The organism is Rhizobium sp. 01N447_2, from assembly GCF_056399245.1.
The window spans coordinates 1-101,444 of the sequence record NZ_JBFTQY010000019.1; the positions used below are offsets into that span (position 1 = coordinate 1).

Below are 101,444 nucleotides of genomic sequence, written 5' to 3' on the forward strand. Positions count from 1 at the left end.
AGCGCCTCGCGCACCCGCCAGACCGGCGACTTGCGGATATGGCTGTCGAGATCGGCATCGAGGCTTTCGAGCTCGCGCCGCAAGGCTGTCAGCAGGCGCTTGATGCTTTTCTGCGCCTGCTTTGCCAGCGCCATGCGCAACCGGTTCTCACAGCGCCAGGAGCGGGTAAAGGGAAGTTACAAAGGTGCCGGCAGGGTCGGATGAGGGGGCGGCACGGCACATCCTATATGTTGCCCTTCGCTTACGCTCAGAGCACTCGCGGCTTTGCCGCTCACCCCCTCAACCGCCTGCCGGCACCTTCTCCCCGCTGGGGAGAAGAGACGTGTAGCAGCGCCGAACGCACCATCCGCTGCCCGCGACGAGGTTGACTAGAACGTCACCGTACATTCCGTCATCTCTGGCCTTGAGCCACAACGGAAGTAACACCGCGGCACCCTCCAACGTCCCTCATCCTGAGGCGCGGAAGCCGAAGGCTGAAGCCTCGAAGGACACGCCGCAACGCCACTCCTTGCGTGATATCAGCACACCCGCCTCGTCCTTCGAGGCCCCTGCGGGGCGCCTCAGGATGAGGCTCTCTCAAATGTCGGGCTTCCTCCTCAAACGATCATCAACGCCCGCACGAAGGCCACCGAGGCGAGTAGCGAGGCGATGGTCCGCACATGGTTCCACCACGTCCAGTCCCTGAGATAGGTGGCCCAGAGCAGAACCGCTTCCGGGCCGTTGCCGCCGACCTTTGCCAGCGCATCGTTCATCGGCACGTTGAAGATGATGGTTGAGAGGAAGGAGGCGAAGATGTAGAGGGCTGCACCCGCCAGCATCAGAAAGGATGCCCCACCGCGCCAGTCGATCAAGGCGAGCACGGCGATGACGAGGCAGAGGATCGCCGTCGGCACGAAGAGGCCCATGAAGGGCGAGCGGACGATCGTCACGTTGATCGAGTTCATCGCCGCGATGCCTTGCTCTGCCGGGATGCGCGAGAAGGCGGTCATGATGAAGGTCGAGAAGGCAAAGAAGATGCCGGCGACGAGGCCGCTGCCGATTGCCGCCGCCACGAGGGAGAGGATGAGAAAGATCTGCATGGTCAGGCGCTCCATAGTCCGGTTGCCGCGGTCCGGCGGGCATATTGGTTGAAATCGGTGGCGGGACGGCCGAGAATTTCGGCGACACCGCCCATGGTGCTGGCGTTGCGCCCATCGAGCACCTGTCCGAAAAGCTCCTCCAGAAGATCGATCAGGCCCTGCGGCAGGCCGGCGGCCGCAAGCCCGCCGGTGAAGTCCGCCATCGACACCTGCTCGTATTCGATCGGCCGCCCGGTGGCCTGAGCGATCTCGGCGACCGCCTGGCGGAATGTCAGCGCCCGCGGGCCGGTCAGTTCGTAAGTCTTGTTGCGGTGGCTGGGATGGGTCAAGGCGGCGACGGCGGCATCGGCGATGTCGTCGGCATCGATGAAAGGTTCGCTGACCTCGCCCGCCGGCAATTGCAGGCGGCCAGAGAGGATCTGCTCCAGGAAGGCGCCCTCGCTGAAATTCTGGCAGAACCAGGAGGCGCGGAGGATGGTGGTGTTTATGCCGGACGCTTTCAGCGCCGCTTCGCTTCGCTGCGCGCCCTCTTCGCCGCGGCCGGAAAGCAGCACGATATGCTCAAGGCCACATTCTACCGCGACCTCGGCGAGTGCCCCGATCGCTTCCGCCGCCCAGGCGACAGAAAGATCCGGCTGGAAGGCGACATAGGCGCTCGACGCGCCTTGAAGTGCGCCGCGCCAGGTCGACCTGTCCTCCCAGTCGAACGGCCGTGCGCTGGAGCGCGATGCCGCGCGAACGGTGAGGCCGCGCTCTTCCAGACGTTTGATGATGCGGCCGCCGGTCTTTCCCGATCCACCGACGAGGACGATTTCGGAAGTCTGCATGTCAAAACTCCTCCCAAACGTTAAAAACAAGAGAAACTCTCTCATTTGCAAAATGAGATAATCTCTCTTATTTTGTTTGTCAACGTGGAAAAGGAGAGAGCATGTCGGAACAGCCGGTCGCAGCGCGCAGGCGCCAGCAGGAGTCTACCGGCCAGCTGCGCCGCATCCCCAGCCAACAGCGCGGCCGCGAGCGCTTCGAAAAGATCCTCACCGTCGCCGCCGAGCTGATCGAAAGCCATGGCAGCGACGGCCTGAAGATGAGCGAGATCGTCGAAAAGGCCGGCCTTTCCTTCGGCGCCCTCTACCAATATTTCCCCGACAAGACCTCGATCATCCGGACATTGGCCGAGCGCTTCAACGAACAGGGCAGGCGGTGCGTCGAAGAGGAACTGGCGAAGGTCACCGACGCGGCGGCCCTGCAGGGTGCGCTCGCCAATATCGTCGATGAATATTATGCCTTCTTCCTCAGCGAACCCGTCATGCGCGACATCTGGCATGCGACCCATGCCGACAAGCTGTTGCAGCAGGTCGATGCCGAGGACATGGAATTTCATGCCCAGATGTTTCTCGCCGTGCTCCTCCGCCTGTGGCCGGATCGCGACCGCAAGGAGCTGCTGGCGATCGCGCGGCTGACGATGCAGTTGCTTGCCGCCGCCGTGCGTTATGCCGTTTCGCTGGATGCGGAGGAGGGCGCCCAGGCGATTGCCCTGTTCAAGAAGATGCAGATCGTTGATATCGGCCGCCTGCAGCAGCAATAGCCCGCCTTTCGTCTGGAAACGGCAGGCTCTTGCTGCTATTCCCGCAAGGATCCAAGCCGAAGGAGAGCCGCATGATCCAGACCACATTTCCCGACCGTGCCGTGATGGCCGAATTGCTGGCCAAGATGCTCTGGGAAATCAAGGCGGTGCATTTCAATGCCGCCCAGCCTTACAAACTCGCCTCCGGCATGGCGAGCCCGGTCTATATCGATTGCCGCAAGCTGCTCTCCTTCCCGCGCATCCGCTCGACGGTGATGGATTTCGCCGCCAGCACCCTGCTGCGCGATGCCGGCTTCGAGCAGTTCGATTGCATCGCCGGCGGCGAGACAGCCGGCATCCCCTTCGCCGCCCTGCTGGCCGATCGTCTCGGCCTGCCGATGATCTATGTCCGCAAGCAGCCGAAGGGCCATGGCCGCAACGCCCAGATCGAAGGCAATATGCCGGGAGGGTCGCGCGTGCTCGTCATCGAAGACCTGACGACAGCCGGCGGCAGCATGTTCAAGTTCATCGATGCCGTCCGTGCCGCCGGCGGCATTGTCGATCATGGCATCGCGCTGTTCTTCTACGGCATTTTTGGCGAACAGCGCTTTACCGATGGCAAAGTCAGGCTGCATCACATCGCCACCTGGCGGAATGTTCTGGCCATCGCCAGGGAGCAGAAGCTCTTCGACGACAAGACGCTGTCGGAAGTCGAGGCCTTCCTCGATGCGCCGCTGGCTTGGTCGGGAAAGAATGGTGGCGTAAGTGAGCTTTCGCTCTAGCCAGTTGACAAAAGCTCGCCTAATCGGTTGATGAACGTATAGATGCTGTTGGGAGGAATACGATGATTTTGTGCTGCGGCGAAGCCCTGATCGACATGCTGCCGAGGGACACCACTCTCGGTGAAAAGGGCTTTGCGCCCTATGCCGGCGGCGCGATCTTCAACACCGCGATCGCGCTCGGCCGCCTCGGCATCCCCACCGCCTTCTTCACCGGCATTGCCGATGACATGATGGGCGAAATCCTGCTCGAGACGCTGAAGGCGAGCAATGTCGATTACAGCCCGTGCGCCATTACGCCGCGTCCCTCGACCATCGCCTTCGTCAAGCTGGTGAACGGCCAAGCGACCTATGCCTTCTACGACGAGGGCACGGCCGGCCGGATGATCACCACGGCCGACCTGCCGGATCTCGGCGATGATTGCGAGGCCTTGCATTTCGGCGCGATCAGCCTGATCCCCAGCCCCTGCGGCGAAACCTACGAAKCCCTGCTCGACCGCGAAGCCGCAAGCCGCGTCATCTCGCTCGATCCGAATATCCGTCCCGGTTTCATCAAGGACAAGCCGTCGCATATGGCCCGCATCAAGCGCATGGCCGGCAAATCCGACATCGTCAAGTTCTCCGACGAGGACCTCGATTGGTTCGGCCTGCAGGGCGACCATGATGCGCTCGCCGCCCATTGGCTGAACCACGGCGCCAAGCTCGTCGTCATCACCAAGGGCGCGGAAGGCGCTTCCGGTTATACCAAGGATCGCAAGGTCACGGTGCCGAGTGAACGGGTCACCGTCGTCGACACGGTCGGCGCCGGCGATACCTTCGATGCCGGCATCCTGGCGTCGCTGAAGATGGACAATCTGCTGACCAAGCGCCAAGTCGCCTCGCTGGATGAGCAGGCGCTGCGCAACGCCCTGACCCTCGGCGCCAAAGCCGCCGCCGTCACCGTCTCCCGCGCCGGCGCCAATCCACCCTGGGCGCGCGAGATTGGGCTTTAAGGCTCGAGCAAGCCTCCGCCCCTCATCCGCCTGCCGGCACCTTCTCCCCGTAAACACGGGGCGAAGGGGATGTGCCGCGCCCTCTCCGTTCCCCTTGACGTCCCGTATGGCACGTCCCCTCTCCCCGTTCTTCACGGGGAGAGGGTTAGGGTGAGGGGCAAATCTCGAACGCTTATTTCGCGGGCTTCGCCGGCACCAATCCGCCCCGGGTGCGCGCCTGGCTTTCCTTCTTGATCGGCCGACCGACGGGACAGACCTCTTGCACGAAGCCGTTGAGCGTGTTGACGAGATTGTTCTCGATCAGGGAATAGTGGACGAACTGGCCCTGTTTCTCTCGTCTGATCAGACCCGCAGCTTCGAGGATGGAAAGATGCTGCGAAACGGCGGGCTTGGACATGCTGAAGCGGTCAGCGATCTCGCCAGCGGTCAGACCCGATGCCGAGAGATAGGCGAGGATCTTCCGGCGCGGCGCACTGGAAAGCGCGTGGAATACCCGCTGGGCGGCGCTGACGGAGCTGCTTTCTACAGCGTTATCGAAAGTCTCTTCGTCCAAGTCCGTTCTCCGTGCCTGTGGTATCATCAAAAATTAAGCAATTAATGTATTGCTTAATTGTTTCCGTTCGTGCAAAGTAATTAGATAATTGCTTAAATAATGAATTGCTAGGCGATGTTCAAGTAGAGAATGCGCCCGATGGGGAGGAGTTTGTCATGAGCAGTATTTCCACTGGGCGAATGATCGACAACAGGAGCGATCCGGTGAAGGGCAGAGTGGTCTGGATGCCCGCAAAGTCGATCTGGATCACCGCCATGACCTTGATTGCCATCATTGGTGGCCCACTGACCTTCACCTGGAGCGCCTTTGCCGTCTTTATCCTCTTGACCGCCATCACGATCTGCCTTGGTCATTCGGTCGGCATGCACCGGCTGCTGATCCATCGCTCATTCAGCACTCATATTTGGATCGAGCATTTTCTTGTCTATCTCGGTATGCTGGTCGGCATGGCCGGCCCCTTCGGCATGATCCACGCGCACGACATTCGCGACTGGGCGCAACGGCAGCGAGACTGCCATGACCTCTATGCCCATCGGCGGTCTTTCTTCATCGATGCCTTCTGGCAGATGCATTGCATTGTGGCGCTGGACCATCCGCCGCGTTTCGTCCTCGAGGAGCGCGAGCGGCGCGACCGCTTCTATCGCTTCCTGGAGGCGACATGGATGGCGCAGCAGATTCCCTTGGGACTCGCGCTCTTCACACTCGGCGGACTGCCGTGGGTGGTCTGGGGTATTGCCGTGCGGATATCCGTGTCGCTGACCGGACACTGGCTGGTCGGTCATTTCGCGCATCGAGCCGGCCATCAGGGCTGGAGTGTCGATGATGTCGCGGTGCAGGGCTATAACCTGCCGCGTTTCGGGCTGGTGACCTTCGGCGAGAGCTTCCACGGCAACCATCACGCCTTTCCGGATTCGGCGCGGCTCGGCATCGAGCCGGGGCAGCTGGATCTCGGTTGGTATTTCATCCGGCTGCTGGCAAGGCTCGGCCTGGCTTCGGCGATCAAGCTGCCACACACGATCGTGCCAAGGCGAGGGTTGACGCGCCACTGCGTCTGAAACGGTGGGTGACAGTCATCCGCCACATCACGCAGCAGGTCACGCGGAATCTCGCTCGTGAGTGCCTCCTCCTTGCCGCAACGTCTCGATTCCCTCTTCTTCCCTCGGGTCCGAAGGACGGGTCAATGCCGATCGATCAAGACTATCCCGGATCACGCTCCGGTCGAAGCTCGGGAGCAAGCACCAGATCCCGCAAGAAGTTTTCGCACCAAAGTGAGACGTCGTGAGACAGCAGATGCTCCATCATCATGCTCCAGCGGTCGCGGCGCTCCTCCAGCGACATGGCAAGGCCCTTGGCGATGGCATTGGCAGTGCCTTCGACATCGTAAGGATTGACCAGCAGCGCACCCTTCAACTCGCGAGCCGCCCCGGCGAAGCGCGATAGCACCAATACGCCCGGGCGATCGGGATCCTGGGCAGCGACATATTCCTTGGCGACGAGGTTCATGCCGTCGCGCAACGGCGTGACCAGTCCAATCGTCGCCAGCCGGTAGAGGCCGGCGAGCACGTTGCGACTGATCGATCGGTTGACATAGCGGATCGGCACCCAGTCGACCGTTCCGATGGCGCCGTTCACGCGGCCTGCCTGTTCGGCGACCATGTTCTGCATATGCTCGTATTCGGGAACTTCCGATCGCGACTTCGGCGTGATCTGCAGATAAGTGACCTTGTTCTGGTAGGCCGGATTGTTGGTGATGAAGCGTTCGAACGCTTCCAGCCGCTGAATGATGCCCTTCGAATAATCGAGGCGGTCGACCCCGATGATCATGTCCCGGCCCTCAACGCTGCGCCGGGTTTTCTGTACCATGATATTGTTTGCGGCCCTCTCGGCGAACTCGGCGAAGGCAGCAGTTTCGATCCCGATCGGATAGGCGCCAGCCTTGAATATCCGCCCATGTGAATCGAACAATCCATTTCCGAGGTCGTCGCCAATTCCCTCCCTTCTGAGATACCCGGCAAAGTTCTGGAGGTCGTAGTCGGTCTGGAAGCCGACGAGATCGTAATGCGAGAGCCCGCGCATGATTTCTTCATGGACGGGCATCGTGACGAGAATGTCGGCCGGCGGCCAGGGAATATGCAGGAAGAAGCCGATCCGGTTTTTCAGCCCCATTTGTCGGAGTTCGGCGGCCAGCGGAATGAGGTGGTAATCATGAACCCAGATGATGTCGTCCGGCTCGATCATCGGCGCCAACCTGTGTGCGAAGAAGCGGTTGACGCGGAAATAGCCGGCCATTTCCTTCCGGCCATATTCGGCGAGGTCCAGGCGGTAATGGCAGATGGGCCAGAGAACACGGTTTGCGAAGCCGCGATAATACTCCTCGACGTCTGTGTCGGTGAGATCGGTCAGCGCATAGGTGATGTTGCCCTTCTGCAGTTGCGACAGCGGGCCAGGTTCCCTGTCCCCGCTCGATTCTCCCGACCATCCCATCCAAATGCCGCCACGCTCCTGCAAGGCTGCCTGCAGCGCGACGGCCAGGCCGCCGGCAGCGGCGCTCCCATCTTTGGCGGGCATGGGAACACGATTTGAAACGACGATAAGACGGCTCATGAGCTTCCTTTAATGAAGATGGGACATGAAAACGCTGCGTGACGAGCGTCTTGAGACATCTCCTGAACTTGGCAGGGACCATGCAGTGAAGGCGCCGACATCGACAGAGTCGACCGGGACGCGAGCGGCCCAAGGGAACAACGAACGGAGCATTTTCCGCACAGATTTTGCTTGAATCTAGGGCAATTCCAACGAATTGAAAGAATTCATTCTACAATTTTCCATTAGAAGAACGTTCAATCCGATTTCGCACGACGAAGCCCATCGTGCGGATGCACCGAGCCCGCCGATATCAGTTCATCATTTGCAGCCGCGATGACGATGTTGGCGGCAATCCGCCCCGGCGCGTAGGATCGGCCTTTGAGACGAGAGCCAGCGTCCGCCCCGGCAGCAACTGGGGTCGAACCACGGGTCCCGCCCCGTCCTTCGGGCCCTAATAAAAGGGCGAAGGGACATATATCGCAGCCTCTCGATTCCGTCTTCTCCCCAGCGGGGAGAAGGTGCCCGTAGGGCGGATGAGGGGGCCGGCGAAGCCGGTCTCAAGAAGGCCTCCGGGTTTGGCTGCGCTGGAATCGTCTCGACCGTGGACGGGGCGTTGAGGCACGGCATTGCGGAATAGTTTTTGCTCAAAGGTTGTGCCGTACGGCCCCCTCATCCGCCTGCCGGCACCTTCTCCCCGAGGGGAGAAGGGATTTCGCGGCAACCTTGCCGTTCCCACCGGCCTCTCGCACTCTCAATACTTATTTCGCCAGCTTCGCCAGCGCCGCAACCAGGCCCTGGGTCGAAGAGTCGTGCGATGCCGCACTTTCCCTGCCTTCGACGACCGGCAGCAGGCCCGTCGCCAGTTCCTTGCCGAGCTCGACGCCCCACTGGTCGAAGGAGTTGATGCGGAAGAGCACGCCTTCGACGAAGACGCGGTGTTCGTAAAGCGCGATCAGGCGGCCGAGCGCATAGGGGGTCAGCTTGTCGTAGACGAAGGTGATCGACGGCCGGTTGCCGGTAAAGACGCGGTGCGGCGCGATGAAATCGGCCTTCTTGTCGTCCAAGCCCTTGTCGGTCAGCTGCTTCTTGGCTTCTGCGAAGGTGCGTCCCTTCATCAGCGCTTCCGATTGGGCGAGAACGTTGGAGATCAGCAGCTGGTGCTGGTGGCGCAGCTCGGGCTCGAAGGCGTTGGCGGCGATCATGAATTCGGCCGGGATGATGCTCGTGCCCTGATGGATGAGCTGGTAGAAGGCGTGCTGGCCGTTGGTGCCGGGTTCGCCCCAGACGACAGGGCCGGAATTGCCCTCGACCGGCGTGCCATCGATGGTGACGCCCTTGCCGTTCGATTCCATATCGAGCTGCTGCAGATAGGCCGGGAAGCGCGACAGGCGCTGGTCGTAGGGCAGGATGGCGCGTGTGGGGTAGCCGAGCACGTTGCGGTGATAGAAGCCAATCAGGCCGAGCAGCATCGGCAGGTTTTCGGTAATCGGTGCCTTACGGAAATGATTGTCGACGGCATGGGCGCCGTCGAGGAACTTGCCGAAATTCTCCGGCCCGACGGCGATCATCAGCGGCAGGCCGATCGCCGACCAGATCGAATAGCGGCCGCCGACCCAGTCCCAGAAGCCGAAGACGCGGGCGCTGTCGATGCCGAAGGCGGCAACCTTGTCGAGCGCCGTCGAGACGGCGGCGAAATGGTGCTGCACGGCCGCTTCGCCGAGCGCCTTGGCGATGAAATTGCGCGCCGTCTGCGCATTGGTCATCGTCTCGACGGTGGTGAAGGTCTTCGAGGCGACGATGAACAGCGTCGTTTCCGGCTGCACCAGCTTCAGGATGTCGGCGATATGGGCGCCGTCGATATTGGAAACGAAATGGGCGCGCGGACCGTCATGGAAGGGGGCAAGCGCCAGTGTTGCCATGACCGGGCCGAGATCCGAGCCGCCGATGCCGATATTGATGACATCGGTGATCGCCTTGCCGGTCGCGCCCTTCAGCGTGCCGGAGCGGACGTCGTCGGCAAACTTGCCCATGGCCGCAAGCACGGAATTGACGTCGGGCATGACGTCCTTGCCGTCGACCAGGACCGGCGTGTTGGAGCGGTTGCGCAATGCGGTGTGCAGAACGGCGCGATCCTCGGTGAAGTTGATCGCCTTGCCGGAGAACATTTCCTCGCGCTTATTCTCGACGCCGCCCTCTTCGGCGAGCTTCACCAAGAGCTTGAGGATGTCGTCATTCACCGCCGTCTTGGAAAAATCCATCAGCAGGTCGTCAAGCGCGACGGAAAAGCGCGAAAAGCGCTGCGAATCGGCTGCGAAGGCGGCACGGATATCGGTTGCCTTGGTGGCATCAGCGGTGCTTTTCAGCTGTTCGACGATGGCGTTCATGGGAGGCTCCTTTGGAGGCGGAAAGGTTGCGGAAACTATTCGCTTTATCACCCGCAAATCAAGTTCAGCCATGGCTCGAAATAGAAAAAAGCCACCCGCGGCGAGCGGATGGCTGTCAATTTCATTACAGCGCCGCGCGTCCGAAAGACGTGCAAAGGACGCTGTAACACATTGAATTCGTCAAATTCAGCCGCGCAGGTCCTTGCGCAGGATCTTACCAACAGGCGACTTCGGCAGCTCGGTGCGGAACTCGATGAAGCGCGGGCGTTTGTAGTTGGTGAGGTTGGCGATGCAATGGGCTTTCACCTCGGCTTCCGTCAGGTTCGGATCCTTCCTGACGACGAAGAGTTTTACGGCCTCGCCCGAATGTCCGTCCGGCACGCCGATCGCTGCGGCCTCGAGGATACCGGCATGCATGGCGGCGACTTCCTCGATCTCGTTCGGATAGACGTTGAAGCCCGAGACCAGGATCATGTCCTTCTTGCGGTCGACGATCTTGGTATAGCCGCGCTCGTCCATGAAACCCATGTCGCCCGAGCGGAAGTAGCCGTCATCGGTCATCACCCGCRCCGTCTCTTCCGGCTTCTGCCAGTAGCCCGCCATCACCTGCGGCCCGCGGATGCAGATCTCGCCGACTTGCCCGAGCGGCAGCGAATTGCCTTCCTCGTCACGGATATCGAGTTCGGTGGAGGGCAGCGGCAGGCCGATCGAGCCGGTGAACTCCGCCGAATCGAAGCGGTTGGCGGTGGCAACAGGGGATGTCTCGGAAAGGCCGTAACCTTCCGTCACTGCCGTGCCCGTCATCTTCAACCAGCGTTCGGCGACCGGGCGCTGGACGGCCATGCCGCCGCCGAGCGACATGATCAGCGAGGAAAAATCGAGCTTGGCGAAATCGGCATTGTTCATCAGCGCATTGAACAGCGTGTTGAGTCAAGCTGTTTTCCCGCCCCTGCGCGCAGCACCTGGCCGAAGCTCTTGTGCTGAGGGATCGACCAGGAGGGAACGAGCTTCTTCACCTTGCGTACGACGAAATTGACGATCAGCCCCTTCGGCCCCAGCATTTCTCCGAGCGAGGTGACGACGACATGGCGGAGATCCGTCTTGTTGAGGACCTGCTCGACCGTGCGTGCGAAATTCTCCAGCACGAAGATCGCCTTGGCGCCGGAATCCCGCAACTGGTGTTCGAGTTCGCGCGGCGTGTAGAGCGGGTTGACGTTCACGACGACGAAGCCGGCGCGCAGGATGGCGTAGGTGGCGATCGGGTTCTGCAGCACGTTCGGCATCATCACGGCGACGCGGTCGCCCTTCTGAAGGCCGGTGCTTTGCAGCCAGGCGGCGAGTTTGCGCGTCTGGCTCTCCAGTTCGCGGTAGCTCATCACCTTGCCCATGCTGGAAAACACGGTCCGGTCGGYGTAACGGGCGCAGGATTTTTCCAGCAGTTCCGCAAGCGAGGCATATTCCAGCGGCGGGAGTTCGGCCGGAACGACATCGGGATAGGCGGCAAGCCAGGGCTTATTCGGCTTGGCTCCGTTCGGATGGACGGAAATGCTGTTCATCGTATCCTCTCTCCCTTGCGGCCGCCGCGCCAGCCGAGCCGGTAATCGACTGGCCCGCAATTGACTGGAAGAGTCCTCCATCTTCCAGTCCGGCAGCTTATGCCATTGCCTGAACGGTTCAAGCCGAATGAAGCTATACTAACCTTGACGTAAACGTCAACATTCTGCCAGCACACGATCATGGAGAGGATGGGGAACTTTGAGTCCGCCGTGACGTTGATCTTGCATACTCACCATGAGGAAACACCAAAAGGAGGTGCACAATGTTGAACCAGGATACTGACGCCACCCGCCGTGACCCGAATGTCAAGGTCACGCACTCGCTGATCGCCAGCGACCGCGTCGAGGGCACCCGTGTCTATGGGGCAGATGGCAGGCATATCGGCTCGATCGAACGCCTGATCATCGGAAAGCTCGACGGCCGTGTTGCCTATGCGGTGCTGAGCTTCGGCGGCTTCCTGGGCATCGGTCATGATCACTATCCGCTTCCCTGGGAAAAGCTGAACTACGACACCCAGCTGGATGGCTATCGCATCGACCTGACCAAGGAGCAGATCGAAGGCGCCCCGAGCTATTCGGACGATGACGACACCTGGTACAACGACAATGGCCGCCGGGTCTATGATTACTACGGCGTGCCGCCCTACTGGATGTAACGTCGTCCGATTGGCCGAGCTGGAAGGGCCCCGCGGATGCGGGGCCTTTTTAGTGTTTGGCTCGTGCCGACCGCCGCCCCTCACCCTAACCCTCTCCCCGTAAAAACGGGGAGAGGGGACGTGCCCTGCGAGAGGCTGGCGGGGAACCGAGAGGCCGCGGCATATCCCCTTCGCCCCGCGAGCGGGGAGAAGGTGGCGGCAGCCGGATGAGGGGCTTTCCTAGCGCCCGGCGGTGAGATCGTTGGCCGACCGCAGAACGGTGCCGAAGACAATGCCGTCTGCCCCGATCGCCTTTGTCGTCTTGACCACAAACACATGGCTCTCGCCCGGCAGCAGCGTCACCAGCATCGAATCGACAACGGCATCCGGATCCAGTCGATCGGCCATCAGGCAGAGATCCTTGAGGAAGTTTTGCGCCGTCACCTTGACCTCATACCCGCCGTCGATCCCGACGACATCGACCGTCAGCCGCGGCGCCGGCAAGGCAAGCTCGATATCCTCGACGAAATAGTGGAAGGCCCGTCTGTCCAGCATCTGCACGACGATGAGCTCGTTCTTCGGTAAGTCGGGGGTGACGATCTCCTCGGGCAGCGGAAATTCCTTTGCTTCGAAACGGTCGCAGAGCAAGCGCCAGAATTCGAATTCGGCAAGCACCGTGCCGTCGAGCTTCAGGCGTTTGCCGCTGATCTTCGCCCGCCAGAACAGCGTCCGTTCATTGACGGCCACCGCCGCAAGCCCGCCGCCGCGCGGCTGGATCGTCAGCAGGCGCGGATCATAGGCTGCCTTCAGCGCATACCAGAGGGGTTTGCGGCGCCCGGCGGAATCGAGGGCCGCCCACGAAGTTACCGGCCAGCAATCGTTGAACTGCCAGACCACCGCACCCTTGCAGATATTCCGATGCGAGCGCATGTGCTCGACGCCGAAGCGGATGGCGCGCGCCTGGTTGAGCTGGGTGGCGAAGTGCCAGTCATCCATCGTCCGCGGTTCCGGCAGATGGCCGGACAGGCCGCGGATCAGCTTGTCGTTGCCCTCAGTCGCCTTCTGATGGTGGAAGACGCCGTTCGATTGCGGCGTCAGCGGCGCGTCATGCACACTTTCTTCGATCGTCGCCCAGGCAGCCGGTGCCTGCCAGCCGAATTCGGAGCAGAAGCGCGGGATATAATTGCGGTAGACCTCGTAGCCGACATCGTTCCACACGTCCCAGATATGTTTGCAGCCATGGCCGTCGGCATTGGGTTCGATCTCCATCGAGCCGGAATAGGGGCTGCCGGGATAATAGGGCCGGTCCGGATCGAGTTCGGCGCAGAGTTTCGGCAGCAGGTCGAGATAGTAGCCGAGCCCCCAGCTTTCGCCGGCCTTGATGATCGGCCGCCAGCCCCATTCGTCGAAACCCCAGATGTTCTCGTTGTTGCCGTTCCAGAGGACCAGCGAAGCATGCGGCATCAGCCGCACGACATTGTCGCGCACCTCAGCCTCGACCTCGCTTCTGAGCGGCTCTTCCTCCGGGTAGGCGGCGCAGGCAAAGAGGAAATCCTGCCAGACCAGCATGCCGGCGCGGTCGCAGGCCTCATAGAACTCGTCGGCCTCGAAGATGCCGCCGCCCCAGACGCGCAGCATGTGGATATTGGCTTCCTTTGCTTCCTCGATCCGTGCGGCATAACGCTCAGCGGTCACCCGCGGGGGAAAACAATCGTCCGGAATCCAGTTCGCCCCGCAGATGAAGAGCGGCACGTCGTTGATGACGAAGGTGAAGGCCGAGCCGTGTTCGTCGGCCGAAGTATCGAGCCGCAGCGAGCGGAAACCGAGTTCGCGCTGATAGCTGTCGAGCAGATCGTCGCTGGCCTCGTCGACCAGACTCAGCGTCATCGGATAGAGCGGCTGCGCGCCGAGGTGGTGCGGCCACCAGAGCTGCGGCGAGGGGAGGGCAAGCTCGAAGGAAACTGCGTCTTCGTCAGGCCCAATCGCCACCGTCGTGGTCACGCCGCCGATTTCGGCAACGAGCCTCAACGGCGTCTTGTCGCCCTGCCGAGCCAGCCGGGCATGCACCTTCACCAGGCCGTCGCCGCCGGCAAGTATTGCCGACACCCTGGTTTCGGCAAGCCGCGCCCGGTCCCAGCTTTCCAGCCGGACCGGCTTCCAGAGGCCTGCTGTCACCAGCGTCGGCCCCCAGTCCCAGCCGAAATTGCAGGCCATCTTGCGCATCAGATTGCCCGGACCCGGATAGTTGTTGGGACGGTAGCCGTAATGTTTTTCCATCTCCGCGCCATAGGCGTAGGCGGAGCGAAAGGTGACAGAAAGATCGTTGGCGCTGGCCTTCAGCAGTGCCGAAACATCCAAACGATAGGTGCGGTGCATGTTGAAGGTGCGGCCGATCTCTTCGCCGTTGAGTGATATAACCGCGATCGTATCGAGCCCGTCGAAGACGAGTTCCTGCACCCTGGCATCGTCAGGTATCGCCTCGAAGCTGCAGCGATAGGTCCAGTCGGTCTTGCCGATCCAGTCATTGGTGATTTCGTTGACGTCGATATAGGGATCGGGGATCAGCCGGCCGGCGAGAAGGTCGAGATGCACGCAGCCCGGCACCGTTGCGGGGATTGCAGCCGGCAGGCCGGGCCTGGCTGTATCGTTACAGGAGAGCGTCCAGCCGGAATTGAGCGCAGTCTTTTCGATCATGGCGGGCTCCCGAATGATGCCGTTTGAAGCTGTGGGATTGTCTGTGGTTTGGAACGTATCGGTGGTTCGGCGTCAGGTACCTCAGAGAAACCGGCCGTGGCGCTGCAGCACCTCGATCTTGTAGCCATCCGGATCGCTGATGAAAAAGAACAGGCCGAAGAGCTTACCGTCGCGGTTGAGCTCCACCAGTTCACCGGGCTTCAGCCCGAGCTTTGACAGCCGCTCGCGCTCGACCGCCACCTCTTCGACGGAGACGGCGAGATGGCCATAGGCATTGCCGAGGTTATAGGGCGCGGTCCGGCCCTTGTTGACCGTCAGTTCCAGCTCGAAGCCGGTCTCGGCATTGCTCATATAAATCAGCGTGAAGGTCTCGAAATCGACGCGGTCGGCGACCGAAAGGCCGAAGGCTCTCTCGTAGAATTCGACGGAGCGCGCCTCATCGAGAACGCGGATCATGGAGTGGATCATCTTCGCCAAGTCTGCCTCCCTTTGTCATCCATCACGGCAGTCTTGGTACCCGTCCTCCTACGCCGCGCGCAAGCCGATTCTTCGCGTAATCGCTGCTTCGATCAGACCCATGGCGTCATAGATCAGCACCGCCATCAGGCCGACGATCAGGCCGCCCTGCAGGATGAAGGCGGTGTTGTCGGAAATCAGCCCGGCGATGATGACCTCGCCGAGGCCCTTGGCCGCAACCGCCGAGCCGATCGTCGCCGTGCCGATATTGATCACGGTCGCGACCTTCAGCCCTTCGAGGATCAGCGGCAAGGCAAGCGGCAGCTCGACCCGCAGCAGCCGCTGCGTGCCGTTCATGCCCATGCCGTCCGCGGCATCGAGAACCTGCGGCGAAACCTGCTTCAAGCCGGCAACAGTGTTTTCGAAGATCGGCAGCAGCCCGTAGAGAAAGAGCGCGATCAGCGTCGGCATGGCGCCGAAGCCGGTCGCGGGAACGGCGAGCGCCAGCACGGCGACCGGCGGAAAAGTCTGCCCCGCATTGGCGATTGCGCGCGACAGCGGCAGGAAGTCAGCCCCGCTTTCCCGTGTCACGAAGATACCGCCGATAACGGCAAGCACGGCGCTGCAGACGATCGATCCGATCACCAGCTGCAGATGGCCGGCGGCCAGCGAAGCAAGGCTGTTCTGTGTATAGACGGCAGGCGCATTGTTGCTGGTCAGCGGCGCCAGCATGAAGGAAAGCCACTCCGTCCTGAACAGCAGGATGAGCAGCAAAGCCAGCGCCGCCAGGCGGAAGAGATTGGCGACGAGGAGCTTCATGCCTTGCGGCCCAGTTCGAGCAGCCGCGTCATCGAGATCGATCCCACAGGCGCCTTTTCGCCGTCCTGCACGGCCGCCTCATCGACCCCCTGCCAGATCATCTCGGCCAGCGCATCACGCAGGCTGAGCGACTGCGGCAGGGCATAGGCGAGACCGTTCTTGGCTGGCTCCATGCTTTCCTTCAGCGGCAGCAGCGACATCAGCTTCAGCGCCCGGTCGGAGGTGCCGGTCAATTGCTGCACGAAGGGATCGGCGGGTTGGGTGAGGATCTTTTCCGGCGTCGAGCATTGCAGCAATCTGCCCTCGCTCATCACCGCAATCTGGTTGCCAAGATGGAAGGCCTCATCCATGTCGTGGGTGACGAGAATGACCGTCGTGCCAAACTGCTTCTGGATCGCCAGCAGATCGTCCTGCGCCTTGCCGCGGATGACGGGATCGAGCGCGCCGAACGGCTCGTCCATCAACAGCAGTTCCGGCTCGGCCGCCAGCGCCCGGGCCACACCGACGCGCTGCTGCTGGCCGCCGGAGAGCTGATGCGGATATTTGTCGGCGAAGGTTGCCGGGTCGAGATTGAAAAGCCCAAGCAGTTCCTCGACCCGTTTGGCGATGCGGGCGGAATCCCAATCGAGAAGCTGCGGCACGGTGGCGATATTCTGCGCTACGGTCCGGTGCGGAAACAGGCCGTGTCCCTGGATCGCATAGCCGATCTTGCGGCGAAGCTCGGTCACCGGAACGTCCATCACATTCTGTCCGCCGACGAAGATCTCGCCTTCGGTGATCGGCACCAGCCGGTTGATCATCCGCATCAGCGTCGATTTGCCGGAGCCCGACGTGCCGACGATGACGGTAATCTCGCCCTTCTCGACACTCATCGAGACGTCGTCGACGACGGTGGCCGCGCCATAGCGCTTGGTGACGTTTCTGATCTCGATCATGGTCATGCGGCGGATCCCCGGATGCTTTCGATGACCGCATCGAGGATGACGGCCGATGAGAAGGCGAAGAAGACGGTCGGCACGGCGCCGAGCAGGACGAGATCCATGGCCGTCTGGCCGAGCCCCTGGAAAATGAAGATGCCGAAGCCGCCGCCGCCGATCAGCGCGGCGATCGTCACCATGCCGATCGCCTGCACCAGCACGATGCRGATGCCGGTGAGGATGACGGGGAAGGCGAGCGGCATGTCGATTCCAACAAGGATCTGCAAGCGTGTCAGCCCCATGCCGGCTGCAGCATCGCGCACCGAGGGATCGACGCCCTGAAGACCGACGACGGTATTGGCGACGATCGGCAGCAGCGAATAGAGCACCAGTGCGATCAGCGCCGGCGCCGTGCCGATGCCGCGGATGCCGATCGCGGCGGCGAGCGGCACATGGGTGGCGAGATAGCCGAGCGGCAGCATCAACAGGCCGAAGAGTGCCAGACTCGGGATCGTCTGGATAAGGCTGAGGCCCTGCAGCACGATGGCGCGCAGCTTCGGCACCCAGAAGCAGAGGATGCCGAGCGGCAGGCCGAGAACAATGGCGATGGCAAGTGAGCCGAACGCCAAGAGCAGATGCGAGATCGCCTCCGTCTCGAACTGCGGAGCCCGCGTCGAGAATTCCTTCATGATCGAAAGGCTGTCGAGCAGGCCGGAGGAGAGAGAGATGAAGAGCAGCGCCGTATAGGCTGCAAGGGCTGCGATCCGCATCCAGGGCGCCAGGCGGATCTTCACCAGCGCATCGGATATGACGAGGCCGATCACTGCAAACAGCGCCCAGAAGCCGCCGCCGGGCGTCATGCGCGCCACCGTGCTGCCGGGGGGCGTTGCCGCCGTCGAGACGAAGCCGATCGCGACGATTAGCGCCGCAAGACAGAGTGTCGCGATGACAAGCCGCGCGATCGCATTGGTGAGGAACAGCGTGGCGAAGGCGGTGAGAAGGAGAAGCGCGGTCAGGATGATGACGGAAGGCTGGGGAAGAAGCTGCATCAGCAGCATCGGCTTGCCGGCGGCGATGCGGTTCGCCTTCACGTAGATGAAGGGCATCAGTGCAGTCGCCGCGATGCCGCCGGCCACCAGAACCACGCCGAGCCGGTCCAGCCTGCGGACCGCTAAGGTTTCTGCCATGAATCCCAATCCTGTCTGGCCAACCCTGTCAGGAAAGCCAATCCTGTCAGGAAAGAAAGCTCCGCCCTTAATCGGGCGGAGCGGGCAATGACTACTTCAGGAAGCCTTTTTCCTTGAGATAGGCTTCGGCGACGGACTTTGCCGGCTCGCCGTCGACCTGGATCTTGGCGTTGAGCTTGCGCAATTCGTCGGCAGTCAGGCTCTTGAAGATCGGGGAGAGCACTTCCTCGATCTTCGGATTGGCCTTCAACACCTCTTCGCGGATGATCGGCGTCGGGGCATAGACCTGCTGCACGTTCTTGTCGTCTTCAAGAACGGTGAGTTCGGCCGCTTCGATGGCGCCGTCGGTGCCGTAGACCATGGCGGTGTTGACGCCGTTCGTCTGGTCGGCGGCCGCCTTGATCGTTGCCGCCGTGTCGCCGCCGGAAAGAACGACCATCTGGTCGGGCTTCAACTGGAAGCCGTAGGTCGTCTGGAAGGCAGGAAGCGCGCCGGCCGAATTGACGAATTCGGCGGAGGCGGCAAGTTTGGCGGCACCGCCGCCGGCAACCCATTTGCCGAAGTCGGTGAGGCTCTTCAGCTTGTTCGGGCCGGCGACGTCGCTGCGCACGGCGAGCGCCCAGGTGTTGTTGGCAGGCGACGGCGTCAGCCAGACGATCTTGTTGGCATCGTAATCGAGCTTCTTCGCCAGCTCATATCCCTGGTCGATGTTCTTCCAGGCGGCGTCATCGGCCTTGTTGAAGAAGAAGCCGGCATTGCCGGTATATTCGGGATAGATATCGATTTCGCCTGCGGTGATCGCCTTGCGCACGACGGGTGTCGCGCCAAGCGCGATGCGGTCCTGCGTCTTGATGCCGTTCGCTTCGAGAGCGAGCGCGATGACGTTGCCGAGCAGCGTGCCTTCCGTGTCGATCTTCGACGAGACGACGATGTCGGCGGCATGGGCCGCACCCGCTGCGAAGGCGGAGAGCGAAACGGCAAGTGCGAGTTTCTTCAGCATGGAAAGTCCCCTTTTTCAAAAACCGTTGACCTACAGCGCCGCATGTCTTTCAGACGTGCAAGGACGTTGTAGCACTTTGAATTGCTGCATAATTTTATCTTAAATCGATACCGATTTAAGGAATTATGCAGTGGCCCAAGCCCCGGGCGGGAGGCCTGCGCATAGGAAATCCGCCGGCGAAGGCGGTGAGGCCGCCATCATGCCGGAATTGCGTGCGTGATGGAAATAGCGTGCATGCCCGAAAAATCGATGCAAGCCCCCTCCAGTATTTGCGGTCGCGGCACGATTATGGCGGCGAATGCATCTCCGCGCGCGGAAAGGCATTCCCTTTTCCAAGGCCGTCGCGATTTGTTTTTGTCCCCTTGCGTGTTTCCACGATATTCCCAGGCTCTGTTGCGGATTCCCGCCGCCCGGATTTTTCTATGATCGAACGATAGCCCGGCTCTCCGGAGGCAGGGATATCTTTTTTCATGAACACATCATATCGTCCGGTTTTTCCAGCACTTTCCGGAGGTGGCCGTTTGCATCTTGGTGCCCTGTTCATCGCAAGCCATGTCCTGACCTCCGGTTCGGTCCGCGAGACCGCGCGGCGCTTCCAGCTGTCGCCCTCCACCGTCTCGACGGCCATCCATAATCTTGAGACCGAACTGGCGATGAAGCTGACGGAACGCGCCTCCGGCGAGCTGGCGACGCTGATTGCGAGCGGCAGGGTGCTGGAAGGCCTGGAGCCGATCATGGCTGCGATCGGTGAGCTCGGCCAATGGGCCGGTCACGACGGCGCCGGCGCCGAGATCGACGAGGCCTGGACATCCCGCATTCCCGTCAAGATCGTCACGATGGAGCGTTTTCTCGAAGTTGCCGATCAGGGCAGCATCAACCGGGCCGCCCGCCGTCTTCGCCTCGGTCAGCCGCAGCTTTCGCTTCAGCTTGCCAATCTTGAGAAATTTCTGAGGCACCGCCTGTTCGAGCGGCAGGCGCAGGGATCGGTGCTGACGGAGGAGGGCAGGCGCGCCTACCAGATCTTCATGGCGATCAGCCAGGCGTGGAACGATCTCAAATCGTCGGCCGACGAGCGTTATCGGCGCACCGCCCGGTCGCTGCGCATCGGCTCGATCATTCCGACCGGTTCGGAAAGCTGGGTGGCACGCTGCCTGGGGTCGTTGGTCTCCGAATGGAATGCGCGCCGCAACAACAATGCGATCTCGCTGGTGTCGATGACCGCCGACGATCTGCGCGAGGCGCTGAAGAACGGCCGCATCGATGTCGCAATCCTGGATTCGGTCTTCGGCCTCGAAAGCTTCCGGCATCGCGAATTGCTGCAGACCGATATGGTGGTGATCGCGCCGCCGGATAGTACCGAGACCAGTGTCGCCGATCTCGTCGCCGGCCACGCGATCTGCATGCCGAGCCCGCGCACCGGCCTCGGCCATGCGGCCATGGCCTTCAGCTATGAGCGCGCGCCCAACCGGCGCCGGCGCGGCCAGGATATCACCGCGGCAGATTCGCTGCCCGTCATCGTCGATCTCGTCGCCAATCACGGTTACGTCTCTTTCCTCGGCCGGGTCAGCGCCATGCCGATCGCCGACAAGGTGCGCATCGTCGATCTCGACGAGCATCTGCCGATGTCCTATCACGTCGCCTTCAACCATCGCAAAGCCGCCGCCGATGCCTGCACTGTCATCATCGAGGCGGCGGCGAGAATTACGTCGGAATCCGTCGTACGAACCATCAGGCCGGCGGATGCCGGAGCCAGGGAGACTGTAGCGTGACGATCTTGCTTGAGGTATGCGTGGACAGCGCCGAGGGCCTCGCCGCCGCGATCGAAGGTGGGGCCGGGCGCATCGAGCTCTGCTCGGCGCTGGAACTCGGCGGCCTGACGGCGCTGCCGAGCCTGATGCGGATTGCCGCCCGTGCGCCCATTCCGGTCTATGCGATGATCCGCCCTCACGCCGGGCCCTTCATTTTCGACGGGGCGGATGAGGAGGCGATGATGATCGATATCGATGCCGTGCGCACATCAGGTCTTGCCGGCGTCGTCATCGGCGCCAACCGGCAGGATGGTACGCTCGACATGCCGTTGATCCACCGGTTGAAGGCGCATGCCGCGGGCCTCGGCTCGACGCTGCATCGCGCTTTTGATCTGGTGCCGGATGCCGATCGGGCGCTGGAGCAGGCGGTCGAGCTCGGCTGCGAACGCATCCTGACCTCCGGCTGCGCGCTGAAGGCCACCGAAGGCCTCGACACGCTGAAGCGCATTTCGGCAAAGGCGGCCGGCCGGATCGCGATCATGCCCGGCAGCGGCATCCGCCCGGCCAATGTCGGCGAGATATTGAAGGCGACCGGCTCCCGCGAGGTCCACGGCTCCTGCAGTTCGCCGGTCGAAAGCGCCGATCCGCGCGCGGTCGCCTTCGGCTTCGAGGCGAAAAGCACGAACAAGACGGACGTCGCCGTCGTCCGGCAGATGCGGAGGGCGATTGAGGCGGCCGGTTAGGATTTGTAGCCTGGGTCGAGCCACAGGTCTCGACCCGTCCCTCGCACTCCGCTTGCGTGGCGAAGGGACATGCCGTGACCTCTCGACTCCCTCTTCTCCCCAGCGGGGAGAAGGTGCCCGTAGGGCGGATGAGGGGGCCGGCGAAGCCGGTCTTTCCCAACGCCCATGCGGGTTTCACCGGCTCGCGGTGTCTCAGGGCGTTGCCGTCGGCGTCGCGGGACAGGTTATGAGAGGGGTGTGTGCCGTGTGGCCCCCTCATCCGCCTGCCGGCACCTTCTCCCCGAGGGGAGAAGAGGGCATGCCGCAACGTCTCCGTTCCCACCTCGCTCTTGCAGGACACGTCCCCTCTCCCCGTTTTTACGGGGGTCCGGAGGACGGGGCGAGACGAGTGGCTCGACCCCGGTAAGGTTAGGGTGAGGGGCAGGGGCAGCCATCGGCGCGAACCCGCCAGCCGTGGTCTTGAACAGAGTTCAAGCCCCGCAAGACCGCCCATCACTCGCGATCGTGGACGACGCCCATGATCTCACCCCTGCGCGAGACGCTGACGAGGAGATCGTCCCCGTCTCGCCATGCCCTGATMAGATATCGTTCACCCACGTCCTTCACATCTCTGACGCGATAACCACGCCGCTCGAGGAGGCGAACCGCATCGTCTGGCCCGAAGTTGTCCCGACCCGAGCGCCATCCGCTTCGCTGGTCGTGGTGGCGATTCCATCGCTGCAGAAAATCCATTTCCGTCTGGTTATCGTCAGGATCGGCATAGAACTCCGGTCCCTGACCTTCCTGGATGACCACCTGCGCACGGGCCGGCACGACAAGTGGCATTGTCAGCGCAACTGCCATTGCCAAGGAAGCAATTCGCATTTTCATCGCCCGACCCTTTCCATCACTCGATTGATGAACATCTGCCGAGTGTCCGGCGGCCCCACTTATGGACACTTCCGTTTTCTTCTGTGTGCTTTTTGATTGAGAAATGTTGCGCGAAATCGCGGGCGCCGGTTCGAGTCGGAACCGCGTTGTTGGCGGGCGCCCCCGTCAGAACGTCTCGTGGAAAGACCACAGCGCCGCGCGCCTTTTCAGACGCGCAAAGGACGCTGTAACACTTTGAATTATGCAGTAGGGGCAACGGCTCCCGGCGGGATTTGCCGGAAGCGTTCAAGGCAATCGCGATACGACTTCGTACCTCGGGATTGCCCTAACCACCAATACTGATCACCGCCTTGATCAGCCCATTCTTCTCATGCGCCCAGCGCGCGAGATCGCGCGGCGCATCGGCAAGCGTCGTGCGGTGGGTGATCAGTTTGTCCACCGGCACCAGCCCTTTGGCGATCGAATCTGCGACATGTTCGAAATCGACGCGGGTGGCGTTGCGGCTGCCGATCACCATCATTTCGCGCTTGTGGAATTCGGGGTCGGAGAAGCGGATATCGTCCTTGACGACGCTGACCAGCACCAGCGCGCCGCCATGGGCGACGAAGGAGAAGGCCTTTTCCATCGAAGGGCCGTAACCCGTCGCATCGAAAACCACGTCGAAACCGTCGCCATTGGTCTTTTCCCGGACGGCTTCCGCTGTCGCCTCGTTGGCAACGATGCCGGAGGTAAAGCCGAAGCGCTCCGCCGCCATCTGCAGCCGCTCCGTGCTGGTATCGAGCAGCGTCACCTCATGTCCGGCGATGCGCGAGAAGATCGCTGCCCCGAGCCCGATCGGCCCGGCGCCGATGACGAGCGCCCGTGCTCCCGCACCGGTCATCGAGCGGCGCACCGCATGCGCGCCGATCGCCAGGAACTCGGTCGTCGCCGCCGCTTCGAGGCTTACACCTTTGGCGGCATAGAGGTTCTCGGCCGGAACCGAAATCTCCTCGCAGAAGGCGCCGTCGGTATGGACGCCGAGCACCTTGATATTGGTGCAGCAATTCGGCTTGCCCTGGCGGCAGGCAATACATTGCCCGCAGGAGAGATAGGGATTGACGATAACAGGCGTGCCGACCGCGATAGTCACACCATCGCCGGCTTCCAGCACCGTTGCCGAGATCTCGTGCCCCATCACCCTGGGATATTCGAGGAAGGGATGCTTGCCCTCGAAGATGTGGTAGTCGGTGCCGCAGATGCCCACATGGCTGACGGCAAGCCGCACCCAGCCGGCGGCGGGAGCCGCTGGCGAAGGACGCTCGACGATATCGAGCACGCCGGGCTCCCGGCAAAGAACTGCTTTCATGACGGGTCTCACATTCTTCGAAAGGAGGAAGCCGGTTTGTCTGGCCGGCTCGCGCCGATGTGGCGCCGTATCGAAAACATCTGCCCCTCACCCTAGCCCTCTCCCCGTAAAAAACGGGGAGAGGGGACGTGCCAAAAGGGATGCTGGCGAGGGACGGAGAGGTTTGCGGCATATCCCCTTCTCCCCGTCAAAACGGGGAGAAGGTGGCGGCAGCCGGATGAGGGGGGGCCGGCGGCGATCACTTGCTTGCCTCTCAATTGCTCCGGCGGCGGCGCAGCTGGTCGAAGAACACGATCACGATGATCAGCAGACCGGTAATGATGCGCTGCCAGAAGGAGTTGACGTTCAGAAGGTTCGCGCCGTTGTTGATGGTGGCGAGAATGAAGGCGCCGATCAGCGGGCCATGCACCGAGCCGACCGCGCCGAACAGGCTGGTGCCGCCGATGACCGAGGAGGCAATCGCCTGCAGTTCCCAGCCGTCGGCCTGTGTCGCATTGCCGATGGCGATGCGCGAGGCGAGCAGCACGCCGACGAAGGCGGCGAAGGAGGCCGAGAGGATATAGGCGAGATAGATCATACCCTTGACGTTGACGCCGGAAAGGCGCGCCGCCTCGGCGTTCGAACCGACCGCGAAGAGATAGCGGCCCCAGCGGCTCAGATGCAGGAAGATGAAGGAGGGGACCGCCACCAGGATGACCATCCAGAACAGGCTCGGAATACTGAGCAGATCGGCGCGGGCGAAATTGCTGAAACCCTCATTGGTGATGTTGATCGTCGAACCGTTGGTAATCAGCAGGCCGATGCCGCGCAGCGATGTCAGGGTTGCCAGCGTGATGATGAACGGCGGCAGGCCCATATGGACGATGCCGAAGCCATGGAAGGCGCCGATCGCCACACCCATGAGCAGCGTCAGCGCGATCGCCCCCCAGACCGGCACGCCCGCCTGCAGCAGCCAGGCGATGATCACGGTGCAGAAGCCGACGATGGCGCCGACCGAAAGGTCGATGCCGGCGGTGATGATGACGAAGGTCTGGCCTAGTGCCAGGATCGCCGTCATCGCACCTTGACGCAGCAGGTTGGAGATATTGAGCGGCGTCCAGAAGCTCGGGGTAACGACGCCGAGCACGATCCAGAGGAAGATCAGCAGGCCGATCAGCGTCAGGCCGAACAGGATGTTCATTTTCCGGCGCGGCGGCGGCGCGATTATTTCGGTGGGGGTGGCAGTCATGAATTTTCTCCCTCTTATTCTTTTGGCTCAGACGCCGATCGCTTCGCTGAGCACTTCTTCATGCGTCGCCGCGTGATAATCATGGCTCGCGACGATTTTGCCGGCGCGGAAGACGTGCAGCCGGTCGGCCAGTTCGTAGACCTCGGGCAGATAGGAGGAGATCAGGATGATGCCGGCGCCGTCCTTCAGAAGCTTGGCGAACAGCCGGTAGATTTCCGCCTTGGTGCCGACGTCGACGCCGACTGTCGGCTCGTCGAAGATGAAAAGCCGGGCGCCATGGCTCAGCCACTTGCCGATGACGATCTTCTGCTGGTTGCCGCCCGACATGCTGGAGGCCGGAACGCGCCGGCTCGGCGTCTTGATGCTGAGATTGCGGATCTGCTGGTCGGCATTGGCCGATTCGCGCGTGTGATTGATCACCGGCCCGTGGCTCAGCCGCCCGAACACCGGCAGGTTGATGTTGAGGCCGATCGGCAGGTTGAGGCAAAGCCCCTGGTCGCGCCGGCTTTCCGGCGCCAGCGCAATGCCGAGCTCCATCGCCGTGCGTTCGTTGCGGATGTTGACAGGCTTGCCCATCCATTCGACATCGCCGGATGTCGTCGGCTGGCGGCCGTAGAGCCCGAGCGCGAATTCGCTGCGCCCGGCGCCGATCAGGCCGTAGAGGCCGACGATCTGTCCCGCCTTGACGCTGAGCGACACATCTTCGAAGCCCGGGCCGGAGAGGCCGTTGACCGTGAGGATCGTCTCGCCGATCGCAATCTTTTCCTTGTGGTAGATCTGTTCGATCGAGCGGTTGATCATCAGCGAGATCAGTTCGGCATCGTTGGTCTCGCCGATCAGGCGCGTGCCGACATGCGTGCCGTCGCGCAGCACCGAGACACGGTCGGCAAGCTCGAAGACTTCCTCCATGCGGTGGCTGATATAGACGATGGTGACGCCTTCGCCCTGCAGCCGGCGGATCAGCTTGAAGAGCTGCGCCGATTCCTGGCGGGTGAGATAGGCAGTCGGTTCGTCGAAGATCAGGAATTGCGTGCCGCGCATCGCTGCGCGCGCCGTGGCCACCAGCTGCTGCTGGCCGATGGTCAGCGAGCTCAACAGCGCACCGGCCGGCAGGCCGAAGCCGAGATCGTCGAGCACGGCCTGCGCCATCTTCTCCATCTGCTTCTTGCGCATCAGGCCGAAGCGGTTGACTTCATCGCCGAGGAAGAGATTGGCGGCGACCGTCAGGTGCCGGCAGAGCACGACTTCCTGGTGCACGGCGTTGATGCCGCGGGCGATCGCCTCGTTCGGCGTCGCCAGCCCCACCGGCTGGCCGCACCACAGCACTTCGCCGGCGGTGCGGGTGATGACGCCGGTCAGCAATTTGATGAGGGTGGATTTGCCGGCGCCGTTTTCACCGACGATGGCGTGGATTTCGCCGGCGAGAAAGGTCAGCGTCGCTGGCTTCAGCGCCTGCACATGACCGTAATTCTTCTGCAGGCCCTTGAGTTCGAGGATAGGCGATCCGGCGGGAATTCGATTGGCTTCTTTCAGCGTCGCACTGTCATCATGGCGATGACTGACCTCTTCCAGTCCGATCATGGGACCTCTCCTCCTTGTGTCGCGTCTGCTCTCCATCCCCCGCAAAACATAGCACGGATGGAAAAAGCCGCGCCGGTTTTTGAAGCCGGCGCGGCTTGTCTGTCGTTATTACTTGATCTTCGGGTTCAGCAGCGCGTCGATCTTCGGGTCGGCCATATTAGCCTTGGTGACGAGGTTTGCACCGGTGTCGACATTCTCTTCGACCTTCTCGCCCTTGGAGACGGCAAGCGCGGTCTTCACGCCGTCATAACCCATGCGGTAGGGGTCCTGAACGACGAGGCCGGCAATCGCACCATCCTTGAGGAAGCCGACCGTCTTGTCGTCGCTGTCAAAGCCGATGACCTTGATCTTCTCGCCGAGCTTGTTTTCGGCAATCGCCTGGCCAACGCCCTGCGCCATGATCAGGTTCGAGGCGAAGATGCCGACGAGGTTCGGGTTTGCCGTGATCAGGTCGGTCATCATGTTGAGGCCGGTCGTTGCCTGGCCGTCGCCGTACTTGTCGGCAATGACCTTCAGGCCCGGATACTTGGTCTTCACCTGATCCAGGAAGCCTTCGCGGCGCTGTTCCAGCGAGCCGACGCCCGGAAGGTTGGTGAGGATGACGACTTCGCCCTCTTCCTTGCCGGTGGCGCCCTTGATGGCGGCAGCCAGACCGTCAGCGGCAATGCGGCCGCCCTGAACGTTGTCGGTCGTCAGGAACGACTTGAACGCCTTGGAGTCGGCGCCTGAGTCGATGCCGATGATCGGAACCGACTTGGCCGCTTCATCGATCGGCTTGCCGAGCGCCTTGAATTCGGTCGGCGAAATGACGACGGCGGCCGGCTTGCCGGCAACGGCGTTCTCAAGAATGCTGATCTGGCCGTTGACGTCGGATTCGGCCTGAGCGCCGAGTTCCGGCACATTGACGCCGAGATCCTTGCCGGCCTTGCGGGCGCCGGCCAGAACGATCTGCCAGTAGAAGGACGTCGTGTCCTTGACGATGATCGGGATCGTCACGTCGGCTGCAAACGACGGCGCCGGCATCGCCGTGGCGATGACTGCGGCACCCGCAAGCGCGGTAAAGGCGCGGCGGGACAGAAGGGATTTCACGAAACTCATAAGGGTTCTCCTCTCAGGGTGCGTTCTCCTCCGAATAAATCGACCGCTGAACGCAGGCGGACGATTTTTATCGATAAAAAACATTTGCCAGGTGAAGCTAGCCGAGGCGCAATCAAATTGCAAGAGCGCCAAACAGGCTTTTTTTCTTCGGCAAACTCCCGCCAAGCAACTGATTTCATTCCAATACAACGATACCCTAAAATAGGGATCAGGCCATGTCGATCTCGTGCGGATGGACGACGCCCTTTTTCAAAATCAGGTTGCCGTACAGCCGGAATTCCGTCGTCGCGACGATGTAGGTGGCCTTGCGGGCCATCGCGTAAAACGCAAAACGCTCGACCGGCACGATGCGGAAATCGCCGGCGTGTTTGGAAACGATCTGCTGGAATTCGGTGCAGACCTCCGGCATCGCATCGGGATCGCCGACCACCTCCATCCGCCACGCCGCTTCCGGCACGAAGGTGTCGAGCGGCATGTGGGTCAGGATGGCCGCGGCCATGTCAGTGGCGCTGACGCCGTCGGCGCGAATGACCGGCGGGCCCATCGAGCCCGAGGGAAAATTGGCGTCCGATATGACGATGTCGTCGCCATGTCCCATGGTCTTCAGCGCATGAAGCAGGTCGGGGCCAAGCAGCGGATGAATACCCTTGAGCATAATCTCTCCTCAGACTCGCACAGCTTCGGCGCCGAGCGGCGGCGCGACCAGCGTATAGGGTTCGAATTCGGCATAGATCGCGTCGGCAAGCCGCGGCTCGACGATCTCCATGTTGCGCGTCAGGCTCGACGGCTTGGCCGTGCCGATCAGCACCGATGCGACGATCGGTTCGCGCAGCGGAAACTGCAGGGCGGGCGCTGCCAGCGGCACGCCGTGGCGTTTGGCGATCGCCTCCATCGCGCCGACTTTGGCAAGCACATCGTCATCAGCCGGCATATAGTCGAAATGCGAACCCGGTACCGGGCCGGTGGCGAGGATGCCGGAGTTGAAGACGCCGCCGACGACGAGCGACGTGCTCTTCTGCCGGCAAAGCGGCAGCAGTTCGGCGACGGCCGAGCGGTCGAGCAGCGTGTAGCGGCCGGCCATCAGGATGCAGTCGAGATCGGAATGGCGCATGACGTCGAGGCAGACCGGCACCTCGTTGACGCCGAGGCCGAAGGCGGAGATCGCGCCAGACGACTTCAGTTCCTCCAGCGCCTTCACGCCGGAATCGAGAAACTGCTTCTGGTGGACCGCATTCTTCGCCGCGCCATGCGTGTAGACGCCGAGATCGTGTACATAGAGAATATCGATGCGGTTGAGGCCGAGGCGGGCATAGCTGAACTCGACCGAGCGCATAATGCCGTCATAGGAATAGTCGTAATCGGCATCGAAGGAGAGCGGGTCGACATAGCTGTAATCAGGCACGGTGCCGGTCGGCACCGGCCGAAGCAGCCGGCCGACCTTGGTGGAAAGCACGTAACTGCCATCCGGCTGGTCGCGCAGAAAATCGCCGACCCGCCGTTCGGCAAGGCCGAGCCCATACCAGGGCGCCACGTCGAAATAGCGGATGCCGCTGTCCCAGGCTGCCTGCAGCGTGTCCATCGCCACCTCGCGCGGGCAGGCGCGGTAGAGGCCGCCGAGGGCGGCGGCACCGAAACTGATTTCGGTCACCTCCAGCTTGGTCTTGCCGATCCGTCTCGTCTTCATCACGCCTCCTCGCGAACAACTGCCTATTTAAAGAACTGACTATTTAAAGCGTCGCGCCCAGATGTCAGAGCGTTGCACCGAGATGCCACGGCACGAATTCATTGTCGCCGTAACCGAAGAGCTCGCTCTTGGTCTTCTTGCCCGAGGCCGTATCGACGATGAGATCGAAGATCTCGCGGCCCTTGCCGCTGATCGTGGCATCGCCGGTGGCGATCGTGCCGCAATCGATGTCCATATCCTCTTCCATCGAGGCATAGAGCGCCGAATTGCTGGAAAGCTTCAGCGACGGCGCCGGCCGACAGCCGAAGCAGCTGCCGCGGCCTGTGGTAAAGGCGATCATGTTTGCTCCGCCGGCCACCTGGCCGGTCGCCGAGACCGGATCGTAGCCGGGCGTGTCCATGAAGACGAGGCCGGGGGCCGTGACCCGCTCGGCATAACCATAGACCGCCGTCAGCGGTGAACGACCGCCCTTGGCGACGGCGCCGAGCGACTTTTCAAGGATGGTTGTGAGACCACCGCGTTTGTTGCCCGGTGACGGGTTGTTGTCGAGCGAGGCGCCGTGCAGGGCGACGTAATCTTCCCACCAGGCGATCTTGTCGTCGAGCTTCTTTGCCACCTCGTCGCTGACGGCGCGGCTGCGCAAAAGGTGCTCCGCACCATAGATTTCCGAGGTTTCCGACAGGATCGCCGTGCCGCCGGCCGCCGCCAGCAGATCGGCTGCGACACCCAGCGCCGGATTGGCGGTGATGCCGGAAAAGCCGTCCGAGCCGCCGCATTGTAGGCCGATGATGATCTCGCCGATCGACATCGGCACGCGCTTTTCCTTGCCGACATCGGCGGCGATTTCGCGCAGCATGCCCATGGCGCGCTCGACCGCGCGGCGCGAACCGCCGGCATCCTGAATGTTGAAATGCCGCTTCGAGGCGCCGGCGCCGCTCTGGCCGTAGAGCGTCAGCTGGTTGACCTCGCAGCCGAGGCCGATCATCAGCACACCGCCGAAATTCACGTGTCTGGTGTAGCCGGCCAGTGTCCGGTGCAGCACGTTCATGCCGTCGCCGGTCGAGCTCATGCCACAGCCCTGGTCGTGCACGATCGGCACGAAACCGTCGATGCCCTCGTAATGCGGCAGGATCGTCCGGTTCGCCTCGTCGGCGATCGCCCGGCAGACCGTGGTGGAACAGTTCACGCTGGCGATGATGCCGATATAGTTGCGAGTCGCCGCCCGCCCGTCGGCGCGGCGATAGCCCATGAAGGTACGCGCCTTGTCATCGACTGTGGCCGTTTCCGGCGCCGAATTGGCGGTCGCCGCCAGCCGGTCGTTTTCGAAATGCAGGTTGTGGCTGTGCACATGGTCGCCGGCCTTGACCTCGGCCGTCGTGCGGCCGATCGCCTGTCCGTATTTCACCACGGGTGACCCAAGCGGAATATCCGCAATCGCCACCTTGTGGCCGGGGTCGATCTTCTCACGGGTCTGAATGCCGGCAACCGTCGAACCTGGCGCGATTGCCGCCGTTGCGACCGCGACATTGTCGCCGGCCGAAAGGATGATCCAAGGCAGTTTGTCCAATTTATTCTCCCTGGGAAACGCTCGCTGCATCGGCGAAAGCGCATTGATTTTGTTTTTTATCTACAATAAACATTTTCAAGTCAACGGGAATATTGATCCTGTGGACGAGGGAGGCAATGAGCCGCAGGCGACCGGAATCAAGCTAAAGGTCGTTTGAACAAGCCCCGGTCTGTTCTGCCCTGCTTTGAAGCGGCACGACGGTCACGAGGGCGGAAAGYGGGGTCTGGTGGCAAGGCAGAATACGGTCTTCAAGGAAGCCTACAACAGGTATGCCGTAGCCCTGCGCACGGATACCGCACTGCCGTCGGAGCCGGAGATCGCCGCCCAGCTCGGCGTCAGCCGCTCGACGGCGCGGGCCATCCTGACGCGGCTCAGCGAAGAAGGCATCATCCGCTGGAACAAGCGCCAGAAGATCGTGCTGCGCCAACCCACAGACCATGACCTCTTTCCCTCCGAAGAAACCGACTCCCTGCATGATATCATCGAGCGCAGCTTCATGCAGCGCATCCTTGCCGATGATGCCGCACCCGGCATGCAGATCAACGAGCTGGAGCTTGCCCGCGAGATCGGCACCGGCACCACCAGCGTGCGCGAATTCCTGATCCGCTTCTCCCGTTTCGGCCTCATCGAGAAACGGCCGAACAGCCACTGGACGCTCAAAGGGTTCACCCGCGAATTCGCGCTCGAGCTTGCCGATGTGCGCGAGATGTTCGAGCTGCATTCCGCAGCCGAATTCGGCCGGCTTCCAAGGGATAATCAGAGCTGGGCCGATCTTGCCGCCATCCGCGACGAACATCACGCCATGCTGGCTGACATCAACCAGCGCTTCAAGGATTTCTCCGTCCTCGACGAGCGCTTCCACTTGCTGATCCACCGCGCCTCGAAAAACCGCTTCATCGCCGATTTCTACGATGCGATCGCCATCGTCTTCCACTATCACTACCAGTGGAACAAGACCGCCGCCCGCCAGCGCAACGAGCGCGCCATCCACGAACATCTGGATTATATCGCAGCGCTGGAATCCGGCGACCAGGCCGCGATCGACGCCGCCTGCCGCGCGCATCTGCACTCCGCCCGCCAGACCCTGCTGCAATCCCTGCCGCAGATCGCCACCGAAACCGCCTGATCGGATGAGAGCAGCTCCGGGCACCGCCTCGGTGTGCCCGCCAGCGGCATTTCGGACGAAAGAGGCTATGCCTTGCCCAGATGCTTCGGCCAGAATTCCTGATGGACTGCGGCGGCTTCGTCTTCGAGGTTCGGGTCCGGGCCAACCACAGTGACGATGCGTGCGCCGGTTTGCAACACCGCCCGGCTCGGCACGTTCAACCCGATCCCGGCGATCTCGCCAAGCCGCGTTTCGGAGCACGCAAACACCATACGCCCGATGCCCGACCAGTAAATCGCCCCGGAGCACATCGCGCACGGCTCCGTGCTGGTGTAGAGCGTGCAGTCAGCGAGAAAAGCAGTGTCGTAGTGTTGCGCCRCCAGTTTGACCAGGTTCATCTCGGCGTGGTTCGTCATATCGTGGCCGGTGAAGACGCTGTTTTCGGCGCGCAGGATGACTTCGCCGTCCTTCACCAGCAGCGAGCCAAACGGTTCGTCGCCGTTTTCCACCGCGGATTTCGAGAGCGCAATCGCCTCGCGCAAAAACGGCTCGTGGTTTTCCATCAGGATTCMCCCAGACACTAGAGCGGGATGATCTTGTCTTGAATCGAAGGGATTTCCAAGGGGTGCAAATCAGATTCAAAATGCTGGCTGGGGGAAGGGGGCCGCACCCTCTCCGTTTCCCGCCCACCTCTCGCAGGGCACGTCCCATCTCTCCGTTTTTTTCGGGGGGGGGGGAGGGTTAGAGTGAGGGGCAGATGTTTTCGATAGGACGGGATGGCAGCCCTCATGAAACATTTCGACGTGTAAGCCGTTATCGCGCTTATGGCCGACGCTAAACGCAATCCGACATCGGTCGACGGCACCGACGAACCGCACGGTGCCGACAAGACGCGCCAAGAGAGGGCATCGACTGTTGAGGTCGGGCCGCCGCCCAATATCATTGAACCCGATCCGGAGTTGACGCCTGAGGAGGCCGAGGAGGCGCGCAAGCGGTATCTGCTCAAGCGTTTCTGGATCAGCGCGCGCCGTTACTGGGGCAGCAGTGGCGACAAGTTGGCTTGGCCCTTCTCGATCGGGCTGTTGGCGATGATCTGCATGAATGTCGGCTTCCAGTATGGGATCAATCGCTGGAACCGGGGGATCTTCGACGCCATAGAGCGACACGATGCCGGGACTGTCTTTTACCTCAGCGGCGTGTTCGTGCCGCTCGTGCTCGGAAGCGTCATCCTGGTCACCGCACAAGTCTATGTTCGCATGATGATCCAGCGCCGGTGGCGTTCCTGGCTCGCGACCGCGGTCATCGCGCGCTGGCTTGCAAACGGCCGATATTATCAGTTGAACCTCATCGGCGGCGACCACAAGAACCCCGAGGCGCGCATCTCGGAGGATTTGCGGATTGCTACGGAAGCCCCTGTCGATTTCATCGCTGGTGTCATTTCCGCTTTCCTGTCGGCCTCGACCTTCATCGTGGTGCTGTGGACGATTGGCGGAGCCTTGACCCTGCCGATCGCAGGGTTGACCGTCACCATTCCCGGCTTTCTCGTCGTTACAGCGGTCCTCTATGCGGTGATCACCTCCAGCGTGATCGCGGTGATCGGCCGCCATTTTGTGCAGGTCTCCGAGGTCAAGAACCAGGTAGAGGCCGAATTTCGCTACACGCTGACGCATGTGCGGGAAAACGGCGAGAGCATCGCGCTTCTCGGCGGCGAGGAGGAGGAGCGCAATGACCTCGACAAGACCTTCGGCAATGTGCTGAGGCAATGGGCGCTGCTTGCACGCCAGCACATGCGCACGACGTTTGTGTCGCACGGGTCGATGCTGATTGCGCCTGTCGTGCCACTCCTGCTTTGCGCACCAAAATTTCTCGAAGGCAGCATGTCGCTGGGTGAGGTCATGCAGGCAGCCTCTGCCTTCGCCATCGTCCAGACCGCCTTCGGATGGCTGGTTGATAATTATCCGCGTCTTGCCGACTGGAACGCCTGCGCGCGGCGCGTCGCTTCGCTGATGATGTCGCTCGACGGGCTGGAGCGTGCCGAACAGAGCGACGCGCTCGGACGCATCAAGCATGGTGAAACCGAAGGCGAGGCGATGCTCAGCCTCAACGATCTCGCCGTCTCGCTCGATGACGGAACCGCCGTGGTCACGGAAACCCGAGTGGAGATCGAACCCGGCGAGCGGGTGCTGGTATCAGGCGAATCCGGTTCGGGCAAGAGCACGCTGGTGCGGGCGATCTCAGGGCTTTGGCCGTGGGGTCACGGCAGCGTCGATTTCCACGCCGACAGGCGATTGTTCATGCTGCCGCAGCGGCCCTACATCCCCTCGGGCACGCTTCGCCGCGCCGTCGCCTATCCCAATGCTGCCGATGGCTGGACGCTGGATGAGATCAAGGCGGCGCTCGACAAGGTGGGGCTCGATTATCTCTGCGAGAAGCTCGAGGAAGAGGCGCCGTGGGACCAGACCTTGTCGGGCGGCGAAAAGCAGCGGCTCGCCTTCGCGCGTCTCCTCCTGCACAATCCCGATATCATCGTGCTCGATGAAGCAACGTCGGCTCTCGACGAGAAAAGCCAGGACAGGATGATGGAGATGGTGATCCGGGAATTGCCCAAAGTCACCATCGTCAGTGTCGGGCATCGCGCCGAGCTGGAAGCCTTCCATAGCCGCAAGATCACATTGGAGCGGCGCGAGGGCGGCGCAAAGCTCGTCAGCGATATCGACCTCGTTCCACGCAAGAGAAAACGAACCGTGCTTTCACGCCTTCTGGACCAGCGGCGCTCCCTGCCGAAAGGCGGCGAGAGTTCGAGCAAGGCGGCGCTGCCCGGGAATAAGAATTGAAGTCAGAAGATCGGCAGGCAAGCGGCGTCCGGGTGTGGAGATATCTATCCGGACGTTCGCGTGTTATAATTCCCCCGAACCGGCGTCTTCCGCCGTGGCGCACAGAGACTTGTCGAATGAGCGAAGTGGACGTGCTTTTTGCAGCCCTGCGACAGGCGGCCGACCCGCAGACGGTCGAGTGCATCGAAAATCTGGTCATGCGCGGCTCGGACCGCGATCTCAACCGCATCAATGCGCTCGCCTTTGCCGATGCGCATGGTCTCGATCAAGAGAAAACCATCGCCACGTTTCTGCATGCCGCCCGCATCGGTGTGTTCGAGATGACCTGGAACGTGCTTTGCCCGGGATGCGGCGGCGTCCTCGACACCGGCGCGACGCTCAAAACCGTCGACCGGGACACCTATCATTGCGCGCTCTGCGCGGCCGGATACGAGCCGACCCTCGACGAGATGGTCGAGGTCACGTTCACGGTCAATCCGCGCGTGCGCAGGATTGCTGCCCACGATCCCGATCGGTTGCCGCCGTTCGAGTACTACCGCCAGATCTTCTTCAGCTCCGGGGTAGATCTGCCGGACGATCTCGAAGCGAGGTTTAAACGCATCCAGTTGGAGATGATCGAGCTGGATCCGGGCGAGAAGGCCTTCGTCTCGCTGCAGCTGCCGGCGCAATTCGTCATCATATTCGATCCGGTGACACACTCGGCGCAGTTCATCGATGTGCAGGGTGAGCCCACCGACGAACGTCAGACCCTCTCGATGGTCATCAGTCACGGCCATGCGCTGAACGAAACGGTGATCCTGCGTCCCGGCTTGCTGCGTCTGACGCTGGAGAACCACACCGATCGCAGGGTGGTGCCGAACGTCTGCATCGCAGGAGACGAGCTGCACGACATACTGGGCCGCAGGCGAGCTTTCCTGACAGCCCAGCGTCTGCTGACGAACCAGAGCTTCCGGGACATCTACCGGACCGACACGCTCGACATCGACCAGCGCCTCAAGATCACCAGCCTGACATTCCTCTTCACCGACCTGAGGGGCTCGACCGCGCTTTACGAGCGCGTCGGAGATCTTGCCGCTTTCGATCTGGTGCGGGCTCACTTCAGGATTCTCAACGAGATCGTCGCCACAGAGGCCGGAGCTGTCGTCAAGACCATCGGCGACGCCGTGATGGCGACCTTCCCAAGCCCGGACCGGGCCGTCGCCGCAGCCCTCAGGATGCGGGACGCGATGCTTCGGCTGAATGCCGAACGCGGCAGCGAAGATCTTCTCCTGAAGATCGGCATCCATGAGGGCCCATGCCTCGCCGTCAGCATGAACGACCGGCAGGACTATTTCGGCCAGACCGTCAACATCGCCTCCCGCGTCCAGGGCCTCGCCGAACCCCAGGTGATCCTGACGACGGAAGCGATCGTCGGGAATGCACAGGTTTCGGAGATTCTGCGAGAGAGCGGCATCACATCCGCCTCCCGGATGGCGGAGCTGCAGGGCATCGGGAGGGAAGTGAGGATTTTTGCGTTGTCGTGAGGTTTTGTCCTTGTTGGCCGGGCCTCGAGGGTGCTCAGTCACGGTGCGTGGAGGAAACAACTGAGCGTGGGGTGAATTGCTGGCGGGCAGGGGGCTGGTGACTACGCTCGGCTCGGCGCGGTCATCTAAAAAGTCAGCCGCAGCTAAATTGCAGGCCTAAGCGCGGCTCGATGGAATTTCCCGCTGGAACGAATCTAACCTCGTTGCCGCGTCCTTGCCCGCCTGTCGCGACCAGCCCAAACTTCCCGAGGTATTTCAGGCCGGCATAATATCTTGACGGAGGTGGCGAGCTTGGAATGGCGCCGCTGGGATCATTTGCTCGGATGTATTCGAAAAGGCGGGGCGTTCCAGGATCGATATCCTCGTCAGCGGGATCCGATCCGAAGAACGACAGGCGTTCTGCAAGCGGAGTACGCTTCGGGATATTGCCTTTTTCACACGTGGTCCAATAAGCCCCTTGTTTCGGCTGAAAGAAATGGAGCCCATAGCCCGTTCCGAAATAGTATGTCTGTCCATCATCGCTGGCATAGACAACCATCCCGGAATTGTAGGGCTTTTTCCATATTTCAGTCCATTTGCTTGATGGCGACGACCAAAGTGCCCCGAACTTTCTAATGGTCCACCGCTCTTCCATGCCCCAGCCCCAAGCCATGCTGTAGGTCAATTCGTAGCCTGCAGGCTCAAGCCGAATTGTGGTCGACCGCGTCATTGCGACATGCCAGGCGGCGTAGACGAGGCAAACCATCCCGACAACAACAACGAAAGCGCGGCGCATCATTCTTCCCCAAACGCATGTCATGCGATTGCAATTTTTAGCTGCGATTTCTCGCCTCTGGAACTAATAATTTTCGGATGCCGGGTGGGCTCTATTGGCGCATTCCGGAAGTGAACGGCCTTCCACCTGTTCCCCCTTGCGGGCTGTTGGACCTTCTACCGACCGGAGAGGCAAGATGCCGGGCAGCTTTGCACCGGTCGCAGCGGCGAGCAGTGGGCCTAGCCACTAATTCCGGTAGACTTATATCGGCTAATATTCATGCGTTCAGGCTGGCTCACCTTCGGAGGTAAGGCTCTCGAACCGTGTTGAGTTTTCAGCGGTTTGCCGGTTCCTGTGCTTTGGTCGACAGCTGCCTCAACACATCGACGAAGTCATCGAAGCGCTCTTTTCCAACCTCTTTCGACCATTGCTCATGCAACTGCCGAAGACATGCGAAAATGGCTGCGACGACGTCATGTCCCCGTGGCGTCAGATAGACCAATCGGCGATCGCTGCCGTCGGTCGCGCGCCGCTCGACATAGCCCAGCTCTTCAAGCTGGCTGAGCAGATAGTTCACAGCCTGTCGCGACATCCGCTTCTGGCGCGCGAGCTCGGACGGTCTCATGCCATCCGGCAGCGGAAACGAAAACACGGCAAAATGCGGCTCCTGGAAGTCGGTAAAGCCCGCCTCGTGAATGGCTTGCAGCATGCGGTCGCGCACATGCTGCCAGACAATGCGCAGCAGCGCGCCGAAGAAGGGCGGGCCGGGCAACGCGTCGGGAATTGAATGCGGGGGCAATGGGATTGACATGTATGTAAAGTCACTTTACGTTTTGATGTAAAGTGACTTTACATTGTGGGGACCTGAGATGGAAGTGGTACGAAACGATATTGTGCGAATCGGGCAACTCGAACTGCGTTTTCTCATCAGTGAGGTCGGCGCGACGGTGTTCGAATTTACAGTGCCGTCTCGGGCGCGCGTGCCGGCTCCGCACAGTCATCGGGATGCCGACGAATTCCTCTACGGTCTTGAAGGCGTGCTCACCGTCATCGTCGACGGGCAAACGCGCGAGATTCGCGCCGGCGACGCCATATTCATTCCGCGGGGCGCGGTGCATCATCACGAGAACCTGCATGATGGCACAGCCAAGGTCTTGGCGACCATCACGCCGGGTACGATCGGGCGGCGTTATTTCGAGGAAATTGCCGAGGTGGTGAACGTGCCCGGTAAACCGGACCTCGCCAAGGCCAATGAGATCATGCTCCGCCACGGGCTGGTCCCGGTCTGATTATTTCAGCTGGCGTTGGTAGCGAGCGCTCGACGACTGGCGAGGCAGCTTGGCTCCCTCTTCTCCCTTCGGACCCCCGCGGGGGAGAAGAGATTCGTCGCCGCGCCTTCGTCCCCCTCCCGGACGGCGCCGCGCGCTCAGCCGTCCAGCCAGGCGGCGAGTCCATCAAGCGTCTGCAGCCCGTATTCCACCGCGCCGAAGCCGATGACCACCTGGCGCCGCTTGGCGCTGGGGTGGAGCTGGCGCAAGGTCAGCACCGTCTTGCGGTCAGCCTGCTCATCGAAGGTCACCGTGGCGCGGAAACGGTCGGGATCGTCGGGGTCGGGCGTGCCATAGTCCATCACGATCCGCTCGTTCGGCACGATCTCCAGAAAGCGCATGAGGTTCGGGAAGGGCTGCTGCTTGCCCTCGAACACGCCCACCATGTCGAACCGCCAGACCCCACCCTCGCGGATATCGGCTTCGTGGGTCTCGATGCTGAGGCCGGCCGGCCCGTACCATTCGCCAAGCGCCTTGGGGTCCATCCAGGCGGCAAAGACCTTGTCGCGTGGGTGGTTGAGCAGCTTCACCAGCACGATTTCGCGGTCGAGCGACCATGTCTCAAACAGGTTTGCCATGTCCTTCGTCATCCTCTTCCGTTTTATCCAGGTAGACTTCGAGCCGATCCAACCGCTCAGTCCAGCGCCGGCGCTCCGATACCATCCAGTCCGCCGCCTCTTCGAAACGCGCCTGCACCAGCCGGCACCAGCGGCTGCGCCCGCGCTTCTCGCTGGCGATCAGGCCGCAATCTTCCAGCACCTTGAGATGCTGGGCGAAGGAGGGCAGCGCCATGTCGAAAGGCTCGGCGAGCGCGCTGACCGGCAACTCGCCCTCGACCAGCCGCGACACCACGGCGCGGCGGGTCGGGTCGCTGAGAGCGTGAAAGGCGAGGTCGAGGGGGGTCGAATGGTAAGGCATATCAATCCGTAAATTGGTCAGAGGGGCAGGTCAAGGATAAAAAGGTACTTGCCTTAGTATCCGGCTCCAAATATGAAGGCAGTTGCCTTAGTGTTTGGCCCCGAATGCAGGGGCCGCTGTGGTGCAACACCTTTCAAGGAGGACTCCAATGGTAGTTCGTGTCGATCTCATGATCTCGCTCGATGGTTTCGCGACAACGACGGACCAGACGCCCGAAACCCCGTTCGGCGAGGACTGGCCGCGTCTCGTCGGCGCATATGCGGCAACGCGAACGTTCCGTGAGCGCGTGCTCAAGGATACGACCGGAGCAGGAACCACAGGTCTCGACGACGAATACGCGAAGGAGTATTTCGAGAATGTCGGCGCCGAGATCATGGGCGCCGGCATGTTCGGTCTCCACAACTTTCCCGACGATCCGAACTGGCGCGGCTGGTGGGGCGACGAGCCACCGTTCGGGTGTCCGGTCTTCGTTCTCACCCACAAGCCACGGCCTTCCATCGAGATGGCCGGCGGGACGACTTTCCACTTTCTCAATACCACCCCTGATGATGCGCTCCAGCAGGCTATGAGGGTCGCAAACGGCAACGATGTGAGGGTAGGCGGCGGTCCTACCGTCGTTCGCGACCATCTCAAAGCCGGCCTTGTCGACCGCCTTCATGTTGCCATCACGCCGATTTTGCTCGGGCGCGGCATCCGCCTGTGGGACGACCTGCGCGGCCTGGAAGCCGGCTGCACAGTCAAGGCGGAAACGTCACCGAGCGGCACCGTCCACCTGACTTTCCAACGCTAGCCGCTAGCCTGAGACCGATCTCGGCCTCTTGCATGACGCCGATCTGCGTGCTAGACACTGAACCAGATGGTTCAGTTTTCGACGGCCCGCCTTGATGCCTCCTTCGCCGCGCTCTCGGACGCCACGCGACGTGGCGTTCTGGAGCAGCTCGGACGTGCGGATGCTTCGATCACGGAGCTTGCAGAGACGTTTCACATGACCCTCACGGGCATGAAGAAGCACGTCAGCCTCTTGGAACAGGCGGGGCTGGTGACGACGGAGAAGGTCGGCCGTGTGCGGACCTGCAGGCTCGGCCTGCACGGGTTCGAGGAAGAGGCGGCCTGGATCGAAGCGCGCCGCCAGATCTGGAACGCACGCTTCGACGCGCTGGATGACGTCGTCGAGGCCCTGAAACGGAAGGAGAAAATCGATGGGAGACAGAGCGAGTAACGGCCGCACGGTGGTCGAACGGAGGTCGGAGCGCGAACTCGTGGTGACGCGCACCTTCAACGGCCCGGTTCGCCTCGTATTCGACGCGTGGACCAAGCCCGAATTGTTCAAGCTATGGTGGGCGCCGAAGTCGATGGGCGTGCCCTTACTTTCCTGCGAGATGGATGTTCGCACCGGGGGCAGTTATCGCATCACGTTCGGACACGACGCCTCGGATGCCATGGCCTTCTTCGGCAAATATCTCGACGTGTCGCCGCCTTCGCGCCTCGTCTGGACCAATGACGAAAGCGAGGGCGCCGCCGTCACCACGGTGACCTTCGAGGAAGAGGACGGCAGGACGCTGCTGGTCCTGCAGGAACTCTATCCCTCGAACGAAGCGCTCGACGAGGCTTTCGTCGGCATGGAAGACGCGATGCCCGAGCAGTTCGAGCAGTTGGATGAACTTCTCATCACGCTCAGCGCGAGCGAGTGACAGCTCAACTCAATCGGCCATGCCTCAAACAGAGAAGAAACAGGGAATTGGCGCAGCGTGACTACTTTCCTGAAGTCCGCTACCACACAATGTTCCGCTGGCGATGGCGCAATTCACAGGTGGATGCCGCCCGTCGATCCGCCGGAAAGGCTCTAAACCGCTCGAACTTCGGCAAGCCGCCTGACTGCGTAATCGTCCTGCCAGCAGACGGCGGCTTCCCATGCGGCTGAGGCTTGCGCGGCGATGTCATACGCGCCGTCGTCGAGATCGGCAGCGTTGTCGGGCAGCACCAGGTCAAGGTCGGGGACGTCGACATGTGATTCATCCCAGTCGATCAACGCGACCCGATCTGCAGTCATGCGGACGTTGGCAGGGCTGTTGGGGTTGCCGTGGACAACGCATGTCTGACGCCCGATGAGCCGCGCCCACGCTGCCCGACATCGAATAACGGCCTCAGGCGGCATCGCGGCAAGGTTGATCCTCGTTCCGGTCTCAGTATGCAGGAGGTTGGTCGACGATCGCCAGCCCGGGCGCTGCGGCCAGCCCTGCGTCAGCCGATGCAGCTCGCGCAGCGTGTCGGCGACGCGACGCCAGTCGGCCTCCGTCTCGGGCGGTCCGCCCTCCATGTATTTCATCACCACCAAGCCGTTCACGAACAGCCGGCCGTCAGTCGTCGGGATCGGCACTGGAACGGTCATGCCTTCACGGTCGAGGTATTGGAGCAGCTCGGTTTCCCATTCGAGATCAGCGTCGCTCCTGGTGCCGAGACGAGCGACCACGATCTGCCCGTTTAAGCGAACGCTCCACACGTCGTTGGCAACTCCACCCGTGAGCCGTTCGATGCGAACTGCGTCTTCACCCCATTGCCCGAGTGCTTCCCATCCCATTGGCGATACCCTTGGAGGTCATGATCAAATGACGAAAGAAATAGAGAAAGTTTACGACGCCACAAAGGCCGCTGGCGGCGCGAAGCTGCCGTTGGTAGCAACCCGATCGCCTCATTCATTCCTGCATCCTCCGGCTTTCCCCAACCAGCTCCCATAAATCGACCTTCTCGGCGCGCCCCTTGACCTGCACCAGGCCAAGCGGGCGAAGCTCGAAGCGGTCGGCAACCGCATTGTGGATGGCGGCGCTGACCAGGATCGAGGTGTTGAATTCCTTGTTCAATCCTTCCAGCCGTGAGGCGACATTGATCGTGTCGCCCATGGCCGTGTACTGCTGCCTGGAAATCGCGCCGAAACTGCCGACGACCGCCGGGCCGGTGTGCAATCCAAATCGGGTGATGAGCTCGGGACGGCCATTCTGACGGTTGTCTTCATTCAGGCCGTCGACCGCCGCTTTCATGGCAAGCGCGCAGCGGCAGCCGTTTTCGGCGTGCCTGGCATCCGGAACAGGGGCGTTCCACATGACGAAAATGGAATCGCCGAGATATTGCACGACTGCGCCGCCATTGCGCTCGGCGATGGTGTTCAAGAGTTCGAAATAGGCCGATAGCGTATCGACAACGTCTTCGGGCGAATGCTGCTCGGATATGGTGGTGAAGTCGCGGATGTCGGTGAAGAGCACGGTCACATCCTGCCGCTGCGCCTTGACGACCGCTCGTCCTTCCGGGCTGACGATCCGCCGGACGACTTCACGCGGCACATAGAGGGCAAACTGGCTGATGGCATGACGGCTTGCGGCCAGCGCGCTCGCCAGCGTGTTGATCTCCGATATCCAGGAGTGCGAGACACCTTTCTCGCCGACGTCGAGATCGCCGATCCTGCGTGCCTCGTCCGCCAGCCGATAGAGAGAGCGGCTGACCATGCGCGACAGCAGCACCGATGCCGCGACACCCGCGAGCACGAAGGCGCTGGCAATCAGGAGATTGTGCAGGAGCAGCCGATTGGCCTCAGCCACCAGATCTTCCAGAGGCACGACGATTGCGGCGACGCTTCCCTTGAACAGACCGGACACGCCGACGGGGGCGATCTGCAGGATCTGGCGTTCGCCATCGAGATCGATCCGCGCCACGCCGCCATTGGCAAAGGCGGGATCGCGCCTGAGCCTCGCCACCGTTTCCAGGCTCGTGTCGTAACTGTCTGTCGTCGTATCGACGGCAACGGCGCCATCGGCATTTTTCGACCATATGCCGAGAAGCCTGTTCATGGTTGCCGGGTCGGAGTGGGCGATCAGATCATCGGCATCGTCGATGATGTAGGCGCGCGCCCGCGGCGAAATCTCCTGCGCGTCCAGCAGGCGACTGATGGTCTGCAGGTGAATGTTGATGCCGACGACCACCTGAGCATTGTCCTGCATGGGTGCTGCGATCGTCAGCGTCGGAACCTTGAGCGTTCCGGCGATATAGGGGCCGACAGACACCGGCACACCGTCCTGAACGACGGATTGATACCACGGGCGTTGCCGCGGATCGAAGGATGCATAGTCGAAGTCCCGCTCGCCGATCGGTCTTGCCTGGCTGTCGAGAAACCGCAGCGTCGAGATGACATCAGCACTTTGTCTCCCGGCGATCGTCCTGATCGCGAAAGCCGTACCGTCGGGTGCCGCCAGCGTCTGGCGAACATCCCGCCTTTCGGTGTTGATGACCTGCAGGTACGAACCGTCGGGGTAGCCGGTGTAGATGCTCGTCGCATTGGGGACGTTGCGCAGGATTTCCAGGAAGAATTGCTGCTTTGCCGCGATATCCTGCGGCGGCGGGGAGGCGAGCAGCGGCAGGGTCGATGCCAGTGCCACCGCCTCGGTGCCTCCCTGCAGCGTATTGCGGTATCCCTCGATCAGCCGCAGGCTCATCTCGCGCATCTGCTGCACGCCCGCGCTGACCGCAGCATTGCTTCCCTGTCTGAACGCCAGCCAGATGATCGGCGTCGACGTGCAAAGCAGCGATGCGACGACGAGGACGCCGAGGTGCAGTCTCAGGGGTTTGGACCAGCGCACGAGATATCCCTCGAAATGCGGACACATTTCAGCAGCCGTGCAGGAATGAGCGTCCCCAACGATGGCAGCTAACCGCTTTTTGAGGATTTACACAAGGCAGTCATGGGAGTGCCCCGGCGCTGTTGAGTTCGCTGGCTATGGTTGCTGCAGATGTTTGCTTGTGGCGGATATCGGATTCGCCGAGCCGCTTGCGCACAACGGGGAGATGCGATCCGGCTGATGACTGGCGAGGCGGCTTGGCTCCCTCTTCTCCCCGCTGGGGAGAAGAGGACAGTGGTCGCGCTTTCGCCAAACTTTCTGCCGGGCAGGGGTGGGCGAGATCTGTGGTGAGGCGGATGATGGGCGTGCTGATCTCACAGGCAGCGGGGGCTGGCGCCTCCTCTCGGCCCAAAGCTGCCGCTGGCTTCCGGCAAACGTGTCATTTGCCGCGCATTGGCGCTTATTTCCATTGAATCCCGCCATCAGCGGCCCATAGTGTCGGCATTCCCAGCTTTGCCGGTTGGGCGCATGGGGAGGAGGCGGGKGCATGTCAGCAAATCTCGACGATATCCGTAACCAGCAACGTGAGACCTGGGACAAGTTTTCGGCCGGCTGGAAGAAATGGGACAGCCTGGTTCTCGGTTGGCTCGCGCCGTTTGGCGACGCCATGCTTCGGCGCGCCAATCTCTCCAACGGCTTCAGCGTGCTCGACATAGCCGCCGGCACTGGCGAACCCGGCCTGACGGCGGCCGCGGCAATCCCCGACGGTCAGGTTGTCGTCACCGATCTCTCGGAAAATATGCTGACTGCTGCCGCCGAAAATGCGGCCGGACGTGGCCTCAAGAACTTCAAGACTCAATTATGCGATGCGGGCGCGTTGCCGTTTGCCGATGCCAGTTTCGACGCCGTCCTATGCCGGTTCGGGTTCATGTTCTTCCCGGATATCGCTGCTGCCGCCAGGGAGATGGCGCGCGTGGCAAAGCCCGGTGCGCGCGTCTGCGCCGCAGTCTGGAGCGTGCCTCCCAAAAATCCATGGGCGACCACGGTCATGGGCACGATCGCCCGCCACGTGGACATGCCTCCGCCGCCGCCCGGCTCTCCGGGCCTGTTCCGCTGCRCGGGGGAGGGCATGATCGTCGAGACCTTCAGGGAGGCGGGTCTTCGCGATGTCGCCGAGGACGAGGTGTCGGCGATGATGGTGCACGATGCCCCGGAGCGCTACTGGGACTTCATGACCGAGATCGCTGCGCCTGTGGTCGCCGGACTATCCAGGGCCGACGCAGCAACACGGGAGAAAATCCGCCGCGAGGTCCTGGAGCTGGCGCAACAATCCGTCAGCGACGGCAAGGTTCACCTTCGCTCAACGGCAACTGTGATCACAGGCACGCGATAGGCTGCTGCAGAATTCCTTGAATCAGAATCGTAGCGCCTTGTCGCGCGCCGCCGAGTCTCACGCATGTCGCGCAAAACTGTGCGGCGGTTTTGCGATAACGATATGCCTAAAAACAAAGACCTAAAGCGCAAGGAGCGAATCTGAAAGATTGCGCGAAGGACTGCATCCCTCAGGCGCCGCAAGCCACAACATGATCCCGTATTGCCGCAGCACTTTCCAAAGGCGACCTGAACGTCACATCCAACGTCAGCGCGTGTTGGTGCGGAATATCAAGAACCACGGCCTGTTGGCTTCGGCTCCTCGACGTCTCGACGTCGGTGGTTTTCAAATGGTTGCGCCGTGCGGGGGAGGAAACGCGACGCGCCAGTTCTTCTTCGGCACAAAGCAATCTCACCGGAACGAAGACCGCGGCGCCCTGTGTGGCGGCGTCGACGAACTGTTGGTACGTCCGCGCGCTGCGCACATCGCCTTCGACACCGGCGTGGGTGAAGATGAAATTCGCCGACGGGCTGCTATAGGCGGTGATCGCATCCAGCACGGCCTGCCGGATCCTACCAGTGTACTCCCAGACGCCCTTAGGCAGCGGAGCGGTCTGATCCTCGTCGAGGAGGCGCAAGATCGGGTTGTTGAACCAGTGATTATCAACAATCTTTGCTGATATCAGCGAGCCGAGTTCTCGAGCGATTGTCAGCTTCCCGACGCCCGGAAACCCCAGGAGCAGCACGAAAACACTCATCGTCCGACAACTCTCCCAACACAATCCACCGCTGTGGAAACGCAGCATATCTGCGTTTCCACAAGCCGAACCGCTTAATGCGAAGCCGCCTCGCTTGCGACCGCCGCCCCCTCGCGCTTCTGGCTAGGACCGACCGGGATCAGCCAGGTGGTGAAGAAGGTGAGCACCGCGACGATGACGACGCCCCAGAAGCTCCAGTGCAGAGCCGCATTGAAGACGGCGCGGATCGCCGGATCGGCGGCGAGCGCCGAAAGCCCGGTCGGCTGGTTCAGTGCGTCATGCAGGCCTGCCGCCGCCTCGCCGCTCGCATAGTGGTTGATGCCGGCATTGAGGATGGCGCCGAGCACAGTGGCGCCGAGCGTATTGCCGAGGCTGCGGGAAAAGATGATCGAGGCTGTGGCGCTGCCGCGCATCGACCATTCGACGCTCTCCTGCACCAGCACGATGCTGGTGAGGCTGATGAGACCCATGCCGAAGCCCATGAAGAAGGAGCCGGCGCCGGCAACGACCGGCGAACTGTCAGGTGTCAGGAACAACAGGAAACAGGCACCGAAGGGAAACATCAGGCTGCCGACACGCAAGGTGCGGCGGATGCCGAAGGCCTTGTAGAAGCGGCCGGAGAGGATCACCGCCAGAGGCCAGCCGACGACGAGCATGGTGAGCGTGAAGCCCGCGACAACAGGCGAACGGCCGAGCACGCCCTGCACATAGATCGGCAGGATTGTCGAAAGCCCGATCAGCGCCATGCCGGCAAGCAGCGTCGCCGCATTGCTGGTCGCAATCAGCCTTCGGCTCCAGAGCGGGATCGAAATGATCGGTTCCGGCGCCCGCTTCTCCTGGGCGAGAAAGAAAAGGCCCGCGACCACGAAGACGGCGAAAAGCGAAATCAGGATCCAGGCGCTCGCATCGGTTTCCGTCAGCATGACGAGAAGTGCGACGATCGAGATCGAAAACAGCGCCGCTCCGAGGTAATCAATCTTTGCCTGCTTGTGCGCCACGTCCTCCTTCAGGAAGATCATGAAGGCAATGATCGAAATGATGCCGATCGGCAGGTTGATCCAGAAGATCCAGGCCCAGGAAATGTTGTCGACGATGATGCCGCCGGCCAGCGGCCCGACGACGGCCGATGTCGCCCAGACGGTTGCCATGAAGCCCTGCACGCGGCCGCGTTCCTCGAGCTTGAAGAGATCGCCGATGATCGTCGTCGTGACCGGCTGGATGGCGCCGGCGCCGAGCCCCTGCAGCAGCCGGAACAGCACCAGCGACATCATCGACCAGGCAAGCCCGCAGAGCAAAGAGCCGACCAGGAAGATCAGGATGCCGCCGATCAGCACCGGCTTGCGCCCGAAAATGTCGGAAAGCTTGCCGTAGATGACCGTCGTCGTCGATTGCGCCAAGAGGAAGGCCGAAAACACCCAGCTGTAATAGGAAAACCCGCCGAGCTGCCCGACGATGCGCGGCATCGCGGTCGCCACGATCGTCGCCTCGATCGCCACCATGAAGGTTGCGAGCATGATGGTGGCGACGATAAGCACGCGGTTCGAGCGTTGCGCTGCATTCGACATGACGATCCTCTTCGGGTGCTCCGCAGATGCCGGAAATATCGGCAGGCTGGCGAGATGTGGGGCGATGCGCCGCTTGCGGAGTGATGTGGCTCTTTTACGTCTTCAGGGCCGAACGGTAAAGCAGGCCGCGACCGGTTTCTGACGGCAGCGATCGTTTTCGCGCGATGTCAGGGAAGTTTCGGTCAAAAGCGAAGGCCCGGGCAGAGCGACGCCGGGCCTTCATTCTGTCGGGAGGGAAGGCKAACAATCGCCCTATCCTCATTGCGGGCACGCATCGCCGACGGAGCCGGTATCCGTCCCGGTGCCAGCCGCCCCCGCGCAACCCGGCGTCTGCTGCAGGTTGGGATTGACCCCGCCGGGATTGATCGTGCTGCGGCCGCTGTTGAGATTGACGCCGCCATTGCCTGTCGTGCTGCCGGTGGTGCCGGGATCGGTGCCGACAGACCCCGTGCCAGCTGACCCGGCGCCGGCGGAACCGCCGCCCGAACTCCCCGATCCGCCGATAACAGGCGCCACCGAAAGCCGCCCATTGGCATCCGCACCCCCGGCCGTCTGCGCCAGCGCCGGGCCAGCCAGACCGATCGAAAGCAGTGATATCGCGATGAACTTGCAGGACATGATTTTCTCCATGCTTGTTGTCTCAGGGAGAAAACTTGATCCCCGGGGGCATTGTTCCGGGATGGGTTGGGCTGGTTGGCACTATTGCGCCGGAGGCGGTGACCCCGGCTTAGCCTCTTCAGCCCTGACGATCACTGCGGGCGGGTACCGTTATTCCCCTGGTTACCGCGAAAATCGCTCCAAACATTCCGCCGACGACGATCCCTGCAGAGCCGCCCGCCAACGCCGCAATGAGGCAGTAGGCGATCCAGGAACCAACGCTGGATGCACCAGACAGGAACAAGGTGGAAACGACGCCGATTGCTCCGCCAAGGATGCCCAAGACAATGGCAACCCCCGTCACAGCCTCCGATGGATCAATGGTGCGGATGCGTGGCGCTTGGGCGGTATCATGTTCAACCGGCGGAGAGTGGCGATCCGTGTCTTCCATTCGACCCTCCTTCAAAGCATTTACGATCGATCCTTCAGCCGCCGAGAGGCTTGTCGTCCTTTTCGGACAATATCCTTTCCGCTGCGCCATCCAGATCTTCGTACTGACCGGTGCGCAGGGACCAAAGGAAGGCACCAAGCCCGGCGATGCCCATGAACAGAGCTATGGGTATCAGAAACGACAATGCGCTCATTTATCCCACTCCCGCCAGCTTATTTATCCGCCGCATTTCCCGCTCTGGTGGCGTGCCGTCGATCTCAAGCCTCATCGCATTCGCGACGACCAATATGGACGACGTCGACATCGCTATCGCGGCGATGAGCGGGTTGGCATAGCCCAACAGTGCGAGAGGAATGCTGCACGCATTGTAGACGATAGCCAAAGCGAAATTTTGGCGGATCAGCACGGCCGCACGACCCGCCGTCGTCAGCGCGACCTTCATTCCGTCCATGTCTCCATTGAGCAGGATGAAATCGGCGGCGCTGCGACCGATGTCACTTCCTGATGCCGGAGCCATGGAAACATGCGCGGCCTTCAGCGCGACCGCGTCGTTTATTCCGTCACCAATCATCATCACCTTGCGTCCGAGACTGCGCAACGCATCGATCGCCTCGGCCTTGTCCTTGGGGAGTGCGGCTGCTTTTACCGAGTCGATTCCGACTTCCTGTGCCACTGCAAGAGCCGCTTCGGGGACATCGCCTGTTAGCATTTCGACGGCGATGCCGCGACTCTTCAAGAACTGCACCGCCATCGCCGACCCGGCTCGAACCTTCTCTCCAAAAACGAAAGAGGCAAGGACTTCTCCCTGTCGTGTCAGGACGACAGTAGAAGCGGCGGCAGTCCGGTCATCTGCATCGCCGCTCGCCGCCCATGCCGCTCGCCCAAGTCGATAAACTTCCCCTCGGAAAGACGCCTCGAGACCGTTGCCTGGTATCTCCCTGACGTCTTCGAGCGCGAGGGCCTCCCACTCGCGCCGTGAGGCGTAATCCGCGATCGCTCTCGACATCGGATGGCTCGAAAACCGCGACAGCGACGCAGCCAGTGAAAATTCCAGTGGTCCGGTCCAGTTCCCGGTCAACAGCGTCGGCTCGTACTGCGTCAGCGTACCGGTCTTGTCGAAAACGACGGTGTCGATTTCCGCCAAACGTTCCAATGCCGATCCGTCCCGTGCCACGATGCCCTGGGTGAACAATCTGCGTGCTGCAACGACCTGAACCATCGGGACCGCCAGCCCCAGCGCACAAGGGCAGGCGATGATCAGGACCGAAATCGAAATCGTCAGGGCGAGGTGGATGTCCTGTGTCACCGCAAACCACGAAAGGAATGTCAGCACCGACAGTCCGTGGATAACGGGAGCATAGAGACGCGCGGCCCTGTCTGCGAGTATCCGGTATTGAGACCGGCAGTCCTCGACGGCTTCCAGCATCCTATGCAGCTCGGCGACTGTCGAATCTCCCGGTGCGGCGGTGGCTTCGACAGTCAGGGGATGGCCGACGTTCAAATCTCCCGCGCGAACCTGTCCGCCTGGTCCAACCGTCTCCCAACGGCTCTCTCCCGTCAGCAATGAACGGTCAAGTTCCGACAGGCCGGAGAGAATCGTCCCGTCGGCCGGAATTCTATCGCCGGCTGCAATCAGGGTGCGGGTGCCAGAAACGATGTCGCTCAGTGGAACATATTCGATCCGTCCGTCCGCGCGTATCACATTCGCGCCCTTCGGCATCATGTCGGCCAGAGACGCCGCCGCCGATCGCGCCCGCCGTCGCATCAGATGGTCCAGCGTGCGTCCGACGAGCAAAATGAAGATCAACGAGGTACTGGCCTCGAAGTAGGCTTGCCGTCCTTCGGCGAACGTGTCGTATACGCTGAGACCGAACGAGAGCAAGACGCCGATGCTGACCGGCACATCCATGTTTGCCCGACCGTGCACGAGCGCCCGCCACGCCGACCGGTAGAATGTCGCCCCGGAGTAGATCACGGCCGGTAGTGCGAGCGCGGCCGACATCAGGTGGAGCGTCTGACGTGTTGCCGGGTCCGCACCCGCCCAGACCGATACGGACAGCACCATGATGTTCATTGAGCAAAAGCCGGCGACTGCCAGCGCGCGCAGCAGGCCTGATATCTCACCGTCCGGTTGATCACGGCCTTCCGCCGGCAAGACGGCCGTGTAACCGATCGTTCCGATCAGGGCGGCAAAATCGGGCGGCGAACCATTTTCCGCTTGCCAATGGATGGTTACGCGCTTTGCCGTCAGATTGGCGCGCGCCATGTGAACTTCGGGGTGCTTGCCAAGGGTCGATTCCAGAAGCGCCATGCATGCGCCGCATCGCATGTCCGGGACGGACAAGGTGATCTGCCTGAGACCATTGCCCAAATCCCTGCTTGCCAACGCAACCTCGTCCACGCCCGGCCTTCTTGGTCCGGGCTCGTGGAGCGACGACGCAATTGACGCGCAGCAGGTCATTGTCCGTTCCTCGCTACCTCATTGCCTTGTAGGCATGCCATGTGGCGTGGCCGAGCAAAGGAAAAACGACGATCAGTCCGACAAGTCCTGTCAGCAGGCTGGCGAGGAAGAGGGCGAGCACGATCGCGCCCCAGACCACTGACGGTCCCATGTTGTTCCAGACCATGACAACGCTGACGCCCATCGCTGTGAAGGCGTCGATGCGCTCATCCAGCAGCATCGGGATTGAGAACACCCCGATTGCAAAAGCGAATCCAGCAAACAATGCGCCCACGCACAAGCCGACGATCAGCATGCCCCAGCCCGAGGGGGTGGTGACCAATAGCCTTGCTACGCCATCAAGGCCGGGGAACGGATTAACGCCGAAAAAGAGCGCGTAGATAATGACCGCTGCCCTCATCCAGAGCAGCATCACCATGCACAGCAGCATTCCCGTGAAAAACACCTGCCCTCCAGCTCTMGGCCGGACGAATAACATCTCCCGAAGCGTGATGCGCTCCCCGTTCGCCAAACTCCTGCTCTTGACATAGAGCCCTGCGGCAAAGAGCGGCGCGACGATCAATATGCCCGCCAATGCGGGAAAGAGGAGATAGTCGCGCTCGAGCCGAAACAGCATCACGGTGGCCGCCAACGCCAGTAAGAACACCACGAACCCGTAGGCTAGACTTGGCCAGGGTTGCCGGATCAAGTCCTGCCAGCCTTGGCCAAGCCAACCGAGAGGAGCACCGAGGGGCAGATGCCGCTGCCACTTGGGATCCATCGTCTCCTGTATCCCCGATACCTCGCTCCGATATCGGCCGGAAGTGTCGTCCTGCGGCATCTGATCCTCCTCGTGCGTTCAGCAAGCTGAAGCGGCGGCCCTGAATTGGTTGGGTTGCTGGCCTTTTTCCTTGATATGCTCGATGCAGGCGGGCTGGGTGGCGATCGCCATGTAAACAAAATGGGCGTTAGCGCCGACAAAGATCGCCCCGGTCAGCCCGATCAGCAGCCACTTGAAAGCGCGTGGTAAAGGTCTCTTCGCTTCGGGCATCACTGCTGACCCCCACCCAGCTTGTTCACATAAAGCGCGAGTATCTTTATCTCAGCTGGACTTAGGCGTTCGTCCCAGGTGGGCATATGTCCCTGCCGTCCGCCATGGATCGACTGGACGATTCGTTCGATGCCCCCGCCGTAAATCCAGCGGCCATCGGTCAGGTTCGGCGCACCGACATCCTGTTTGCCTTTGGCATCTTCGCCGTGGCATGCCACGCAGCTAGCCATGAACACCTCGCGGCCAGCAGCTATCTGGCTGGCGTCTGCGGCTTCGGTGGACGTATTGCTCAACGAATAGACATAGGCGGCGACGTCGCTCACCTGTTTTCGGTCGAGCATTTCGTCTGTTCCGAACGCAGGCATCTGCGACACGCGGCTTTGCGAGTGCGTCGTATTCACCCCCACCGTCATGGTCTGGACGATCTTTTCTGGTCCGCCACCCCAAAGCCAGTCGTTATCGGTAAGATCGGGGAAGTCTCGTCCGCCCTTGCCGTCCCTTCCATGACAGGCGGCGCAGTTGTCTCCGAACAACTGGTGGCCGCTGGAGGCCACCTTCTCCATCAGCTTTTCGTCGGCACGGATTTCATCAAAGGAACTGGTCTCGATCTTCTCGATCCAGGGCGCGCGCGAAGCATCGGCTTCTATGATCTTTCGCTCTACCGCCTGCTTTTGACCCGTCCCGATCAGGCCCCTCGTATACGTGCTTCCAAGCGGCCAGGTCGGATACAGTATCCACCAGAGAGCGGCGAACAGGTGCGTGACGATCAGGAAGAGCAGCACTCCGCGCGGCACCGGAGTATCCAGTTCCTTGATGCCGTTCCAGATGTGTCCGGTCGTCTGGCGGCCTGTTACGGGATCGACTTCCTCTATCGCCATGGGGTGTCGTCCTTGTCGAATATCTCCGTTTCCGCCCGGTCGAAACGCGCCCTGTTGGAGGGCCAGAACGTGTAGACGACCACTCCGATCGAAAACAGGATGAGATACAGCAGGCCCCATACCTTGGACAGTTCCAACATGGTCTCGTGAGTAACATCCATTTCAATCCCCTGTGGCCTTAGTTGTTGGGGTTCGGCATCTGCTCCGGTGCCGCGGTGTTTTCATAGGCTGCGTTTGTCAACTCACCCAGGACCTGCAGATACGCGACCATGGCATCCATTTCGGTGACGTTGGTTTTGACACCGTCAAATACCGATAGCTGGGTTTTGTCCCCATAACGTTCCACGACGCCCGAGGATTGCTCGCTGTCAGGATTGGACTGTCCGTAAGCATCTGCGGCCGCGTTGGCGATCATTTCATCCGTGTACGGCACGCCGACGGCCCTCAGCGCGGCGAGATGGCCGCGCAAATCGGCCAGCTTGAGCTGGGTTGTCGCCAGCCACGGGTAAGAAGGCATGTTGGATTCGGGAACGACGTCACGAGGATTGATCAGGTGAGCCACGTGCCAGAGATCGGAATATTTCCCGCCGATGCGCGCCAGATCCGGACCCGTGCGCTTTGATCCCCACAGCATGGGATGGTCGTATTTGGATTCGACCGCAAGAGAATAAGGACCGTACCGCTCGACCTCGTCCCGCAGCGTTCTGATCATCTGGCTGTGGCACGCGTAACAGCCTTCCCGGACATAGATGTCGCGGCCGGCCGCTTCGAGAGGGGTGTAAACTCTCATGTCCGGGGCGTCCTCGACCGTCTCGTGGATCGTGAACAGCGGGGCGATCTCGACAAGCCCGCCGACGCTTCCCGCTACAACGATAGCCAGCATAAACCCGACGGCCGTCCGTTCCAGTCTTCCATGCAGACGTTCGCTCATCTCTCACTCCGCCGGCGCGTTTTCGAGAAGGCCAGAAGTCAGGGGCGCGTCGTGAACTGCTCCCACGGCGGGAGCCGTTCGAACGGTCATCCAGATATTGAAGCTCGCCACGATCGCCCCAAGGAGGAAAAGCAGCCCTCCGAAAGCGCGTGCGATATAGTAGGGATACATCGCCAGCAGACTGTCGACGAATGAATAGACCAGGGTGTTGTCGGCTGAATATGTGCGCCACATCAAGCCCTGGATGATGCCGGAATTCCACATGGCGAAGACGTAGATGAGCGTGCCTGCAAGCGCCAACCAGAAGTGGACTTCGACCAGGGCCGAGGAATACATCCTTTCGCGTTTCCAGATCGATGGAACGAGTGTGTAGAACGCGCCGAACGTTATCATGGCGACCCAGCCCAGCGCACCGGCATGGACATGTCCGACCGTCCAGTCGGTATAATGAGACAGTGAGTTGACGGGTCTGATTGCCATGAAAGACCCCTCGAATGTCGACAGCCCGTAAAAGAACGCCGCCATCATGATGAAGCGAAGAGTGGCGTCGTCACGGACGCGGTGCCAGGCCCCGTTCAATGTCAGCAAGGCGTTTCCGGCCGATGCCCACGACGGAACCAGCAGCATGACCGAAAACGTCATTCCAAGGTTTTGCACCCAGATAGGCAGCGCGGTGTAATGGAGATGGTGGGATCCCGCCCACATGTAGAAGAAGGTAATCCCCCAGAAGCTGAGAATGGACAATCGATAGGAAAAGATCGGTCGCTCAGCGCGGATCGGCAGATAATAGTAGAGCATTCCCAGGAAGCCTGCCGTGAGAAAAAACGCCACGGCATTGTGCCCGTACCACCATTGGACCATAGCATCCTGTACACCGGCCCATACCGTGTAGCTTTTCGCCTGTCCGAACGATACGGGCACTGCCAGGTTGTTGACGATATGGAGGATCGCCACCACGATGATGAAGGCAAGATAGTACCAGTTGGCGACGTAGATGTGAGGTTCCTTGCGCCGTGCCAAGGTGCGTACGAAAAGCGCGAAATACGCGATCCAGACGATCACGAGCCAGATGTCGGCATACCATTCCGCTTCTGCGTATTCCTTGGACTGGGTAACGCCCATGAAATAGCCGCTGACGGCGATCAGACAGAAAAGATTATAGCCGAAGATCACGAACCAGGGGGAGAGTTGGTCGGCCAACCTTGCGCGCGATGTTCGCTGAACGACATGGAATGATGTCGCGATCAACGCATTTCCGCCGAAGCCGAAGATCACTCCGGTCGTGTGGGCCGGTCGTATTCGACCGAAGCTCGACCACGCCGTATCAAAATTCAGGCTCGGCCAGGCAAGCTGGGCGGCCGCCCAGACGCCAAAGAACATGCCAAAGATCGCCCAGGCCAATGTGAGCGCCACGCCCACCTTGATCGGATCGTCATAGTAGCTGGAAAAGCGCGAAGCATCCGGTTCTTCGCCGAAAGCCAAAGTCAGGATGTAGCAGAACAACGCGCCGCAATACACGAAGACGATAACGCCGTGTATGCCGAAGGGATCAAAGCGACCAGCAGCGGCCATCGCGACGCCGACAACCATCAAAGCGATAAGAATAGCTGCCGCAAACCCCCGCTCTGCGCTCGTGAGCTGTCCCATTGTTCCATCCCCCCGGCTGTGCCGATGATGGTGCTCCACAAAGCGTTGAAAGGCAATCAGTTCTGCGAGCGTGCACACGCGAAGATAGACTAGATCGTCCATCACAATCGCTGTTGGCCCGATTTGGCCCTGAAACAGGAGACCGTATTATTCGGCCATGGGAGCGAACGTTCCCGTTGTCATTTGACCCAGATGAGCTTTGCCACTAGCCGAGGCGGCACGCGTCTTTTCAGACGCAAAGACGCTGTAACACTTTGAATAGCTTCATAATTCCTTAAGTCGATTCCRATTTGGGGAATCATGTAATAGGATGAGCGAGAAAATTGAAACCGGCCGGAGCGCTTGAAAAAGCTGGTGCCGCTTGCAGGACTCGAACCTGCGACCCCATCATTACGAATGATGTGCTCTACCACCTGAGCTAAAGCGGCCCCTCGCGGCCGAAGCATGCGGCCTGCGATTTGCATGGCGCTGATACAGCCATTGTTGGAAGATTTCAAGCACCCTGTCATGGCTTTGGCAAAAAAGAGGGAAGGGCGCCTCAGAGCGCCAGCCGGGCGCGCGCCACCCTGTATTCGGCCTCCAGCCGGTCGACGAGATTTGCCACCGGCTCGACGGCCTTGACGGCGCTGATGCCCTGGCCGCTGCCCCAGATGTCCTTCCAGGCCTTGGCGCCGCCGACAGCCTGCTCGAAATCCATCTTCGAGACATCGGCTAAGGGGAGATTATCGGGGTCCATGCCGGCAGCCACGATCGAGGGCTTGAGGTAGTTGCCGTGCACGCCGGTGAAATAGTTGGAGTAGACGATATCGCCAGCGGCGCCTGCGACGATCGCCTGCTTGTAGGCGTCCGCGGCACGCGCCTCTTCAGTGGCGATGAAGGGCGAGCCGATATAGGCCATGTCGGCGCCCATCGCTTCTGCGGCGAGAATGGCGCCGCCGGTGGCGATGGCGCCGGCCAGCAGCAGCGGCCCGTCGAACCATTCGCGGATCTCCTGGACGAGCGCAAAGGGCGACAGCGTGCCGGCATGGCCGCCGGCCCCGGCCGCCACCGCGATCAGCCCGTCGGCACCCTTGCGGATCGCCGAATGGGCGTGGCGGTTGTTGATAATGTCATGCAGCACGATGCCGCCATAGGAATGCACGGCGGCGTTGACCTCGGGCACGGCGCCGAGCGAGGAGATGACGATCGGCACCTTGTATTTGACGCAGAGCGTAAGGTCGTGCTCCAGCCGCTTGTTCGACATATGGACGATCTGGTTGACGGCAAAGGGGGCGGCCGGCCGCTCCGGATGGGCGGCGTCGTGGCGGGCAAGCTCCTCGGTGATCTCGGCCAGCCATTCGTCGAGCTGGCTTTCCGGCCGGGCGTTCAGCGCCGGAAATGCTCCGACGATGCCCGCCTTGCATTGCGCCAGCGTCAGCGCCGGATGCGAGATGATGAACAGCGGCGAGCCGATGACCGGCAGTCTCAATCTGTCCTTGAGGATCGGGGGCAGGGCCATGGTTCATCGCTTCCATTGACGTTTACGAAAACGTCAATCTCATAACAGAGATGAAAAGGCGATAAAAGAGCGGCTGCCATGCCTTCGTCGATTTCAGCCCGAATATATACGTCCGAGAAAGCTAATAGAATAAGGCCCACAAGCGGTGAAACCTGCCGATATCCCTGCCGATCGATGGCGGCCCACCCTCGCAAGGCTTGCGGTTTGCCGCACTTGACGCTACCGAATTTTGATGGAGAACGGCGGGGATTGCAGTCCGATGCCGAATTCAAGGTGAAGGACTGAATGTGAGCGGATTAGAAACGGCCATCAGAACTGCGCTCGAGAATTCCGATCGCGATAATCCGGAGGTTCGAGCGAGGATCTATCAGTCGGCCCGCCAGGCGCTGGAAGCCGGGCTGCGCAAGCAGGATATCACCGACACCGAGGTCGTCGCCCATCACCGCCACCGCCTGGAAAGCACCATCCACGCCATCGAAGGCGAGGAGCGCGACCGCCTTCACCCCCGCCAGAGACCGCCTGAAGTACCCGTGCCGCCGGTGGTGGAAATGCCGGCGCCGCCGGTTCACCAAGCCCAAGTCGACGAGTTCGATGGTCCGATGGTCTCAGGCGAGACCCGCGCGCCCGACGTTGCCCCGAACCGCGGCGACGAGTCCAGTCTTGACGACGTGCATGCCGGCAGTGCCGATCATCTGGCTGCCGCCCCTGTCGGCGAGGAACGCCTCGCCCGCGGTCAGCGCGCCACCAATATGGATTTCCGCCCGGAGCGGGCGGCAGGCCGCCGCAAGCCGCGCAAGTTTTTTTCGAGACTGCTCGTCTGGTGCGTGCTGCTGGCCTTCATCGGCATCGGCGCCTGGTGGGCGCATACATCGGGCCTGCTGATGACGGCGGCCGAACGCGACACCAGCGTCGCCAATCCGCCGGCAAGCACCCAGCCCGAGGATTTTACCGGCAATGACGACAGCGCCGGGAATGCCGCCTCCCACACCGATCAGCCGGTGACCATCGACCCGCAGAACAGTTTCTCGGCCGATTGGATCCCGCTGTTCAAGCCTGAGGACGCCGACAAGATTCAAAGCGGCCCGCGGGCGCGCACCGAAAAAATCGCCGAGAATGACGGCCCGGCCGTACGGCTGATTTCCGAGAGCGGTACTGCCGATGGCAATATCTCGATCAGCGTTCCGCCTTCGGTGCTACAGCAGCTTGCCGGCAAATCCTCGACCATCGCGCTGACGCTGCAGTCCACCACCGACGAGCCGACCCAGATCACCGTCGAGTGCAATTTCCAGACGCTCGGCAATTGTGCTCGCCATCGCTTCAACGTCACCCGCGAGAAGTCGGATGCGCTGCTGCAGGTGAAGTTCGACCGCTCGCTGGCGCCGAATTCGCCGGGCACGCTGACGATCAACAGCGATCTCGACGGCAAGGCGCGCGGCATCAACCTCTTCGCCATCCGCATCCTGCCGGGGCAGTAATCCCAGTCCCGGCAGAGCCGGTGCCCTATTTCAAAAAGCCTTATTTCAGAAACCCAGGCCCCGAACCGATGATCTCGGCGTCGACCGTGCCGAGCGCCTTTTTGTCCTTGCCGTCATAATCCATCTTGTTCAGCATGTGGCGGATGAGCTCGAGCCGCGCCCGCCGCTTGTCATTGGCGCGGATCACCGTCCACGGCGCGAAATCCGTATGGGTTTCCTTGAGCATCCGGTTGCGCTTGTCGCTGTAATCGCCCCATTTCGTCAGCGCCGCGATGTCCATCGACGACAGTTTCCAGACTTTCAGCGGATCGTGCCGGCGGTCGTGGAAACGCTTCAGCTGCATCTCGCGGCCGATATCGAGATAGAATTTAAAGAAGAAGATGCCCTCATGGGCGATGATCTTTTCGAGCTGCGGCGTCTGCTTGAGAAAATCCTCATATTGCTGCGGCGTGCAGAAACCCATGACCGGCTCGACGCCGGCGCGGTTGTACCAGGAGCGGTCGAACAGCACGAATTCGCCAGCCGTCGGAAACTGCGCGACATAACGCTGGAAATACCATTGCCCCTGTTCGCGCTCGGTCGGCTTGGTCAGCGCCACGACGCGCGCAAGGCGTGGGTTCATATGCGCCGAAGAGGCCGAGATCGCGCCACCCTTGCCGGCAGCGTCGCGCCCCTCGAACAGCGCCATCACCCGCTTGCCGGTCGCCTGCAGCCAGAACTGCACCTTGACGAGTTCGATCTGCAGCTTTTCCAGCTCCTCCAGATAGTCCTCCTCCTTGAGCTTCTTCTTGTAGGGGAAGTCGCCGGAGTCCAGCGCATGTTCGTCCACCCAGGCCGGCAGGGTCGGATCGTCGACATCGAAGGTGCGTTTCTTTCCGCGGATCACCAGCTCCACGGCCCTGTTTTCGACGTCCTCGTCCATGTGATCCTCCTCAGCCTGATTGTTCTCTTCCCGCAGGCGAACATAGTTACCGTTGAAAATCAAATCTTTCACGGTCGGCCGGCAATTTTTCGTGGCTTTCGGCTGCGGCCTTTCGCTTCAAAGCGACAGCCCGAAAACTTCTGTCATGAATTGCCGCTATCAGGCAGAGTTCAATATAGAGAAAAACGAATCGACGCCGCGAGGGCACTTGCAAGACGAAACTCCGTGGAGAAAAAGCCTGTTGGCGCGCATAAGGCGCGAACGGCCGGTGCTGCTTGCGGCGATCCTCAGCGCGCTCGCCGCTCTTGCCGCCGGCATGAACAAATGGGTCGTGCTTGGCCTCCTGCTTGTGATGATCCTCACCGCGCTTTTCAATGAGGCCCCCATCATCGCGGCCGAACCGGCCCCGCCGGTGGAGATCGAGCCGGAAGCGCCGCCAAGCCGCCTGCCGGAAGTTTCCGCCACGCTCGCCGGCCTCGACATCCCGGTCATGGTGCTGTCGGACGACGCCTCGGTGCTCTTCCAGAACCGCGCTGCCGAAAAGGCCTTCGGCGAGGTGGCGCTTGGCGCCCATATATCGGCCCGTATGCGCTCGCCCGGCGTGCTCGACATGGTGCGCGAAACCATCGCCACCAACGCGCCGAACCAGATCGAGCATTCCGAGCGGCTGCCCTCCGAACGCGTCTATATCGTCCGCAGCGCACCCATAGAATTCGCGGCCGATGACGGCCCGCGTGAGCGCTATTTCATCCTGTCCTTCCGCGATATATCGGAGGTCCGCCGCATCGACCGCATGCGGTCGGATTTCGTCGCCAATGCCAGCCATGAGCTGCGCACGCCGCTTGCCTCGCTGCGCGGCTTCATCGAGACCATTCAGGGGCCGGCGAAGAACGATCTGAAGGCGCAGGCGCGTTTCCTCAACATCATGCTCGATCAGACGACGCGCATGAGCCGGCTGGTCGACGACCTGCTGTCGCTTTCCCGCCTGGAGCTGAAATCGCACATCGCGCCGGATGAGAAGATCGACCTGGTGCCGCTGCTCGGCCATGTCAGAGATGCGCTGTTGCCGCTGGCAAGGGATGTCGGCGTCGACATCAACCTGCATCTGCCCGACGGCAAGGTCGAAGTGCTCGGAGACCGCGACGAACTTGTCCAGGTCTTCGAGAACCTGATGGAAAATGCCTGCAAATACGGCCAGGAGGGCGAGATCGTCGACGTCTGGCTGAAGAATGGCACCGGCCAGCCGGTCGAAGTCAGCATCGTCGACAAGGGCCCAGGCATTCCGGCCGAGCATGTGCCGCGCCTGACCGAGCGCTTCTATCGCGTCAGCATCGAGGACAGCCGCTCGAAAAAGGGCACCGGCCTCGGCCTTGCCATCGTCAAGCACATCCTCACCCGCCACCGGGCACGGCTGATCGTCAAGTCGGAAGTCGGCAAGGGCACCGATTTTACCGTCCGCTTCTGACAAGCCTGTCCCCTCTCCCCGTTTTTACGGGGAGAGGGGACGTGCCATGCGAGAGCGAGGTGGGAACGGAGACGTTGCGGCATGTCCTTTCGCCCCGCGAGCGGGGGTCCGAAGGACGGGTCGAGACCGATGGCTCGACCCCGGTCGGTGGCGGCAGCCGGATGAGGGGCAAATCACGCGGAACAACGTTAATGAAAGGACGGAAGCGGAAAGCCGCCGCCGCACTGCCCGTCGCCGATATGCTGCCGGTTTTTACAACGCGAGGTGGATTGACCACCGAACTTCGCCGGTCGTCCGACATGATCGATCGGTCTATCTGAAATATAACCTTATAAATCAATATCTTAACCTGTCACAAATGTTTCACGGCTTTGACATAAAAGGACGGTGCTTAAAGCGCTAAGAGAGTCTCGCCGATGAAAAAAGGCAATGCGAGGGCCTCTCTAAGGCCGCACTCACACAAGCCCAAATGCCGGGAGATTTTAAATGAACACCTTCAAGCTCACCGTTGCCGCGCTCGCTGCAACCGCCGCTTTCGCTAGCGCTGCCGTCGCCCGTGACCAGATTCAGGTTGCTGGTTCGTCCACCGTCCTGCCTTACGCAAAGATCGTTGCCGAGTCCTTCGGCGAAACCTTCACCAATTTCAAGACGCCGGTCGTTGAATCCGGCGGCACGGGCGCTGGTCTGAAGGAATTCTGCAAGGGCGTTGGCGAAGACACCATCGACATTGCCAACGCCTCGCGTCCGATCAACAAGAACGAAGCCGAAGCCTGCAAGGCTGCCGGCGTAACCGACATCCAGGAAGTCAAGATCGGCTACGACGGCATCGTCTTCGCAACTGACGCTTCCAACCCTGACGTCGCCTACGTTCCTGCCGACATCTACAAGGCCCTCGCAGCCCAGGTCGTCGTCGACGGCAAGCTCGTCGCCAACCCTTACAAGAAGTGGTCGGAAGTCAACCCGAAGCTTCCGGCTGTTGATATCGCTGCCTACATCCCGGGCGAAAAGCACGGCACCCGCGAAGTCTTCGAACAGAACGTTCTCGCCGCCGGCTGCAAGGCCTCTGGCGCAATCGACGTCATCGCCAAGGAAGTCGCCGACAAGGCTGCCCAGGGCAAGGCCTGCGTCGCAGTTCGCAAGGACGGCGTTGCCGTTGACATCGATGGCGACTATCCGGAAACCCTCGCACGCATCGCCGCCAACAAGACCGGCGTCGGCGTATTCGGCCTTTCCTTCTACGAAAACAACGCCGACAAGCTCAAGGTTGCGAGCATGAGCGGTATCGTTCCGTCCACCGAAACGATCGCTAACGGCACCTACCCGGTTTCCCGCCCGCTGTTCTTCTACGTCAAGAAGGCACATCTCGGCGCCGTTCCGGGCCTGAAGGAATACGTCAACTTCTTCGTATCCGACCAGATGATCGGCCCCGACAGCCCGCTCGTCGAATACGGCCTCGTTGCCGCTCCGGATGCCGAACGTGACGCGATCCGCAAGGACGTCGAAGCCGGCAAGTCCATGTAATTACTTTGCCGGCGCGGTGCCTTTCAGCCCGCGCCGGCATTGCCTTATGTCCCTGCGCGCCGGCGGTTCTGGAGCTGCAGGGTTGAATTCCTTCTCCATGATTGGAAGCTGAAGGCAGGCTGATGAAGCTGCCGGGCTTTTTGGGGGCCATGGGCCTGGGGACGTAACGAATGAGCACATCCATCATACTTTTGTGCCTTGTGGTGATCGGAGCCGCCGCCTATCTGGTCGCGCGCAGCCGCGCCACGGCGCTTGCCGGAGGCCGATCCTCCGCATTGCATTCGCGACCGGCCTATTACGGCGCCTATGCCGCGATCTGGGCGGTTCTTCCCGCCCTCATCGTCCTCTGCCTCTGGCTCTCCATCAGCCCCGGCATCATCCAGTCCTCGGTTCGCGGCACTGTTCCCGACGACGTCAAGGCGCAAGCCTCGGTCGAGCAGGATCTTGGTTATTCGATGGTGGCGACGGTCGCCCGCGGCCTGACGATGCTGACCTCGGATGAAACTGCTGCGGTCGCCAACGATCCGGCTGCCCTGCAGGCCAAGCTCCTCGAAAAGGGTGTGCCGCTTGCCAGCCAGCCGCTGCCCTACATGCTCGACGCCGCCAAAAAGCTCAACGCCATGAGCATGATGAGCCGCATCGCCATGACGGTGATCGTCTTCGCTCTCGCTGTTGCCGGCGCCTTCTATGCGCTGCGTTCCATCGCTCCACGCTTCCGCGCCCGCAACCGGGTCGAGCGCGTCATGCTCTGGGGCCTGCTGCTCGCCTCCTCGATCGCCATTCTGACGACGATCGGCATCGTGTTCTCCATGCTGTCGGAAGCCGCCCGCTTCTTTGCAGCCGTTCCTGCCATGGACTTCTTCTTCGGCACCGTCTGGGATCCGCGCTTTGCCGGCGCCGGCAGCTCGTCCTTCGGCCAGTTCGGCCTGATCCCGCTGCTGCTCGGCACGATCTATATCGGCCTGGTCGCCATGCTGGTCGCCGTGCCGGTCGGCCTTTTCGCCGCCATCTACATGGCCGAATACGCCTCGATGAGGGTGCGCTCGATCGCCAAGCCGCTGCTTGAAGTGCTCGCCGGCATTCCGACGATCGTCTACGGCTTCTTCGCGCTCGTCACCGTCGGTCCGTTCCTGCGCGATTTCTCCGCCCAGATCAGCGGCCTTCTGTCCGGCAATTACAGCAATTTCATCCAGGCGCAGAGCGTTCTGACGGCCGGCATCGTCATGGGCATCATGCTGATCCCCTACGTGTCKTCGCTGTCGGACGACATCATCACCGCCGTGCCGCGKTCRCTGCGTGACGGTTCGCTCGGTCTTGGTGCCACACGTTCTGAAACCATCAAGAAAGTGGTCTTGCCCGCAGCCCTTCCCGGCATCGTCGGCGCATTGCTGATGACGGCCTCGCGCGCCATCGGCGAAACCATGATCGTCGTGCTGGCCGCCGGTGTCGCCGCCCGCATTCAGGTCAATCCCTTCGAGCCGATGACGACGGTGACCGTCAAGATCGTCAACCAGCTGACCGGTGACCTCGAGTTCACCTCGCCGCAGACGCTGGTTGCCTTTGCCCTTGGCATCACGCTGTTTTGCATCACGCTTTGCCTCAATATCTATGCGCTCTACATCGTGCGCAAATACCGGGAGCAGTACGAATGACGGATATTGTTTCTCCCACAGCCGGCGTCACCGTTTCCAAGGCGCCCGTGCGCCGCGATATCGGCATCAAGCGCCGCTATGCCGCCGAGCGCCGGTTCCAGGCCTATGGCATCGCCGCCATCACCTTCGGTCTCGTCTTTCTCTTCATCCTGCTGTGGACGGTGATCGGCAAAGGCTATACCGCCTTCCAGCAGACGGCGGTCACCCTGCCGATCGAATTTTCCGAGAAGACGATCGATCCAAACAATAAGCGTGCGACCGACCCTTCGGTGTTGATCGCCGCCAACTATCCGGTTCTCCTGCGTGACGCGATCGTCAAGCAGCTGAACATCAATGCCTCGAGCCGTCCCGACGTGCGCGATGCATCCGCCATGCTGTCGAAGAGCGCGCCGATCCAGCTGCGCGATATGGTGATCGCCGATCCGTCGCTCATCGGCAAGACGGTCAACGTCACGGTGCTCGCCGACGCCAATGTCGACAGCGCCAGCAAGGGCCAGATTGACCTCTCGGTCGATGAGAAGAACCGCAAGGTCAACGACAAGCAGGTTGCCTGGATGAACGAGCTGAAGGCGAGCGGCGCTCTCCACAAGCAGTTCAACACCGGCCTCTTCGTCAACGGCAATTCCAGCCGTCCGGAGGCCGCAGGCCTGGGCGTCGCCCTGATCGGCTCGCTCTATCTGATGCTGATCGTCCTCGTGCTTGCTCTGCCGATCGGCGTCGCCGCCTCGATCTATCTCGAGGAGTTTGCGCCGAAGAACAAGCTGACGGATCTGATCGAGGTCAACATCAACAACCTCGCCGCGGTTCCTTCCATCGTCTACGGCCTGCTCGGTCTTTCCGTCTTCATCAACTTCATCGGCCTGCCGCGCTCGGCTTCGCTGGTCGGTGGTCTGGTGCTGACGCTGATGACCCTGCCGACGATCATCATCGCCACGCGTGCGGCTCTGCGCGCCGTGCCGCCGTCGATCCGCGCCGCAGCGCTCGGCCTCGGCGCTTCGAAGATGCAGATGGTGTTCCACCATGTTCTGCCGCTTGCCATGCCCGGCATCCTCACCGGCACGATCATCGGGCTGGCGCACGCGCTCGGCGAAACCGCGCCGCTGCTCCTCATCGGCATGGTCGCCTTCGTCGCCAACGCGCCGACGACACCGCTCGATCCCTCGACGGCTCTGCCCGTACAGGTCTATATGTGGGCCAACGAGGCCGAACGTGCCTTCGTTGAGCGTACTTCGGGTGCCATCATCGTCCTGCTCCTGTTCCTGATCGTCATGAACATGGGCGCCATCCTCTTGCGTCGTCGCTTCGAGCGCCGCTGGTAAACGGAGTTAAACATCATGAATATGTTGACGGAAGCTGCAGTTGAAAAGGCGCTGGATCGCAAGATGAGCAACGTCCCTTATAAGATGATCGGAAAGGAAGTCTCGGTTTACTACGGCGAGAAGCGCGCGCTTTTCGATGTGAACCTGAACGTCCGCGAAAACACGGTAACCGCCCTGATCGGCCCGTCCGGCTGCGGGAAGTCGACCTTCCTGCGGTGCCTCAACCGCATGAACGACACGATCGACGGCTGCCGCGTCACCGGCAAGATCACGCTTGATACCGACGATATCTATGATCCCGATATCGACGTCGTCGAGCTTCGCGCCCGGGTCGGCATGGTCTTCCAGAAGCCCAACCCGTTCCCGAAGACGATCTATGAAAACGTCTCCTACGGCCCGCGCATCCATGGCCTTGCCAAGTCGAAGGCCGACCTCGACCAGATCGTCGAGACCAGCCTGCAGCGCGCCGGCCTCTGGAACGAGGTCAAGGACCGCGTGCACGAGTCCGGCACCGGCCTGTCGGGCGGTCAGCAGCAGCGCCTCTGCATTGCGCGTGCCGTCGCCGTCAGCCCTGAAGTGATCCTGATGGACGAGCCCTGCTCGGCGCTCGACCCGATCGCCACCGCCAAGGTCGAGGAGTTGATCCACGAGCTGCGCGAGAACTACACGATCGTCATCGTCACCCACTCCATGCAGCAGGCCGCGCGCGTCTCGCAGCGCACCGCCATGTTCCACCTCGGCAATCTCGTCGAGGAGAACGACACCGACAAGATGTTCACCAATCCCGACGATCCGCGCACCCAGGACTACATCATGGGTCGCTTCGGCTGATTTTGGCGTCACCAAGCCTTTCCGTTATTCGAGGATAAAGCCCCATGGCATCGACACATATTTATTCTGCCTATGATGATGATCTGAAGTTCCTGTCCAGGCGGATTTCCGAAATGGGCGGCCTGGCCGAGCAGATGGTCGCCGAAGCCGTGCGGGCGCTGGTCAACGGCGATACCGCGCTGGCGCAGAAGGTCATCTCCGACGATGTGATCCTCGATCACGCCGAACGCGAAATCGGCGACAAGGCGATCGTCACCATCGCCCGCCGCCAGCCGATGGCCGCGGACCTGCGCGAAATCATGGGTTCGATCCGCATCGCCGCCGATCTCGAACGCGTCGGCGACCTTGGCAAGAACACCGCCAAGCGCGTCATCGCCGTCCAAAGCACCGGCGTTCCCCGCAAGCTCGCCCGCGGCCTCGAGCATCTGTCCGAGCTGGCGCTCGTCCAGCTCAAGGAAGTGCTCGATGTCTACACCAATCGTTCCGCCGACAAGGCGAATGCGATCCGCGAACGCGACAACGAGATCGACGCGATGTACACCTCGCTGTTCCGCGAGCTCCTGACCTACATGATGGAAGATCCGCGCAACATCACCAGCTGCACGCATCTTCTCTTCTGCGCCAAGAACATCGAGCGCATCGGCGACCACGCCACCAACATCGCCGAGACGATCTTTTACATGACGACAGGCGCGCAGCCGGAAGGCGACCGTCCGAAGGACGACAGCGCCAACACCGTCGGCGCGGTCACCGAATAACCGCCCACACCCGCCGCTTGCGTGCGCGCCCATCCGGGCGCGCAAGAGGTCGCAGCCAATTCTGATTTTGCGCAGGATGCATTGCTTAAATCACCCCCGGTTTAAGGATCATGCGCGAGGAGACCGACACGCATGATCCCGAGAGTTGCAGTTGTTGAAGACGAGGAAGCCCTCAGCGTGCTTCTTCGCTACAATCTCGAAGCGGAAGGCTTCGAGGTCGATACCATCCTTCGTGGCGACGAAGCCGAAATGCGACTTCAGGAGCGCACGCCCGATCTTCTCATCCTCGATTGGATGCTGCCTGGCGTCTCCGGCATCGAGCTCTGCCGGCGCCTGCGCATGCGGCCGGAAACCGAGCGCCTGCCGATCATCATGCTGACGGCGCGCGGCGAGGAGAGCGAGCGTGTCCGCGGATTGTCGACGGGCGCCGACGATTATGTCGTCAAGCCCTTCTCGACCCCCGAGCTCGTTGCCCGCGTCAAGGCGATGCTGCGCCGCGCCCGTCCCGAGGTGCTGTCGACGGTGCTGAAATGCGGTGACATCGAGCTCGACCGCGAGACCCATCGCGTCCATCGCAAGACCCGCGAAGTCCGCCTCGGCCCCACCGAATTCCGCCTGCTGGAATTCCTGATGTCGTCGCCAGGCCGGGTCTTCTCCCGCTCACAGCTTCTCGACGGCGTCTGGGGCCACGACATCTATGTCGACGAGCGCACCGTCGACGTCCATGTCGGCCGCCTGCGCAAGGCGCTGAATTTTTCCAACATGCAGGACGTCATCCGCACCGTCCGCGGCGCCGGTTATTCGATGGAAGCCTGAGGGCTTCCGTTCTGGTTGCTGACAAAGTCGCTCGTGCTAACGTCCTAACCTACCGGGGTCGAGCCACTCGTCTCGACCCGTCCTCCGGACCCCGTAGACGGGGCGAGGGGACGTGCTCTGCGAAAGGTTGGTGGGGACAGAGAGGGTTGCGGCACAATCTCTTCTCCCCTCGGGGAGAAGGTGCCGGCAGGCGGATGAGGGGGCCACACGGCACACTCTTTCCGTGATAACCTATCCCACATGCCGAACGGCTGCGCCCTGAACACGATCGAAACGACGCCAACGCGGTCGAAACCCGCATGGTGTTGTAAGAAAGACCGGCTTCCCTGGCCCCCCTCATCCGCCCTACGGGCACCTTCTCCCCGAGGGGAGAAGAGGGAATCGAGATGTTGCGGCATGTCACTTCGCCCCTTGAGAACCGAAGGAAAGGTCGAGACCCATGGCTCGACCCTGGTTGGTGGCGGCAGCCGGATGAGGGCAAGTCGGCGTTCTCAACGAACTGAACACCCAAGCGCTCCCATCCGCGCATAAAAAAACGGGCCACTCGGCCCGTTTTCTGCATTCTAACGATGGTCAGCCCGCTCAGCTGGCCCGCGCTGCCGCCCGGCGGCGTTCGTTCACCGGCTGGTAGGCAAGCTTCTGGTGATAGCTGCAATAGGGCGAATTGTCGGGGGATTCGCAGCCGCAGAAATGGAAGTCGTCCTTCAGCGGATCGCCGACCGGCCACTTGCAGGTGCGTTCGGTCAGTTCCGTCAGGCCGAGGCGGCGGGAAATCGGCACCACCACATTGCCTCTCGGCACGTATTCCATTTCCTCGATCGTTTCGATCTCGATCTCTTCCTTCAGCATCGTCGCGCCCTGCTGGCGGGTGACGGTGCGGGTGGTGATCCGAGAGGCGAAGTTCGGCGCGCGCGGCGCCGATGTATTGCGCTTCGGCGTTCGCGCCGCGGTGTTGGTGCCGCCGGCCTTGGCGCGGCCGGGAAGGCACAGCCGGTGCACTTTACCGATGACCGCGTTTCGGCTGACACCGCCAAGTTGTGCCGCGATCTGGCTCGCGCTCAGTCCTTCGGCCCAARGCTTCTTGAGTTTCTCGACCCGCTCGTCTGTCCAGTTCATGCCCTGTCTCCACCTTTTGCGTTGGTGATGGCAGAATCCCTCACCGTTGTCCCGGGAGCTCCGAAACAAGAAACGCTTGATCAATTTTGGTGACTAGTTCCGCCGCATGCAGTCTAGTAATTGATCTTTAACCTAGTGTGAGCCTGACTCCGTGACAAGAGTCGCATGAATCCGGATGAATCGAATTCGTAGTTTTCCCCAACTTGCTGTCCCTGCGTGGCATTTCTGCAATAATGCCTGTTGAAGACTGAAAATGCCGCTGTACACCTGTGCTGCATACGCTAAGGGCGCCGTTTTGTTGACATTGCAGCGCGAAAAGGAAATAGTGCCACTCGCCGCCGCAAGGCGGCATTTTTGATTTTTCGGGCCTGGTTTCCTTAGCCGGAGTCATTGCCCGGCAACTTTGATGGAGATCGCGCCATGGCTGAAGCCGCGCCGCTTTATGACACCTATTCTCGTGCCCCGCTGCGGTTCGAGCGAGGCGAGGGCGTATGGCTGATCACCGAAACTGGCGAGCGATATCTCGATTTCGGCGCCGGCGTCGCCGTCACGTCCGTCGGCCACAGCAATCCGCATGTGGTCGGCGCACTGAAGGAGCAGGCCGACAAGGTCTGGCACCTGTCGAACATCTACGAGATCCCCGGACAGGAGCGTCTGGCAAAACGCCTGACGGACGCCACCTTCGCCGACAAGGTGTTCTTCACCAACTCAGGCGCCGAGGCGCTCGAATGCGCGATCAAGACGGCGCGCCGCTATCAGTTTTCCAAGGGCCATCCCGAGCGCTTCCATATCATCACCTTCGAAGGCGCCTTCCACGGACGGACGCTGGCAACGATTGCCGCCGGCGGTCAGGAGAAATATCTCGAAGGCTTCGGCCCCAAGGCGCCGGGTTTCGATCAGGTGCCTTTCGGCGATATCGAAGCGGTCCGCGCCGCGATCACCGATGCCACGGCCGGCATCCTCATCGAGCCGGTGCAGGGCGAGGGCGGTGTCCGTCCTGCCACCACCGAATTCATGAAGGCGCTTCGCCAGCTCTGCGACGATAACGACCTGCTGTTGATCCTCGACGAGGTCCAGACGGGCGTCGGCCGCACCGGCAAGCTCTTCGCCCATGAATGGTCGGGCATCACCCCCGATATCATGGCTGTCGCCAAGGGCATCGGCGGCGGGTTCCCGCTCGGCGCCTGCCTTGCCACGTCAGAGGCCGCCTCCGGCATGAAGGCCGGCACGCATGGCTCGACCTATGGCGGCAATCCGCTTGCCATGGCCGTCGGCAGCGCCGTGCTCGACATCATCCTTGCCGATGGCTTCCTCCAGCATGTGCGCGACGTTGCACTGGTCTTCCGCCAGGGCCTCGCCTCGCTGAAGGATCGTTATCCCGATGTGATCGAGGACGTGCGCGGCGAAGGGCTTTTGCTCGGCATCAAGGCTGCCGTTCCCTCAGCCGAACTGCTGCAGGCGATCCGCGCCGCCCATCTGCTCGGCGTGCCTGCCGGCGACAATGTCATCCGCCTTCTTCCGCCGCTCGTGGTCACCGCCGAGGAAGCCCGCGAGGGCCTTGCCCGCGTCGAGCGCGCCGCCGAGAGCATTCGCGCCTCCAAGGTCAAGAAGACGGCTTGAAGAGTTTGCCGCCTTCGGGCGCAGCACAGGTAAGAAGACGATATGACACCTAAACATTTCCTCGATCTCTCGGCGGTCACATCAGCCGATCTCAGAACCATCATGAACGATGCGCTTTCCCGCAAGCAGGCCTTCAAGGCAGGCCAGGGCGACAAGCCGCTCGCCGGCAAGATGCTGGCGATGATCTTCGAGAAGCCCTCGACGCGCACCCGTGTCTCCTTCGACGTCGGCATGCGCCAGCTCGGCGGCGAAACGCTGTTCCTCTCCGGCACCGAGATGCAGCTCGGCCGCGCCGAGACGATCGGCGACACCGCCAAGGTGCTGTCGCGTTATGTCGATGCGATCATGATCCGCACCACCGAGCATTCGCGGCTGGTCGAGCTTGCCGAGCATGCGACCGTGCCTGTCATCAATGCGCTGACGGATGACACCCATCCCTGCCAGATCATGGCCGATATCATGACCTTCGAAGAGCACCGCGGCCCGATCAAGGGCAAGACCATCGCCTGGACCGGCGACGGCAACAATGTGCTGCATTCGCTGGTCGAGGGTGCCGCGCGTTTCGGCTACCGCATGAACATGGCCGTGCCCCTTGGCTCCGAGCCCAAGGATCACTATCTGAACTGGGCCCGCAATGAGGGCGCCGAAATCATGCTCTGCCATGATGCCGACCGTGCGGTCGCCGGCGTCGATTGCGTGGTGACCGATACCTGGGTCTCCATGAATCAGGAACATCGGGCCCGGGGTCACAATGTCTTCCAGCCTTATCAGGTCAACGCGGCCTTGATGGCGAAAGCCGGCAATGATGCATTGTTCATGCATTGCCTGCCCGCCCATCGCGGTGAGGAAGTGACGGACGAAGTGATCGACGGTCCGCAATCCGTGGTCTTCGATGAAGCGGAAAACCGTCTTCATGCGCAGAAGTCGATTCTTGCTTGGTGCCTGGGCGCGATCTGAACCATAATCGGACGTCGCGAGTCACAACTCGCGACCGCGTGAGCGAAGGGAACGCTGGCCCATCGCTCTGAAAACTAGGAGTGAAAAAGCATGGCAGAAGCTGCAGCCGCCCTCGGCCAGTTTGATTTCGCCGGCGATGACCATGTCGTCCCCTTCCAGGTGGAGGGGCTGGATGTGCGTGGCCGCGCCGTCCAGCTCGGCCCGATGCTCGATGCGATCCTCGAGCGCCATCATTATCCCGCGCCCGTTGCCCGGCTGCTTGCCGAAGTCGTCGTGCTGACGGTGCTGCTCGGCACCTCGCTGAAGTTCGACGGCAAGTTCACGGTGCAGACCAAGGGCGATGGCCCGGTCGATCTTCTCGTCGCCGATTTCTCGACGCCGGAAAATGTCCGCGCCTATGCCCGTTTCGATCAGGCGCTGCTCAACAAGGCGATCGAGTCAGGCGAGACCGAGCCGGAGCAACTGCTCGGCAAGGGCGTGCTCGCCTTCACCATCGACCAGGGCAAGTTCAGCCAGCCTTACCAGGGCATCGTTCCGCTCGACGGCACCACGCTGGAAGAAATTGCCGGCGTCTATTTCCGCCAGTCGGAACAGATCCCGACGCGCGTCCGCCTTGCCGCGGCCGAACTCTTCGACCGTGACGATGCGGGCAAGCCACGCCATCGCTGGCGGGCAGGCGGCCTCGTCGCCCAGTTCCTGCCGGAAGCGCCGGAGCGCATGCGCCAGCCGGATCTCCACGGCGGCGACGGCGACACCGGCAGCCGCCCGCATGGCGAGGACGACGCCTGGCTCGAAGCGCGTTCGCTGGTTGAGACCATCGACGCCGATGAACTGACCGATCCGCTGGTCGGCACCGAGCGGCTGCTGTTCCGCCTGTTCCACGAGCGCGGCGTGCGCGTTTACGAACCGCGTGCCGTCTTCGATCGCTGCAGCTGCTCGCGCGACAAGATCAAGGGCGTGCTCAAGGGCTTTTCGGCCGAGGAGATCGAGGCCAGCCAGGAAAACGGCGAAATCGCCGTCACCTGCGAATTCTGCTCGACCACCTACCGCTTCGAGCCGGCCGAGCTTCAGCCGGCTGAATAGTTGACACCACCGCTGTCCGGTTCGCGCCGATGGCTGCCCCTCACCCTAACCTTGCGGGGGTCGAGCCACTGGTCTCGACCCGTCCTGCGGACCCCCGTAAAACGGGGCGAGGGGACGTGCGCTACGAAAGGTTGGTGGGGAACGGAGAGGTCGCGACACGTCCCCTTCGCCCCGCAAAAGCGGGGAGAAGGTGCCGGCAGGCGGATGAGGGGCAGGCCTCGGCAATCCCCCAGGAGCCGGGCGTTGAGGACGTCTCAGGACCGTGGCGCCGACGGAATATGACGTCTCAATTGATGCGCCTCAATTAAGCACGCGCAGCAGCCCAGGCGAATCCAGCGAGAAGGCGGGGATGTCGACATCGAACATCTCGCCTTCGTCCGTTTCCATCTGGTAATGACCGAACATCAGTCCTGAGGGCGTGTCGAGCGGGCAGCCGGAGGAATATTCGTAGGTGTCGCCGGGGCTGAGCCGCGGCTGTTCGCCGACGACGCCGGGACCGGTGACCTCGTCAACCTGGCCGTTCTGGTCGGTGATGTTCCAGTAACGATTGACCAGCCGAACGGCTATGCCGGAATTGTTGCTGATGACAATCCGGTAACCCCAGACATAGCGGTCGTCGTCCGGATCGGATTGCTCCTCCAGATAGAACGGCTCGACGACAACTTCGATCTCTCTTGTGAGGGCGCGATACATGCCTTGCACCTTAGTCAAGATATCTTACCCGTATCTTATAAGAGGCCCTGTCCGTCAAGAAACGGAACAATTATCATCGCTGAAATGTCTATGATCCGAAGGGTTTTCGAACGTTAAGCCTAATTGTCAGTGTTAATTCCGTTTCGGAACGCCGCGGCGGGCAAACTTGTTCCCCCCGGTCTCACCCAGTGAGGTCCGGCACGGTCTCACCTTGGTGAGATCCGGCCTCACCTTGTGAGGTCCGGCACGGCCGAACCCCAAATGAGGTCCGGCCGCCTTTATCCCTAGATCAGGCCGAGACCTTGGCAAGCGCCTTCGCGAAATCCTCGATCAGGTCGTCGGTATCCTCGATGCCGGCCGAAAGGCGGACCGTACCCGGAGAAATGCCGAGTTCGGCGCGCGCCTCGTCCGTCAGGTTCTTGTGCGTGGTCGTCGCCGGATGGGTGATCAGGCTCTTGCTGTCGCCAAGATTGTTGGAGATCTTGACGATATCGAGCGCGTTCTGCAGCGCGAAGGCCGCATCCTTGCCGCCCTTCAGCTCGAACGCGACCAGCGTCGAGCCGCCGGTCATCTGCTTGGCGATGATATCGGCCTGCGGATGGTCCTTGCGGCCGGGATAGATCACCTTGGCGACCTTGCCTTGCTCGGCCAGGAAATCGGCGATCTTTGCCGCATTCTCGGTCTGCTGACGCACGCGCAGCGGCAGCGTCTCGATCCCCTTCAACAGCGTCCAGGCATTGAACGGCGACATCGCCGGGCCGGTATGGCGGAAGTAGTCGTGCAGGTTCTCGTCGATCCATTCCTTGTCGGAAAGCACGACACCGCCGAGGCAGCGGCCCTGTCCGTCAATATGCTTGGTGGCGGAATAAACGACGATATGGGCGCCGAGCTCCAGGGGCTTCTGAAAGAGCGGCGTTGCGAAGACGTTGTCGACGACGACCTTGGCGCCGATCTGGTTGGCGAGCTTGGAAACGCCTGCGATATCGATCACTTCGAGCGTCGGGTTGGTCGGGCTTTCCAGGAAGAACACCTTGGTCTTCGGCGTGATCGCCTTTTCCCAATTCGCCAGATCCCGGCCGTCGATCAGCGTGCAGTCGATGCCGTATTTCGGCGCCAGCGTCTCGACGACCCAGCGGCAGGAGCCGAACAGGGCACGCGCGGCGACGATATGATCGCCTGATTTCAGCTGGCAGAGGATCGCCGCGGTGACGGCGGCCATGCCGGAAGCGGTGGCGCGGGCGTCTTCGGCGCCTTCGAGCATGCACATGCGCTTTTCGAACATGTCGTTGGTCGGGCTGCCGTAGCGGGCATAGATGAAGCCCTCGGTCTCGCCCTTGAAGCGGGCTTCGGCCGCCTCCGACGTCTCATAGACGAACCCTTGCGTGAGATAGATTGCCTCGGACGTCTCGCCATATTGCGAACGCAGCGTGCCACCGTGGACGAGTTGGGTTGCCGGGCGCCAGGTCTTGCTCATGCCATCACCTTCACATAACAAAAAAACCGGTCGCAAAAGCAGACCGGTTTCAACCCGGTCTTTTTAGCCACTTGTTTAACGTGGCTGCAAGCCGACCGGCCAAATCACCACGGGATAATTCTGCAATACTGCTGTTAGCTGCTTGCGTCAATTCCCCGAGTTTGGTTTTGTCGGCGGCAAATGATGGATGAGGCATGATGGCTCGCGAAACGGGAATTCTGGCGGATCGCGCGATCTCCGCGCTGTTCGAAACGGAGCGTCTGATCTCCGAACGGGAGCTGGACCACGACCAGATCCAGCCGGCAAGCCTCGACCTGCGCTTGGGCGGCAAGGCTTTTCGCGTGCGCGCCAGCTTCATGCCCGGCCCCTCGCATCTGGTGTCCGACAAGCTCGACCGGCTGAGCCTGCATGTGATCGACCTGTCCGTAGGCGCGGTGCTCGAGACCGGCTGCGTCTACATCGTGCCGCTGATGGAGAGCTTAGCGCTGCCGGCCGACATGTCGGCCTCGGCCAATCCGAAGAGCTCGACCGGGCGCCTTGATATCTTCACCCGCGTCATCACCGATTACGCCCAGGAATTCGACAAGATCCCGGCAGGCTATTCCGGCCCGCTCTATCTCGAAATCRGCCCGCGCACCTTCCCGATCGTTGTGCGCCGCGGCTCGCGCCTGTCGCAGATCCGTTTCCGCGTCGGCCAGGCCCTGCTCGGCGAGCCGGAACTGTTGAAGCTGCATGAAAGCGAGACGCTGGTCGCCAGCAAGCTGCCGAACGTTTCGGGCGGCGGCATCGCCCTGTCGATCGACCTCGCCGGAGACAAGGACGGTCTGATCGGTTATCGCGGCAAACATCACACTGCCGTCGTCGACGTCGACAAGAAGGCCGAGCACGACCTCTTCGATTTCTGGGAACCGCTCCACAGCCGCGGCCGCAACGAGCTGATCCTCGATCCCGATGAGTTCTATATCCTCGTCTCGCGCGAGGCGGTACACGTGCCGCCGGATTACGCCGCCGAAATGACGCCCTTYGATCCGCTGGTCGGCGAATTCCGCGTCCAYTAYGCCGGCTTCTTCGATCCGGGCTTCGGCCATGCGCCTGCCGGCGGACGCGGCAGCCGCGCCGTGCTCGAAGTGCGCAGCCACGAAGTGCCCTTCATCCTCGAAGACGGCCAGATCGTCGGCCGCCTCGTCTACGAACACATGCAGGAAAAGCCTGCCAGCCTCTACGGCTCCGGCCTCGGCTCCAACTACCAGGCCCAGGGCCTCAAACTCTCGAAGCACTTCCGCATCTGAGGCTTCCCGGCGGCCGCGACTTGACAGCGGCCCCCATCTGTTGGAAATCTCGCTTCATCGCGGGTGTAGCTCAATGGTAGAGCAGCAGCTTCCCAAGCTGAATACGAGGGTTCGATTCCCTTCACCCGCTCCATTCACCCTCAGGCTGTTCGCCGCCTTTTGAAGGCGCTTCGCGATCTTTTATGAAAAGGGTTGCGCGCAGGCATCGGCTCCTACAAGGACACAGATGGCGCCTCGGCCGCGCGCAACCCCTAGCTTCGCCTTTATCTGGTCTTACTGACGCTCGTCTCAATCCTCCCCAATTGAGAACCCACGTAGTCGCCGTGGCGAAGCTTTGCGAATTCGTCGGTGGCTTGTGCCGGTGCGCTCTTGAAAACGTACCATTGACCGTCCGGTTCGCGTTTCTGATAGATCAGGCCGCCCTTCTTGCGGTGGCTGAAGCAGGTGATTGCCGTCGCCGTTCCGGTCTTGGCGTGCCAGTCGGCGTTGAAGCAGAGTTTCCCCGACTCCGTGATGAACCAGCGGCCCATGCCGAAGGACGGCGAGCCATTTTCCCGCGACCAGGCGGTAAAGCGACGCGCCTTTGTGGAGAAGTAGCCGGCGCCGGCTTTCCACATCCAGGAATTCTGGTTGTAGAGCCGATAGATTTCCGCGCTGCTCATCGGCTTTGCGGTCTCGATCCCCGCAGGCTCATTGGTTCCGGAAGCGGACGCGGCCGTGGCGATACCGCTGGTCAGGGCCACGGCCAGGAGCATTTTTTGAAGCATGGACATGTTCAGGTTCCTTGTTGTTCAATTGATGCTTTCGCGGACGACCCGCCAGTCGGGGCGGCCATAGCCGTCCGGCCACGGATAGACTTCACGGTCGTTGAAGTAGACAACGGCGCTCAGGGCCGGGAACTGGGGATAGCGTTTCGTTACGCTCTCAGCCCAGTTTCGCACGAAGGAATCGTCGCCTTCGTAGCCGAGTTCGGCAACCATGATGGGCTTGCCGTAACCAGCGACACGGGCGTATCCGGGCGCAAGGTGCTCGGCAAACGTCTGGTCACGGCCAGTCTTGTCCCTGTCGTATTGCTCCAGGCCAAAGACCGAGAGCCCGATGAGATCGACGACATCGTCGCCGGGATAAAAGGCTTGAAGCCCCTCATTGCCCTTCGGTGACCACATGTATTTGGCCGTCTTCAGGTGGACCTTGCAGACCTCCACCATCCGGCGATAGGCCTTGGCATAATCGGCGCCCTGCCAATGCGACCAGGAGAACTGGCTGTCGGTTTCGTCCATTTCCTGTCCCCAGCGAATGATGACCGGACTTTTCAGCTTGGCAGCGGTCGAGCAGACGGCGGCCATGTTCGCATCGCGCGAACCGTTGAGGATGCTGTGCAGCAGTTCCTGCGAGGTTTGGCGCGAACCGGTCGACCAGGTCCAGGGCTCGACCGAGATCAGCAGGGTGCGGCCACGCGCTTGCGCATAATCGTCGGCGAGGGCGAGCGTGCGCAGATCGACATCTTCCCAGGGCAGGAAGAGGTGTTCGATCTTCGAATCGGGCGAGGCGCCTAAATCTCCGTGCGGATCATAGGCGCCGAACGTGATCGACTCCTTCGTGACGACCGGCATTTTGGTCGGCGGCGCGATGGACGATGTCGTCATTGCAAGCGGCTGCCCTTCGGCAAAGCTGCCCAGAGCGGTCGGCAGGACCGCGACTCCCGACAGCAACAGGCCGGTTAACGACAACAGGGCTATTTTGGATGGGCTATGCATTGTGTATTTCCTCCACGCTCGGCCGCACATCCGGGTGAGCGGCATCCGTTCTCAGTTGGATCTCCTCCGGATCGGAAATCCATCGTGGTTTGAAGAAGATCGTGCGCAGGGCGGTCCCGCCTCGGCCTGCACCGGAGGCGGCGTAGCGCTCTTCGAACAGCTGAAGGCGGCCGCTGCCCCAGGCCAGTGCCTCGGTCGCATCCTTTCCGCGCATGATGGTGGCAAGCCCCGGCAGCGCGACGAGCGCAAGCAGCACGGTCGCCATCGCCGGACGGTAGAAACGCGGGGCCGCCGCAACCGTATTTTCCTTCGAATGACGCCCGACGATGACCAACAGCAGCGCGCAGTAGGTTGCCGCGTTCAGGATGGTAAAGAAGTACCCCCCCTTGGAGGCGCCGGCATCACCGATTGCCAGGGCAGGTAATACCGCCATGAGCGCCAGCAAAGCGTAAGGCGCCAGGACACGCACCGGCAGCAGATCGACTTCGGACCGGCCTTTCGGGGTGACGCGGAAATCGACGAAGGAGCCTGTCACAAAATCGTGCACCGCAGCCAGCGTGCCGGCGAGCGCCCAAGGCCAGCGCGCGAAGAGAAAGAGCATGCATTCCCAGCTCAGGATCTTGGCGTCGTAGGGGCGGAACGAGCTGCTGGCGCGCCAGCGATAAGCCATCACCACGAGAGCGATAGAAAGCGGTGCGAAATGCGCCAGGAAATCGGGATAGGTCACCGTCACGAAATTCTGGCCGCGCACGAGCGCGATGATCGGCAACGCAAACATGAGCAACATAAAGAACGCAAAAAGCGGATACCAGAGTTGCGAAAAGAGGAACTGGAACTTGAGCCGGGGCGGCAGCCGGCCGAGGAGGCTCGGCGAGTACCGCAACAGCACCATGACCAGGCTGCGCGACCACTGGAATTCCTGCGTCACGAGATCGCTGAAGGTTCTGGGGCCGTCACCATGGGCGATGGCATCCAGCGCATGCACACCCCGCCAGCCGCCGGCATTCATCATCAATGTCGTTGAATGGTCTTCAGCCAACTCCGGACCGAGGCCGCCGATCTGTTTGAGGGCGACGGTTCGTACCGCGTAATGCGACCCTATGCACATCGGCGCCAGGCCGCCATTGTAACCGGCTTGGAGCGAGCCATGCATGCTGGCCTCGGCATAGAGCCTTCCACGTGCCGACCAGCTTTCGGAAGCGTTCTTGTCGCAAATGCTGGGGGCCGAGACATAGCCGACCTTTGGATCGGCGAACGGACGCAGCATGTGGAAGAGATAGTCGGGCGCGGGAACATGATCCGCATCGAGTTGCGCCACGAAATCGTAGCGGCTGTAGCCGTAGTGGTCGTAGAAGAAGGCGAGGTTGCCTTCCTTGCACCGCGTGCGTCGGGGCCACGACGTCCGATGATAATCGGATCGCCCCTTGCGGGTCGAGACGAGGACCCCGTGACGGGAGCACCAGTCGAGAGTCTCGGGGGAAGGGTCTTCGTCGGCAAGCCAGGTGTCGTGTTCCACCTCCTGGGCAAGCATTGCCAGCAGGGTTTCACGGACGACCGAGAAGGGTTCGGCCGGCGCCTTGGTCACGACCATGGCCACTCGACTGCCCGCCGGCAGGCGCAAGGGACCGTTCGGTCTTGCCGCCCGATAGAAGACGACGATGAAATAGGCCGGCAGAGCGGTAACCCAGGCAAGAACGAGGCTCACCGTAATCGTGCCGAAAGCATCGACGTGATGGCGCGGCTCCAGCCACCAGATCCAGAAATAGGCGAAGGCGCAGGCCCATACGGCCGCCGAGAACAGATATTCGGCCCGCCGATGTCCGGTCAGAACCGGGACAAGAAGCGGCTCGTGGGAGGGTTCCGGAGCATGCGTCGCTTGGGTAATCGCAAGTTCGGTCACGCGCGCGCCTCCAGTCCGAAGAACGGAGCCGCCGTCCGCACGATGGTTTCGAGGTCGGAATATCGAGGCTGGAAGCAGAGCGTCTCGCGGGCCAGGCTGGCGTCGGCGTAGAGGCTGGCCGGATCGCCCGGCCGGCGTGGATGGATGACGACCGGGACTTCGCATCCGGTCGTTTCCTGGATCACGCGCAGCACTTCCCTGATGGAAAACCCCCGCCCGGTGCCGAGGTTGACAGCGAGGTTTGCTCCGCCTTTGGCGAGATGGGTGAAGGCCTGAACATGGGCGCGCGCGAGATCTGCGACGTGAATATAGTCCCTGATGCAGGTGCCGTCAGGGGTATCGTAATCATCGCCGAATATCTCCAGGTGCGGAATCCGGCCGGCCGCGGCCAGCAGCGCCCGCGGAATGAGATGGGTTTCCGGAACATGCCATTCGCCAAGCTCGCCGTCCGGATCGGCTCCACAGGCATTGAAGTAACGCAGGGCAACATACCGCAGGCCGTAGGCCGCCGCATAATCGGCGAGCATATGCTCGAAGATCAGCTTGGTCTTGCCGTAGGGATTGATCGGAGCCTTCGGCAACGTCTCATCGATCGGCAGCACGGAAGGGACGCCGTAGACGGCACAACTCGATGAGAAGATGACGTTCTGAAGCCCCGTCTGCCGGCAGGCATCGATAAGCGACAATGCACCGCAGACATTGTTGTTGTAATACTTCGCCGGGTTTTGCACGGACTCGCCCACGTAGGCCGAGGCGGCAAAGTGGATGACGGCATCGGGAGCATATTTCTCGATGACCTCGATCAGGCATGACGTGTCGAGGACGTCACCTTCGACGAAAGGGCCCCAGCGCACGGACGAACGGTTGCCGGTCGTGAGATTGTCGTAGACGACAGGCTCAATCCCCTCCGAGCGGAGGAGCTTGGCGGTGTGGCTGCCGATATAGCCGGCACCGCCCGTGACAAGGACCCGGCGCGCATCCATCAGACGGCCTCCAGTTCGCGTGCCGGACGAGCGAGAAGGCCATCGAAATAGTCGATCGTCTGACGCAGGCCGCTCGACAAGTCGATCTTCGGCCGCCAGTCGAGTTCCTGCATGGCAAGCGAAATATCGGGGCGACGCTGACGGGGATCGTCAACCGGCAGAGCGCGATGGATGATTTGCGACCGGGAACCGGTCAATCCGATCACCTGCTCGGCCAGCTCCCGGATCGTGAATTCGCCCGGATTGCCGAGATTGACAGGCCCCGTCAGCGACGACGGTGAGGCCATCATGCGGACCATGCCGCCGATGAGATCATCGACGAAACAGAACGAGCGGGTCTGCGAACCGTCGCCATATATGGTGATGTCTTGCCCCGTCAGGGCCTGAACGATGAAATTCGAGACGACGCGGCCGTCGTCCGGACGCATCCGCGGGCCGTAGGTGTTGAAGATGCGGATGATCTTGATCTCGACGCCGTGCGTCTTGTGGAAGTCGAAGAACAGCGTCTCGGCGCACCGCTTGCCCTCGTCATAGCAGGAGCGTGGCCCGAACGAATTGACGTTGCCCCAGTAGCTTTCGACCTGCGGGTGGACGTTCGGGTCGCCGTAGACTTCGGAGGTGGATGCCTGAAGGATACGTGCGCCGGTGCGCGCGGCCAGCTCCAGAAGGTTGAGGGAGCCCAGCACGCAGGTCTTTGTCGTATGGATCGGATCGGCCTGATAATGCGGGGGCGATGCCGGGCAGGCGAGGTTATAGATCTCGTCGACTTCCAGATCGAGCGGGTGGACGATATCGTGGCCGACGACATTGAAGCGATCGACTCGCTTCAGATGGACGATATTGCGCCGCATGCCGGTGGAAAAGTTGTCGAGGCAGATCACCTGGTGTCCGGCGGCCAAAAGCGTCTCGCACAGATGCGATCCGAGGAAACCTGCACCGCCGGTGACAAGAACTCTCTTGGGAGCGCGATGTATTCCGGATGGATTATTTGCATCAAGAGCCGAAGCTTGTACAGAGCGCGCACGAATCTTACCAAGATAGTTCACGACTACCTCCCGTGTTTTCAGATTTTGCTATGGGATATTCGATATTTACTTCGATATATCGCGAAACCAAGTCGTTCGATCATGCGAATATTTTATTCGTCCGGTTTTTCTTCTGGAAAGAACCGATGTTTATTTAGATACAGCTAAGAAAGGCAATTGTCGTTATCCTCGCGTCCTGGAAATTATCGCTCCGTACATTTCGGAGCGAAAAGGAATATGATAAACAACTCATGGAGGTGACTCTTCGGGCACTTCCGCTTTTTCAGACGGAGCTCTGCGGAGATTTCAGCCGCAAAAACAATTGCTTTTCTCAATTTTCATGGCTCGGGTCGGGTTATGCGCTGGAGGAATTGGATGGCTACAGGGTCTGAATCCGACGATGATCCTGCCGCGGAACAGGAACGGCCGGCGCATATGGAGCGGCGGCGCTGGCCGCGTGAACCGGCCATGCGTCAGGAACGCCCGCCCCATGCCTCCCCTGCACTCGTGCCGCTGCGATTCTCGACGCAGGACCTGCCACCGGCAGAACAATTCCAGGCCTGGCGGGCACATATGGCGCCGCTCGTGGATGTTCATCTGCCGGAGGGAAAATCACCGGAAGACGGGTTCCTCGCGGAGCAGATCGGCTGGCATCTCGGCGATATCCTGATCGTCCAGCACCGCGCGCATGCCCACAGATATGTCCGCGATCAGGCCATGCTTCGATCGAGCCCCATCGACCATTGGAACGTCGCCCTGCAGCGCAGCGGCCAAGCCTGGACTGAGGTCAACCGTCGTGTCACCGAGACCGGTGCCGGCGAGATATTTTTCATGTCTCTCGGCAGCCCCTATCGCGGACGGACGACTGATACCGAAGCTTTGCTGGTGTTCCTGCCGTATGAGCTGCTGGCTCGCGATGCGAGCCTTCTCCAGAGCGCCGGCAACACGGTTCTTTCGGGCAGCCACGCCGAGTTGCTCACGGGCTATCTCACGGGCCTCGAAACGAACCTCGGCAATCTGACGATAGAGGAAGTGCCCCGGATCATCAAAACCATCGGCGATATGGTCGTTGCGGGCGCCGCATCGTCCACAAGAACTGATACCGGTCAAAACCAGACCAACATGGGACTGATGGAGCGGGCGCACCGCTACATTCACGTCAATCTCCATTCGGAAAACTTGACACCGGACATGATGTGCCGCGCGTTGGGGATTTCGCGCACGCGGCTTTACCAACTGTTTGAGGCGAGCGGAGGCGTGCTCAATTATATTCGCAAGCGGCGATTGCTGCAGGCCTATGCGGATCTCAGCAATTCGGCCGACCACAGGCCGATTTCAGAAATCGCAGAAGCCGCCGGTTTCGAGGTCGCCGCCAATTTTACGCGCGCCTTCATCCACGAATTCGGGCTGAGCCCGCGTGAAATCCGAAGGACGGTGGCAACCCAACAGCGGCCGGCTCCGGCCATCAGCTCCACGCGGCGTTACGGAAAAACGATCGGTGATTGGCTGGCCCTGACGGGTTGATCCGGCTCGGGCTGAAATCCGGACTAGAAGTCCGTTAAGCGGCGATCGACGCGCTTGCCGAAGACACCGCGGACTTGATCCAGACCCATGGCCTCTAAACCGCCTGTTGCGGTCTATGATGCCTGCTCCTCTCCTTTTCATCTTCGCACTGTGCAATGATGAATGCAGCTTTATGCTGAACAAACCGGTTCGCGCCAGATGCGATCTCAGGGCCTCCGTTCGCAATTGAGGGTATATTTCCCGTCACCGCTCCATCTCCCGCAAACCACGCCGACCAAGCCTAATCCCCGAAAAAGCGGATCGGCTTGTATCGGCGATGTGCGATCATCAGGCTCCGGTCGGGTTGGATGATGTAGGTTTCTTCCACCTGCTGGCCGTACTGGTCGATGAAATCATGCGGAAAGGCGGAACCAACAGGCGATTTGGTGAGCTTGGTGCGCGGTTGGCCGCTATAGGTGATGCTTCCGGGGATGGGTTCGAGGCCCGGTCCGCTGTAGCTGACGGTGTTGCATCCCGCGACAACGAGCGTGCCGACGAGGCCGATGATTGCAGGTTTCATGTCCATCCCTCCCATTGCGTTGAATAAAATCACTCTACACCTCGTCGGATAGGGCTCACGACACGAATGCTCATGCCGCTCTTCAATCCTTCGGGAAGCGTCGCCGGGGACGTCGTGATCGAGCGGCCGGCGGGACGCCACATCCATCTGTTGATATTAGGGTGAGAATCCCGTTCCTCCAGACGCGCCGACGCATCCATTGCCGAAATCGATGCCTTCTGCTAGATCGGCATCGTCGAAAAAGGCAGGATCGGTTGAGGTAAGCCCGGTCCCTTCCATTGGAGCGTCAAGAGCGCTCTCACGGAAGCTCTGCTCCGTGCCATGGCACGAGAACCCGCGACGTGATCCGCATCAAGATGCGGGATCCCGGCGGCGTGCGGAGACGGCAAAAGGCAGTCCCGGGATTTTTTCGAACGGAGACTGTCATGCGCTTGAACCACCTCGACTTCCACGTACCCGATATCGCTGCCACCGCGGATTTTTTCATCCGCCATTTCGGCCTGAGACTTAAGGATATGCGCGGCCAGAACGGCCTGGCGATCCTCGAAGACGATGCCGGCCTCGAAATCGTCCTCAGCCACGCAATCRCAAAATTCGGCACCGCCGATCAGATGGAGATCGGACGCCAGACCTATCACATCGGCTTCATTCTGCCCGAAAAGGCGGAAGTCGATGCGGCCCATGCCGGGCTTGCTGCTGCCGGTGCTGAGCTGTCCGGTCCGCCGGCCGCCATGCGCGGCGGCTGGCTGTTTTATTGCACGGCGCCTGGAAACATCCTCGTCGAGATCGGCTGGCGGCCGGGCTAGAAGCAATTCCAGCAAAAGTGTGCAGCGGTTTTGCGTCCGGAATTGCGCAAAGAAATCGGCCCTCGCAAATAGAAAGGGCGGCCGCAGCCGCCCTTGCCAATGCCTGTTTTGACCGGCTCAGAATTCCGTCCAGTCGGGATCCTGGCTCGGCGATGTGCTGCTGCCGGCGCCGAAGGCGTTGGCGATTTTCTGACCGAGCGCACGGGCCGGCGAGGCGGCCGGGCGGGCAGCACCTTCGCGGGCGACGCGAATCGGGGCTGCCCTGGCTGCCGGGCGGGCGGCAGCGCGAGGTGCTGCTGTGGCGATTGRCGCACTAGTGGTGAAGCCGCCGGTGCCGGTCAGCCTGAATTGGCCGAGCAGGTTGTTGAGCGCTGCCGCTTCCGTTGCCAGGTTGTGGCTGGCGGCGGTGGATTCCTCGACCATCGCTGCATTCTGCTGCGTGCCCTGGTCCATGGAATTGACGGCGGTGTTGATCTCCTGCAGGCCGATCGACTGTTCGCGGGAGGCTTCGGCGATCGCGTGGACGTGCTGGTTGATCTCCTGCACCTCTTGGACGATCGCGTCGAGCGCCTTGCCGGTTTCGCCGACCAGCGAGACGCCGGTCTGCACATGCGTGCCGGAAGCGCTGATCAGCGCCTTGATCTCCTTGGCGGCCTTGGCCGAGCGCTGGGCGAGCTCGCGCACTTCCTGGGCGACGACCGCAAAACCCTTGCCGGCTTCGCCGGCACGGGCGGCTTCGACGCCCGCGTTCAAGGCCAAAAGATTGGTCTGGAAGGCGATGTCGTCGATGACGCCGATGATGTTGGAGATTTCACCCGAGGACTTCTCGATCTGCTGCATGGCAGAGACCGCCTTGCGGACGATCTCGCCCGATTTCTCGGCGCCGAGGCGGGTGCGGGCGACGAGCTGGCTCGCCTCCTCGGTACGCTTGGCGGCGTCGCGCACGGTCGTTGTGATCTCCTCCAGCGCCGCTGCCGTCTCTTCGACGGAGGCCGATTGCTGTTCCGTCCGCTGGGAAAGCTGGTCTGCGGAAGAGCGGATTTCATTGGCGCCGGCGCCGATCGCCCGGGCATTGGCGCCGACCGTATGCAGGGTTTCGTTGAGCTTCTCGACCGAGTTGTTGAAATCCTCACGCAGCGCATCGAGATGCGCGACGAAGGGCTCGTCGATATGCGAGGCGAGATCGCCGGCGGCAAGGCGGCGCAGGCCGTCGCCGAGCGCGGTGACGGCGCGTTCCAGTTCGGATGCTTCGCGGACCTTCTGCGCCTCGCGTTCGCGGCGCTCGCTGTCGCTGAGATTGCGGTCGGCTTCGGCGCGCGCCTCGATCCGGCCGCGCTCGATCGCATTGTCGCGGAAGACCGAAACGGCCTTTGCCATCTGGCCGACTTCGTCGCCGCGGTCGAGGCCGCTGACATCGCTTGTTGCATCGCCCTCGGCAAGCCGGGTCATGCGCTGGCGCAGCTGCGTCATCGGGCCGGCGATGCCCTTCTGGGCGACGACCACGCTGAAGCCGACGGCGGCGAGAACGGCGATGCCGATCAGCACGAAACAGAAGACGATCCGTTCGTTGACGGAAGCCGAGAGCGCGTCGCCGCCATCGTTGAGCATCGTCATCATCGCATCATTGTTGGCGATCATCTTCGGCGTCAGCGCATTGAGCTTGGCATTGATCAGGGCAACATTCGAAAGCGCACCGGCGCTGTCCTTGGCCTTGCTCTGTTCGACGATCTTGTTCGCCAGGGTTTCGATCTCATCGATTCCGGCCTGGATTTCATCGATCGCCGGCTTGCGGCTGGGCACCAGCGCCAGCGCCTGCTTCATGCGGTCGCGCGCTTGCGGCAACTTGCTCGGTATGGCGAGCGCCGCCTGGAATTCGGGCGTATCGGGCTTCATGTCGGCAAGCAGGGTGACCTGCAGCACCGAGGCCACCGCCGATGCGCTGGCGCGCGCGCTCAGCATCGAGGCCTGCGCCTCATGATCGATGAAGGCGCTATAGGCCGCGTCCGCACGGCGGAACTCGGAAATGACATAGATCAGCCCGGCCATCGTGATCAGCCCCATGAGCGCCACGACCGATATGATTTTTGTGCGGATTTTCAGATGCTTCAGCATGGAAATGTCACCCGATTGACGGGCGTGCTCGCGCGCCCGGTGCTTTTGAAATCAATTGTTGCAGAAAACGCTGCTTCAATATCGCGGTTTAGGGATTACGTTTGGGCTGACGATTGCATCATGCGATCGGCTGGCGGGGTCCGATGTCGTCGCAACAAATAAAGGCGATATTCTTTAATTCCGCGCTAACAGAAGGCGGCGGATGACTGTGATTTTTAGGGGCTGACTTGTCATGGGAATCGAGACGACGCCTCAAATCTCATCCTTGCCCAATCGGGCTTTGCTTTCGCAAGCGGCCCTGGCGACTGTTCGGGTTCAATGGAACGGCGGACGGAGACCCACGCTCTCCCACGGGCTTGGTGTCCCAAAGGTGCCGGCAAGGCGGATGCAAGGAGCGCGCACGGTACGCCGTTCATTGCCTTTCGCTTGCGCTCAGCGCATTCGCGGCTTTGCCGCTCACCCCCTCATCGCCTCGCTATCGCTCCGGCACTTCTCCCCGTTTACGCCGCTGGGGAGAAGAGGTATGTGGCAGCCGCCGTCGTCCCCTGCTCCGCGACCACTGGAATGAACAGAAGAAGTGGGCACCTGACAGTTGGCCTCCAACCCGGGGCGGATGGGTGCGATCCGCCCCCTACCACCCAATCCAACTGGTACAAAATTTCCGAATATGCTAATATTAGAAATGCGATGGCTTCTGGCGTTACCGATGGCTGGACTTGCTATGGCGAGCCCGGCTGCGTCAGCGCAGACGTTGTTCGACGCGGTGGCTTCTGGCGACAGGCATGCTTTGGAGCAGGCGCTGGCCGGCGGCGCCAAGGTTGATGACCGGGCCGCTGATCAGGCAACGCCGCTGATTGCCGCTGCATTGGGCAAGCAAGCCGATATTGTTGAATTGCTGCTGAACAAGGGGGCTGACGTCACTGCGCGCAATTCCGGCGGCTTCACGCCGTTGCATGCGGCGGCCTATGCCGGAAGTGCTGCGATCGCACGGCAACTTCTCGCCAAAGGCGCGTCCCTCGACGATGCAGCCAACAAGGCGGGCGTCACGCCGCTGATGGTGGCGGGCGAGCAAAACCATCTCGATGTCGCCGAGTTGCTGATCGCTGAGGGAGCGGACCCCAGCCACCCCGAAATTCACGGTTACCTGCCGATCACGCGCGCGCTCTGGAAGGGGAACAAGGATATCGTTCACCTCTACAAGCAGCACGGGGTCACCTGCCCGCCGGCAAAAATTCTCGGCAGTGAAGAATGGTATCAAAAGTGTCTGAGCTATTGATGGGAGGACGGATCATGGTCTCACACCGTAAATACGCAAAGCCTGTGCATGTCATCAAGGGAGCAGCCTGTCTCGCTCTCTTGCTCGGTTTTTCCGCGCCCGCGTTTGCCGATGGCCGCGTGAATACCGGCTACTTCGGCGGCGTCGCGATTGGTGGCTACGATACGGTCGCCTATTTCCTGGATAACAAGGCCGTCAAAGGCTCGGAGCAATATTCCTATGAGTGGCTGGGCACGCCCTGGTACTTCGCCAGTGAAGCGCACCGCGAACTCTTCAAGGAAAATCCGGCGAAATATGCCCCGCAATATGGCGGTTATTGCGCAGGAGAGGTCGCCGTTACCGGCTCGGTCACCGTCAACATCGATCCGGAGGCTTTCGCCATCGTCGACGGCAAACTCTATATTACCTATGACAAGGTGCACACACAGGATTTTGCCGCGCATGTTGACGCCGCAGGGCCAAAGGCCGACGCGAACTGGCCTAAAAAGCAGGCTGAGCTGGCACAGAATAACTATCGCTGAGGCATAGTCGCGTCATTCGTCCGCAGTGAAATGAAACACCTTGCCCGAGTTTATATAGGTGTAGGATTTACCGGTCCCGTCGCCCCTGATGTAAACCGGACCACAATCGGGCCGCCCGAACATGTTCTCGCTCTGCTCGCACAAGAAGTCGTGATCGACATGGAGCTTGGCTGTGTACATGCGTGTCATCGAGCGAAATCCCGCGCTGCCATCCTTTGCGATCTGCAGGATAGCAGGTTGACCGCCAGGTTCGAGCTGGCCTTGCCAGGTGTGGCCGAAAACGAGGGAAGCGAGTGCCGCACCCTTCACCCGGTCCTTTTCATCAGCGGTGAACCCGAACGGCCACTCGGGCAAGCCGGCCTGGCTGAGCGCGTCTATGATGAGCGTCAGATCTTCGGGGTTGCGAAAGTGGGCATAGCCGATCCGCCAGGCAGCCAGGGACCGTTCGTTGAAGGTTTCAGATCCTGATAACAGCTGTAAGCCCTCGGCAGCCGCTGCCCGCGCCTCGGCCAAGCGGTTGGCGCGTGCGTAAGCGGCTGCGAGCACGATCCTGAATTCGCTGACTTCAGGAGCGTCGTCGCGAACGCGTTCGAGAGTTTCGACGGCTCTCGCGGTGTCATCTTTCACCAGAAAGACGAGACCGGCGATTTCCCGGTCGATGGCGGAGAGATCGGGGTCGAGCCTCAGCGCGGTTTCCACCGCGACACTTGCCTCGGCGTGGTTGCTGGCAAACAGTTGAACATAGCCGAGCGCGATCTGCGCTGCCGCATCTCCCGGGCCGAGTGCTGTGGCGCGCTCAGCAGACTCAATCGCCTCCTCGTAACGGCGATCGACGACCTGCATGATGCCGAGAATGGCGTAGGGCGACGAGAGATCAGGATCGAGTTTCAAGGCGATGCTTGCCTTCTCGTAAGCCCTCTTCCTCGCAAGCGCGCTCTGCATGATGTCGTTGAAACTGGCGCGCCAGATATTCACGGTGGTGCGCGCGTCGAATGCAAAGGCCTCGGCGAAAGCGGGGTCCAGCGCCTCCGCCTTGTCGTAGAATGCCAGCGCCTGCTGCAGCCCGTCGCGCTTGCCGCTGCGCGCCGCCTGCTCGCCGCGCAGGAAGTTGTCGTATGCCTCGAGATTTTCAGTCGGCACCCTCGACAGCCGCTTGGCTTCGGTGGCTGACGGCTCGATGCCAAGCGCGCTGACCAGCTCTCGCCTGAGATCGTCCTGGATGGCGAAGAGATCCGCAGCACTTCGGTCGAAGCGGTCGGCCCAGACGTTCTTGCCGCTGGCCATGTCGACGAGCTGCACATTGATGCGCAGTTGCTCGCCGACTTGGCGAACGCTGCCTTCGACCAGGTAGCGCACGTTAAGCGCGCGCGCCGCATCCGCAAGCACGACGGGCTTGCCCTTGTAAGCGAAGACAGAATCGCGGGCGATAACATCGACGCCGGAAAGCTTGGCGAGATCGGTGATCAGGTCTTCGGTGATGCCGTCGGAAACATAGTCCTCCTTCGGATCGCCGCTGAGATTGGCAAATGGCAGGATCGCGACCGACGTCCGTTGCGGCGCGGCAAGGTTTCGCCATTCGAACTGCCACGCAAGGGCAGCGAGAACGATCAGCAGCGCCGCAATCCCGATCCCCGACAGGACCATGGTGCGCGCACGCGGCCGACGGAACCTTGCTGCCACCTCCCCCGCCTTGCCGGCATCGAGATGAACGCGGTAGACCCGAACCGGGTCCGGAATATTCTTCAGCCGCTGCTCGCCAAGGTTCGTGAAGCCGACGTCGGCCTTGTGAAAGACGTGATCGAAGGCGGTGCCCGAGATGCAGATGCCGCCGGGCTCGGCCATAGCCTCYAGCCGCGCGGCGACATTGACGCCGTCGCCATAGAGATCGTCGTCCTCGACGATGACGTCGCCGAGGTTCACACCGATGCGGAAACGGATCTTCTGCGCGTCCGGCACATCGGGGTCGTGCCCGGCCATCCGTCGCTGGATCGCCGCCGCGCACTGGACGGCATCGACCACGCTGGCAAACTCCACCAGCGCCCCGTCTCCCATGAGCTTGATGATACGGCCGTGAAACTCCGCAACGGCAGGGTCGAACAGCGCGCTGCGGCAGATCTTCAGCCTTTCCAGCGTGCCGACCTCCTCATTCCCCATGAGGCTGCTGTAACCAACTACATCAGCGGCCAAGATCGCGGTAAGCCGTCGCTCCATATCTGCGCCTTGCGCGATCCACGCTGGCTCAGGCATTTTTTCGGCCAGGTGGCGCCTTGGAACGCTATTCCCGAAAGCTGAGTGTGTCCAGCCGCGGCTTGGCTCCCTCTTCTCCCCAGCAGAGCTATTAGATTCACGCCTGGCGTCGGCGGATCTCGGCCGGAGATGTCGCATGAAGGCCGTCCCTCTGCACGGCGGCGGGGTCCGTCTCACTCCCACACATATTCCCCACCGCGCATGACTCTGCTACATCTCGCCGACGCCGCAATGCTTCGCGCTTAACCCAGAGACCAAGATCAAGATGATGCAATCCAAGCTGGCATCCCTGACTCTGAAGGGTTTTTTCGCGTTCGGCCTGTTTCTGGGGGCGCTTTTTTCGAGTTTTGCCGCATCCRCTCAGCAGGCGTCCCCCTCGCTGCCGCTGCTCTTCGATGCGCGCGAACGTCTTGCGAGGCCCGATCTATCCTCGCTGGTGCGCCTGCGCTTCCTGACGTCGGTCGATTTCCCGCCCTTCAATTTCACCGATCAGAACGGCAAACTCTCCGGCTTCAATGTCGACCTCGCCCGCGAAATCTGCAGCGAACTGGAGATTTCAGACAAGTGCCAGATCCAGGCGATCCCCTTCGCCGACCTCAGGGATGCGCTCGCCGCCTCGCAGGGTGATGCCGTCATCGCCGGTTTTGCCGTGACGCCGGAACTGCGCCGGCAATTCGTCTTCTCCAGACCCTATCTGATGCTGCCGGCGCGCTTCGTGCGCAATCTCGCCGTGCCGCTCGACGGAAAGACGGCTTCCGCCCTTTCCAGCCACCCGGTCGGTGTCGTCAGGGGGACGGTGCACGAGGCGATGCTGGCCGCCTTTTTCCCCACGCTCAAGGCCGAGCCGTTCGACACAAAGGACGCCCTGCTTGCGGCGCTCAGGGACCGCAAGGTCGATGCCGCCTTTGCCGATGCGCTGCAGCTTTCCTTCTGGGTCTCTTCGCCGGCATCAGCCAAATGCTGCGCGCTGTTCGACGGTCCCTATCTTTCCGAGCATTTCCTCGGCGAGGGCATGACGATCATGCTCCGGCAGAAGGACAGCGTGCTGACATCCGCCATCGACCACGCGCTCGCCACGCTGTCGCGCAACGGCCGGCTTCAGGAGATCTATCTGCGCTACTTTCCCTACGGGCTCTATTGAAGCCGCGAAAAGACGCGGGACGCGTTTTGGCCTTTAGCCTTTGCGGAACCGGGCAATCGCACTGCGCTCGATCGCCGCGCAGGTGAGCTTGTCGAGGCCGAGCCGGTCACGCAGCAGGCTGAGCAGCCGCAACTCCTCCGCCTTGACCGAGAGATCGGCGGATGCCACCTCGACGGCCAGCGCATAGGCCGTGTCGTAGAGTTTCGCGGGCAGGGTGTCGCGCACGGTTTCGAGCACGACGTCGAGACCTTCCGGTCCGGCGAGCAGCGAGGCGCAGTCGCGCGCCACCGCAATCAGCTTGTCGTCATCGAAATCCCGGAAAACAGGCAGGAATCCGATCAGTTGGCCGATCCTCTCCAGCTCCCTGTCGTTCATCGTGCTGTCGACGGCGGATGCCATCACCATCACGTAGATCAGCGCGTCATGGGCAGAAAGCGGCTTGTTCATCTCTGATTCCTTTTTCGATCAGCCCAGATTAGGAATTGGTAACAGTCATTACAAGGGATCGGCCCGATCCGGGCTGTCCGATCGCTTGTCATGGCTGCCGGTTTAATTGCGGCGCGGATCGTCGCCGTAGAGGCCTTTTCCCGCCTGCCTGGCCTTTTCGGCGGCAGATGTAAGCGGCGAACCCGCCGCCGGTTCCGCCCAGCCGTTTTCGGCAAGCCATGCGCTGAGATCCTCTGTGCCGAGCCGGCAGGCAGTCGTTACGGTTTCCTTCCACTCCACGGTCTGGAGATCGCAGGTGACGGCGCGGTTGCGCAACAGCAGGCGCAGCGCCGTCTTCGCCATCATGCCGCAGGGCCATTGCCGGCCCGCCGGCCCGCAAATCCTGTCGACCGGCGTCGGCACGATGCCGGCAAGCTGAAGCCGGCGCTCGCCGAAGGACAGAATGCCGGCATTTTCGACCGCCGGCCGCGCCAGCTCCATCGGCTTTTTCGTAGCCGGACTTGCCGCTTGCCCGCCAGCCGTCTCCGCTTGTTGCGGGACATCGGCCGGTTGGGGTGCCACGCCGTCGCCTGGCCCCGGGGCAGGCGGTTCCGCCGGTTCCACTGACCGGGCGATCATTTCGGCACGGTCGTCCGAGATTGTCGCACCTTCGCCGGCCTCGGGGGCAGCACCCGCCGGTGCGGTCGCCGGCTCCTCGGCGGACGCCGTCTCTTCGCCGGCCGTGCCGCCGCCAAGCCTTGCTTCGCCCGCCATCAGCAGGCCAGCCACCACCGCCATCCCCGTGATACCTGTGATGAAGGCGGCAGGGCGCATGGAATATCTTCCTATTGGCTGGCCCAGATGATGCGGGCGATCCAGTCGACGTCGGAAAGCTCGAAGGTGCGGTTGGGATGTTCGGGATTGAGCGACATCAGCTCGATCGACCGCGGGCTCTGGCGCAGCAGCACCTTGGCCATCACCTCGCCCTCGTTTGTGCGCACGACGACGCGGTCGTTGCGGCGCACCTGTGCCCCCGGCTCGACGATCAGCACGTCGCCGTCGCGGTAGAGCGGCAGCATGCTCTCGCCCTGCACCTCCAGCGCATAGACGCCTGATTTCTGTGCCGGGGCTGCCGGAAATTCCACCACGTCCCAGCCCTGGCCGGCCGGAAAGCCGCCATCGTCGAAGAAGCCGCCGGCGCCGGCTTGAGCGAAGCCGAGCAGCGGAATGGAGTTGCCTCGCTGGGGAAATGCGCCTTCCTGCCGTCCGAAAGCACCGTCCGGCCGCATGAAGGCCAGAAACTGCTCCATGCTCGCCCCCGTCGCGTCGAGCACCTTGGCGATCGATTCCGTCGAGGGCCAGCGCAGCCGCCCGTCGGCGGAAAGCCGTTTCGATTTGTTGAAGGAGGTCGGGTCGAGGCCGGCGCGGCGCGCAAGTCCGGATGGCGTCAGCTCGTGCCGTTCGGCAAGCCTGTCGAGCGCTTCCCAGATCTGGTTGTGTGACAGCATGCGCGATTCCGTCGCGGCTCATTCAACGCCGCGCTCCAACCCGGCGGAATATTAACCGACCGCGCCGCCTGAGTAAAGATAGAAGAGGAATAAAATCCTGTTGCCGAAGGGAATGCGTCGCTCAGGCGACCATCGCCATATTGATCTTGCCGAGCTGGATCACCGCCTGCGTCCGGCTGTCGACATCGAGTTTCAACAGGATCGCCGAGACATGCGCCTTGATCGTCGCCTCGGAGACGCCGAGCTCGTAGGCGATCTGTTTGTTCAGCAGCCCTTCGCCGAGCATGGTCAGCACCCGGCTCTGCTGCGGCGTCAGCGTATGCAGGCGGTGGATCAGATCGGCGACATCGGGATCCTGCTCCTGCCCGTCGCGATAGCTTTCCGGCGTGGCAATGTCGCCGGCAAGCACCGTCTGGATGCTGCGGCGAATGTCGTCGATGCCGGAGGATTTCGAAATGAAGCCGGAAGCACCAAGTTCCAGCGCCCGGCGGATCGTCGTCGCGTCGTCGGTTGCCGAGACAATGACGATCGGCAGGCTGGCGAATTCGGAGCGCAGCGCCATCAGGCCGGAAAAGCCACTGACTCCGGGCATGGCGAGATCGAGCAGCATCAGGTCGGCATCCGCATGGGCGCCGGCCGCCCGGCGCGCGGCAGCGAAATCGCCGGCCTCGACGATCGATTGCCGGCCTTCCATGCCGATCACCGCCTGGCGCAGCGCGTCGCGGAAAAGCGGATGATCGTCCGCAATGATGATGGTGTGTTCCTGCATCGAAAACTCCCTCCCAAGAGCCCGATCATGCCGGCATGTGCCTCCGCCCCTCCGCGTTGCACGCCAGCTTGCTCATACCGACTATATCAGATCAGGTCTTCTGCGGAAGGGGATTGGTGTTTTCCTCGGCCTGGAACTCCTTCACCATCCCCATGAAACTCTTCATCATCCGCTCCATGATGCTGATCGAACGGTCGACCTCGGCATCGCTCGGCAACGCGCGCTGGATCACGCCGCCCTGTTCGAGCGCCGTCACCCGCTTTGCCAGCCGGTCGAGTTCGTCCTCATAGGCCGCCCGCTCGTCGGCTGCCATCCGGCAGACGAGGGCGCCGTCCTTGTCCTGGCAGATCGACATTGCCCCGGTCTGCCGGTCGAGCCGGACGAAATGGTCGCCGCTCTTCTCCAGCTGGAAGCGGCTTGCATCGGCTTCGACGGCCGCCGCGGCCAACGGCATCAGAAAAACGCCAAGTGTGATAACGAATGCCTTCATTGTCTCATCCTCCGGATTTTCTGGAGCATGATGCCGAAAAGTGTGCGCGGTTTTCGGATGACATCATGCTCTAATTCTGTTCCAGCTGCCCCCGTTTTTCGCGCCGGGGCGTGGACATCGCCGCCTCTTTCCGGCAAAGCCCTCGTGACCAAGGAACAGCCTATCGTGAGGCCATGATGACCCTGACACCGACCCTTTACAAGATCGTGACGGAAACGCTCTGGCAGCAAGCCAGACAAACCGGCACTTTTCATGGCGCCGGCATCGATCTCAAGGACGGCTTCATCCATTTCTCGACCGCGGACCAGGTGAAGCAGACCGCCGCCCTGCATTTTGCCGGCCAGTCCGGCCTGTTGCTGATTGCCGTCGATGGCCGCGGCCTCGGCGACAAGCTGGTCTTCGAGCCCTCGCGCGGCGGCGATCTCTTCCCGCATCTCTACGCCGATCTGCCGCTGGCCACCGTGCTCTGGGAGGCGCCGCTGCCGCTCGACGAAGCCGGCGCCCATGTCTTTCCGGAGCTGCAGCCATGATCGATCCCTTCAAGCGTCTCGCCCGCAAGGGTCTCTTCCTGTTCGATCCGGAAACGGCGCACGGCATGTCGATCGCCGCCTTGAAATCCGGCCTCGTGCCTGCCTGCCAGCTGACGCCCGATCCGCGCCTGCGCCAGACCGTTGCCGGCCTTACCTTCGAAAATCCGCTCGGCATGGCCGCCGGCTACGACAAGAATGCCGAAGTGCCGGAGGCGCTGTTGAAGCTCGGCTTCGGCTTTACCGAGATCGGCACGGTGACGCCGAAGCCGCAATCCGGAAATCCGCGGCCGCGCATCTTCCGCCTGGTGGAGGACGAAGGCGTCATCAACCGTCTCGGTTTCAACAATGAAGGCCATGATGCCGCCTTCGGGCGCCTCGCCGCGCTAGGGGGCGGTGGCATGATCGGCGTCAATATCGGCGCCAACAAGGACAGCGAGGACCGCATCGCCGACTACGTCGCCGGCATCCGCCGCTTTTATTCCGTCGCGCGCTATTTCACCGCCAACATCTCCTCGCCGAACACCCCCGGCCTGCGCGACCTGCAGGGGCGCGAAAGCCTTGCGGTACTGTTATCAGCCGTGCTTGCGGCGCGCGACGAGATGGCAGCGGCATCCGGCCGGAAGATCCCGGTCTTTCTGAAGATCGCGCCTGATCTGACCGAGGAAGGCATGGACGATATCGCCGCGGAAGTGCTCTCGCATGCGCTGGATGGCCTGATCGTCTCCAACACCACGCTGTCGCGCGATGGCCTTAAGGATCAGCGCCAGGCGAAGGAGGCGGGCGGTCTCTCCGGCGTGCCGCTGTTCGAAAAGTCGACGGCGGTGCTCGCCAGGATGCGCAAGCGCGTCGGCCCTGATCTGCCGATCATCGGCGTCGGCGGCGTGTCCTCGGCCGAAACCACGCTGGAGAAGATCAGGGCGGGCGCCGATCTCGTCCAGCTCTATTCCTGCATGGTCTATGAAGGCCCCGGCCTGGCCGGCGATATCGTCCGCGGCCTGTCGAAACTCCTGGACCGCGAAAAGGCCGTCTCGATTCGCGAGCTGCGTGATGTCAGGCTGGATTATTGGGCGGCGCGGAAGGTCTGATCGGCCCGCGACCGCACCAGCATCGCCAGGAAAAAACCGCGGAAGAGCAGGAAGGCGTTCATCGCCAGCCATAGGCCATGATTGCCGAAGAGCGGCACGAAGACCGCGAGCATCAAGAGATAGCCGGCAAAGGACATCAGCATCCGGTTGCGCATGTCGGCCGACCATGTGGCGCCGATGAACACCCCGTCCATCAGGAAGGCGAGCGCGCCGGTCAGGCCCGTCACCGCCGCCCAGGGCAGATAGGTTTCAGCCGCCTGCTGCACCTCGGGTGAGGTCGTCAGCACCGAGATCAGCCAGGGGCCGGCAAGGAAGAAGAAGGCGGAACTAACAGCGGCCAGCCCAAAGGACCACAAGGTCGTCAGCTTCAGCCCGCGGTCGAAGGCTGGCCGGCAATGCGCGCCGATCGCCCGGCCGATGATCTGTTCGGCGGCATTGGCAAGGCCGTCGAGATAATAGCCGGACAGCAGGAAGAAATTCATCACTACGGCATTGGCGGCAAGCGTCACCGCGCCAAAGCTGGTGCCGATCCGCGTCATGATGGTGAAGGCGCCGATCAGCACGAAGGTGCGGATCAGGATGTCGCGGTTGAGTGCGAACAGCTCAGCCAGCCGGTGCCGGGAAAAGACTTCGGACCATGCCGGCCGGGCTGCCTTGCCGAAGCCGCTGAGCACGATGAAAAGCCCGGCGAGCGCGCCGACGGTTTCGCCGGCCATCGTTCCCCAGGCGACCCCCGCCACGCCCCAGTCGAGCGTCAGGCCGAGATAGATGGAAAGCAGGATGTTGATGCCGTTGATAACAGCCTGCAGCAGCAGCCCGATATTGCCCTGTCCGCGCCCGAGCACGAAGCCGAGGATGGCATAATTCGCCAGCGCTGCCGGTGCTGCCAGCATGCGGATCGAGAAATAGGTGCTGGTCGCCTGCGCGATCGCGCCTTCCGCCCCCATCAGCCTCAACCCCGCCGCCATCAGCAGCGGCGAAAGACAGAGCAGCGCCAGACCACAGCCGAGCGCCGAAATCATCGCCCGGGAAAAGACCGCCTGCTGCTCGTGCTGGTCGCGCCGGCCATAGGCTTGCGCCGTCAGCCCGGTGGTCGAGGCGCGTAGGAAGTTGAAGCTGCCGAGGATCAGATCGAACAGCATCGCGCCGATCGCCAGCCCGGCCAGCGCTTCCGCATTGCCCATACGGCCGACGACGGCGGTGTTCGTCAGCCCGAGCAGCGGCGTCGTCATGAAGCCGAGCGTCATCGGAAGGGCGATCGACAGCACCAGCCGGTGCGTCACGTCGAATGCAAGCGCGTTGTGATTGCTGCGTGTATCCATGCCGGCCTCGTCACGGCAGCGCCACGCGTCGTTTCAGACGCGCAACAGACGCTGCATCACTTGAACTGCTGCAGGCGGAATCACCTCAGCTGGAAAGCACCATGGCCCAATAGGGCAGGTTCCTGGAAGATGTATTATGGGCGACGGCAACGCCAAGGCCGTCATAGCGTCCGAGCATGTTTTCCAGGTGATGCGGCGAGTTGATCCAGGCCGTTACCACGGCATCGACGCTCTGCTGGCCGGCGGCGATATTCTCAGCCGCTGGCAGCCGCACGCCGCTCGCCTTGACCCGCGCGCCGAAGCTGTCGGTCATGCCCATCAGATGCGCCATCTTGCCGGCGCTCGCCATGCGTTTCGCCTGGAACAGGGCGGCGGTGGTCGCCGCCGGATCGACGGCAAGCGCCGGCAGGCCGTGTTTGGCCCTGAGCTGGTTGACGAGCGGCAGCACGCTCGCCGTCTCGTCTTCGCCGTCCGACGGCGTGCCGGCCATCCGCGGGGTCGTGGTGCAGCCGGCGATGCCGGCGGCGAGCGCAAGTCCGGAAAGGCGTAGCAGGCCGCGTCTGGAAAGATCGATGGATGTCATGTTACCGGCGGTAGCTGAAAAGACGAAGGATGACGAAGAGCGGGATGACGATCGTCGCGCCGAGGATGAGATAGTCGCCGACGCGCCCAAGCGCCGAGAAGCCGCGGTACCAGATCTCCAGGATGAAATCACGTATGCCGTAGATGATGCCCCACGGCGTCAGGCCGAAGACGGTCATGACGAAACCGACGATCAGCGACACCACGATAAGCTTTATCAATGTGCGGCCGATTGAATCGCCGAGGAACCTGTTCGCCTGATCGGACATAAGCCATCTCCTGTTTGCCCTTGGAATAAGGTCGCGGCGTGCTGCCCGCAAGCCCTTTCCGGAATTGGCCGCTTCGCCTCTGAAATAGGACTTGAGTTTTTTTGTGGCCGCCGCCAGATGCGGGCCGACGCATGTCGCGCAAAAGTGTGCAGCGGTTTTGCGGCAACGACATGCGTAAAAGAAACAGCTACAGGTCCATTGATGCAGCCCCACCAGCTTTCCTCCGGCGATGTCATTGCCGACCGCCGCGCCGACTATGCCAGGATGCTCGAGGAAGGCGGCGAGCCGGAAGCGGCTGCCGAGCTGATGGAGCAGGCCCTCGAACTCGTGCCCGCCTGGGCAGCCGGCTGGTATCGCCTCGCCACCTATCTGGAAGAGGCGGGCAGGGGTGAAGCCGCGATCGAGGCCTATCGCAAGACGCTTGCCCTCGATCCCGAAGACATTTTCGGCGCTGCCCTCAAACTCGCCCTTCTCGGCGACGCGGCCACGCCTGACCTGCCGCCGAGCCGCTATGTCGAGCGCCTCTTCGACGACTATGCCGATCGGTTCGAATCAGCACTTGTCGATAAGCTCGACTACAATGTCCCGCAGAAGCTCGCAGCGCTCGTCGCCTCCACCGGCAGGTGTTACGAACTGGCCGTCGATCTCGGCTGCGGCACCGGCCTGCTCGGCCCGGAAATCCGTAGCTTTGCCGGCCGCCTCGAAGGCTTCGACCTCTCGCAGAACATGCTGGCGAAGGCTGCCGAGAAACGGGTCTATGACAGTCTCGCCCAGGCCGATCTCTCGCTCGCGCCCGAGCTCTCCGGCCTCTTTGCAGATGCGGCGCGCCGTCGCGCCGACCTGGTGACGGCAGCCGATGTGCTGATGTATCTCGGCAATCTCGAAAGCGTCTTTGCCATCGTTGGAGAGCTCGCTGCACCAGGCGCCGATATCGCCTTTTCCGTCGAGGATGCAGGTGAGGGCGACGGCTTTCACCTCGCTCCGTCGCTGCGCTACGCCCATTCGGAAAGCTATGTCAGGATGCTTCTTGCCCGTCACGGCTTCCAAATCCTCAAGATCGTCAAATCGGTCATTCGCAAAGATGGCGGAAAACCGGTTTCCGGCATTCTGTTCCTTACGCATAAGCCCGTGTGAGCGAACATTTCTTGCGATTTTTTAATAGGTCAGCATTGCTTACCTATTTCGCTTGATCGAAAGGCCGAAAAACCCGATACTGCACCGCATCGGCAGAGAGCTTGGCAATTAACGCCGAGGCGCTCGGGCTCCTTTCATGATCCAAAATTCCGTCGCGCGCAGATCTTCCCAAGCGCGTTCTTGAACTCGTCTGCCGTGGAGACTGGCGACATGACACGGCTCATCAATGCCCTTGGCTTCTGGAATACGACTGCGACGCGCCACACCCCGATCGAAGATGTACAGGGCATATTCTCCGGCAGCTTCGTTGCGGCGCTCGGCCTTTATGTGCTCGCCAGCGCCGGCCTTCTCACCGGCAGCACGGCCGGCGTGGCCTTCCTCCTGCATTATGCCTTCGGCGTCAATTTCGGCCTCGCCTTCTTCCTGCTCAACCTGCCGTTCTTCTATCTCTCGTGGAAGCGCCTCGGCATGGCCTTCACCATCAAGACCTTCATCGCCATCGGCCTGACCTCGGTGCTTGCCGATGTGCAGTCGCGCTTCCTGTCCATTTCGAGCATTCATCCGGCCTGGGCGGCCCTTCTCGGCGGCCTGCTGCTCGGCTTCGGCCTCCTGGCGCTTTATCGCCACCGCGCCAGCCTTGGCGGCGTCGGCATTCTCGGCATCTACCTGCAGGAGCGTTTCGGCATCCGTGCCGGCCTCGTCCAGCTCGCGATCGACATGTGCGTGCTCGCCGCCGCCTTCTTCGTCACCACGCCGCCTGTCGTCTTTTATTCGGTGCTCGGCGCCGTCGTCCTCAACCTCTTCGTCGCCATCAATCATCGCGCCGACCGCTACATCGCGCTTTAGTTTTAAGCATGTCGTTATCGCAAAACCGCCGCACACTTTTGCGCGACATGCTCTAACATTACCAATCGGTAAGCCATTCTAAATAAAACGTAACTTGCCTGTGATCGGTCTCGGCGCCAAACTCTGCTCGCGCCGGATTTGATGAGGTGAACTATGTCAGATTTGGAAAAGCTTGTGAGACGCCGTATGCAGGAAGAACGCGCCAAGGGCGCTTCCGCAGAAGAAATTGCGAAAGTCGTCCGAGACATATTCAACAGCATGGACCTCTCGGGCAATCGGTTTGACGCCGTTGCCGTACGAGCCACCAGRGATCACGAGTGATC

General features: G+C 61.8%; 96 protein-coding genes, 2 tRNA genes, 2 pseudogenes and 1 riboswitch. Of the genes and pseudogenes, 37 read left to right on the forward strand and 63 right to left on the reverse strand.

The features are described 5' to 3' along the window. From AC1ECN_RS15945 to AC1ECN_RS15955, 3 genes and pseudogenes are all read right to left on the reverse strand, one after another. Nucleotides 1-149 (reverse strand): annotated as a pseudogene (locus AC1ECN_RS15945) (IS110 family transposase); the annotation flags it as partial. 447 nt (nt 150-596) lie between these two features. Beyond that, on the reverse strand, nt 597-1,079 hold the full coding sequence (locus AC1ECN_RS15950; protein WP_032989966.1) for an anthrone oxygenase family protein: 483 nt from the start codon (nt 1,077-1,079) through the stop codon (nt 597-599). 2 nt (nt 1,080-1,081) lie between these two features. Further along, on the reverse strand, nt 1,082-1,906 hold the full coding sequence (locus tag AC1ECN_RS15955) for an NmrA family NAD(P)-binding protein (protein WP_018068784.1): 825 nt from the start codon (nt 1,904-1,906) through the stop codon (nt 1,082-1,084). 101 nt (nt 1,907-2,007) lie between these two features. Between AC1ECN_RS15955 and AC1ECN_RS15960 the strand changes: the two genes are divergently transcribed. The 3 genes from AC1ECN_RS15960 (at nt 2,008) to AC1ECN_RS15970 (ending at nt 4,414) form a co-directional block, all read left to right on the forward strand. Beyond that, nucleotides 2,008-2,664: a TetR/AcrR family transcriptional regulator gene (locus tag AC1ECN_RS15960; protein WP_130654468.1), complete on the forward strand. Its 657-nt coding sequence runs from the start codon at nt 2,008-2,010 to the stop codon at nt 2,662-2,664. Nucleotides 2,665-2,735: 71 nt separating this feature from the next. Further along, nucleotides 2,736-3,425, forward strand: a complete 690-nt coding sequence (locus AC1ECN_RS15965) for an orotate phosphoribosyltransferase (protein ID WP_130671859.1) — start codon at nt 2,736-2,738, stop codon at nt 3,423-3,425. A 62-nt stretch (nt 3,426-3,487) separates the two neighbouring features. Next, entirely contained in the window at nt 3,488-4,414 is a 927-nt protein-coding gene (locus AC1ECN_RS15970) for a carbohydrate kinase family protein (protein WP_477953508.1), read from the forward strand. Between the two features lie 172 nt (nt 4,415-4,586). On the opposite strand, the gene AC1ECN_RS15975 is transcribed toward AC1ECN_RS15970, so the two are convergent. Continuing rightward, complete coding sequence (locus tag AC1ECN_RS15975; RefSeq protein WP_130671860.1) at nt 4,587-4,967, reverse strand: metalloregulator ArsR/SmtB family transcription factor; 381 nt, start codon at nt 4,965-4,967, stop codon at nt 4,587-4,589. Between the two features lie 155 nt (nt 4,968-5,122). On the opposite strand from AC1ECN_RS15975, the gene AC1ECN_RS15980 reads away from it, so the two are divergent. Beyond that, on the forward strand, nt 5,123-6,022 hold the full coding sequence (locus AC1ECN_RS15980; RefSeq protein ID WP_477953510.1) for an acyl-CoA desaturase: 900 nt from the start codon (nt 5,123-5,125) through the stop codon (nt 6,020-6,022). Between the two features lie 142 nt (nt 6,023-6,164). Here AC1ECN_RS15980 and otsA read toward each other — a convergent pair whose 3' ends face one another. From otsA to AC1ECN_RS15995, 3 genes and pseudogenes are all read right to left on the reverse strand, one after another. Beyond that, complete coding sequence (gene otsA / locus AC1ECN_RS15985; protein WP_020397279.1) at nt 6,165-7,571, reverse strand: alpha,alpha-trehalose-phosphate synthase (UDP-forming); 1,407 nt, start codon at nt 7,569-7,571, stop codon at nt 6,165-6,167. Nucleotides 7,572-8,311: 740 nt separating this feature from the next. Next, nucleotides 8,312-9,937: a glucose-6-phosphate isomerase gene (gene pgi, locus AC1ECN_RS15990; RefSeq protein ID WP_130671861.1), complete on the reverse strand. Its 1,626-nt coding sequence runs from the start codon at nt 9,935-9,937 to the stop codon at nt 8,312-8,314. Between the two features lie 186 nt (nt 9,938-10,123). Further along, nucleotides 10,124-11,493 (reverse strand): annotated as a pseudogene (locus tag AC1ECN_RS15995) (AMP-binding protein). A gap of 263 nt (nt 11,494-11,756) precedes the next feature. Between AC1ECN_RS15995 and AC1ECN_RS16000 the strand changes: the two are divergent. Then, nucleotides 11,757-12,149 (forward strand): PRC-barrel domain-containing protein, encoded by a 393-nt coding sequence (locus AC1ECN_RS16000; protein ID WP_130671863.1) that lies wholly within the window; start codon nt 11,757-11,759, stop codon nt 12,147-12,149. A 219-nt stretch (nt 12,150-12,368) separates the two neighbouring features. Here the strand turns inward: AC1ECN_RS16000 and AC1ECN_RS16005 are convergent, their stop codons facing one another. The 7 genes from AC1ECN_RS16005 to AC1ECN_RS16035 form a co-directional block, all read right to left on the reverse strand. After that, nucleotides 12,369-14,822, reverse strand: coding sequence for a glycoside hydrolase family 2 protein (locus AC1ECN_RS16005; protein ID WP_130671864.1), 2,454 nt, complete (start codon nt 14,820-14,822; stop codon nt 12,369-12,371). An 81-nt stretch (nt 14,823-14,903) separates the two neighbouring features. Next, a complete protein-coding gene (locus tag AC1ECN_RS16010; protein WP_130671865.1) occupies nt 14,904-15,299 on the reverse strand; it encodes a VOC family protein in 396 nt (131 codons plus the stop codon). Between the two features lie 48 nt (nt 15,300-15,347). Beyond that, entirely contained in the window at nt 15,348-16,097 is a 750-nt protein-coding gene (locus AC1ECN_RS16015; protein WP_130671866.1) for an ABC transporter permease, read from the reverse strand. After that, nucleotides 16,094-17,038 carry an ABC transporter ATP-binding protein gene (locus AC1ECN_RS16020; protein ID WP_130671867.1) on the reverse strand — a complete coding sequence of 315 codons (945 nt, stop codon included), beginning with the start codon at nt 17,036-17,038 and terminating at the stop codon, nt 16,094-16,096. The genes AC1ECN_RS16015 and AC1ECN_RS16020 overlap by 4 nt, the downstream gene beginning before the upstream one ends. After that, nucleotides 17,035-18,201 (reverse strand): ABC transporter permease, encoded by a 1,167-nt coding sequence (locus tag AC1ECN_RS16025; RefSeq protein WP_477953514.1) that lies wholly within the window; start codon nt 18,199-18,201, stop codon nt 17,035-17,037. Before AC1ECN_RS16025 ends, AC1ECN_RS16020 begins: the two co-directional genes overlap by 4 nt. Nucleotides 18,202-18,292: 91 nt before the next feature. Then, nucleotides 18,293-19,201 (reverse strand): glycine betaine ABC transporter substrate-binding protein OsmF, encoded by a 909-nt coding sequence (osmF, locus tag AC1ECN_RS16030; protein ID WP_018072367.1) that lies wholly within the window; start codon nt 19,199-19,201, stop codon nt 18,293-18,295. Nucleotides 19,202-19,487: 286 nt separating this feature from the next. Next, complete coding sequence (locus AC1ECN_RS16035) at nt 19,488-19,673, reverse strand: acetyltransferase (RefSeq protein WP_174827182.1); 186 nt, start codon at nt 19,671-19,673, stop codon at nt 19,488-19,490. Between the two features lie 49 nt (nt 19,674-19,722). Here AC1ECN_RS16035 and AC1ECN_RS16040 point away from each other — a divergent pair, with 49 nt between their 5' ends. Together AC1ECN_RS16040 and AC1ECN_RS16045 are read left to right on the forward strand one after the other, a co-directional pair. After that, the gene (locus tag AC1ECN_RS16040; RefSeq protein WP_130673475.1) at nt 19,723-20,970 is read left to right on the forward strand and encodes a LysR family transcriptional regulator; all 1,248 of its coding nucleotides are present in this window, start codon (nt 19,723-19,725) and stop codon (nt 20,968-20,970) included. After that, nucleotides 20,967-21,692 carry a copper homeostasis protein CutC gene (locus tag AC1ECN_RS16045; protein WP_130671869.1) on the forward strand — a complete coding sequence of 242 codons (726 nt, stop codon included), beginning with the start codon at nt 20,967-20,969 and terminating at the stop codon, nt 21,690-21,692. The genes AC1ECN_RS16040 and AC1ECN_RS16045 overlap by 4 nt, the downstream gene beginning before the upstream one ends. Nucleotides 21,693-22,184: 492 nt before the next feature. Here AC1ECN_RS16045 and AC1ECN_RS16050 read toward each other — a convergent pair whose 3' ends face one another. The 8 genes from AC1ECN_RS16050 to AC1ECN_RS16085 form a co-directional block, all read right to left on the reverse strand. Then, complete coding sequence (locus AC1ECN_RS16050) at nt 22,185-22,562, reverse strand: hypothetical protein (RefSeq protein ID WP_130671871.1); 378 nt, start codon at nt 22,560-22,562, stop codon at nt 22,185-22,187. A gap of 325 nt (nt 22,563-22,887) precedes the next feature. After that, nucleotides 22,888-23,907 carry a zinc-binding alcohol dehydrogenase family protein gene (locus AC1ECN_RS16055; protein WP_018072372.1) on the reverse strand — a complete coding sequence of 340 codons (1,020 nt, stop codon included), beginning with the start codon at nt 23,905-23,907 and terminating at the stop codon, nt 22,888-22,890. A 253-nt stretch (nt 23,908-24,160) separates the two neighbouring features. Next, the gene (locus AC1ECN_RS16060; protein ID WP_018072373.1) at nt 24,161-25,135 is read right to left on the reverse strand and encodes an ABC transporter permease; all 975 of its coding nucleotides are present in this window, start codon (nt 25,133-25,135) and stop codon (nt 24,161-24,163) included. A 27-nt stretch (nt 25,136-25,162) separates the two neighbouring features. After that, nucleotides 25,163-26,716 (reverse strand): sugar ABC transporter ATP-binding protein, encoded by a 1,554-nt coding sequence (locus AC1ECN_RS16065; RefSeq protein WP_018072374.1) that lies wholly within the window; start codon nt 26,714-26,716, stop codon nt 25,163-25,165. A gap of 108 nt (nt 26,717-26,824) precedes the next feature. Further along, nucleotides 26,825-27,814, reverse strand: coding sequence for an ABC transporter substrate-binding protein (locus AC1ECN_RS16070; protein ID WP_018072375.1), 990 nt, complete (start codon nt 27,812-27,814; stop codon nt 26,825-26,827). A 208-nt stretch (nt 27,815-28,022) separates the two neighbouring features. Next, nucleotides 28,023-28,469, reverse strand: a complete 447-nt coding sequence (locus tag AC1ECN_RS16075; RefSeq protein ID WP_018072376.1) for an RbsD/FucU family protein — start codon at nt 28,467-28,469, stop codon at nt 28,023-28,025. Nucleotides 28,470-28,478: 9 nt separating this feature from the next. Beyond that, nucleotides 28,479-29,498: an aldo/keto reductase gene (locus AC1ECN_RS16080; protein WP_018072377.1), complete on the reverse strand. Its 1,020-nt coding sequence runs from the start codon at nt 29,496-29,498 to the stop codon at nt 28,479-28,481. 64 nt (nt 29,499-29,562) lie between these two features. After that, nucleotides 29,563-31,065, reverse strand: a complete 1,503-nt coding sequence (locus tag AC1ECN_RS16085) for a UxaA family hydrolase (RefSeq protein ID WP_018072378.1) — start codon at nt 31,063-31,065, stop codon at nt 29,563-29,565. A gap of 226 nt (nt 31,066-31,291) precedes the next feature. Here AC1ECN_RS16085 and AC1ECN_RS16090 point away from each other — a divergent pair, with 226 nt between their 5' ends. Next, nucleotides 31,292-32,191 (forward strand): GntR family transcriptional regulator, encoded by a 900-nt coding sequence (locus AC1ECN_RS16090; protein WP_018072379.1) that lies wholly within the window; start codon nt 31,292-31,294, stop codon nt 32,189-32,191. Between the two features lie 65 nt (nt 32,192-32,256). Here the strand turns inward: AC1ECN_RS16090 and AC1ECN_RS16095 are convergent, their stop codons facing one another. After that, nucleotides 32,257-32,733, reverse strand: coding sequence for a nucleoside deaminase (locus AC1ECN_RS16095; RefSeq protein ID WP_477953521.1), 477 nt, complete (start codon nt 32,731-32,733; stop codon nt 32,257-32,259). Nucleotides 32,734-32,994: 261 nt separating this feature from the next. Here AC1ECN_RS16095 and AC1ECN_RS16100 point away from each other — a divergent pair, with 261 nt between their 5' ends. Further along, nucleotides 32,995-35,004 (forward strand): ABC transporter ATP-binding protein/permease, encoded by a 2,010-nt coding sequence (locus tag AC1ECN_RS16100; RefSeq protein ID WP_130660822.1) that lies wholly within the window; start codon nt 32,995-32,997, stop codon nt 35,002-35,004. 116 nt (nt 35,005-35,120) lie between these two features. Next, nucleotides 35,121-36,527 (forward strand): adenylate/guanylate cyclase domain-containing protein, encoded by a 1,407-nt coding sequence (locus AC1ECN_RS16105; RefSeq protein ID WP_130660823.1) that lies wholly within the window; start codon nt 35,121-35,123, stop codon nt 36,525-36,527. A gap of 133 nt (nt 36,528-36,660) precedes the next feature. Here AC1ECN_RS16105 and AC1ECN_RS16110 read toward each other — a convergent pair whose 3' ends face one another. Both AC1ECN_RS16110 and AC1ECN_RS16115 read right to left on the reverse strand, forming a co-directional pair. Continuing rightward, nucleotides 36,661-37,302: a hypothetical protein gene (locus AC1ECN_RS16110; RefSeq protein WP_024321074.1), complete on the reverse strand. Its 642-nt coding sequence runs from the start codon at nt 37,300-37,302 to the stop codon at nt 36,661-36,663. Nucleotides 37,303-37,615: 313 nt separating this feature from the next. Further along, nucleotides 37,616-38,092, reverse strand: coding sequence for a MarR family winged helix-turn-helix transcriptional regulator (locus AC1ECN_RS16115; protein WP_197727375.1), 477 nt, complete (start codon nt 38,090-38,092; stop codon nt 37,616-37,618). 58 nt (nt 38,093-38,150) lie between these two features. Between AC1ECN_RS16115 and AC1ECN_RS16120 the strand changes: the two genes are divergently transcribed. Then, complete coding sequence (locus tag AC1ECN_RS16120) at nt 38,151-38,570, forward strand: cupin domain-containing protein (RefSeq protein WP_130654487.1); 420 nt, start codon at nt 38,151-38,153, stop codon at nt 38,568-38,570. Between the two features lie 137 nt (nt 38,571-38,707). On the opposite strand, the gene AC1ECN_RS16125 is transcribed toward AC1ECN_RS16120, so the two are convergent. Beyond that, the gene (locus AC1ECN_RS16125; RefSeq protein WP_477953525.1) at nt 38,708-39,187 is read right to left on the reverse strand and encodes an SRPBCC family protein; all 480 of its coding nucleotides are present in this window, start codon (nt 39,185-39,187) and stop codon (nt 38,708-38,710) included. Continuing rightward, entirely contained in the window at nt 39,171-39,527 is a 357-nt protein-coding gene (locus AC1ECN_RS16130; protein ID WP_130654488.1) for an ArsR/SmtB family transcription factor, read from the reverse strand. The genes AC1ECN_RS16125 and AC1ECN_RS16130 overlap by 17 nt, the downstream gene beginning before the upstream one ends. A gap of 148 nt (nt 39,528-39,675) precedes the next feature. On the opposite strand from AC1ECN_RS16130, the gene AC1ECN_RS16135 reads away from it, so the two are divergent. From AC1ECN_RS16135 to AC1ECN_RS16145, 3 genes are all read left to right on the forward strand, one after another. Then, complete coding sequence (locus AC1ECN_RS16135; protein ID WP_130671872.1) at nt 39,676-40,317, forward strand: dihydrofolate reductase family protein; 642 nt, start codon at nt 39,676-39,678, stop codon at nt 40,315-40,317. Nucleotides 40,318-40,383: 66 nt separating this feature from the next. After that, nucleotides 40,384-40,746, forward strand: a complete 363-nt coding sequence (locus AC1ECN_RS16140) for an ArsR/SmtB family transcription factor (RefSeq protein WP_130671873.1) — start codon at nt 40,384-40,386, stop codon at nt 40,744-40,746. Beyond that, entirely contained in the window at nt 40,727-41,218 is a 492-nt protein-coding gene (locus tag AC1ECN_RS16145) for an SRPBCC family protein (protein ID WP_024321068.1), read from the forward strand. The genes AC1ECN_RS16140 and AC1ECN_RS16145 overlap by 20 nt, the downstream gene beginning before the upstream one ends. Before the next feature lie 152 nt (nt 41,219-41,370). On the opposite strand, the gene AC1ECN_RS16150 is transcribed toward AC1ECN_RS16145, so the two are convergent. Together AC1ECN_RS16150 and AC1ECN_RS16155 are read right to left on the reverse strand one after the other, a co-directional pair. Next, complete coding sequence (locus AC1ECN_RS16150; RefSeq protein WP_024321067.1) at nt 41,371-42,105, reverse strand: phosphotransferase; 735 nt, start codon at nt 42,103-42,105, stop codon at nt 41,371-41,373. Nucleotides 42,106-42,220: 115 nt separating this feature from the next. Beyond that, on the reverse strand, nt 42,221-44,152 hold the full coding sequence (locus AC1ECN_RS16155) for an adenylate/guanylate cyclase domain-containing protein (RefSeq protein ID WP_130671874.1): 1,932 nt from the start codon (nt 44,150-44,152) through the stop codon (nt 42,221-42,223). Between the two features lie 526 nt (nt 44,153-44,678). Between AC1ECN_RS16155 and AC1ECN_RS16160 the strand changes: the two genes are divergently transcribed. Further along, entirely contained in the window at nt 44,679-45,524 is an 846-nt protein-coding gene (locus tag AC1ECN_RS16160) for a class I SAM-dependent methyltransferase (protein WP_477953529.1), read from the forward strand. Nucleotides 45,525-45,693: 169 nt separating this feature from the next. Here AC1ECN_RS16160 and AC1ECN_RS16165 read toward each other — a convergent pair whose 3' ends face one another. The 14 genes from AC1ECN_RS16165 to AC1ECN_RS16230 form a co-directional block, all read right to left on the reverse strand. Next, nucleotides 45,694-46,260: a phosphotransferase-like protein gene (locus AC1ECN_RS16165; RefSeq protein ID WP_130671876.1), complete on the reverse strand. Its 567-nt coding sequence runs from the start codon at nt 46,258-46,260 to the stop codon at nt 45,694-45,696. A 74-nt stretch (nt 46,261-46,334) separates the two neighbouring features. Next, nucleotides 46,335-47,825 (reverse strand): MDR family MFS transporter, encoded by a 1,491-nt coding sequence (locus tag AC1ECN_RS16170; protein ID WP_130660831.1) that lies wholly within the window; start codon nt 47,823-47,825, stop codon nt 46,335-46,337. Between the two features lie 258 nt (nt 47,826-48,083). Continuing rightward, on the reverse strand, nt 48,084-48,443 hold the full coding sequence (locus AC1ECN_RS16175; RefSeq protein ID WP_130671877.1) for a hypothetical protein: 360 nt from the start codon (nt 48,441-48,443) through the stop codon (nt 48,084-48,086). 118 nt (nt 48,444-48,561) lie between these two features. Continuing rightward, nucleotides 48,562-48,873 (reverse strand): hypothetical protein, encoded by a 312-nt coding sequence (locus AC1ECN_RS16180; protein WP_130671878.1) that lies wholly within the window; start codon nt 48,871-48,873, stop codon nt 48,562-48,564. 34 nt (nt 48,874-48,907) lie between these two features. Further along, nucleotides 48,908-49,066, reverse strand: coding sequence for a cbb3-type cytochrome oxidase assembly protein CcoS (gene ccoS / locus AC1ECN_RS16185; protein WP_018072397.1), 159 nt, complete (start codon nt 49,064-49,066; stop codon nt 48,908-48,910). Beyond that, complete coding sequence (locus AC1ECN_RS16190) at nt 49,067-51,334, reverse strand: heavy metal translocating P-type ATPase (protein WP_130671879.1); 2,268 nt, start codon at nt 51,332-51,334, stop codon at nt 49,067-49,069. A 13-nt stretch (nt 51,335-51,347) separates the two neighbouring features. Continuing rightward, on the reverse strand, nt 51,348-52,154 hold the full coding sequence (locus AC1ECN_RS16195) for a DUF2189 domain-containing protein (protein WP_024321060.1): 807 nt from the start codon (nt 52,152-52,154) through the stop codon (nt 51,348-51,350). Between the two features lie 18 nt (nt 52,155-52,172). Beyond that, the gene (locus tag AC1ECN_RS16200) at nt 52,173-52,364 is read right to left on the reverse strand and encodes a hypothetical protein (protein ID WP_024321059.1); all 192 of its coding nucleotides are present in this window, start codon (nt 52,362-52,364) and stop codon (nt 52,173-52,175) included. Further along, a complete protein-coding gene (ccoP, locus tag AC1ECN_RS16205) occupies nt 52,364-53,242 on the reverse strand; it encodes a cytochrome-c oxidase, cbb3-type subunit III (RefSeq protein WP_130664019.1) in 879 nt (292 codons plus the stop codon). Before ccoP ends, AC1ECN_RS16200 begins: the two co-directional genes overlap by 1 nt. After that, nucleotides 53,233-53,403, reverse strand: a complete 171-nt coding sequence (locus tag AC1ECN_RS16210; protein ID WP_018072402.1) for a CcoQ/FixQ family Cbb3-type cytochrome c oxidase assembly chaperone — start codon at nt 53,401-53,403, stop codon at nt 53,233-53,235. The genes ccoP and AC1ECN_RS16210 overlap by 10 nt, the downstream gene beginning before the upstream one ends. Before the next feature lie 17 nt (nt 53,404-53,420). Further along, the gene (gene ccoO, locus AC1ECN_RS16215) at nt 53,421-54,173 is read right to left on the reverse strand and encodes a cytochrome-c oxidase, cbb3-type subunit II (RefSeq protein WP_130654497.1); all 753 of its coding nucleotides are present in this window, start codon (nt 54,171-54,173) and stop codon (nt 53,421-53,423) included. A 3-nt stretch (nt 54,174-54,176) separates the two neighbouring features. Then, complete coding sequence (gene ccoN, locus AC1ECN_RS16220) at nt 54,177-55,820, reverse strand: cytochrome-c oxidase, cbb3-type subunit I (protein ID WP_130673477.1); 1,644 nt, start codon at nt 55,818-55,820, stop codon at nt 54,177-54,179. 352 nt (nt 55,821-56,172) lie between these two features. Then, nucleotides 56,173-56,248 (reverse strand) — tRNA-Thr (locus tag AC1ECN_RS16225). A gap of 110 nt (nt 56,249-56,358) precedes the next feature. After that, nucleotides 56,359-57,318, reverse strand: a complete 960-nt coding sequence (locus AC1ECN_RS16230; RefSeq protein ID WP_130671880.1) for an NAD(P)H-dependent flavin oxidoreductase — start codon at nt 57,316-57,318, stop codon at nt 56,359-56,361. A gap of 287 nt (nt 57,319-57,605) precedes the next feature. Between AC1ECN_RS16230 and AC1ECN_RS16235 the strand changes: the two genes are divergently transcribed. Continuing rightward, the gene (locus tag AC1ECN_RS16235; RefSeq protein ID WP_024321054.1) at nt 57,606-58,793 is read left to right on the forward strand and encodes a hypothetical protein; all 1,188 of its coding nucleotides are present in this window, start codon (nt 57,606-57,608) and stop codon (nt 58,791-58,793) included. Nucleotides 58,794-58,833: 40 nt separating this feature from the next. Here AC1ECN_RS16235 and ppk2 read toward each other — a convergent pair whose 3' ends face one another. Further along, nucleotides 58,834-59,715 carry a polyphosphate kinase 2 gene (gene ppk2 / locus AC1ECN_RS16240; protein ID WP_130671881.1) on the reverse strand — a complete coding sequence of 294 codons (882 nt, stop codon included), beginning with the start codon at nt 59,713-59,715 and terminating at the stop codon, nt 58,834-58,836. A gap of 241 nt (nt 59,716-59,956) precedes the next feature. Between ppk2 and phoR the strand changes: the two genes are divergently transcribed. From phoR to phoB, 7 genes are all read left to right on the forward strand, one after another. Beyond that, a complete protein-coding gene (phoR, locus tag AC1ECN_RS16245; protein ID WP_130671882.1) occupies nt 59,957-61,180 on the forward strand; it encodes a phosphate regulon sensor histidine kinase PhoR in 1,224 nt (407 codons plus the stop codon). Nucleotides 61,181-61,666: 486 nt separating this feature from the next. Next, a complete protein-coding gene (locus tag AC1ECN_RS16250) occupies nt 61,667-62,701 on the forward strand; it encodes a substrate-binding domain-containing protein (protein WP_130671883.1) in 1,035 nt (344 codons plus the stop codon). A gap of 170 nt (nt 62,702-62,871) precedes the next feature. Further along, on the forward strand, nt 62,872-64,353 hold the full coding sequence (gene pstC, locus AC1ECN_RS16255; RefSeq protein WP_130664023.1) for a phosphate ABC transporter permease subunit PstC: 1,482 nt from the start codon (nt 62,872-62,874) through the stop codon (nt 64,351-64,353). Then, complete coding sequence (gene pstA, locus AC1ECN_RS16260) at nt 64,350-65,672, forward strand: phosphate ABC transporter permease PstA (protein WP_018072411.1); 1,323 nt, start codon at nt 64,350-64,352, stop codon at nt 65,670-65,672. The genes pstC and pstA overlap by 4 nt, the downstream gene beginning before the upstream one ends. A 15-nt stretch (nt 65,673-65,687) precedes the next feature. Beyond that, nucleotides 65,688-66,503: a phosphate ABC transporter ATP-binding protein PstB gene (gene pstB / locus AC1ECN_RS16265; protein ID WP_017966871.1), complete on the forward strand. Its 816-nt coding sequence runs from the start codon at nt 65,688-65,690 to the stop codon at nt 66,501-66,503. Nucleotides 66,504-66,547: 44 nt separating this feature from the next. Continuing rightward, nucleotides 66,548-67,261, forward strand: coding sequence for a phosphate signaling complex protein PhoU (phoU, locus tag AC1ECN_RS16270; protein WP_024321049.1), 714 nt, complete (start codon nt 66,548-66,550; stop codon nt 67,259-67,261). Nucleotides 67,262-67,393: 132 nt separating this feature from the next. Then, the gene (gene phoB / locus AC1ECN_RS16275; protein WP_003545181.1) at nt 67,394-68,077 is read left to right on the forward strand and encodes a phosphate regulon transcriptional regulator PhoB; all 684 of its coding nucleotides are present in this window, start codon (nt 67,394-67,396) and stop codon (nt 68,075-68,077) included. 582 nt (nt 68,078-68,659) lie between these two features. Here phoB and AC1ECN_RS16280 read toward each other — a convergent pair. After that, nucleotides 68,660-69,193, reverse strand: coding sequence for a GcrA family cell cycle regulator (locus tag AC1ECN_RS16280; protein WP_477953536.1), 534 nt, complete (start codon nt 69,191-69,193; stop codon nt 68,660-68,662). Nucleotides 69,194-69,613: 420 nt separating this feature from the next. Between AC1ECN_RS16280 and AC1ECN_RS16285 the strand changes: the two genes are divergently transcribed. The 3 genes from AC1ECN_RS16285 to AC1ECN_RS16295 all read left to right on the forward strand — a co-directional run bounded on the left by AC1ECN_RS16285 (nt 69,614) and on the right by AC1ECN_RS16295 (nt 72,853). Next, the gene (locus tag AC1ECN_RS16285; RefSeq protein WP_130671884.1) at nt 69,614-70,813 is read left to right on the forward strand and encodes an aspartate aminotransferase family protein; all 1,200 of its coding nucleotides are present in this window, start codon (nt 69,614-69,616) and stop codon (nt 70,811-70,813) included. A 42-nt stretch (nt 70,814-70,855) separates the two neighbouring features. After that, the gene (gene argF / locus AC1ECN_RS16290) at nt 70,856-71,770 is read left to right on the forward strand and encodes an ornithine carbamoyltransferase (RefSeq protein ID WP_130671885.1); all 915 of its coding nucleotides are present in this window, start codon (nt 70,856-70,858) and stop codon (nt 71,768-71,770) included. Nucleotides 71,771-71,860: 90 nt separating this feature from the next. Further along, complete coding sequence (locus AC1ECN_RS16295) at nt 71,861-72,853, forward strand: Hsp33 family molecular chaperone (RefSeq protein ID WP_130671886.1); 993 nt, start codon at nt 71,861-71,863, stop codon at nt 72,851-72,853. Nucleotides 72,854-73,153: 300 nt separating this feature from the next. Here AC1ECN_RS16295 and apaG read toward each other — a convergent pair whose 3' ends face one another. Further along, nucleotides 73,154-73,546 carry a Co2+/Mg2+ efflux protein ApaG gene (apaG, locus tag AC1ECN_RS16300; RefSeq protein WP_075226176.1) on the reverse strand — a complete coding sequence of 131 codons (393 nt, stop codon included), beginning with the start codon at nt 73,544-73,546 and terminating at the stop codon, nt 73,154-73,156. A 289-nt stretch (nt 73,547-73,835) separates the two neighbouring features. Further along, nucleotides 73,836-75,020 carry an O-succinylhomoserine sulfhydrylase gene (locus AC1ECN_RS16305; RefSeq protein ID WP_130671888.1) on the reverse strand — a complete coding sequence of 395 codons (1,185 nt, stop codon included), beginning with the start codon at nt 75,018-75,020 and terminating at the stop codon, nt 73,836-73,838. A 42-nt stretch (nt 75,021-75,062) separates the two neighbouring features. After that, nucleotides 75,063-75,141, reverse strand: a riboswitch (SAM riboswitch). Nucleotides 75,142-75,214: 73 nt separating this feature from the next. On the opposite strand from AC1ECN_RS16305, the gene AC1ECN_RS16310 reads away from it, so the two are divergent. After that, the gene (locus AC1ECN_RS16310; protein WP_477953540.1) at nt 75,215-76,309 is read left to right on the forward strand and encodes a 2'-deoxycytidine 5'-triphosphate deaminase; all 1,095 of its coding nucleotides are present in this window, start codon (nt 75,215-75,217) and stop codon (nt 76,307-76,309) included. A gap of 59 nt (nt 76,310-76,368) precedes the next feature. Then, nucleotides 76,369-76,442: transfer RNA gene (locus tag AC1ECN_RS16315), tRNA-Gly, on the forward strand. Between the two features lie 130 nt (nt 76,443-76,572). On the opposite strand, the gene AC1ECN_RS16320 is transcribed toward AC1ECN_RS16315, so the two are convergent. From AC1ECN_RS16320 to AC1ECN_RS16340, 5 genes are read right to left on the reverse strand one after another with little or no spacing between them, the layout of a single operon-like run. Then, on the reverse strand, nt 76,573-77,082 hold the full coding sequence (locus AC1ECN_RS16320; RefSeq protein ID WP_130671889.1) for a DUF995 domain-containing protein: 510 nt from the start codon (nt 77,080-77,082) through the stop codon (nt 76,573-76,575). Between the two features lie 18 nt (nt 77,083-77,100). Then, nucleotides 77,101-78,039 (reverse strand): glycoside hydrolase family 26 protein, encoded by a 939-nt coding sequence (locus AC1ECN_RS16325; RefSeq protein WP_130673478.1) that lies wholly within the window; start codon nt 78,037-78,039, stop codon nt 77,101-77,103. 19 nt (nt 78,040-78,058) lie between these two features. After that, nucleotides 78,059-79,966 carry a glycosyltransferase family 2 protein gene (locus tag AC1ECN_RS16330; RefSeq protein WP_130671890.1) on the reverse strand — a complete coding sequence of 636 codons (1,908 nt, stop codon included), beginning with the start codon at nt 79,964-79,966 and terminating at the stop codon, nt 78,059-78,061. Then, a complete protein-coding gene (gene galE, locus AC1ECN_RS16335; RefSeq protein WP_130671891.1) occupies nt 79,963-80,949 on the reverse strand; it encodes a UDP-glucose 4-epimerase GalE in 987 nt (328 codons plus the stop codon). Before galE ends, AC1ECN_RS16330 begins: the two co-directional genes overlap by 4 nt. Then, nucleotides 80,949-81,995, reverse strand: coding sequence for a UDP-glucuronic acid decarboxylase family protein (locus tag AC1ECN_RS16340; RefSeq protein WP_130671892.1), 1,047 nt, complete (start codon nt 81,993-81,995; stop codon nt 80,949-80,951). Before AC1ECN_RS16340 ends, galE begins: the two co-directional genes overlap by 1 nt. A 354-nt stretch (nt 81,996-82,349) precedes the next feature. Here AC1ECN_RS16340 and AC1ECN_RS16345 point away from each other — a divergent pair, with 354 nt between their 5' ends. Then, nucleotides 82,350-83,498, forward strand: a complete 1,149-nt coding sequence (locus tag AC1ECN_RS16345; protein WP_075226183.1) for a helix-turn-helix domain-containing protein — start codon at nt 82,350-82,352, stop codon at nt 83,496-83,498. Nucleotides 83,499-83,778: 280 nt separating this feature from the next. On the opposite strand, the gene AC1ECN_RS16350 is transcribed toward AC1ECN_RS16345, so the two are convergent. Further along, nucleotides 83,779-84,057 (reverse strand): hypothetical protein, encoded by a 279-nt coding sequence (locus AC1ECN_RS16350; protein WP_018072426.1) that lies wholly within the window; start codon nt 84,055-84,057, stop codon nt 83,779-83,781. A 425-nt stretch (nt 84,058-84,482) separates the two neighbouring features. Here AC1ECN_RS16350 and AC1ECN_RS16355 point away from each other — a divergent pair, with 425 nt between their 5' ends. Beyond that, on the forward strand, nt 84,483-84,863 hold the full coding sequence (locus tag AC1ECN_RS16355) for a VOC family protein (protein ID WP_477953543.1): 381 nt from the start codon (nt 84,483-84,485) through the stop codon (nt 84,861-84,863). Between the two features lie 117 nt (nt 84,864-84,980). Here the strand turns inward: AC1ECN_RS16355 and AC1ECN_RS16360 are convergent, their stop codons facing one another. After that, nucleotides 84,981-86,975, reverse strand: coding sequence for a methyl-accepting chemotaxis protein (locus tag AC1ECN_RS16360; protein ID WP_477953545.1), 1,995 nt, complete (start codon nt 86,973-86,975; stop codon nt 84,981-84,983). A gap of 682 nt (nt 86,976-87,657) precedes the next feature. Between AC1ECN_RS16360 and AC1ECN_RS16365 the strand changes: the two genes are divergently transcribed. Next, nucleotides 87,658-88,251, forward strand: a complete 594-nt coding sequence (locus AC1ECN_RS16365; RefSeq protein WP_024321031.1) for an ankyrin repeat domain-containing protein — start codon at nt 87,658-87,660, stop codon at nt 88,249-88,251. 14 nt (nt 88,252-88,265) lie between these two features. Next, nucleotides 88,266-88,772, forward strand: a complete 507-nt coding sequence (locus AC1ECN_RS16370; RefSeq protein WP_130660860.1) for a YHS domain-containing (seleno)protein — start codon at nt 88,266-88,268, stop codon at nt 88,770-88,772. A 12-nt stretch (nt 88,773-88,784) separates the two neighbouring features. On the opposite strand, the gene AC1ECN_RS16375 is transcribed toward AC1ECN_RS16370, so the two are convergent. Next, the gene (locus AC1ECN_RS16375; protein WP_130660861.1) at nt 88,785-90,983 is read right to left on the reverse strand and encodes an adenylate/guanylate cyclase domain-containing protein; all 2,199 of its coding nucleotides are present in this window, start codon (nt 90,981-90,983) and stop codon (nt 88,785-88,787) included. Nucleotides 90,984-91,284: 301 nt separating this feature from the next. Here AC1ECN_RS16375 and AC1ECN_RS16380 point away from each other — a divergent pair, with 301 nt between their 5' ends. Beyond that, a complete protein-coding gene (locus AC1ECN_RS16380; RefSeq protein ID WP_477953548.1) occupies nt 91,285-92,160 on the forward strand; it encodes a transporter substrate-binding domain-containing protein in 876 nt (291 codons plus the stop codon). A gap of 33 nt (nt 92,161-92,193) precedes the next feature. On the opposite strand, the gene AC1ECN_RS16385 is transcribed toward AC1ECN_RS16380, so the two are convergent. From AC1ECN_RS16385 to AC1ECN_RS16405, 5 genes are all read right to left on the reverse strand, one after another. Beyond that, the gene (locus AC1ECN_RS16385) at nt 92,194-92,607 is read right to left on the reverse strand and encodes a tellurite resistance TerB family protein (protein WP_018072434.1); all 414 of its coding nucleotides are present in this window, start codon (nt 92,605-92,607) and stop codon (nt 92,194-92,196) included. A gap of 102 nt (nt 92,608-92,709) precedes the next feature. Then, nucleotides 92,710-93,420, reverse strand: coding sequence for a thermonuclease family protein (locus AC1ECN_RS16390; RefSeq protein WP_130671895.1), 711 nt, complete (start codon nt 93,418-93,420; stop codon nt 92,710-92,712). Nucleotides 93,421-93,431: 11 nt separating this feature from the next. Continuing rightward, nucleotides 93,432-94,094, reverse strand: a complete 663-nt coding sequence (locus AC1ECN_RS16395) for a S24 family peptidase (protein ID WP_018072436.1) — start codon at nt 94,092-94,094, stop codon at nt 93,432-93,434. 121 nt (nt 94,095-94,215) lie between these two features. Next, complete coding sequence (locus AC1ECN_RS16400) at nt 94,216-94,863, reverse strand: response regulator (RefSeq protein ID WP_018072437.1); 648 nt, start codon at nt 94,861-94,863, stop codon at nt 94,216-94,218. 91 nt (nt 94,864-94,954) lie between these two features. Then, nucleotides 94,955-95,353, reverse strand: coding sequence for a hypothetical protein (locus AC1ECN_RS16405; RefSeq protein ID WP_017958869.1), 399 nt, complete (start codon nt 95,351-95,353; stop codon nt 94,955-94,957). A gap of 176 nt (nt 95,354-95,529) precedes the next feature. On the opposite strand from AC1ECN_RS16405, the gene AC1ECN_RS16410 reads away from it, so the two are divergent. After that, nucleotides 95,530-95,883 carry a DUF952 domain-containing protein gene (locus AC1ECN_RS16410; RefSeq protein ID WP_130671896.1) on the forward strand — a complete coding sequence of 118 codons (354 nt, stop codon included), beginning with the start codon at nt 95,530-95,532 and terminating at the stop codon, nt 95,881-95,883. After that, nucleotides 95,880-96,968, forward strand: coding sequence for a quinone-dependent dihydroorotate dehydrogenase (locus tag AC1ECN_RS16415; RefSeq protein WP_130671897.1), 1,089 nt, complete (start codon nt 95,880-95,882; stop codon nt 96,966-96,968). Before AC1ECN_RS16410 ends, AC1ECN_RS16415 begins: the two co-directional genes overlap by 4 nt. Here the strand turns inward: AC1ECN_RS16415 and AC1ECN_RS16420 are convergent. The 3 genes from AC1ECN_RS16420 to AC1ECN_RS16430 all read right to left on the reverse strand — a co-directional run bounded on the left by AC1ECN_RS16420 (nt 96,944) and on the right by AC1ECN_RS16430 (nt 99,141). Beyond that, the gene (locus AC1ECN_RS16420; protein ID WP_130671898.1) at nt 96,944-98,290 is read right to left on the reverse strand and encodes an MATE family efflux transporter; all 1,347 of its coding nucleotides are present in this window, start codon (nt 98,288-98,290) and stop codon (nt 96,944-96,946) included. The two genes, AC1ECN_RS16415 and AC1ECN_RS16420, sit on opposite strands and share 25 nt — an antisense overlap. 85 nt (nt 98,291-98,375) lie before the next feature. Beyond that, nucleotides 98,376-98,873: a CAP domain-containing protein gene (locus tag AC1ECN_RS16425; RefSeq protein ID WP_018483937.1), complete on the reverse strand. Its 498-nt coding sequence runs from the start codon at nt 98,871-98,873 to the stop codon at nt 98,376-98,378. Nucleotide 98,874: 1 nt separating this feature from the next. Continuing rightward, nucleotides 98,875-99,141: a DUF6460 domain-containing protein gene (locus AC1ECN_RS16430; protein WP_026238480.1), complete on the reverse strand. Its 267-nt coding sequence runs from the start codon at nt 99,139-99,141 to the stop codon at nt 98,875-98,877. A 201-nt stretch (nt 99,142-99,342) separates the two neighbouring features. Here AC1ECN_RS16430 and AC1ECN_RS16435 point away from each other — a divergent pair, with 201 nt between their 5' ends. Then, the gene (locus tag AC1ECN_RS16435; protein WP_130665443.1) at nt 99,343-100,275 is read left to right on the forward strand and encodes a class I SAM-dependent DNA methyltransferase; all 933 of its coding nucleotides are present in this window, start codon (nt 99,343-99,345) and stop codon (nt 100,273-100,275) included. Between the two features lie 210 nt (nt 100,276-100,485). Next, the gene (locus tag AC1ECN_RS16440; protein WP_130671899.1) at nt 100,486-101,121 is read left to right on the forward strand and encodes a YitT family protein; all 636 of its coding nucleotides are present in this window, start codon (nt 100,486-100,488) and stop codon (nt 101,119-101,121) included. Nucleotides 101,122-101,444: the final 323 nt, after the last annotated feature.

Excerpts from the sequence above, each read along its gene's own strand:
- AC1ECN_RS15950 (WP_032989966.1), bottom strand. The coding sequence starts at position 1,079 with ATGCAGATCTTTCTCATCCTCTCCCTCGTGGCGGCGGCAATCGGCAGC.
- AC1ECN_RS15955 (WP_018068784.1), bottom strand. The coding sequence starts at position 1,906 with ATGCAGACTTCCGAAATCGTCCTCGTCGGTGGATCGGGAAAGACCGGC.
- AC1ECN_RS15960 (WP_130654468.1), top strand. The coding sequence starts at position 2,008 with ATGTCGGAACAGCCGGTCGCAGCGCGCAGGCGCCAGCAGGAGTCTACC.
- AC1ECN_RS15965 (WP_130671859.1), top strand. The coding sequence starts at position 2,736 with ATGATCCAGACCACATTTCCCGACCGTGCCGTGATGGCCGAATTGCTG.
- AC1ECN_RS15980 (WP_477953510.1), top strand. The coding sequence starts at position 5,123 with ATGAGCAGTATTTCCACTGGGCGAATGATCGACAACAGGAGCGATCCG.
- otsA (WP_020397279.1), bottom strand. The coding sequence starts at position 7,571 with ATGAGCCGTCTTATCGTCGTTTCAAATCGTGTTCCCATGCCCGCCAAA.
- pgi (WP_130671861.1), bottom strand. The coding sequence starts at position 9,937 with ATGAACGCCATCGTCGAACAGCTGAAAAGCACCGCTGATGCCACCAAG.
- AC1ECN_RS16000 (WP_130671863.1), top strand. The coding sequence starts at position 11,757 with ATGTTGAACCAGGATACTGACGCCACCCGCCGTGACCCGAATGTCAAG.
- AC1ECN_RS16005 (WP_130671864.1), bottom strand. The coding sequence starts at position 14,822 with ATGATCGAAAAGACTGCGCTCAATTCCGGCTGGACGCTCTCCTGTAAC.
- AC1ECN_RS16015 (WP_130671866.1), bottom strand. The coding sequence starts at position 16,097 with ATGAAGCTCCTCGTCGCCAATCTCTTCCGCCTGGCGGCGCTGGCTTTG.
- AC1ECN_RS16020 (WP_130671867.1), bottom strand. The coding sequence starts at position 17,038 with ATGACCATGATCGAGATCAGAAACGTCACCAAGCGCTATGGCGCGGCC.
- osmF (WP_018072367.1), bottom strand. The coding sequence starts at position 19,201 with ATGCTGAAGAAACTCGCACTTGCCGTTTCGCTCTCCGCCTTCGCAGCG.
- AC1ECN_RS16035 (WP_174827182.1), bottom strand. The coding sequence starts at position 19,673 with ATGAAAAAAGATATCCCTGCCTCCGGAGAGCCGGGCTATCGTTCGATC.
- AC1ECN_RS16055 (WP_018072372.1), bottom strand. The coding sequence starts at position 23,907 with ATGAAAGCAGTTCTTTGCCGGGAGCCCGGCGTGCTCGATATCGTCGAG.
- AC1ECN_RS16060 (WP_018072373.1), bottom strand. The coding sequence starts at position 25,135 with ATGACTGCCACCCCCACCGAAATAATCGCGCCGCCGCCGCGCCGGAAA.
- AC1ECN_RS16065 (WP_018072374.1), bottom strand. The coding sequence starts at position 26,716 with ATGATCGGACTGGAAGAGGTCAGTCATCGCCATGATGACAGTGCGACG.
- AC1ECN_RS16070 (WP_018072375.1), bottom strand. The coding sequence starts at position 27,814 with ATGAGTTTCGTGAAATCCCTTCTGTCCCGCCGCGCCTTTACCGCGCTT.
- AC1ECN_RS16075 (WP_018072376.1), bottom strand. The coding sequence starts at position 28,469 with ATGCTCAAGGGTATTCATCCGCTGCTTGGCCCCGACCTGCTTCATGCG.
- AC1ECN_RS16080 (WP_018072377.1), bottom strand. The coding sequence starts at position 29,498 with ATGAAGACGAGACGGATCGGCAAGACCAAGCTGGAGGTGACCGAAATC.
- AC1ECN_RS16100 (WP_130660822.1), top strand. The coding sequence starts at position 32,995 with ATGGCCGACGCTAAACGCAATCCGACATCGGTCGACGGCACCGACGAA.
- AC1ECN_RS16105 (WP_130660823.1), top strand. The coding sequence starts at position 35,121 with ATGAGCGAAGTGGACGTGCTTTTTGCAGCCCTGCGACAGGCGGCCGAC.
- AC1ECN_RS16110 (WP_024321074.1), bottom strand. The coding sequence starts at position 37,302 with ATGCGCCGCGCTTTCGTTGTTGTTGTCGGGATGGTTTGCCTCGTCTAC.
- AC1ECN_RS16115 (WP_197727375.1), bottom strand. The coding sequence starts at position 38,092 with ATGTCAATCCCATTGCCCCCGCATTCAATTCCCGACGCGTTGCCCGGC.
- AC1ECN_RS16120 (WP_130654487.1), top strand. The coding sequence starts at position 38,151 with ATGGAAGTGGTACGAAACGATATTGTGCGAATCGGGCAACTCGAACTG.
- AC1ECN_RS16125 (WP_477953525.1), bottom strand. The coding sequence starts at position 39,187 with ATGGCAAACCTGTTTGAGACATGGTCGCTCGACCGCGAAATCGTGCTG.
- AC1ECN_RS16130 (WP_130654488.1), bottom strand. The coding sequence starts at position 39,527 with ATGCCTTACCATTCGACCCCCCTCGACCTCGCCTTTCACGCTCTCAGC.
- AC1ECN_RS16135 (WP_130671872.1), top strand. The coding sequence starts at position 39,676 with ATGGTAGTTCGTGTCGATCTCATGATCTCGCTCGATGGTTTCGCGACA.
- AC1ECN_RS16140 (WP_130671873.1), top strand. The coding sequence starts at position 40,384 with ATGGTTCAGTTTTCGACGGCCCGCCTTGATGCCTCCTTCGCCGCGCTC.
- AC1ECN_RS16145 (WP_024321068.1), top strand. The coding sequence starts at position 40,727 with ATGGGAGACAGAGCGAGTAACGGCCGCACGGTGGTCGAACGGAGGTCG.
- AC1ECN_RS16150 (WP_024321067.1), bottom strand. The coding sequence starts at position 42,105 with ATGGGATGGGAAGCACTCGGGCAATGGGGTGAAGACGCAGTTCGCATC.
- AC1ECN_RS16165 (WP_130671876.1), bottom strand. The coding sequence starts at position 46,260 with ATGAGTGTTTTCGTGCTGCTCCTGGGGTTTCCGGGCGTCGGGAAGCTG.
- AC1ECN_RS16170 (WP_130660831.1), bottom strand. The coding sequence starts at position 47,825 with ATGTCGAATGCAGCGCAACGCTCGAACCGCGTGCTTATCGTCGCCACC.
- AC1ECN_RS16175 (WP_130671877.1), bottom strand. The coding sequence starts at position 48,443 with ATGTCCTGCAAGTTCATCGCGATATCACTGCTTTCGATCGGTCTGGCT.
- AC1ECN_RS16180 (WP_130671878.1), bottom strand. The coding sequence starts at position 48,873 with ATGGAAGACACGGATCGCCACTCTCCGCCGGTTGAACATGATACCGCC.
- ccoS (WP_018072397.1), bottom strand. The coding sequence starts at position 49,066 with ATGAGCGCATTGTCGTTTCTGATACCCATAGCTCTGTTCATGGGCATC.
- AC1ECN_RS16190 (WP_130671879.1), bottom strand. The coding sequence starts at position 51,334 with ATGACCTGCTGCGCGTCAATTGCGTCGTCGCTCCACGAGCCCGGACCA.
- AC1ECN_RS16200 (WP_024321059.1), bottom strand. The coding sequence starts at position 52,364 with ATGCCCGAAGCGAAGAGACCTTTACCACGCGCTTTCAAGTGGCTGCTG.
- ccoP (WP_130664019.1), bottom strand. The coding sequence starts at position 53,242 with ATGGCGATAGAGGAAGTCGATCCCGTAACAGGCCGCCAGACGACCGGA.
- AC1ECN_RS16210 (WP_018072402.1), bottom strand. The coding sequence starts at position 53,403 with ATGGATGTTACTCACGAGACCATGTTGGAACTGTCCAAGGTATGGGGC.
- ccoO (WP_130654497.1), bottom strand. The coding sequence starts at position 54,173 with ATGAGCGAACGTCTGCATGGAAGACTGGAACGGACGGCCGTCGGGTTT.
- ccoN (WP_130673477.1), bottom strand. The coding sequence starts at position 55,820 with ATGGGACAGCTCACGAGCGCAGAGCGGGGGTTTGCGGCAGCTATTCTT.
- AC1ECN_RS16230 (WP_130671880.1), bottom strand. The coding sequence starts at position 57,318 with ATGGCCCTGCCCCCGATCCTCAAGGACAGATTGAGACTGCCGGTCATC.
- ppk2 (WP_130671881.1), bottom strand. The coding sequence starts at position 59,715 with ATGGACGAGGACGTCGAAAACAGGGCCGTGGAGCTGGTGATCCGCGGA.
- AC1ECN_RS16250 (WP_130671883.1), top strand. The coding sequence starts at position 61,667 with ATGAACACCTTCAAGCTCACCGTTGCCGCGCTCGCTGCAACCGCCGCT.
- pstA (WP_018072411.1), top strand. The coding sequence starts at position 64,350 with ATGACGGATATTGTTTCTCCCACAGCCGGCGTCACCGTTTCCAAGGCG.
- pstB (WP_017966871.1), top strand. The coding sequence starts at position 65,688 with ATGAATATGTTGACGGAAGCTGCAGTTGAAAAGGCGCTGGATCGCAAG.
- phoU (WP_024321049.1), top strand. The coding sequence starts at position 66,548 with ATGGCATCGACACATATTTATTCTGCCTATGATGATGATCTGAAGTTC.
- phoB (WP_003545181.1), top strand. The coding sequence starts at position 67,394 with ATGATCCCGAGAGTTGCAGTTGTTGAAGACGAGGAAGCCCTCAGCGTG.
- AC1ECN_RS16285 (WP_130671884.1), top strand. The coding sequence starts at position 69,614 with ATGGCTGAAGCCGCGCCGCTTTATGACACCTATTCTCGTGCCCCGCTG.
- argF (WP_130671885.1), top strand. The coding sequence starts at position 70,856 with ATGACACCTAAACATTTCCTCGATCTCTCGGCGGTCACATCAGCCGAT.
- AC1ECN_RS16295 (WP_130671886.1), top strand. The coding sequence starts at position 71,861 with ATGGCAGAAGCTGCAGCCGCCCTCGGCCAGTTTGATTTCGCCGGCGAT.
- apaG (WP_075226176.1), bottom strand. The coding sequence starts at position 73,546 with ATGTATCGCGCCCTCACAAGAGAGATCGAAGTTGTCGTCGAGCCGTTC.
- AC1ECN_RS16305 (WP_130671888.1), bottom strand. The coding sequence starts at position 75,020 with ATGAGCAAGACCTGGCGCCCGGCAACCCAACTCGTCCACGGTGGCACG.
- AC1ECN_RS16320 (WP_130671889.1), bottom strand. The coding sequence starts at position 77,082 with ATGTCCATGCTTCAAAAAATGCTCCTGGCCGTGGCCCTGACCAGCGGT.
- galE (WP_130671891.1), bottom strand. The coding sequence starts at position 80,949 with ATGGATGCGCGCCGGGTCCTTGTCACGGGCGGTGCCGGCTATATCGGC.
- AC1ECN_RS16345 (WP_075226183.1), top strand. The coding sequence starts at position 82,350 with ATGGCTACAGGGTCTGAATCCGACGATGATCCTGCCGCGGAACAGGAA.
- AC1ECN_RS16350 (WP_018072426.1), bottom strand. The coding sequence starts at position 84,057 with ATGAAACCTGCAATCATCGGCCTCGTCGGCACGCTCGTTGTCGCGGGA.
- AC1ECN_RS16365 (WP_024321031.1), top strand. The coding sequence starts at position 87,658 with ATGCGATGGCTTCTGGCGTTACCGATGGCTGGACTTGCTATGGCGAGC.
- AC1ECN_RS16370 (WP_130660860.1), top strand. The coding sequence starts at position 88,266 with ATGGTCTCACACCGTAAATACGCAAAGCCTGTGCATGTCATCAAGGGA.
- AC1ECN_RS16385 (WP_018072434.1), bottom strand. The coding sequence starts at position 92,607 with ATGAACAAGCCGCTTTCTGCCCATGACGCGCTGATCTACGTGATGGTG.
- AC1ECN_RS16390 (WP_130671895.1), bottom strand. The coding sequence starts at position 93,420 with ATGCGCCCTGCCGCCTTCATCACAGGTATCACGGGGATGGCGGTGGTG.
- AC1ECN_RS16395 (WP_018072436.1), bottom strand. The coding sequence starts at position 94,094 with ATGCTGTCACACAACCAGATCTGGGAAGCGCTCGACAGGCTTGCCGAA.
- AC1ECN_RS16400 (WP_018072437.1), bottom strand. The coding sequence starts at position 94,863 with ATGCAGGAACACACCATCATCATTGCGGACGATCATCCGCTTTTCCGC.
- AC1ECN_RS16405 (WP_017958869.1), bottom strand. The coding sequence starts at position 95,353 with ATGAAGGCATTCGTTATCACACTTGGCGTTTTTCTGATGCCGTTGGCC.
- AC1ECN_RS16410 (WP_130671896.1), top strand. The coding sequence starts at position 95,530 with ATGACCCTGACACCGACCCTTTACAAGATCGTGACGGAAACGCTCTGG.
- AC1ECN_RS16415 (WP_130671897.1), top strand. The coding sequence starts at position 95,880 with ATGATCGATCCCTTCAAGCGTCTCGCCCGCAAGGGTCTCTTCCTGTTC.
- AC1ECN_RS16420 (WP_130671898.1), bottom strand. The coding sequence starts at position 98,290 with ATGGATACACGCAGCAATCACAACGCGCTTGCATTCGACGTGACGCAC.
- AC1ECN_RS16425 (WP_018483937.1), bottom strand. The coding sequence starts at position 98,873 with ATGACATCCATCGATCTTTCCAGACGCGGCCTGCTACGCCTTTCCGGA.
- AC1ECN_RS16430 (WP_026238480.1), bottom strand. The coding sequence starts at position 99,141 with ATGTCCGATCAGGCGAACAGGTTCCTCGGCGATTCAATCGGCCGCACA.
- AC1ECN_RS16435 (WP_130665443.1), top strand. The coding sequence starts at position 99,343 with ATGCAGCCCCACCAGCTTTCCTCCGGCGATGTCATTGCCGACCGCCGC.
- AC1ECN_RS16440 (WP_130671899.1), top strand. The coding sequence starts at position 100,486 with ATGACACGGCTCATCAATGCCCTTGGCTTCTGGAATACGACTGCGACG.